This window comes from Streptococcus equinus, assembly GCF_900101445.1.
Taxonomy (GTDB): Bacteria; Bacillota; Bacilli; order Lactobacillales; family Streptococcaceae; genus Streptococcus; species Streptococcus equinus_B.
Genome location: NZ_FNKE01000001.1, coordinates 1 through 115,343, shown reverse-complemented (window position 1 = coordinate 115,343; position 115,343 = coordinate 1). Strand labels below are relative to the sequence as shown.

Sequence of the window (115,343 nt, the reverse complement as noted above, 5' to 3'; positions counted from 1 at the left end):
GATAGTAGGCATGTTCCCAGACATCAAGAGCAAGAATTGGTTTCTTACCTTCTGAGATTGGGTTGTCTTGGTTAGCTGTTGAGGTTACTTCAAGTTTGCCATCTTTGTTAACGACAAGCCATGCCCAACCTGAACCAAAACGTGTTGTTGCAGCTTTTGTAAAGACAGCTTTAAACTCATCAAATGAACCAAAAGCTTCTTCAATCGCAACCAAAACATCTGCTGTCGGTTCTTGTTTTTCAGGAGAAAGGAATTCCCAGAAAAGTGAGTGGTTGAGAGCACCACCACCGTTGTTAATCACCGCTTGGCGAATATCTGCTGGAATCTTGTCTACATCTGATAAGATAGCTTCCAAATCATCTCCAAGTTCTGGGTGTTTTTCAAGAGCCGCATTGGCGTTTGCTACATAAGTGGCATGATGTTTATCATGGTGCAATGTCATTGTTTCTGCATCGATGTATGGTTCAAGCGCATCGTATGCATATGGTAATTCGGGTAAAATAATAGCCATGCTAGTTACCTTCTTTCTTTTCGTTAATTCTTATCATCATTTTATAAGAATTCATCCTAGCTAGCAAATTATTTGACCGCTTTTTTAAGCTTGCTTAATGATGCTCATGAGCAATTTTTAAAATAGCAACATCAAAGAGATAATCTTTGTCATAAGTTCCTGTCTTAATGGCGTAATCTGTCTCAATCAAGACAGCAATAGCTTTTTTCAAGAAAGTCATTGACAATGTACGTGAATCGCGCACAGCAAATTTGACTTGATAAGGATTGACACGGCGTCCCAGATAATCAGACAAGGTTGCTACCATCTGCTGCTCTGTTTTTCCTTGACTGGCTAAAATGCTGACTTGCAAAAACATGCGAAATTGCCCTAGCATAATGGCAATCAACTTGATTTCGTCTTCACCTTGCAGGCGCAAATCACGAATCAAGTCACGCGCCTCATCAATTTTGCCATTCAAGACAAATTGCGTCAAATCAAAAATATTATCCTGAAGTGTTTTCGGAATAGCTTGATTTATATCTTCTGAAGTGATATGACCATCTTTTTTATAAGATTTCAAAAAGGCAATATTTTTCAAAATCTCGCTGAAATCATAATTTGATTTCAAAAGCAAAGCCTCGAAAACGCCAGAATCAAAAACTAAGTTCTCTTTGTGAGCTAATTTTTGGAAATAAGTCTTTAGCTCTGCTTCTTTTAATTCTCTCGCTTCAAAAATCTGCGCATCACGTTTAAGAATTTTCACCAAGCGACGTTTGCCATCTAATTTTCCTGGGGCAAAAATAATCAAGCGCGTCGTGTCCAATGGATTTTCCAAATAAGCCTCAAAACGTTTGAGCGCCTTATCATCCAAATAAGACTTCTTAGCTGTCGTGATGTCAAGCAGATTATCAAAAATAACCACCTTTTGGTCCGCAAAAAATGGCAAACTTTCAAGGTCCATCTCCGCATCCTGATAATCCACCTCAGCCATATCAAAATAAGAATAAGTCAAATCATCCTTATCATAGCCAACGCGCTCCATCATGCGCTCTTTTAGCTGAGAATATTGTCCCAAATCCTCACCCGTCACCACCGTAATCAGGCTGAGATTTTCTTTTCGTAATTTATCAATTTCTTCGATTGCAATCATAAAGATATTATAACAAAAAACCATGAGAAAAACTCATGGTTCATGCGAAAGTTAACTATGGAATTTTTTATAAGCAAACTGCTTTAATGTTTCATCAAAAAGACAAATTCTACTTCTATCGCTATCCAATCCCTGCTTTTTCAAGCTATCTTGAATAATCTTACCGTAGTTCTTGCTAATGCGACAATGTTCAGGTAAAGCCATTAATTCCTTTAAAGCTATAAGTTTCTCCTCACTAAAAGCTTCTAGCTCAATAAAAGCCCCAACATGACTAGGAAAAAGATCAAAACAAACAGCCGTATTTCCTTTTTTGTACTCATGACGTTTCTTCTGAGAAAACATGCGACAACGTGTGAACCCCAAATCGTACAATTGATTTATCAGATAAATACAATTTTCGGATACGTTTTTTCCTTCTAGAACAATCCGAGGAAGTACTACACCCAATTCCTTTTGTAATAAACATTGAATATCAGAAAAAGCAAGACTATCATCAGAATCACTAGAATACTCTAATTCTACATATTCTTGGCAATGATTATTTTGACGTTTGAGTTTAATCGTCAACAAGTATCTCCCAACACTTATTATGCGATAGCGAATGACTATTCCTTTAGATTTGCTTTCAAAATTAGGTAAATCAACCGTAATATCTGTTTCAAGACATTCACCCACAGAGACAAAGCCCGCCTTTTTCACTTTCTCTTCATAAATACTCAAAACTTCTTCAGATAGCTGATATTTCAATTCCAATTCATTTTTAGCGTTACTCAAACTCTTCACCTTCAGTCATATAGTCCTTTTTCAACACTTTTTTCGATTAATTCCTTTGTTAATTGCCACAAAATTTCTGAATCTTCTTTAATGAAAGCTTTCTTAGCCAAAACTCTATCAGCCGTTAATTTATCGGGATTATAACCTTCTTCTGAAACAACCAAATGATTAATCAGCGGTACCAAAGCATCAATAATTCTAGCATATCTTGATTCTGGACTATTTCCTTTTTCAAATTCAAGCCACAATTCTGTAAATTTCTCGCCTTGAATGATTGGTAAGACTGCTAAACTTTTCTGTAACGATAAGTATTCCTTATCATGTGATACGGCTTTGCCTGTGGTATCATACACCCAAGTATCACCTGCGTAAATTTCTCCCAAATCATGGATTAAAAGCATTAAAGTCACTTTTCCTATGTCCAATTTTTCAGGAAAATAATCTTGAAAAAAGTTTGCTACTAATGCAACCTGCCAAGAATGTTCCGCACTATTTTCAAATCGCCCATCCAATGTCCTATTAAAACGCGTCACAGTTTTTAATTTCTCGATTTCTTTAACAAAATCAACTTTGCTCTCTATTGCTTCCATTCTCGCCCTCCTTTTTATAACATAGTATATACTTATGCTAATCTAATTGCAAAGCAAAAACAGCAGTCAATCGACTACTGTTATTATGCTTTCAATTTTAACTCTAAAGCTTCGGTTAACACTTGTGAGAAATTAAGATGTTTTTCTTCGGCTAATGTGTTTAAATACTCTGGAATGGTGACATTTTTGCGGACTTTCTTAGAATGATATTTTTTCATATAAGCAAGCATATCAATGGGAATCAGAGCAATATCACCGTCTGGATAACTTTTTTTCAATTCAGAAATAGCTGTTGGCTTAGGATAATCGGTATAATCTTCAAGCACCATTCCTAGTACCTCTTGAGCCATTTCATAGGCTTCTGCCCAATCCTTTCCTTGAGTAATCGCTTCTGGAATATCTGGAAATGTAATAGTGATATTATCTTCATTTGTTGTAAAAATAGCTGGATAAATTTGCATCGTACTCTTCCTTTCGCCTTAGGATAATAGACTAAACGTTTATTTTAATCCTGCTTGTTTCAAAATAGCTTCTTCTGTTCCTTTAGCAAGTTCTTTACTATGCATAGGAACGGTCGTCACCTTTCCTGTTTCAAAATTTTTCATTAAAAGATGACTACCTCGCTGACGAACTTTAATAAATCCACTTTGTTTGAGAAGTTTTACCATTTGTTTTGGTGTTTTTGGCATAACTTACCTTTCTTAATTATACACATTTTATACATATTGTTCAACTATTTCATTATTCCCCCTACCTCACCGTTTCAATTTTCCAGTGGTTTAATCCTCTAAAGCGGATAGCGCCTTGTTCGTCTGTGCGGTAAATGGTCATGTTTTGAGCTCGGAAGCGTTCAAGCGTTTCTTGGTGAGGGTGTTTATAGCGGTTATTTTGCCCTGCGGAGATTAATCCTATTTGCGGGGAAATGTGAGCGAGAAATTCTGGGCTCGATGACCCTTTTGAGCCATGGTGCCCTGCTTTTAAGACATCAACTGGCAGATTGGGGTAAGTTGCTATCATCTGTTCTTCGCCTTCTTCCTCCAAGTCTCCTGTAAATAAGAAATTCTTACCCAGAAGATTGCCATAAAGGACCACAGAATCATTATTTCCGCCGTCACCAACGGCATTTGGATAGAGCACCTGCAAGTGACTTCCCATAATCGGCAAGCTATCTCCTGCAGAAACTGCACGAACTGGCGTCTTCATTTGTCGAAGTTTAGCCACAAAATCTGGCTTTGTGAGGCTCCCTGGGCTCACCAGAACTTGACCAATTTTCAGCTCTTTGGCAACGTCCAGCATATCACCCATGTGGTCAGTATCCGTATGCGTCAGAACCAGCTGGTCAATTTTACCAATTCCTCGGCTTTTCAGATAAGGAATCAATGTCCGCTCGGCATTGCTATCAGACAAGCGCTCCTGCCACGTCTTTTTCTGGCTAAAACTCACTTTTCCGCCCACATCAATTAGCAGCGTCCGCCCTTTCACATCTCGCACCAAAATACTATCTCCCTGACCAATGTCAACCACCGTCACTTCATTTTCCAGCGGATGCTTGATTTGGAAAAATAGCAAAGCTACTAAGCTAAAAAGGAAAAATGCCACTTTTTTGTGTCGATAACAGTCATAGAGGAGCCCTATTGTTAAAAGTAATAGCAACAAAATTCCTAGACTTGGTCTGCCAAAAACGAGCGGTGTACCAATCAGCGACTTGCTAAATTTGATGATAGTTTCTAGAAAAACAAAAAATGGATTTAAAACTGTAACTTTAACCAGAGGTGATAATAGAAAAACAAAGGTCAAAACAGGCAAGATAAGCACATCAAAAGCCAGTGAAAAAATGGCTGTTAAAAGAAGCGACAAGGGTTGAAATACTGAGAAGAAATATATCAAAACCGGTAAACTTCCCAGTGAAATCGCCAAACATTCTGTAAGGATTTTTCGATAATGACTAAGCTCATCAAAATCAATAAAACTTAGGATAAAAGCGTAGGTAAACGAAAGAATTCCTCCCGTCGTCAGCAGGAAATTTGGCATCAAAATAAAAAGGGTCATTAAAGTAAAGGCAAGATTATCTAATTTTTTAATGCCAAGATTTGCAAAAGCAGACTGAATCAAACTTCGAATCACCGAGACAGAAAATCCTGTCAAGCCAGCATACACCAAAGAAAAAGGAATCTGAAGTATGCCCACCAAATCACGCCTTAGCCCACATCGCAAAAAGATAAAACGAAAAAGTCCGACAAAAAAGCCAACTTGCATGCCAGACAGAGCAAAAAGATGAATAATCCCTAAGCTAGTGTAAACATCACTCATCTCATCAAAAGACTTATCCAAATATCCAAACAAAAGGCCGGTCATGTAATGTCGCATGGGAGCAGGAAAATTCCTTTGAATACTGACAATCGCCTTTCTCCTCAGTTCATGTAGCCGCTCAAAAAAACTTAAAGAGCTCTGCTGCCTCATCTCAGTAATCGAAGAAAGATTAGCAATCCGATAAATCCCTTCATGTTTAAGATAAGTACGGTAATCAAATCCACCAAAATTTCGCTGTGGCGTCGCCTCTTCTAAGTCCATCTGCCCTGATAAAAGCACTGTTTGATTAAGATTTTTAAAAAATTCCTGCTCTTTTTCTGACTTCAAGGTATAAAAAACTTGGTAAGTCTGCCCAGCTTCCTTACCTCGAAAGGATAACAAGTCACCATTAACCGAAATCGTATCTGGAATTATCTGGATTTTTGATAGCTGAGCTGGTGCCGCTTGATAAGCCTGTTCTGTCTGATTAGCCTTAGTCAGGAAAAATATCGCAAAGAAAGCCAAGCACAGTGAAATCTGGCACCAAACTTTCCACCCGTAATATCGCCATAAAAATAGCAAGGCTAACAAGAGTAAAAATAGGCATAACAGAACTTTTTCAAAACAAAAATAATAAAGTAAAATGAGCAAAAAAGCCAATTGAATTGGCTTAATGGGAAAATGCTTAATCAACAGTCACCTCTGCTTTTAATTTTTCCAAAGTCTTCTCACCAATGCCAGAAACATTTTTCAAGTCATCAACGGATGAGAACCCACCATTAGCATCACGATAATCAATGATATCTTGCGCACGTTTAGCCCCAATCCCAGAAATAGTTTGGAGTTCTTCCATAGTTGCGGTGTTAAGATTGATTTGCGCTGAATCGTCACCTTGTACCCCGCTAGCTGTCGTTGTTTTAGCTTGAGATGGTGTACTTGCTGGTGTGACTTCTTCACCAATTTTTGCCACATAGACAACCGCTTCGTCAGCTAATTTTTCGGCTAAATTGACTGACTTCTTGTCAGCATCATCTGTAAATCCGCCGGCTTTTTTGACCAAATCCGTGACACGGCTGCCATTTGACAATTCATAAACACCTTCATTTTTAACGGCACCCTTGATATCAACAAAAATCTTGCCAGAATCATCTTGAGAATGTGATGTCATAGTCTTTGTCTTTGATGGTTCAAGACTTGAACTTGCTGAGATACTACTAGAAAGCGCAGGTAAATCACTTTGTAGCTGCGCTTGTGGTCTAGTCATACTAGACCAAACAAAGAATGCCACAAGCATAACAAGCACCGTTCCTAAAACCGCCGCTACCGTCTTATGTTCCAAAAGTCTTTCTTTCATCTCTTCAATCATCCTATTACCTCACCTTTTTAGCATTAGAAAAAGGCTCCTCGGAGCCCTTACTTAATTATTCGAAAAAAAAACTCGGAAAATCCGAGCTTTTTCTTATTTATTTCATTTTACGGTGTTTATCAGGATCCCAGACAAAGCTTGCAATGTAGCTAAAGAGTAATGTCAAAAGAACAACGACAATAGCTACCAAACCAAGTGGAACACGATAAATGTATGTCAATGGATTTGGTTTTTTATCGATGTGGTAAGTTGCATTTTCAGCATCCAAGCGGTCAAATTCAGTTTGAATACGGTTTGCCACTTCTTCGATACCTTCATCGTTCATGCGTTTGATGTCAGAAATATCAATTGGGTTACCAAAGTTCATGTCAACACGTTCACCAGTCAAAAGACCTTTTAGTTGCATTGGTCCTGCGTAAACAACTGGCATGATTTTAACTTTTGCCATTTTAGCGATGACAGCAACCCCACCTTTAACATCTGTTGAATGACGACTTCCACTTGGAAACATGACAAGTGAACGATTGCTTTTTTTCAACATGTTAATTGGGTATTTGATGGCTTTTTGACCAGGATTTTCACGGTCAATTGGAAAGGCGCCACACATGCGAATCCACCAACCAAATATACGATTTGTGAACAATTCCTTTTTAGCCATGAAAATGAATTGTTTTGGACGAGCAGCGAAAGCCATATAAACAGGGTCCCACCATGTACGGTGCGGTGCAACCAAAATATAGTTTTCATCTTTGCTCAAAATTTTGTCTTCATTGTGATAATGGGCATTACCATTGATAATCCAAAGAAGGAAAACCACTAGCCCGCGTAAATAAGTATAAAACACAGATTTACTCCTTTTTTTCTCATTACCTTACATTGTACCATGCTTAAGCGGTTTTAGAAAGTAAAAATTAACGACCTCGCTAGTGAGAATAGGCAAAATCTGCTATAATAAATGTCATGACTAAATCAATTTTAAAAGAAGGTGAGCGTATTGATCAGCTCTTTTCGACAGATGTAAAAATTATTCAAAATAGAGAGGTTTTCAGCTATTCTATCGACAGTGTCCTCTTGTCACGTTTCCCAAAAATTCCATCACGTGGCTTGATTGTTGACCTCTGTTCTGGAAATGGTGCCGTTGGACTTTTTGCCAGCACCCGCACTAAAGCGCCAATCATCGAAGTTGAAATTCAGGAGCGCTTAGCTGACATGGCAGAGCGTTCAATCCACTTGAACCACTTAGAAGACCAAGTTCAAATGATTAATGATGATTTGAAAAATCTTCTAACTCACGTACCGCGAACTGGCGTTGACTTAATTCTGTGCAATCCACCATATTTCAAGGTGTCAGAGACTTCTAAGAAAAATGTATCTGAACACTATCTTCTAGCTAGACACGAAATCACAACAAACCTTGAAGAAATTTGTGACATTGCAAGACACGCTCTAAAATCAAATGGAAGACTTGCTATGGTGCACAGGCCAGATCGCTTTCTAGACATCATCGATACCATGAGACAGTACAATCTGGCACCAAAACGCATCCAATTCGTTTACCCAAAAATGGGAAAAGATGCTAATATGCTTTTGATTGAAGCTATCAAAGATGGTTCAACCGATGGTCTAAAAATCCTTCCACCACTTTTTGTTCACAAAGAAAATGGCGAGTATACCGACGATATTTTTGAAATCTATTATGGAAAAAACGGAAAGAAAGACTAAAAAAGCTTTTATGTACGTGGTAGAGTGTGCAGACGGTACGCTCTACACTGGCTACACTACAGATGTAGAACGCCGCATCAAAACGCATAATGCAGGTAAAGGCGCTAAATACACAAAAAGCCGCTTACCTGTCAAACTCATTTACCAAGAAAGTTTTGATAGCAAAGAAGCCGCCATGTCTGCAGAAAGCTATTTTAAACAAAAAACACGACAACAAAAACTCGATTATATTAACGAACACACTTTGTAAATTCAAAGTGTGTTCGTTTCTTATGGATGTAATAATTGATATAGAGCTCCAAGTAGGTTAGCGTCATTTTTAAATGTAGTTGCCACAATTTTAGGTCGTGTTAACACGTGCTCTGTCACCTTATCTTCATCTAAAAGTAAATCATATTGATGATTAATTTCATCTACCAAAACAGGCTGAGAGCTAATACCGCCACCTATCGCAAAGCATTCCAAATCCAAAGTTGTATGAACGTTCAAGATAATCTGAGCAATAGTTCGACAATAAGTTTTAAAAATAGCAAGTGCTGCTAAATTTTTTTCAGTGATAGCATCGAAGGCTTGCCGACCATCTTTTTCATCACTATTTCCGACTGCTCTATTAACAGCAGAAACCATTCCTACTGCTGACCCAAGGTAACCACTTGTACGTTCAAAACCTTGCCTTTCAAGATTCAATGCCAAAAAACTTAATTCGCCAGCTTGAAAATGTGAACCATTTCGGAGCTTTCCATCTAGGATAAGACCTCCACCAACCCCGGTTCCTAAAACAATAGCTGCACCATCTTTAATTCCTCTTAGACTGCCCTGCCATACTTCTGCGAGAGCTGCTGCTTTTGCATCATTAACAACAGCTACTGGTAAACCATATTTCTCGAAAAACATATCTTTGATATGAATATTTTTCAAATAATCAAGTGCGCCACCAAGATAGATAATACCGTTTTGAGTGTCTACACAACCAGGTACGCTAAAAGCAATACCACTTATTGCATCCTTATAGTTTTTAATCACAACATCAATTGTTTTCCAAAATTCTTGGCTATTATCTGGAGTACAAGTAGAATCTTTTTCAATGATTTGCCTATTCTCAGTAATCAATGCATATTTTATGCGTGTTCCACCGACATCAAAGATTAAATATCTAGTCATACTGCCCCCCTTAACTATTCTTGACATCATTTCGAATTTGTCTAGCATTTTTTCCAAAATTGTCCTCTAATGCACGATTCATTGATCTTAATCCACTAAATCCATGCTCTAAAGCTATATTTGTAAAGCTATCTTTAGTTTCTATTAAATGATCACGCGCCTTCTGAGCACGTATATTTCTCAAATACTGTCCCAAGGTTACTCCAAGATGTGTTTTAAAAAAACGTGCCATGTAAGATCGTGAAAGATGGCAGTGCTCTGCCAAATCTTCTAAATGAATACTTTCCTGGTAGTGAAGCCGTAAAAAATCATCTATTTTCTTAATTCGCTCAGCAATCTGCAAACGATTATCCTGGCGAACAGTTGAATAATCATCCACCAGAAAAAACTCAACTAATATTTCTAAAACCTTCAAAATTCCAAGATTTATTTTTAAATTCCTATCAGAACTATCAGCTTGAGAATCTGAAACTATTTTTTTCAAAATCTCTTGAAGTTGACCATACGCCTTTTTTTGTGCATTTGAAAATTGCTCTGGGTGATTAATATCAAAGCGACTATACGCAATTCTTTCACACTGCCCAATCAGAAAAGGATAAGGATATGTTATCGTGAGTGCAAGATTAGACTCTTCCTTATGTTTCAAAACACGAATACTATGAACCTCTTGCGTATTAATCACTAAAATGCGACCAGAATGCGTTTGAAAATTTTCACCTGCGACATAAAACTGGTCAATCGAACCTTTTAAGGTATAACTCAGCTCAACTGCCCTATGCCAATGTGGCGAAATATAAGTTGAATCCTGATTATCATGAACGATTAAAAAAGAAAGTAGTCCTTGGTTAGGATTGATAACTTCATGCTGACTTTGTTCCAAAAAATACCTCCTTATAAAAGAATTCACTCTCAGATTTTTTCTTCTTTGACATTACTAACGTGAAGTTTATGTACTCTCACGTAATGAGCAACAGCATAAATTGTGATAAAAGCAAAACCAATTGCTGAAATCAGCAAAGTATTGCTTGCTGCTGTGCCTAAAAAACTTGAAAGAAGTCCCATAATACTTGGTGACAAGAAACAACCAACATTTACCATGACAAGAACAATTGTTGTTGCCAAGTTAACAGAATTTTGAGGAGCTGCCCAACCAAGCCAATTATACATATATGGTACCGCAAATCCAAAACCAATACCACTAATAACCATAGATAAAAGCAATGTAAACAGATTATGAGAAATCGCTGTCAAAAAGAATCCTAAAGTCACTAGCAAAAAGCCAATTGGAAAAATTTTATCACGCAATTTCTTGAAGAAAAATCCAAATGATGCCCCAATTGGAATTCCGACTAAAGTTGAAAAACCTGCGACCATGGCTGCTGTCGAACTTGTCCCGATACCATTTTCGATAATCATATTTGGCAATTTATAGCTCATTGGCAAATAAAACATGAAAATAAAGAACATCAAAACGGCGATAAGAATTACCTTACCATTAACAGATTGTTTTTGAGTGCTATCATTTTGTACTGCTTGCCCACTTTCTTTTTTCAATGGTACAAACAAAGTGAACAGAATCAAAGAAGGAATAACAAGGAAATAAATCACAAAAGCAGCATGCCAACTAATTGTGACTAGGTATCCTACCAAGAAAGAAGAAATTGCTGCACCAATACTACTCATAACATTTTGAAAACCAAGCATCGTTGCGCGCTCTTCTTCATTGTCATCGTAAAATTGAGGAATCAAACTAACTGCCAAAGAATTAAACAAACCAATCCCTGCCCCAAGTAAAAAACGTGAAATCAAAATCGGCGTAAAAGCTGTTGCGTACATTGGAAAAGTTCCAGCTAGTAAAGTAATTACCAAACCTGCCAAAACTGTCGATTTTTGCCCTAAAAAACGAATCAAAAATGGGCTGATAAACAAACCAACCATGATACCAAAATTCGGAACGGTCGCCAAAGTTTCAACACTGCTCTGGCTAACTCCCGGAAATGCATCATACATTAGTGGCAACGCCGCTGAAATCTGCGGTGCTATCATCAAAAAGAGAGAAATAGAAAGCAAAGATATTTTAAAAGATAATCGATCTTTCACTGGTTTCATAGCAAAATCCTCCTAAAGTACAAATCTTCCTTATTCAAGAGCCTTGCAAGCGCTTCTAATTTTTTACAATCTTATTATAGTAACTTAGACTCTTTGTTAAAATAGCAATAGTCACCAGAAAAAGGCGCTCAGTAACCTTTTTTAAAATAACTACTACTGCTATTTAGGTCACTGTACGCCTATTTTTAGATAAAATAATACTAGATTTTCCTTCTCTTTTAACTTAAAATCAAATTAAAAAAATAGAAAAGAGGCCTCAAAATGGTAGTTAAAGAAGATATTTTAAAAGCTGCTAAAGCTATGAATGCTATTTGTAAAGAAAATGACGATAAGCGAGACGAAGGCTTACCACATGACATTCCAGAAGTTGAACGTTTTGATGATATTTCCTATGGTCCAAAAGAAAAGTGGAATCTTCTGGACATCTACCTTCCTAAAAAAAGAGGTGAAAAAATTCCAACAATTATCAGTATTCATGGTGGGGGTTGGGTCTATGGAACAAAAGAAACCTACCAATTCTTCGGACTCAGTTTAGCTAAAAATGGTTTTGCCTTTGTTAACTTTAACTATCAACTAGCACCCGAAGTTGAATTTCCAGGTGAACTAGATGATGTCAATCGCGCTATGCACTGGATTGCAGAACATGGCATGGATTATCATTTAGATTTAGATAATATTTTTATCATTGGAGATAGCGCTGGTGGTCAAATGGCAATGCAATATTTAACGATTTTGACCAATGATAAATTTCGTCAAAAATTTGGTTATGAAAAACCAAACTTCATCGTTCGTGCTGCTGCTATTAATTGTGGTGCTGCTTTTCTTAACCTTCCTGGTATGATTGAAGGGGCTCCTCAAGCTTATTTTACTGATAATGTTTTAAATTCTAAAAAGGACATGCTTGAAACAGAAAAATACATCACTCCTAACATTCCACCACTACTTCTCACAACAGCAAACCAAGATTTCATTCGTGATTGTACTGTTCGACTAGATGGTTTCTTAACTGCTAAGCACATCAATCATGTTTTTCGTAGTTATGGTACACCTGAAGAACCTAAAGCTCATGTCTTTAACTACAATGTCAAAGACCCGGTAGCAACAAAATGCAATTTAGAAATTTTAGACTTCTTCAAGCAATATCTTGCTTAATATCAACCGCTTCTGCTGATTTGCAGAAGCTTTTTTCATACAAAAAAACACCCTGCTTAAGCAGAGTGTCTCAGTTATTATCTTTCACCTTTATTTCGGATAACAAATCCAGGTTTCTTTTCACTTGATGTGCGGTGTGGGCGCTTGTTATCTTTATTTTGGAAATCACGTTTGTTCTTAGATGATGTACGTTTAAAATCGCGGTAGCCGTTATCACGGTCATCACGTTTACGGTCACGTCCACCACGACGATTATCACGACCACGACCGTTATTGCGTCCACCTTTACGGTTGTTAAATCCACCACCTGAAGGTTTAAATGGTAATGGTTTTTCACGCGCAATTTCAACTTTTGGAAGAGTTTCAGGGTCTTTCACTGTTAAGCTCAAAATGTAAAGAGCTAACTCTTCTGGTGTGAATTCTGCTGCCAATTTAACCGCATCACCCTTAAATTTATCAAAGCTGTTACGGATTTTTTCATCAGCAAAATCACGTTCAATTTTCTTAAGAGCAACTTTTTTCTTAGCTTTAAAGGCTTCGTCAGCTGTAGCTGGTTTCAAACCTTTCATGCGTTTTTTCGTCAATTTTTCAATAATTGACAAGTAACCCATTTCGTTTGGTGCTACAAAAGTGATAGATTGACCATGTTTACCTGCACGACCTGTACGACCAATACGGTGCACATAGCTTTCTGGATCTTGAGGAATATCGTAGTTATAAACGTGTGTAACACCTGAAATATCAAGACCACGAGCAGCTACATCAGTTGCAACCAAGATATCGATGTTATCATTTTTGAAATCGCGTAGAACACGAAGACGTTTGCCTTGGTCAAGGTCACCGTGAATACCTTCTGCACGGTAACCACGCAATTTCAAACCACGTGTCAATTCATCAACACGACGTTTTGTACGTCCAAAGACGATTGACAATTCTGGTTGGTCAACGTCCATCAGACGAGTCATTGTATCAAATTTATCTTGTTCTTTAACACGAATGTAGTATTGATCGACAAGATCAGTTGTCAATTCTTTAGCAGCTACTTTAACGTGTTCAGGATTTTGCATGAATTTAACCCCGATACGTTTGATTGCTTCAGGCATTGTAGCTGAGAAAAGAAGTGTTTGACGTGTCTCAGGCACACGGCTGATAATAGCTTCAATATCTTCCAAGAATCCCATGTTAAGCATTTCATCTGCTTCATCAAGAATCAATGTTTCTACGTGTTCAAGTTTCAAAGCTTTACGTTTAATCAAATCAAGCAAACGACCTGGTGTTCCGACAACAATATGAGCACCTGAGCGAAGAGCTTTAATTTGTTTTTCAATGCTTGAACCGCCGTAAACTGAACGAACTTTAACACCTTTTTCACGACCAAAACGGAACAATTCTTCTTGACCTTGAACCGCTAATTCACGTGTTGGAGCAATAACCAAAGCTTGGACAAGATTACGACTTGTATCAATTTTATCCAATGTTGGTAGACCAAAGGCAGCTGTTTTCCCTGTACCAGTTTGCGCTTGTCCGATAACATCCTTACCTTCCAATGCCAAAGGAATTGTCAATTCTTGGATTGGAGAAGGCTCAACAAAGCCTGCTTTTTCAACAGCAGCAAGGATTGCTTCCGATAAGTTAAGTTCTGTAAATTTCAAATTTTTCTCTTTTCTAAAAGGCAGTGCGAAGCTGCCTTATTAAACTTTAGTTTCGTTGTTTAACAACTTAACTAGTGTAACACATTCTAGGTCAAAAAGATAGGAAACAGTTTTATTTAATATGAATAACACGTTTTCATAGTGTCAATTATTTAAATATTCTGTAAAAAAGTTATTAGCGCTTTTTTTGACGATTTTTAAGTTTTCTTTAAGCTACAACAGATAAAATGTAGACATCCTAAAACTTTTCTTTTTCATAATCTCAAGGAAACAGCTCTGATTTGTCAGAGCTGTTTTTTTATGCTGATAACCAAAAAAGCCTGAGCAATGCTCAGACTTTTTATTATTACATTTTTTCTTCCAAATCAACATCTGGGTATTTATCCGCAAACCAACGAAGTGCAAAGTCGTTTTCGAAAAGGAAAACGGGTTGGTCGAAACGGTCTTTAGCCAAGATATTACGGCTTGAAGACATGCGTTCATCAAGATCTTCTGGTTTAATCCAACGAACAGTCTTTTTACCCATTGGAGTCATAACAACTTCAGCGTTGTATTCATTTTCCATACGGTGTTTAAAGACTTCAAACTGCAATTGACCTACCGCACCAAGCATGTATTCGCCTGTTTGGTAGTTTTTATACAATTGGATAGCCCCTTCTTGTACCAATTGTTCAATCCCTTTGTGGAATGATTTTTGTTTCATGACGTTTTTAGCAGCAACTTTCATGAACAATTCTGGTGTGAAGGTTGGTAGTGGTTCAAATTCGAATTTATTTTTACCGACAGTCAAGGTATCACCAACTTGGTAAGTTCCTGTATCATAAACCCCGATAATATCACCGGCAACGGCATTTTCAACATTTTCACGTGATTCAGCCATAAATTGTGTCACGTTTGATAATTTCACTGATTTTTTCGTACGTGCTAGGTTAACGCTCATTCCACGTTCAAATTCACCTGATACGATACGAACAAAGGCAATACGGTCACGGTGACGTGGGTCCATATTGGCTTGGATTTTGAAGACAAATCCTGAGAAATCTTTATCGTAAGGATCGATTTCATTACCTTCAGTTGTTTTGTGACCATGTGGTTCTGGAGCAAATTTCAAGAAAGTATCTAGGAAAGTTTGCACACCGAAGTTTGTAAGGGCAGAACCGAAGAATACTGGTGTCAAATCACCAGATAAGATAGCTTCTTCTGAGAATTCATTTCCTGCTTCTTCTAGCAACTCAACATCTTCCAAAACTTGTTGATAGAATGGGTTGTTAGCAAAAAGTTTATCCCCTTCTTCCAAATCCGCAAAACGTTCATCACCTTTATAAAGTTCCAAACGTTTGTTGTACAAGTCGTAAAGTCCTTCGAATGATTTACCCATACCGATTGGCCAGTTCATTGGATAACTTGCGATACCAAGCACTTCTTCCAATTCTTCCAATAAGTCAAGTGGTTCACGACCGTCACGGTCAAGTTTGTTAATAAAAGTGAAAACTGGAATATTACGGTGTTTTACAACTTCAAATAATTTTTTAGTTTGTGCTTCGATACCTTTAGCTGAATCGACGACCATAACCGCAGCATCCACGGCCATAAGCGTACGGTAAGTATCTTCAGAGAAGTCCTCGTGCCCTGGCGTATCAAGGATATTCACGCGTTTACCAGCGTAATCAAATTGCATCACTGATGATGTCACAGAGATACCACGTTGTTTTTCGATATCCATCCAGTCAGATTTAGCAAAGTTACCTGTTTTTTTACCTTTTACGGTACCTGCTTCACGGATTTCTCCACCAAAATAAAGTAATTGCTCTGTAATTGTCGTTTTACCAGCATCCGGGTGACTGATGATGGCAAAGGTACGACGTTTTTTAATGTCATCTTGAATTGTCATTTTATTTCCTTATTAATCTTAATTATCTCTTTAAAAACGTATCACTCATTAAAGATTATAGTGGCCACATTGGTCCACTCCTTTTTCACTGCAATACAAAAATAGAGCCATGGACTCCCATAACTCTATTATTATAACGAAAATTAAACGCTATTTCAATATTTCTCCTCTAGCTTATCATCAGAAACCGCAAAATAATTCAGCAATAAGATAGTGCAGATTTCAACACTTGCTCCATAATGTTCCATAGTACCAATAAAGAATGTCAACAAGAAAAGTAAACTATGGAAAAGTGTGAATTTCTTCCCTTTTAACTGAACCAACAAAAAGATTGGATACATGCAAAAAAGGATAATTCCTTGTCGCAAAAGCGCATCAACATAGAAACTATCATCATACATTGGAACACCGTTAATCTCTGTAAATGTTGGAATATTTCTTGGCATCCAATTGAGACCAAATTGCTCTAGATACGCATGACCAATGCCAGTTCTTCCAGTAAATAGATGATTCAATGTGACAAAGATAGGATTATCTGGTGTAAAATATCTCGGTAAAGCAAGACCAAGTGCAAACATTCCTATAACAAATGGCATGATAATATATCCTGAAACTTTAATTTTCGATAAAAGTGGTTTCAAGAAATAACACAAGATAATACCAAGCGCAATGAAAAATGATGTCCTTGAATCCGTCACCGAAAAGACAAGCAAAGCAGCTAGCAACATGATTAGACCACTGACAAAGCGATAAGGCTTTCTAAGCAGTGAAAAATCATAAATTAGAGTAATGAAGAACATTCCAAGTGAATTTGGATGCATAAAACCATAAGAATGTCTTACAATATCTGTATGTGGTCTTACTCCAGAGACATCATGAATAAGATGTCCATTGTAAGCCAATAAAACCATAATAGCCACGACTAGCTTGAAATAAAAAAGTGCGGTGATTAATTTATCATCATCTTTATCAACACTTTCTGATAGTAAGAAGAAGACAATCATGCTTAAATCATCAATTGCCGTATCCAGATAACCTGATGCTGGCAATAGAATCATAAAAGCAATCGCGAAAACCCCAGCTAAAATTTTATCAAGTGAAAAGCCTGTTCGACGGAAGTTCCATAAATAAATGGCAAATCCACCAATAATTGACAGGCTAGACATAAACAGGAAGACCTGTTGTGGAAATGGATAACGTTTTAAAAACCAAGCTAAAAATAAAATACAACATTCAAGGAAATACAGCGCTCGGTAGATAATAACCGAGTCTTTATTTCCCTCCTTAACACTTTTCTCTACCATCTCCACCTCACTAGTTTTCCAATGCTTCTACAACTTTAGCGAGATGCATTGAATTACTACCTTTCAGTAAGATTTGGTCAGCTGGTTGTAAAACTGTTTTAACCGTTTTTAGCATATCATCGAATTGATCTTCATCAGCTGTTTTCTTAAAGTAATAGACTTTACCTAGTGGGAACATTTGACTAGCAAGTTGTGCCAGTTCAGCAATGTCTTCACCGTAGAAAATGAGTGTATCTAGTGTTTCCGGTGACAAGCTCATAATCATACGCTTGTGAAGTTCAACAGATTGCTCACCTAATTCTTTCATATCAGCAAGCACAGCGATTTTTTTACCGCCTTCATTAGCAGGAATTTTAGAGAATGTTTCTAAAATCAAACGCATTGCTGTTGGGTTAGCATTGTAGACATCTGACAGAATATCTGCACCATTAGCTGCTTTCTTCCATTCTGTACGGTTACGTGTCAATTCAATGTTTTCTAAGGCTTCAACAATATCATCATCTGAAATAGCTAATAATTTACCAACATAAGCTGCCACCATAGCATTTGTCGCATTGTATTTTCCTGGAACAGGAAGTGTAATCGGACGGTCAATCACATTTGTCGTAAAAGTAAGTGAGTCTTTGCTTTCTTGCAAATCTTTGACAAAAATCTCAGCACCATCACCGAAGCGGATAACCATTTGACTCTCTGGTAAATATGGATCAACAATAGCATCAGCAGGCGCAATCAAAATACCGTCTGAGTCCATCCCATCAACAATCTGAAGTTTACCTTTAGCAATTTTCTCACGGCTACCAAAGAATTCCAAATGAGCCTCACCTATCAGAGTCACAACACCAATGTGTGGCTTAGCCAGTTTTGACAAGAGATGAATATCACCCATGTGATCTTGTCCCATTTCAAGGACAATTTTTTCTGTGTCATCAGGCATGTGAAGTGCTGTATAAGGTAAGCCAATTTCATTATTGTAGTTACCTTGTGTTTTGTATGTTTTATATTCTGTTGAAAGTACCGCAGCAATCATGTCTTTGGTCGTTGTTTTACCATTTGATCCTGTTACTGCAATCACATCAACGCGTTGTTTTTCAAGATAATAACTTGCTAGAGCTTGAAAAGCTTCTAAACAATCATCAACTAAAATATAAGGATGACCTTCTACTTCGCGCTCTGAAAAAGTTGCAACTGCTCCATTTTCAAAAGCTGTTTCAATAAAGTCATGTCCATCACGCGCACCCTTTAGAGGTAAGAACAAATCGCCTTTTTCAATCTTGCGACTGTCAAATTCAATTTGTCGCAGGGGAACGTCATCAAACTCCGAAATCGTATTCTTAGCGCCAACAACTTTGGCGACTTCATGTAATGTTAATTTCATTTTTGAATCCTTTTTTATTTTAAAAAATCTAGTGTGTTAACGCTTTTTATTATACCACATTTTAGAAACCATGCAGGAATTTTTATGATACAATTAGAGATGCAAAGCTTGTTTTGCACAGAGTAGATGATTCGCGTCAAGTGTGTGTGAATGGGATGTCGTCACACAACGAAGCAATTTGCGCGGTGAATCGTTGCATCCGCTGTTATTTTTTAACAGCTCCAGTTTTCAAATGTAAAAAGGAGCAAAAAATGAAAAACATTTTTCAAACACCAAAACTCACATCAAAGCGCCTCGTGACCCTAGCTATGCTAATTGCACTGGCATTCATTGTTGGAAAATTTTCTATTCCAGTCATTCCAGAACAGTTGGTCGTAAGCTTTACTTTCATTGTCAATGCTATTATCGGAATGGTTGCCGGTCCTATTTGGGGATTTATTAGTTTTGCCATTCTTGATGTCGTTGATAATCTCTTAAGTGGTCAAGGAAACTTTATTATCTGGTGGACTTTGATGGAAGCTGTTCAAGGATTTTTTTATGGACTTTTCTTCTATGGAAAAGAGCTCAAATGGTCAAATAAAAAAGATTGGCTTCACGTCACTCTAGCAGTACTTGTTACCATGCTGATTAGTACTTTTATCTTCACACCACTGCTTGTTCAGATTTATTTTCACGTTCCATTTTGGGCACAATATCTAGCAGGTCGCTGGTTAAAAATCTTTGAAATTCCAATTCGTATTATCGTCATCATGCTTGTTGTTCCAAGGTTGCAGCGCATCCCTGAACTACGCAAGCTTGCTAATTTATAAATCAAAAACCTCAGAGAGTTATCCCATCTCTGAGGTATTTTTTTGCAACAAAAAAGCACCTAACGGTGCTTTTCATTTTTAAATCAAATGGCTTTCGCGTTTTTCAAACATCTCTTTAGCCAGCTCAACCAATTTTTCAATCAAATCTGAGTAAGCAAGTCCCATGTTTTCCCAAAGAAGTGGATACATTGACCATTGTGTGAAACCAGGCATTGTGTTCAATTCATTAAGGTAAACATGACCATCTTCTGTCAAGAAGAAATCACAACGTGACAAACCGCATCCGCCGATAGCACGGAAGGCTGTTGTCGCATAAGCACGCATTTCTTCCATAATGTCGCTATCAATATGAGCTGGAATATCCATGGTAATCTTGTTATCGATGTATTTAGCATCGTAATCGTAGAAAGCAACGTCTTTAACAACTTCACCAGGAAGCGTTGTTTTCACGTCAGCATTTCCCAAAATTCCAACTTCGATTTCTCGAGCGTTAACACCAGTTTCGATAAGAATACGGCTATCATATTTAAGAGCAAAATCAATAGCAGTGCGAAGAGCTGCTTCGTCTTCAGCTTTTGAAATACCTACTGAAGAACCCATGTTAGCTGGTTTAACAAAGACTGGATAAGTCAATTTTTCATTAACTTCTGCTACTGCTTCATCAAGATTAGAACCTTCAACGTAAGTCACGTAAGGTACCAATGGAACACCTGCAGATTCTAGAACATGTTTTGTTGAAATTTTATCCATCGCAACACTTGATGACAAAATGTTAGTTCCAACATAAGGCATTTTAAGAACTTCAAGGAAGCCTTGGACAGAACCGTCTTCACCCATTGGTCCGTGAAGAACTGGGAATACTACTGCGCCAGGTTCATAAATATCACTTGGTTTAATTTTTTGACTTTCAACAACTGTGTCGTTAGTCATCAATTTTTCATCATCAGCAGGTTTGCTAAAGAATTCTTGTGTTTTAATAAAATCACCAGATTTTGTGATGAAGTAAGTTTTCACAAAGAATTTATCATAATTAATCGCACGCATGACGCTTTCAGCTGATAAAACAGATACTTCACGTTCCGCAGAACGTCCACCATAAAGTAAAACAAGCGTTTCTTTTGCCATAAACTTTAATTACCTGAACAGAAAAAAGGTACCAAGTTTTAATATACTTAATAACATTTTTCATCGAACCAAGAAGCCTCACAAAATAAGCAAAATCTCAGTTCAAGTTCAATTCCTTTTCTATTACAATTTCCTAATTATCATACCACAAAAGAAGCCGCCTTTCAAACAAGATTGGGCATTAGATGGAAGAAAAGATGACAAAGAAAAGAAAGAAATTTTTTAGTCATAAGGAAAATAATGTTCAGTTTTTGATTGAAACTCCGAAAGTTTGATAATCTTTTTATCTTCATCAAAATCTGCTATGGTTACACCATCAAAATTATCTATACCTCCTTCATAACAACATTTAAAATACCACTCAACTACTATTGATTTATCATTTTCAATAATACGTTTTATTGTCCACTCCAAAACTTTTCCTTTATTATTCCAATTTTCAAACCAAGTTATAATCTGTGATAACCCATGATACTCTGGTCCATAACTTTCAGAATACACCGCTTGTTCTGCAAAAACATCTTTAAGTACCTCAGCATCATTATCTAGCCAAGACTGAAAATATGCCATTATAATCTCTTTCATAAAGTACGCTCCAATTGTATTGATTGTTTTACTTTATTGTATAACTACTATCCAATAAGTTCAATGACAAGCAAAAAAGCAGCATTTCGCTGCTTTTCTCGTATCCTACAATTCTGTTCGGTTTTCGATGGCACGAAGTAGGGTAACTTCATCGGCATATTCGATATCTGAACCTACCGCTAATCCACGCGCCAAGCGTGTTACTTTGATTCCTGCAGGTTTTAGGACACGTGAGATATACATAGATGTTGCTTCACCATCTGCGGTGGCGTTGGTTGCAATAATAACCTCACTAACCTCACTATCCATCAAACGTGTAATCAATGACTTCAAATTAATATCATCAGGACCGACACCATTCATCGGTGAAATAAGCCCGTGTAAGACATGATAAAGTCCGTGATATTCTTGGATTTTTTCCATAGCTGAGACATCTTTTGAATCCTCAACCACCAAAATCACTGAACGATCACGTGTCTGATCATTACAAATTTGGCAAGGATCTTCATCAGTCAAATTCCCGCACACTGAACAATAAGTTAATTCTCGTTTTGCAGCCAACAAGTTTTTAGCAAATTCATTCACGTCTTCATCAGACATACCAATCGTGTAAAAGGCCAAACGCGTCGCCGTTTTAATCCCGATTCCTGGTAACTTTGTAAAACTATCAATTAGCTTTGCAATCGGTGTTGGATAAAGCATTTTTTCTCCTTTCTTCTGATAAAGTCACGAGCCGACCTTCGCCGACTCGAAATTTTCTTTTATTTATTAGCGTATGTTGACATGTACAAGTTAATAATGTCACGCGCAATTAATTGGTTAGGGTGATTATCATCACTTGTCAAGTGAGGGATGATAACCGCAACCGCAATTTTAGAATCATCATTTTTTGAGTAATCGTAAGCAAGAACACTCAAGTTAACTGTTGTCACTGCATTACCATTGGCGTCAATAGCATAAGTTTCGGCAGTACCTGTTTTACCAGCGATAGTGACATTTCCACGCATGTGGGTACCAGTAGCATAACCACTTGTACTGTTAACCACTTGATAGAACCCTTGTTGAAGAAGAGCCATTTCATCATTTGAAATGTTAACTTTGTTTAAAACATTAGTATCAATCGTTTTAGACAAGTTTCCAAGTCCTGTTGTGCCATCATTATCATAAACACTATCGACAATGTGTGGAGCAACACGGTTACCACCATTTGCGACTGTTGCAGCGTACTGAGCAAGTTGCATCGGTGTGTAAGAATCGTACTGACCGAAAGCTTCTGTCAAGACATTACCAGGACTGTAATCTTCTGAGAGGTAACCAGTCGTTGTTTCTGGCAAATCCATTCCAGTGCTTGTTCCTAATCCATATTCGGCATAAGTAGCACGAAGTTCTTCCATAGCTTCTTTTGTTCCAGTTGTGGCAAGTGCCATTCCAGAATAATATTCTTGTCCCATCATCTTAAGAGCTACTTGAACCATGTAAGTATTTGAAGAATACTCAAGGGCTTGAACAGCTGTGATATTCGTTGCGCCACTACCTGTGAACCATGATTTAATAGCTGGAGAACCCGCAAGGTTGATTGACTGGTCGGCAATGACTTGGTTACCAGAAATGGCATTGTTTTCCCAACCTGAACTAATGGTTGCAGCTTTGACAACTGACCCTGGAACAAAGAGGTCATTAATTGTTCCAAGAGCGTCTAGAGTTGTTGTTGATGAACCAGTGTCATGCGACAAACCAGCCATGGCTAAAATAGCACCGGTCTTCGGATTCAAAGCCACCGCATAAGCTCCTTCAGAATAAGTGGCAAATCCAGCAGCAATTGAGGCTCCATAGTATTGATTCAAAATATTTTCAACACCTGATTGGAAATCAGAGTTGACAGTCAACTTCAAATTTTTACCAGCTTTACCTTCGCTAGTAACATCGTCTGAAACAACATTACCATTCTTATCTGTAGTGATTTCACGGACTGTGTGTGTGCCTTGCAAATCATCTTCATAAGCTTTTTCAAGATAAGATGTTCCGACACGGTCATTCATTGAATAACCTTTTGCTAGATACTCTTCTGCTTCTTCGGCTGGCAAACCTGATTGTTTTGAAGAAACTGTACCAATAAGGGTTGATAGAGAACCTGTTGATGTTTGACGATCCCAATCAGTTGCAATAGAAATGCCTGATAATTTAGAACGGTTAGCTGTGATATAAGCAATTTGCTCATCTGTCAAATCACCAGTTGTCAAATTAACTGTACTGAAAGTCGAGGCAGCATTCATCTGACTGAAAATGTACACCAACTTCAATTCGTCTTCTGAATAATTAATCTCATCATCAGTTACAGCCTTAACAGCATTGGCATAAACCTTAGATTCTGTTAAGTTATTACCGTAATTATCATATTTTTGATTATTTGGAAGACTCTTAACGACTTTTGCATAAGTGTCTGAATCAGCTAAATAATAATCTTTTTTCTGACGCGTTGTAACATTTGTTTCTGTAAAATCAACCAAGGTCGATAGCGTTTTTGCCAAGTTTTTCATTTCCTCAGCAGTGATGGTATTACTACGTGTGAAAGCAACGACTTGTTTTACATTGTTTGATACTAATAAATTTCCTGCGGCATCAAAAATCTGACCACGTGGACTCGATGACGTTACTTTGTAAGTTGTTGATGAATTTAACTTATCATCGTAAAAAGATTTGTTTAAAATTTGCATCTGTGCCAATCTTAAAATAATAATTGAAAATAAGACGACAATGACTGCAAAAATCAAATAAATACGTTTTGTGATACTAGTTGTTTTTTTGGCAATTTTGATTTTGCTCAATCTCTTCTTAACTGACATTCTTTCCTCACAATTAAAAGCTTCGTTTTATATTTTATCACAATTTACTTAAAAGAGAGTGACACAAAATGTAAAACTTTTCACTTTTTTACATCCCCACTTTTCAAGAAAAAAAGCACACCAAAAAAGGAGCGATTTAACACTCCTTTTACTCTATTTAGCATCAACTGAAAAATCAACGCCAACTTTATCACGTAAGAATTTCCAAAGGAAATACGCAATGTAAAAATCAATTGTTCCATGAACAAGAGAACCTAGTCCAATCAAGCCTACCAAAGACCAAATATAAGCTGCTCCTGTATGTGCACCAGCTGTTAAAGCAAGAACAACAATGAATTCTGCTAAACCATGCAAAATATTTAAGAAAATAGCTAATCCAAATGTCAAAACTGGTTTTTCAAGCAGTGATGGACGTTTTTTAATCATGACAGCACCAACGACTGCAAATAACAAATGCGATACAGCTCGCAAAACGATGACAATTGGAAAACCTGCTAACAAGAATCCAAGACTTGTTCCCAAAGCAACTAAAACAGCCACTTGTGGTGAAATGAACATAGCCATAAAGACTGGCACGTGACTAGCTAGTGTAAATGAAGCTGGACCGATGACAACCTTAACCGGCATAACCATAGGAATTAAAATTCCAAAGGCAACTAAAATAGCTGTAAAAGCAAGAGACTTAGTTTGATGACGTCTCATATGACAACTCCTTTTATATATGATAATACCTGAATGATCCCCAATTATCACTCAGGTATGACGATAGCTTTAATCAATTAACTAACAGGCAATACACACGTTTTTTTGAAAGTAGCTAACTGACCTTGCCTATTATAAAGAAAAAAAGAACAGGTGTCAAGACACCTGTAGCTATTTTAATTTGATTTCAAAAGCAAGCCCTTATCAGACAAGTCAGATTTGATTTCTTCAAATTCATCTTTTGAATGACAAGACAGGGTATGTGTATGGATACCATCTGTTAAAGATGAAAGGAGTGTGGCATTTGAATGTTCAACCTTCTCCATAAAGTTATCAATATCTTCCTGACTTTTAATATTAAGTGGTGCTGTCAGCATCCCGTAAATAGGATGTTCAACTTCTACATCAACCATAATGCCACCTTTTGAGATGACACTCTCCAGTTCCTCTTTAGTATGTTCTGGACCGTGTTGACAAGCAATTTTCCCGATAAATTGGTGAGAATAAAGTGCCTGAGACAAGACATAACCTCGTGGCGTAGAAATCACATCATGATTGGCTGCTCTCAACAAAGCCACATCTCCTACGATAATTTGGCGACTCACACCAAGTTGACCTGCTAAAACACTCGCTGAAATGGGAACTTGCGTCTGACTCAAAATATCAATAATTTTTTGACGGCGTTCTGCTGCTTTCATAAAAGCCCCCTTTACAAAATATAATACTTACTACTAATCATACCACAAATTAAGCGAAAACAGAATTTCTCCGAACTGATAACAAAAAGGGTAACAAATTCAAAAAAAGCACCCTAGAAACTAGCCTAGAATGCTTTTATATCAAGGGTTTTACGCCCTATAATCTCTTATCAGATTATTTACCCAAGAAGTATTCGTCAGTAACGTTCAATTTTTCGTCAAATTCGAATACAAGTGGTGGGAAGTTAGGGATTTCAACATCCATAATTTCGTCATCTGACAATTGTTTGATGTGTTTTACAAGAGCGCGGATTGAGTTACCGTGAGCACCTACAAAGACGTTTTTACCATCTTTAAGAGCTGGAGCGATTTTATCTTCCCAGAATGGAAGAGCGCGTTCCAAAGTAACTTTCAAGTTTTCTGCATCTGGAACAACTTTGTCATCAAGGTTAGCGTAACGACGGTCAGTGTGTGCTGAGTATTGGTCGTCTTTAGCCATAGCTGGTGGCAATACATCGTATGAACGACGCCAGATGTGAACTTGTTCGTCACCCCATTTTTCAGCAGCTTCAGCTTTGTTTTGACCAGTCAAACCACCGTAGTGACGTTCGTTCAAGCGCCATGATTTTTCAACTGGAACCCAAAGTTGGTCAGAAGCTTCAAGAGCAAGGTTAGTTGTTTTGATAGCACGTTTAAGAACTGAAGTGAAAGCAACATCGAATTCGATTCCTGCTTCTTTGATCAATTTACCAGCTTCAGTAGCTTGTTTAGTACCTTCTTCTGTAAGGTCAACGTCAGCCCAACCAGTGAAAAGGTTAGCTTTGTTCCATTCAGATTGCCCGTGACGTGCAAACACTAATTTTACCATTAGATAAAGTCTCCTTTAAAATAGTCCAAAGGCTATAAATACACAGCGAAAAATAGATCTTAACCCTTACCAAGATGGCAAATCATTAAACTATTTTTGGCTCAGCATTTTAACCAATTATTATTACGACAAAAGTCGTTTACTCTTACTATTCTACCCAAAAAGCTCTAAAAAAGCTAGTATAATTGCTAATTTTCTGTAAAAGAGTCTGCCTTTACCAACCGTTTACTCGCATTTTTTCCAAAATAAAAAATGGCATGACCAGCAATTGATTCTCAAAGAGAGAGATTCAAAAGCGGTCACACCACCCCACTTTCTAACGAAAATGGTAGCTTTCTATATGATTAAGGCTATTATAGTTCAAAAAATTTTCTATGTCAATTTCATTGTTCGCATGGCATTTAAGGTCGCAAGTACTGTAACACCAACGTCGGCAAAGATGGCTAACCACATATTAGCTAAGCCTAGACTAGCGAGTATCAAGACTAAAACTTTGATACCGATTGAGAAAATAATGTTTTCTCTAGCAATAATGATTGTCTGGCGTGCAATCTTGATAGCCTGCGCAATTTTTGACAAACGGTCATTCATGACAACAACATCTGCTGCTTCAATAGCAACATCACTACCAAGTCCGCCCATCGCGATACCGACATCAGCTCTAGCTAGTACAGGAGCATCATTAATCCCATCACCAACAAATCCAACTGTAGCACGAGGAGATTTTTTCGCCAAATAACCTTCCAGTTCACTGACCTTATCAGCTGGCAATAGCTCCGCTTTGTAATCTGTCATTGACAAGTCATCAGCAATTTTTTCAGCTACTTCATGACGGTCTCCTGTTAACATGACAAGATTTTTCACACCAGCTTTTTTAAGTTGTTCTAGAGCTTCCTTGGTATCTGATTTAATGCAATCTGAAATAACAATATGACCAGCATAAGCACCATCAATAGCCACATGAACAATCGTTCCGACTTTATGGCAAGATTTCCATTTAGCTCCTAAGCTATCCATAAATTTAGTATTTCCGACAGCTACATCATGACCGTTTACCTTAGCACTAATACCGTAACCAGATTTTTCAGTCACATCTGTAATCGAACAATCATCTGCTTCTTTTTCATAAGCTTCACGAAGTGATTGAGCAATTGGATGACTTGAAAAACGTTCTACGTGACTAGCTAAATGTAGTAAATGCTCTTTCTTAATATCATCTGAATGAAGAGCCGTTACCTCAAAAACACCTTCTGTCAAAGTCCCTGTTTTATCAAAAAGCAACGTTTCAAGTGAAGCTAAACTTTCAAGATAGTTTGAGCCTTTAATGAGAACACCAGCTTTTGAGCTTGCTCCCAAACCGCCAAAAAAGCTAAGCGGAATAGAAATGACCAAAGCACATGGACAAGAAATAACAAGGAAAGTAAGCGCACGGCTCAGCCACTCTGGAAAGTTCCCTACAAAATCACCTGAAAATACTGGCGGTAAGAAAGCTAAAATCAAAGCAGCAATAACTACCGTTGGCGTGTAAACTTCTGCAAACTTAGTCATAAAACGTTCGCTCTTTGATTTATTAGCTGTTGAATTTTCAAGCAAATCTAAAATCTTACTCAAAGTAGAATCTTCAACACGATGCAAAACTTTAACACGAATCACACCAGTCATGTTAATCATCCCTGAGAGAACTTGGTCACCAACCTGAACACTTTGCGGTAAACTTTCTCCTGTCAAAGCTGCTGTATCAACCGAAGACTCACCAGAAACCAAGATACCATCAATCGCAACCTTCTCCCCAGGTTGGATCACAATCACCTGACCTTCTTGCAAGGTTTTCGGATCAACATCAACTGTTTGACCACCTTCTTCCAAATGAACAAGATTTGGTCGCAAATCTAGTAGTTCTGAAATTGATTTTTCACTGCTACCTTCAGCAATATGCTCAAAGAATTCACCAACTTGGTAGAAAATCATTACAAATACAGCTTCGGCAAATTCAGCCTCACCAGTCATAAAACTAAGAGCAAATGCTCCAAGTGTCGCTAGTGACATCAAAAAATGTTCACTAAAGACTTTCCCTTGACTTATTTTTACCAAGGCTTTTTTCAAAACGTCATAGCCAGCCATTAAAAATGGAATGGCATATAAGAAAGCTTGAGCGACTAAACCAAGATGGTTCAAGCGAACCACAAGGAAAACGATAAGAAAAACTAGCGCTGCTAGCAAGATGCGAGCGAGCTTCTTTTTATGTTTATGTGACATGATTAATCCTCCTGATAATGCTCTACAACAGACTCCAAAACTTGGCTAATATGCTTATCAGCAAGGGCATAAATCTGATTTTTCCCTTCACGTCGAACAGAAACAATCTTGAGATTTTTTAGCATAGTCAACTGATGTGAAATCGCTGATGGCGTCATCTCTAAAATTTCTGCTAATTCACTAGATTTTAATTCTCCCTTGCTTAAACAAGAAATAATTTGCAAGCGTGTCGTGTTTCCCAAAGCCTTAAAAAAGCTGGAAACATCCGTTAGCAAATCACCTTTTAGCAACTTTTGTGATTCATTAGTCTCAATCATCTTAATTATCTCCAATATCTTTTATAAAACATTTGAACAATTACTCAAATGTTCTACTGTATTCACTATATCACTTTCACAAAAACTATGCAAGCATGAACTAACTTTGGTTAACCCGAGAGGTATTTTTCATTTTTTCAGTCTATTAACAAGATAAAAAATACAAAAAGCACCCTAAACCAGGCAAAATCTTTCTATTTTTTATAAAATTATCAAAAATGTTCGGAAAAAGACTTGCTTTCGAGTTACTGAAATAGTAAAATGTTTCTTGTAATATCAGAAAATTCACTATTGTGTGATAATAGATTTTTGGAGGACTTTATGGTTTCAACTGCAACTAAAATTGGAGCTTTCGATTTTGACAACTGCTTGATGAACGCTGCTGGCGTTTATTGTATGACTCGAGAAGAATTAACTGAAATTGAAGCTTCTGCTGCAGGCTCTTTCGTCACAAAAACTGGAACATTGGCTGCACGTCCAGGAAATCCCGAACCACGTTACGCTGATACAGCTCTTGGTTCAATCAATTCTATGGGACTTCCAAACAATGGTTTCCAATATTATCTTGACTACGTTACTGAACTCCAAAACACACCAAATAGTAAAAATCACTTTTTATCACTTGTTGGTATGTCTGAAGAAGAAACACATACTATCTTAAAAGCAGTTCAAGAGTCTGACTACCAAGGACTTGTAGAACTAAACCTTTCTTGTCCAAATGTCCCTGGTAAACCACAAATCGCTTATGATTTTGAAACAACTGAACGAATTTTAAAAGATATCTTCACATACTTCACAAAACCTCTTGGAGTTAAATTGCCTCCATATTTTGATATCGCACACTTTGACCGTGCGGCAGCTATCTTCAATCAATTTCCACTAACTTTCGTTAACTGCATCAACTCAGTCGGAAATGGTTTGGTGGTTGACGATGAAACTGTTGTTATCAAACCTAAAAATGGTTTTGGTGGCATCGGTGGCGACTATGTCAAACCAACTGCTCTTGCCAATGTTCATGCCTTTTACAAACGCCTAAATCCTTCTATCCAAATCATCGGAACTGGTGGTGTCAAATCAGGTCGTGACGCTTTTGAGCACATCTTATGTGGTGCAAGTATGGTTCAACTTGGAACAATCCTTCATCAAGAAGGTCCTGCTGCTTTTGCACGCATCACAGAAGAACTTAAAGCTATCATGGAAGAAAAAGGTTATGAAACCCTAGAAGACTTCCGTGGCAAATTGAAATATATCGACTAAGAAAAAAATAAAAAGAGCAAGGACATGTTGTCCTCACTCTTTTTAGGATTTGCCACCTCCTACAGTTGACATAGAAGCTCTTCTCATAAGAGAAAGAGTTCCTAATTGATTAATTATTACGCATTAAGTTCAAAATTGGTTTTTTGATAAGTAGCAACAATGCACCAATACCAAGACATACAAGTCCTAAGATACCGAAGAATGCTACTTCTGTGTCTTTAGTAAAGTATGGTGTAATCAAAGCATTCACTGCTTGTGAAGTTGAATCTGCCAAGAACCAAAGTGCAACCATTTGTGATTGGAATGCAAGTGGTGCAAGTCTAGTTGAAACAGATAGACCTACTGGAGAAACTAACAACTCACCAGCCATTTGAACGGCAAACATTACTACCAACCAGATAAAGCTTACACGGTTGTTTGTTCCGTACAACATACCTGGCAAAGCCATGATCATGTATGACACACCAGTTAACAACAACCCTAATCCAAATTTTGTAACCGCTGATGGTTGACGTTCACCCATTTTGTTCCAAATCCAAACAAATAATGGTGTCAAGATAACGATAAACAATGGATTAAGCAATTGATACCATGAAGGGTCAATATAAAGGTTAATACCAAAGATTGTTGGATGCAAGTTTGTACGAGTTTCACCCCAGACAGCAATAACTGTCGCACTTTGTTCTTCAACTAACCAGAATACGATAGAAGACAAGAACAATGGAAGGTAAGCCAACAATTGCTTACGTTCTGTGCTTGAAACTTTTTTAGATGCGAACATCAAGATAAAGTAGATAAATGGGATGAAGATACCAGCCATTGATAGAATATTGATGAAGTTATCAACGAATTTAGCTGGATTTGCTTGGTAAAGCAATGTTCCAGCAATAGCTAAGATAACAAAACCAATAACTGATTTAATTGCTAACCCTTTTTTCTCTGCTGTCGTTAATGGATTAGAAGGTTTGTTTCCAATTTCTGGGAATTGCTTCATTCGTCCATACCAATAAACAAATAGAGCAAATACCATACCAATAGCGGCAAGAGAGAAACCTAAGTGATAGTTGATACTTTGTCCAACTGTTCCTACTACGATAGGAGCAAGCAATGAACCAATGTTGATACCAATGACAAAGATATTGAAACCTGTGTCACGACGAGGATCGTCTGGTTCATACAAGTGACCAACCATATTTGAAATGTTTGGTTTTAACATCCCTGTTCCCAAGATAATCAAGAATAGTGAGATGAAAAGAGACGTCAAGCCAAACGGAAGAGCTAAAACAATGTGCCCTAGGGTGATAAGAATACCACCGATGAAGATTGTTTGAGATGCGCCAAGGACGCGGTCTGCAAACCATCCACCAATAATACCTGAAAGGTATACAAGAGCTCCATAGATACTTACAATAGCCATTGCTTGTGGCTTAGGAAGTCCTAACCCTGCGTTAGCTGAAGTAACAGATGCGTACAAATAGTAAATTAAGATCGCACGCATTCCATAGTACGAGAATCGTTCCCAAAGTTCTGTTTGGAATAAAGTAAACAAAGCCTTAGGCTGTCCAAAAAATGTTTTTTCTTTATTTTTTTCCATACAATCCATTATATAGATTTTTTTTAATTTGGGCAATAGAAATTTTATTTAAAATATTAAGTAAATTCTTGAAAATGGATATAATCACAGCAAATTCCTCTCAAAATCAACATCCTTTTCAAATAACTTACTCAAAAAAATAGCGCCATAAAGGCGCTATTTTTGGGCTTTTAAAGAGGCTGAGTCAAAAATACTCACCCCCTCAATTTATAAAATTGTAATAAATATACGCATTTCAACAATCTGAAAATAAATTTTTAAAAATGACTGTCAAAAATATGCCAACTTTAATTAACTTAGTTCATTTGGCTAGTTAGATTTCCTTCTTTAGACAATTTTTAATTATTAAAGCAAGTAGTCACTGCTAACTTAGCCATAATCGGCTGAGAAATCAGCTCTCACCCCAAACTTCCTTATTCTTTACCAATTATCCCAAAAATCACTGTCGTCTTCGTCTGGGCTTGTTTTATCGTCTTCTTCTGCTTGATCTTGAGTGATGATATTTCCATTCTCATCAACTTTTGGTTTCATGGCAAGTCCCACCATAATCAACATCACAGCCTTAAAAAGTGAAAACGCCCCTAAAAAAATAACAACTAACAAAAGTGTTTTATCCATGATTTAACTCTTTCTTTACATTTATCACACGTAAATTCACGATATTTCTATGTTCGATTATAACATAAAAGCATGAATTACCTTGACTTATTACTGTAAAACTTTTCTTCTTTACAAGAAAAAAAGAGCCTTGCCAGACTCAACAACGGTTGATATGACAAGGTTCTTTTCTATGTAATTATTTTACAGCGTCTTTAAGTGCTTTACCAGCTTTGAATGCAGGTACTTTTGAAGCTGCAATTTCAATTTCTTCACCAGTTTGTGGGTTACGACCTTTACGAGCTGCGCGTTCGCGAACTTCAAAGTTACCAAAACCGATTAATTGAACTTTTTCGCCTTCAGAAAGGAAGCTTTCGATTGCTGAGAATACTGCATCTACAGCTGCTGCTGAATCTTTTTTAGTAAGCTCAGTTGCTTCTGCAACTTTAGCGATTAAATCTTGTTTGTTAGCCATTTAACAAATCCTCCAATTAATTTCTAAGCGTTAACACTTTAACAAAGTCTATGATACCCAAAAAAAGGCTTAAGGTCAAGTATTAAACGTTTAATTAGCTGTTTTTCTTGTAAATATCAAAGTTAAATTGATCGCCTACAAGATCGATTGTTGTCGCTTTCAAAAAGATGCCAGCATCGTTTTTTATGTTCTGAATATTGATATTAATAACAGACTCTTTTGGCAAAACTTCCACAAAATTTGGAAGGTCAACACTTGATTTCAAGTACTTCAAAACTTCTGATTCTGGCAATGTTAGTGTTCCAACTGAAAATGAAGTGATTTTTAGCTGAATAGCACCTGATTCTAGGCGACTTGGTTGGAAATAAATGTAAAGTGGCACTTCATAACCCAAGAAAGTGTAAGTTCCTTCAAACAAAATCGCTGATGAAGTTGCGTAAACATTGTAAGATGAATTTTTTGTTTGATAGTCTTTCAAATATGAGGCGACTGTGTCATTCAATTGCTCACGTGTTGTTGAAACTGTTCCAACTTTGACACTTTTAGCTTTTTTTGAAGTAATCGTTTGTGCTGCTGGTTCTCTGACTTGGATTAAGCGGCTAGCAATCACTCCCACAAAAGCCACATTAATAGCTAAAATGAGAAGGCACGCCCACTTCCACCAGTTAGTCTTTGTTCCATTCGTTTTTAGTTTCATTGATTTTCTCCATTGTTACGTCTGACATAATTTGATAGCCAATATTATTCGGGTGGAAATGGTCACCACTAAACAGCGCATCGTTGATAACCGTTGTTTGGTCACCAGATGTTGACACGATTCCTTCTTGACCATCAATTCCTTTATAGAGCTGGTCGTTGATTGGAACAAAATAAACATGACGGTACTCTTTTGTCACGCTCTCAGTAGCATCATTCCAATCATTGATGATTTCTTGCATCTCCGTCATTTCAGGGAAATTCAAGTAAAACGGATTATAAATCCCCAAAATATAAATTGGCAAATCCTCATTTTCTGAGCGAGCTAGCTCAATAATCTGACGTAGACGTTCTTGATATGATTTGGCAGGCTTTTTAAAGGTTGCCACAGATAATTTCGTCAAATGCTTGCGAATAACTGCCATGACATCATTTCCCCCAACAGTCAGGGTCATCATATCCGCTTTAGCCAAGGAATTTTGGATGTCTTGCTTGTCTTTCATTCGCGTCAAAATCTGATTGCTGGTATTTCCTGAAACCCCGTAGTTATCATGAGTAACTTGATAATGATAAGCATCTGTTAAACTTTGGGATAGAATTGGGACAAAACCACCTTGATTAGTCGTATCACCAACCCCTTCGGTCAAGGAATCACCGATAGCTACATAGCGAAAGGACTTTGTCTGCTGAGCTAGGAAATCCTTCTTGGTTAACTCTTGATCTGACTTTGGAATAAGCACATTAAAAATGACAATAAACAGAAGAAGGCTTGCTAAAAAGAAAGCAAACCCAGTTAAAAAATTCTTTTTCTTATTCATAGCGTACCATAACCGCAAAAGCGTCTTCACCAGTGTGCGTTTGGATGATTGAACCAGTTTCTAAAACAGCAATTGGGGCACCCAAAACTTGCAGCTTTTCTTTAAAGCCATTTGCCATATCAGACGTTCCACAGTATGAAATACCGATTTCAGCGACTTTTTTGCCAGACGTTTGTGCATGCTCAATAAAGCTATCAAGCCATTTGTTAAATGTTTTAACACCACGACCTTTGATAACTGTGTTCAATTCGCAATCAATCATTTCCATAACCACTCGAATGTTAAGAAGTGAGCTGAGAAGACCTGTAACACGTCCAATACGTCCACCCTTAACCAAATTTTCAAGGGTTGAAACACCAATGTAAAGTTCTGATTTTTGGCGAACTTCTTCTACTTTAGCAATAACTTCTTCCAAGCTAGCACCTTCTTGGGCTAATTTTGCAGCTTGCACCACTTGGAATTTTTGACATTGGTCAGTAAATGTTGAATCGATAACCGTTACGTCTGCTCCAGCAAGGTTAGCTCCTTGACGGGCTGCCTCAACAGTTCCTGAAAGGGTGTGCGTGATGTGAATTGAAACAATGTGCTCAGCACCATTTTTCATCAAGTTTTCGTAAACTTCTGCAAATACACCAACAGGGGGTTGACTTGTCTTAGGCAATTCTTTGCTGTTGCGCATCAAGTTGAGGAATTTTCCTTCCTCTTTCATGTCGTTATCAGAATAAACAACACCATCAATCATAACTGACAATGGCACAACTGTAATATCATATTTTTCAACTAATTCTGGTTCAATCGTTAAAGATGAATCTGTAACAATTTTAATTTTACTCATTTTTTATCCTATCATACTTTCAAAACTTTATATCAAAATTTTATCCTAACAACCATTATACCAAATTTTTAGCAGTTGGGGGACATTTTATCAGGATGGTGTCTAGAAGACAAAAAAAGAAGCCCTGAGGCTCCTATTTTATTTCTTTAGCAATTCACGCGCTTGTTCACGCGCCATTTCCGTAATATCACTACCTGCAAGCATTTTTGCAATTTCTTCCACACGCTCTTCTTCACTTAACAAACGCACTGTTGAAACTGTTGTATTTTCATCACTACGTTTTTCAATAAAGAATTGATAATCCGCAATCGCAATCACTTGTGGTAAGTGTGAAATCGCCAAAACTTGCCCGTGACTACCGATTTTATAGATTTTTTGGGCAATAGCTTGCGCTACACGTCCAGAAACTCCTGTATCAACCTCGTCAAAGACAATACTTGTCTTGTCTTCTTTACGTGAAAAAGCAGATTTTATAGCCAACATCAAACGGGAAATTTCACCACCAGATGCCACCTTAACCAAAGGTTTGAACCCTTCTCCAGGATTGGTTGAAATGTAGAATTCAATAGCTTCATTCCCGTCACGGTTGAATTTTCCTTTGCTAAATTGCACTTGAAAATCAGCTTTTTCCATGTACAAATCAGCCAATTCTTGCTTGATTTCAGCTTCTAGGTCCTTAGCTAAGTGATGACGTTCTTGGCTAAGATTCTCAGCAGCAACAATCAATTCTTTTTCTAGGCGTTTGAGCTCTTTTTCCATATCATCAGATGACTCATCGTTGCCGGTCAAAAGATTGTACTCTTTGGTGATATTTTCATAATAATCTAAAACATCATCAACACTGCCACCGTATTTACGTGTAATGCTGTAAATCACTTCTAAACGAGCTTCAATTTGTTGAAGACTTCCAGCATCAAAATCTAGCTCATCAATGACATCACCAAGATGCTTAGTCACTTCTTCTAAAATATAATAAGCTTCAGAAACATTCGATGACATTTCTTTGTAATCCGCATCGAATTCTTCCAAGGTCATCAAGTCGTTCATAGCTGAGCGAATGTTTGACAAACTTGAAAACTCTTCATCATCAAGCATGACATAAGCATTAGTTAAGGTGTCTGCAATATGCTTGTGATTTAACAATTTGTCACGCTTTTGGTTGAGCGCTTGGTCTTCACCTGATTTTAGGGCAGCTGCTTCAATCTCTGCAATTTGAAATTCCAGCATTTCGATACGCGCTTTGTGTTCCTGCTCGTTTTTTTGCTTAGTCAAAACACGTTTACGCAAACGGCGATAACGCTCAAAAAGGTCTTGGTAGTGTTTCTTGACCGAAGCAAAATGGCTATCCCCAAATTCATCAAGCATACGAATGTGCATGTTTGGTTTCATCAATTCTTCTTGGTCATGTTGCCCATGGATATCAACCAAATATTGCCCAACAGCACGAAGGGTTGTAAGGTTAACCATCTGACCATTAATGCGACCAATTGAACGACCATTTTGCAAAATTTCACGGCGAATAATTAATTCTTCCGTAACTTCAATGCCGTTTTCTTCCAGAATTTGCGTGAGCGCAGCATTTTCACCAACTGAAAACAGACCTTCAATTTCAGCTTTATTTGCCCCGTGACGGATGACATCAAGACTGGCACGCGCACCAAGCATGAGATTCATGGCATCGATAATAATAGACTTCCCTGCACCAGTTTCACCCGTCAAAACGGTCATGCCATTTTCAAAAGTCAATGAGATTTCTTCAATGATGGCAAAATTTTTAATGGAAATTTCTAAAAGCATAGAACGACCTTTCTTACTTGTGGTCAGACATCCATTTACGAACTTCTTGGCGAATGGCTGCAGCATCTTCTGCTGTTTTTGCGACCACTAACAAACTATCATCATCAGCAATAACGCTAAAAAGACTATCTTTGAAATCTTCTAACAAGAAACGTTTGATTAAGCGACTGTTTCCTGGAATGACATCAAGATTAATCATATTTTCAAGACCTGCAGTTTCTTCTGAAACAGCAAGGACAGTGCTTTTAATTGGAACAGATACTTGTCCAACTTTTTTAGTTTTATCTTTTGAAAGACCGTAAATGTATGGTCCATCAACTGACGGCACTTTGATGATACCAATCTCATTCATATCACGAGAAATGGTAGCCTGTGTCAAAGTGAGTCCTTCAGCTTCAAGCAACTTTAGCAAATCATGCTGTGTTTCAACAGCATTTTCAGCAACAATCTTTTTAATTAATTCTAAACGTTCACTCTTTTTCATCTTTAAATTCCTTATGCGCTTTTTCAACAATTTCTGGAATCATAGTAGCAACTAAATTTTTCGCATCAGCTGATTTTTGCAAATGCGCCAAAAATTCAATATTACCATGTCCACCTTGGATAGGTGAGAAATCAAGCCCTTTAACTGTAAATCCGAAATCGACAGCAAAACTTGTCACAGTTTCCAAAACTTTTTGGTGAACAGCTTTGTCACGAATGATTCCATTTTTTCCGATTTGGTCACGTCCAGCTTCAAATTGCGGTTTAATAAGAGCTACCACTTGACCATCATCAGCCAAAATATTATGAAGTGCTGGCAAAATCAAATTCAGCGAAATAAAGCTGACATCGATACTAGCAAAAGTTGGTTGCCCTTCGGTAAAATCAGCTAATTCAGCATAGCGGAAATTATACTGTTCCATGCTACGCACACGTTCGTCTTGACGTAGTTTCCAAACCAATTGGTTAGTTCCCACATCAACAGCATAAACCAATTTTGCACCATTTTGTAGCATCACGTCTGTGAAACCACCTGTTGAAGCCCCAATATCAATCGTTGTTTGGCCATCAACAGAAATCTCAAAAACTTGCAAAGCTTTTTCGAGTTTTAGTCCACCTCGACTGACGTATTTTAGTTTTTCACCTTTTAGTTTTAATTCTGTTGCGTCATCAATTTTTTCACCTGGTTTGTCGTAGCGCTCGCCATTAATAACATTGACTACTAAACCAGCCATTACTCCACGTTTTGCCTGCTCACGTGTCTCAAAAAGCCCTTGTTTATAGGCTAGTACATCAACTCTTTCCTTAGGCATTTAGTCGTAACCTTTCTATCATTTCTGTGATTTTTTCTGCATGTAAGCCATGAGTGGCTGAGAGATTTTTGAAAATCGCTAGCGCTTGGTCAAGCGATTGATTTAAAATTTCATAAGACTTATCTAAACCAAGTAAGCTTGGGTAAGTCGCTTTATCAGCTAGCAAATCTTTTTTCGGTGTTTTTCCAATTTCTTCAAAACTTGCTGTTACATCTAAAATATCATCGCGAACTTGGAAAGCAAGCCCAATCAAGCTTCCTGCTTTGCGCAGCTCCTCAAGTTCTTCAGCAGCTACACCCGCTACAATACCAGCCGCCACAACAGGGAAGGTTAATAATTTTCCTGTCTTGTTGGCATGGATCAACTGCAATTCTGAAAGGCTGAGTTTGCGTTCTTCCCCTTTCATATCAAGCATTTGACCACCGACCATACCATAAGTTCCTGAAGCATGTGATAATTCTGCAATCAAACGAATCTTGATGTCAGCTGCTAGCGCAGCATTTGCCACCAAATCAAATGGGTCTAAAAAGAGACTATCTCCAGCCAAAATCGCTGTTGCTTCATCAAATTTTTTGTGGTTTGTTAAGCGTCCGCGACGGTAATCATCATCATCCATGGCTGGCAAATCATCGTGAATCAAACTACCTGTGTGAATCATTTCAAGAGCGGCAGCCACATCATAGTGAGCATCTGTCAATGAAATTCTAAAACCTTCTAGCAATTCTAGGAAAATCAATGGACGGATACGTTTGCCCCCAGCATCAATAGAATACAAGATTGACTCAATCAAGTCAGGTGATACTAAGTCTTTTTGTTCGTAATAACGATGAATGGCTTGACCAATTTTACTTACTTTATCCATTAGGCATCCATTTCTGTTTCAGTTCCGTCAGCTTGCATCACTTTAACAAGTGTTTTTTCAGCTGAATCTAGTGTTTTTTGCAATTCTTTTGAAAGAAGCATTCCTTTTTGAAATTCAGCGATAGCATCTTCAAGAGCTACGTCGCCGTTTTCAAGTTTTGTCACAATCGCTTCTAAATCTTGTAAATTTTCTTCAAATGTTTTTTTACTTGGCATCTTTTACCTCCACTTCGAGTTGACCGTCTTTTAATTGAACCGTCAATTGGTCTCCTGGATTGACATCGGTCACACTTGAGATGACTTTATCATCTTTTTGCACCATCGCATAGCCCCTAGCAATAATACGGCTAGTATCCAGAGACAATAAGGCATCTTGTGCCTTTTCAAATCGCGCTAACTTACTATCGTATTGACTAGTCATATTTGATAACAATAAACGTTTTAAGCTTTGCAAATTGTCTTTGTAATGCTTAATCTGACTATCAAAATCCAAAGCAAGTAAACGCTGGTGTAATAACTCTTGACGTTGTTTAGCTTGGCTAAATTGGTTTTGCATGGTATTTGTCAAGGACATGGTCAAGCGGTCCAGTTTTTGAACATAGCCATCATATAAACGCTCTGGCTGCCTAAATATCACTGAATTTGCTAATTTATCAAGACGTTCTTGACTTTGCTTAATGCGACGCAATGTCGCTTGATAGATTCGATTATCACGCTCAGCAATCCAAGAAATAATATCAGCCTTAGTCACAGGTGTCGCAAGCTCAGCAGCCGCTGTCGGAGTCGCTGCACGACGGTCGGCTACATAATCTGCCAAGGTCGTGTCCGTCTCGTGTCCCACACTCGAAATCACTGGCAAACGAGATTCAAAAATCGCTTGAACAACAATTTCTTCGTTAAAAGCCCACAAGTCCTCGATAGAACCTCCACCACGACCAATAATCAAAAGATCTAAGTCATCACGTTCGTTTGCCTTAGCGATATTAGCAGCCACTTCCTGACTAGCACCTTCGCCTTGAACCTTTGTCGGGAAAAGCAAAATCTCAACCCCAGGAAAACGACGCGACACTGTCGTGATAATATCTCGAATAACCGCACCACTTGGACTGGTTACCACACCGATTTTCTTCACAAATTGAGGCAGTTGACGCTTATGACGCTCATCAAAGTAGCCAGCTTCTGCTAATTTCTTCTTCAACTGTTCAAATTGCAGCGCTAAAGCACCAATACCGTCTGGCTCTGCCTTTTCAATAATAATAGAATATGACCCACTCGGTTCATAAAGTTGGACACGTCCCACAACATTGATTTTCATGCCTTCTTCAAGCTCAAAACCAAGTTTTTTAAAAGTCCCTGCCCACATCGTCGCTTGAATCACCGCATTTTCATCTTTCAAAGAAAAATATTGATGCGTTGGACGACGTCGAAAATTGGAAACCTGACCTGTCAAATAAACCCGCTCCAAATAAGGATCGCAATCAAACTTTAATTTAAGGTATTTAGTTAAGGTCGAAACACTTAAATAATCTGACATGACAGGCTCCCTTCCATAGTATTTTTGGCTTCATACAAATTTTGCATATCATTTACTATTATAGCAGAAAAAAACTGTCCAGTGGACAGTTTTTTCATGAGCCTAGAAATTCAAAAGCGAGTTATGTCCACTGGACAGTTTTTTCTCGAGCCTAAAAATTCAAAAGCGAGTCTATTGAAAATCGAAAATTTTTTCTAATTCTAGAACCTCTAACTAATGCACACTAACGATAACACCTTCTGGCATGTGTTCAAAAAGCCACTTGGCATCTTCTTTTGATAATCTTACATTTCCATCAGTACATGCCCTTCCGAGTTTCTTCATCTCTCCTTTCAAGACCTTTCCTTTCCAATCTGTCGGAAGACTTTGAAACTGACATGCTCCATGGTCTTTAAAGGATACCCAGTAACAAACACCTCGGTTCAAACTATCATCATAAGAAAAGTCACCACGTTCTGCCTCGATAGCAAATTTCCCCGTTGGTGTTGGCGTATCTTTAGCGCCAGTCGATACTTTGGTTTTAAAAATGACATCATTTTTAGAATAAACAATCATTTTCTGCTGTGAAATTGACACTAAAATACTTAAATGATCATACTTTGACAAGTCAGGATAAATTTTCTTCTGAGTTTTCTTCATGCTTTTTTCAAAAGCATACTCATCAAGTCTAACCTCAGATTCTTGATGAGTAACCATCAGTTGTCGACAAAGACTATAACCAACCACTAAGTTAGCAAAAGTCAAAAGTAAGATAAGAACCTTTTTTGAAAACTTCTTTCGCATTCCCTTTTCCTAAACTCTACCTCGACCAGTTTAAGCACTGGTAGAAGCCCCTTCTCCTTTTAATCTATTAAAACGTAACGTCTTAAACCACCATAGCTAAGATAAGAAATCCATTGATGACCATCCGCATACAAAGCCTTGTCATAGCGGACTTGGTAACCTACATCAAGCGTGAATTCTGTTGGTGCTGATAAACGCGGTTGACTCTTGACCTCTTTTGAACTTGTAAAAGTATAAGTCCCACTTTGTGGCATCGCTGGTGCCTTAGGTGCTTCAAGGGTTGTTTTAACACCACCAACACCTCTCAAAGAACCATCTGCTTGCTCATAATAAAGGTGGATATTGTACTCACCATAATTATTTTTATGGTCACTAACATTAACTCTTGTCCTATAACTACCATCAGCTTGTTTAGTTGCAGTGTACCAAATAATGTCATCTTGTCCTCCCTGCGTTGACCAGACAGGTACCTTAACCGCTTTCAGTGAACCAGGATTAGACACATTAGTTACCAAAACATCAAAACCTGCTGCAGACTGATTGCTAATGTGTAAATCGCCCGACAATCTTGCTTCAGGAATCGTCACTTGAGTTCCTGCAACACCTTGCAGCTGCCCATTTGATTCTATATAATAAAGGTGAATATTATAAGCACCTCGTTCATTACGATGGTCTGAAAGTTTAACAGTTACCTTATAAGTCCCATCGTTTTGTTTGACACCATCGTACCAAATGATATCATCTTGGTCATTCTTGACGGTCCAAATAGGAACCTTGACAGCTGATACACCGTTGGCATCTGAAATATTCGAAATAACCACATCAAAATCACCGTTAGCATGATTATTAACCGAAATATCTCCTGTTGATTTTTGATTTGTCAAAGTTGCAATTGGAATATAGCGACGAACGCCACTATGGCTGACATAGGAAATCCATTGATGATTATCAGCCTCTAAAACTTGGTCGTAGTAATCTAATTTATAACCCTTTTCAAACGTAAATTCAGTCGGTGCCGACATACGAGCTTCATTTTTTACTTCTACTGTATTTTCAAATGTGTAAGAACCTTGAGCAGGAAGCGTTTGGGCACCTGTTGCTTTTTCTGGTAAGGTAACTTGCTTTGCTTCTACTCCTTGAAGGTGTCCGTCACTTTCTTGATAATACAAGTGGATCATAAAGGTTCCAGTTTCACCTTTATGATCCACTGTATTCACATGAACTTTGTAATCGCCATTACTTTGTCTAGTAGCATCGTACCAGATGATATCATCTTGATCGTCCTTAAGAGTCCAAACAGGAACTTTAACACTTGTAATCCCCTTAGGATCTGAGATATTTGTTACTAGGACATCAAAGCCTTGGCTTGTCACATTTTGAAAATTAAGTGAGCCAGATAATTTTTGAACAACTTCAGCTGTTAATTTAGAAATAGCAGCATAACGGCGTTGACCTGAATAAGAATTATAAGAAATCCATTGATAACCATCTCGTGTTAAGACTTGGTCATAAAAAACACGGTCACCAGCGTTAGCATAAAAAGCAACTGGAGCTGAGACACTCGGCTCATTTTTTACTTCTGTCTTTTGAGAATAAGTGTAATAACCTTGGCTTGGTAAATTACTTTGAGCAGTAACAGACACTTTTGATTCTCTAACAAAAGACTCTTGATTGGCTTTTGCTTCACCTTCTAAAGTAGTCGCATCAACAGTGACAGTCTCAGGAAAGTCCGCTGACTGATTAATTTCTTCGCTAACAACGGTCTCTTGTTCTGGCTGATTTTCTTCTGTAGATACTTGATTATCCTTTAAAGCTAGGTTTTGATCAGCATTCACAGCTTCTTCTTTAGCACTAATATCAAGCACTTCACTAGGCTGATTAACTTTAGAAACAAGTTCTCCCTCATTTGTTTCCTGCTTAGTGTTTTCATTAGTTACTACCTGATTATTACTTGATTGAGTGACTTGTTCTTGTAACATGGCATCCGCTGACAACATATCCTCAGCTGCTACAACATGTCCTCCCATAAATAGCACACTTGCTACCAAAACAGATACAACTCCAATGCTATATTTACGAATTGAAAAGCGTTGTGCTCTTTGACTAAAATTACCTTTTTTCATAATATCTTTCCCCTCTTAATCTTAAAAAATTCCCAATTTAATGTTTAAAATATGGATGCTCAGAATCAGAAGCACATTGTCCAATAATAAGACAATCACTTGTCCTTACTTCTCCCAAAAACGGATCACCAATTCCCTTCGGTACCACAATAAATGCTGCACTTTCAGTCAATGAATTGGGATCATAAATTGTCCCAAAACAAACATTACCTTTAACAATATTTGTCTTGACTTGATAAGGTGACTGTGTTCGTGAAAGACTTGCCTGCCCATCTTGCGCTAAGGTGACTGATTCTCCCAAATCATTACTCCAAGTCCCAGAAAGGCTAGAAAAATCACCATAGGCAAGACACTCAAAATCAATATCTGACTCACTTGGTTGATTCGCCTGATCTTGACTAGGTGAGACCACCTTAGTTTCATCATCTTGCGCTTCATTTCCTGCAGCAGTCATATCCGTAACAGAAGGTGATGATGCCACAACTTCTTGATTGGTTGAAACGTTTGGCTTCATCACTTTCTTTTCAGCTCTACTTTTACTTGTTCGAGTCACTTTTATGTGACTACTACTAGCAGGTTTGGCCCTTTCAGTCCTTGAACAAGCTCCCAATAAGAATAACGAGCACAGTAATGTTACAGTTACTTTACATTCTTTTTTCATAAAAATCTCCTGAACCATTGCTGATAAACAAGCGATAAATATCGTTGTATCAGCATTTAACAGCTAAATTATTTTATAGAATCGGCCAATTCTGCCAATATTATAGAGTAGTTTTTTACAGAAGTCAATATAAAACTGTAATATTTGTAACATTTTTGAAATATTTTACTTTGTTAGTATTTTGGAGAACAAAAAAGTACACTTTTTACAATAAAAAGTGCACTTTCCTATTTTATTCTGATAATTTTTTCATGACTTTTGGAAGAGCAGCGCTGATTGTTGTCGGTAAAACGACATAAGCTTCTTGACTGAGTTGTTCAGCGATTGCTGAGTGCAGATAAGTTGCCACTGCTACACTCTCAAAAAGATTTTCCTTAAATTGTGCTACAAAGCCTGCAATCATCCCACAGAGGGTATCGCCCATGCCACCAGTTGCCTGATAAGGACCACCAACGGTTAATTCTCCAACTTGGCTACCTTGCAAGATTTTGGTGTGATGACTTTTAGCTACTAAAATCGTCTCTTTTGGAAAATTAGCTAGAGCTGCTTGTGTCTTTTCAAGACTTTGGGCAGCAATTGTCAAACCAGACAGACGTTCCCACTCCTTTTGGTGCGGCGTTAAAATGATGTGTCCTGCCTGACAGAAAACTGGCATAGCTTTGGCAAGAAGATTTAAAGCAGAGCCATCAACAAGCAAAATCTGATTTTCAGAAACTTTAGAAAGCACTTCTTCAAACACACGTATAGCTTTGCTATTTTCCCCTAAACCAGGACCAATCAAAACCACATCTGCCTTGGCAAGATTTTCTGCTAAAAATTCTTCGTCCTCACAATCAAAAGCCATAGCTTCTGGTAAGTGAGCGTGAAGCGCTGCAATATTCTCGCGCTCCGTCGCTACTGTCACTAGGCCAGCACCACTTTTAACCGTAGCTAAGGCACTCATGATAATAGCCCCGCCATAAGGATAAAAGCCACCAATCAAGAGCACACGCCCATAAGTTCCTTTATGAGAATCCGCTTGACGTTTAACAACAACCTTGCGCGCTAATCGTTCGTCAATAATCATGCTTTCACACTTCTAAGAGCTGATTGATAAGTTTGTTCCATCAGCATAGTGATTGTCATTGGACCAACGCCCCCAGGAACTGGTGTGATGAGACTAGCTACTGGTTCTACTTCATCAAACTTAACGTCCCCAATTAATTTGCCATTTTCATCACGGTTCATACCAACATCAATGACTACAGCACCTTCTTTGACGAATTCCTTAGTCACAAAATGTCCTTGACCGATTGCCACAATCAAAACATCTGCTTGTTTTGTCACACGCGCCAAGTCACGAGTACGTGAATGCGCTAGTGTCACTGTTGCATTTTTATCAAGCAAGAGCTGCGCCATTGGTTTTCCGACAATATTTGAACGACCGATAATAACTGCCGTTTTTCCTTCTAAATCAACTTCGTAATCACGCAATAATTCCATGATTCCAGCTGGTGTACATGGAACCATGACTGGACGTCCATTCCACAAATGACCTGTGTTGATAGGGTGAAAACCATCCACATCTTTTTTAGGATCAATTGCCAAAATCACACGTTTATCATTGATGTGGGCAGGAAGTGGTAATTGCACCAAAATCCCGTGGAAGCGATCATCGTTGTTGTATTGCTCAATGACTTGAATCAATTCTTCTTCGCTAGTTGATTCTGATAAACGAACTGTTTCACTCAAGAATCCAGCTTTCTTAGCAGAACGCTCTTTATTACGCACATAAACCTGACTAGCGGGATCATCACCAACCAAAATCACCACCAAACCAGGCACAATACCAGCTTCAGCTTTTAATTTTTCAACCTTCTCAACTAATTCATTTTGCATTTTAGCAGCTAAAGCTTTACCATCTATAAGTTTTGCCATGAAATTCTCCTGATATTTATTTCCTCTATTATACCAGAAAGCGACTTCATAATAAAATATTTTTTAATAAATTATCAGAATATTCTATAAAAATACAATAAAAAAATACCTGCTCAGATGAGCAAGTACTTCTTTTCTTATTTCACTTTTGCATTTTTATGTTGGCTATCTTTTACGGGACACGAACAATTGCAATCACCACAAGAGCCTTTACCCTTGATGAAACTTCGTAAGCCCATAAAGACAGCAAATGCAATTAGCAATGCAATAATAATAGTCGCCATAAACATTATTCTCCAACTTTTTCTAGATTATCTAATGTAATCACTTCTTCTTTTTCTTGAGCTGGTTTTCTCACGATAAAGTAGATAATCGCAATTAATAGAACAACTGCTACGATTGTCCAGAAGTTAATACCTTTACCGTAGAAAGCAACAAGTCCAAGTTGATAAATAATCAGACTAACAACGTAAGCAAGACCTGTTTGGAAACCAATAGCTCCAAGTGTCCACTTAGCATCACCCATTTCACGTTTGATAGCTCCCATTGCGGCAAAACATGGTGCACAAAGAAGGTTGAAAATCAAGAATGAGTAACCTGCAAGAGCTGAGTAATCCAATTGCAATGCGTGGTACAAACCATGAGTTGTACTGTCATTGTACAAGATACCAAATGTTCCGACAACGGCTTCTTTGGCAGCAAGACCAGTTGCAGCAGCCACTGTTGCTTTCCAGTTACCAAAACCAAGTGGGGCAAAGAGCCATGAAATCAATTTACCAAGTGAAGCCAAGATAGAGTGGTCAGTATCAACAGCTTGGAAAGTAAAGTTATAAGTTGACATGAACCAAATAATAACTGTCAAGCTAAAGATAACTGTACCAGCACGTTTCACAAAGCTAAGAGCTTTACCAAAAGCGTAACGTAACACACTCATGATTTTTGGCATGTGATAAGCTGGTAATTCCATGATAAATGGACTGACATAGCTGCCGAGTAATTTCGTTTTCTTAAGAGCAATCCCTGAAAGGATAATTGTAATCACACCAATGAAGTAAGTTGATGGGGCAACGATTGGATTGTTAGGGAAGAAAGCTCCTGCAATCAAAGCAATAATTGCCAATTTAGCTGAACATGGCATGAAAGTTGCTGTCATAATTGTGATACGACGGTCACGTTCATTTTCAATGGTACGACTAGCCATAACCGCTGGAACACCACAACCTGTTGCAATCAACATTGGAATGAATGATTTACCAGACAAACCAAAACGTCTGAAGACACGGTCCATAACGAAAGCGATACGGCTCATGTAACCAATATCTTCCAAAATACCCAAGCAGATAAAGAGGACAAAGATTTGTGGCAAGAAACCAAGGACAGTTCCGACACCAGCCACAATACCATCAATGATAAGTGACTCTAGCCATCCTGAAACATGAAGAGCATCAAGACCAGATTGAACCCAACCAGGAACCAATTCACCAAAGAGAACATCATTAACCCAGTCAGTTCCCATTGTACCAACAGTTTGAATTGAAAGATAGTAAACCAAGAACATCACGACAGCAAAAATTGGTAGGGCCAAGATACGATTGGTAACAATTCGGTCAATTTTATCTGAGACTGTCATTTTGAAATTGCTATCTTGGTTTTGAGCCATTTTAGCCACACGTTCGATAAATTCATAACGTTCATTAATGACGATTGATTCAGAATCCTCAGTAAAGAGTTCTTCTGTAATCTTAATGACTTGGTTGATTTCACCTTTTTGGAAATCTGACAAGTTAATTTCGTCTTGAACCAAGCTATCACGTTCAAACAATTTGATAGCGTAGAAACGCGCTGAACGTTCTGGAACAACATCTCCTAAAATATCGATAATTTGCTTAACAGCTGCTTCGAATTGGTCACTGTAAGTTGGGTATTGAATAAAATCAACACTTTCTTTTGTCGTATTAGCTGCTTTTTTAACAGCTTTATCGACACCTGTATTTTTAACCGCACTAGTTGAAACAACTGGAACACCTAATTGATAAGAAAGTTTATCAACATTAATTGTTTTACCTTGAGCTTTTAGGGCATCACTCATATTAAGAGCAACAGTCACTGGAATACCTGTTTCAATTAATTGAGTTGTCAAGTAAAGGTTACGTTCCAAGTTTGTTGCGTCAACAACATTAAGAATGCTGTCAGCATCATTACTCAATAAATAATCACGCGCAACCTTTTCTTCAGGCGTGTAAGGTGACATTGAATAAATCCCTGGTAAATCTTGAACTTTCCAGTCTGCATGTTTCTTAACTGTTCCGCTTTTACGCTCAACAGTAACACCAGGCCAGTTACCAACGCGTTGACTTGTTCCTGTCAATAAGTTAAAAAGACTTGTTTTACCACTATTCGGATTACCGATTAAGGCTATCTCTGTCATTTTTCCCCCTCGCTATCTACTTTTACGACACTAATCATTTGCGCTTCAGACTTACGAAGTGTCAATTCGTAACCGCGTAAGCTAATTTCAATTGGGTCTCCTAAAGGAGCAACTTTACGTAAGTAAACTTTTGTATGGCGAGTCAAGCCCATATCCATAAGACGACGTTTTGCTTCATTCATTGCATAAATACCGTCAACGTAAGCATACTCACCTACTTTTAACTCTGAAAGAGGAAGGGATAATAGAGCACCTTCTTCTTCTGTGACATCAATTTGACTTAAAATCGATTGATCAAAAGCCAAACGACTTGATTTAAGCATAACAATCGCACTAGTTGGCGTTTTAGAAACCACTTTAAGTGAGGCTCCTACTTTTAGCCCCAAGTCTGACAAGTGTCTAACACTCTCATCAGGTAAATCAATACTGACAATAGTGTAAGGAATACCAACTTTAGCATTCTGCAAAATCAAAATTCTTGACCTCCCCAAATTTTTTTGATAAAATATTTGACCTTCCGTCCGAATCATTATATCATAAACATAAGCGAAAAAAACCATAAAAATTAATTTTTTTCTTTATTTATACATTGATTAGAATCATTCTAAATAAAACCACCCCTTATTTAGAATCGTTATAATATAGCTGTTTTCACAGTCCTTTCATAGACTAAAACACTCTTAAAAATAACTAAAACATAAAAATTAAGTGTGCTTAATGTATAAAATCTACTAATTTATAGTTAATATTCCACTCATTTTTAAGTGCCTTTAACTTTCGTTTTTTTATAATAAAAAAACCTCAGTCGAGTTTGTAACTCAACTGGGGTTATTTTTTCTTACAAAACTTTACTCAAGAAATCTTTTGTACGTGCTTCTTTAGTGTTTTCGAAAACATCTTCTGGTGAACCTTGTTCAACAATCACGCCACCATCCATGAAGATAACACGATCAGCAACTTCACGCGCAAATCCCATTTCGTGCGTTACAATCGCCATTGTCATACCAGATTTCGCCAAATCTTGCATAACGCCAAGAACTTCACCAACCATTTCTGGGTCAAGTGCTGATGTTGGTTCATCAAAAAGAAGAACATCTGGATCCATGGCAAGACCACGCGCAATAGCAATACGTTGTTGTTGACCACCTGATAGACTTGTTGGGTAGGCATCAGCTTTATCGCGAAGACCAACTTTATCTAGCAAATCATAGGCTTTAGCTTGCGCTTCTTCTTTAGGAACACCTTTTGTCTTAATTGGTGACAAAGTGATGTTATCAAGCACAGTCATATTTGGGAAGAGGTTGAATTGTTGGAAAACCATTCCCATTTTTTCACGCATTTTGAAAATATCATTTTTCTTGTCGGTAATATCAACACCTTCAAAGGTAATCACTCCTTTAGTAGGTGTTTCAAGCAAGTTCATTGTACGAAGGAAAGTTGATTTTCCAGATCCTGAAGGTCCAATGATAACAACAACTTCACCTGCTTTAATATCAAGATCAATGCCTTTAAGCACTTCATTTTTTCCGAAATATTTATGAAGGCCTTTAATTGAAATAAGAGTTTCTGACATTAGTTGCTACCTCCATTTCCCATACGATTTTCAAGTTTTTTAAGCAAGAATGACAAGACTGTAGTCACCATGAGGTAATAGAATGCAGCAAACAAGAGTGGAGTGATTGGTAGGTATGTAGCAGTTACGACTGATTGCGCACCGTTCCACAATTCCATAACACCAATTGTTTGAAGAAGTGAACTGTCTTTGATAATCGTAATAAATTCATTACCAAGAGCTGGTAAGATATTTTTAAGAGCTTGCGGCAAAATAACATAGCGCATTGCATTCACAGGGCGAATTCCAAGTGAATATGCTGCTTCAAGCTGCCCTTTTGGCACTGCTTCGATACCGGCACGAACAATTTCAGAAATATAAGCTCCGCTATTTAGCGAAATGATAATAATACCTGGAAGCAAACGTGAAAAGTCAAGGTCCAAAACACCAAAACCTACGATAGGCGCATTACTAAAATGCATCCAAGCAAAGGCAATCATGATTTGCACGACCATCGGAGTTCCACGAAAGACCCAAACATAAAAACTAGCAATCCAATTTAAAATTTTAATATTTGTACGTTTAACTAAAGCAACCAAGATACCAATGATTGTCCCGAAAAAGACAACACAAGCTGAAATCATAATGGTTACAAGGACACCGTAGTTAAAATAAGCCCAATACTTTGGTAAAAATGAAAAATCCATTTGTGTCTCCTATAAGCAATAATCAATTAATTATAACATATGTTGAATAAAAATACCAATCACCACTAAAGGATGATTTTGCTCAAAAAGATTGATATATAGGGATTTTAGACACTTCTATTCAAAACGATTAAAAAGAATTTTTGCCTAACTATCAAGCATTTATAAAAAACAAAAAAGCCTAGAAAATCCTAGGCTTTTATCAATTCAAAATAGCAATATAAGAAAGCACAGAAACCACACTTAAAAATAGGATGGAAAGGACTTAAAATCCTTTGCCCTTATACTGTGTCTGAATTTTTTCTTTATCTTAGTAAAGAAGATCGTAAATTTCCATTGCGATCAAATCAATGCTGTCAAATGAGTAAGACTCACGTGCTTCAACATCACGCAAAGTGAAAACTGGACCATTTTCAGGGTCATTGCTGAAAGACACTTCTGCCACAACGACACCATCACGTTCAAAATTACGTTTAAGATTGCTACCATCAGTCGTCATTAATTCAAGACGATTGATAATTCTCACCAAATGTGATTCCATGACTATTCTCCTCTTCGTTTATTGTCCCTACTATTTTAACATAATTTCTCCTAAACAAACAACAAGAGAGTGCATTTTCTCACATTTATCACAATTTCTCGTCAAAAAAGAACGTTTTAAATCTCTTTTAGGGAATTATACATAATCGCTTTGATAGAATGCATGCGGTTCTCAGCTTCTTGGAAAATGACTGAGCTGTATTTTTGGAAGACTTCATCTGTGATTTCAAGTTCAGCTAAACCATATTTATCATAGATATCTTGACCAATTTCTGTGTTTAAATCGTGGAAAGCAGGCAGGCAATGCATGACAATTACATCTGGATTTCCTGTCTTTTCAACCAAATCAGCATTAATTTGATAAGGTAACAAAAGGTCGATACGTTCTTTAAAATCAACTTTTTCACCCATTGACACCCAAACATCTGTGTAAAGCATATCAACGCCGCAAACAGCATCAAGGTCATCAGTAATAGTTAATTCAGCTCCGTTATTGTGTTCTTGTGCGATCTCAATGATTTCTTTTTCTGGCTGTAAGCTGGCTGGCGCAATGATTTTTACATTCACACCAAGAATAGCTGAGGTAACTAGCAAAGAATTTGCCATATTGTTGCGTCCATCCCCGACATAAGCGATTGTCAAACCTTCTAGTTTTCCAAAAACTTCTTTTAATGTCATAAAGTCAGCAATCATTTGTGTTGGATGCCAAGTATCTGTCAAACCATTCCAGACAGGCACACCAGAAAATTCTGCCAAAGCTTCAACATCAGATTGCTTGAAGCCACGGTATTCAATCCCATCAAACATTGAACCTAGAACTTTTGCCGTATCAATTACGGATTCTTTTTTACCAAGTTGAATTTCACTGCTTCCAAGATAGGTCACATTCATCCCTAAATCTTGCCCTGCTACTGTAAAAGCAGAACGTGTTCTGGTACTTGTCTTCTCGAAAATAAGAGCGATATTTAAGCCTTCTAAATATTTATGAGCAATTTTCTTCTTTTTCAACTCTTTAAATTTCAATCCCAAATCAATCAGATTAGTCAGTTCTTCCTTAGTAAAATCAATCTCTTTCAAAAACGAATTATTAAAAACCATAGGCCAATCCATCCTTTTCTTCTTGAATAATATACCTAATTTTAGCATAATTATACACTTTGTCAAGCCTATTTTGAATAAAAATAAATTTTAATTCAGAAAACCATGTCACTTATAATTGACATGTCATATATATTGTACTATACTTAATGCAAGAAAGATTAGGATGGAAAAATGAACCGAGTTAAAGAATTTCGAACTAATTTAGGTATTTCTCAGCTAGCCCTTGCTAAGCAAATAGGAATCGCAAGGCAAACCGTTAATTTAATTGAAAATAACAAGTACAATCCTTCACTTGACCTTTGCATCAAGTTAGCCGAGGCATTAGGAACTGATCTAAATACACTATTTTGGGAGACTCGCCATCTTTAAAAAGAAATTGGGAATTAGGAGATTTAGTCATGAAAAAAAGTAAAGGGCCGCTATGGCCACGATTCATCAAACGATTTTATGGTATTAATGGAGCATTGGACGAATACCGTGAGCAAGAAGTTAACCGAATTGGAAATAAATTATTTATCTTGCTCTTCCTTTTCGAATTTATTTCAACAGCTCTCACTTTTCTCTTGAGCACTGTCTGGAAAAAATCTGCTGAATTTTTTCTCTACTGCAATGCTTTTTTCATTATTTTTATCCTGCCAATGGTGTTGATGACAATGCTGACAAATAGAGACTTGCAAGGACCTTTTGAAGTCCCAAGAGATAAACTTGAGATAGAGCGTCAAAAAGCTAAGAAAAAAGGTTGGCTTAGTGGAGTTGTTTTTACCATTTTTATGCTTGTTTTTAATATGTTTAGCAAATGGCAAGAAGGTGAAAATCCTTTTGAAATTTTGTTCAATCCTCTCTTCTTAAGCATCCTCATTTTTTCTGGTTTTATTTTTGGAGCTGTTATGGGGTCTATGGCTGCTAGCCAATTGACCCTGAAAAGGATTAGCACTCTTTTTATAAGAGTGCTAATTTTTTAATGCTTTTTACTTGATTTCCTAGTGGCTAGTGCTATAATGTAAGTATGAAATCTGACTATCTTTGACCTTTATTACTTTAGTCAGACATTACGAAAGGAGGGTATTTTATATGCTCTGTCAAAATTGTCATTTAAATGAATCTACTATTCACCTGTATACAAATGTCAATGGTCAGCAAAAGCAAATTGATTTGTGTCAAAATTGCTATCAAATTATGAAAACTGACCCAAATAACGCTATTTTAGGAGGATTAGGAGGTAATCCTCAATCATCTTCTAACCAAACAAACCAATCATCGAATCCTTTCGACGATTTCTTTAGTAATCTCAGCGGATTCCCAGCATTTGGTAGCCAAGGATTCCAAAATACTCCTCCAACTCAATCTGGTGGAGGCAATAATAACGGACGTGGTGGCAATGGCAACAACAATTTCCGCCCAAACGGACCAGCACAACAAGAGCCTAAAGGCTTGCTAGAAGAATTTGGTATCAACGTTACTGATATCGCACGCCGTGGTGATATCGACCCTGTTATCGGACGTGATGCTGAAATTGTTCGTGTTATCGAAATCCTTAACCGCCGTACAAAAAATAATCCTGTTCTTATCGGGGAACCTGGTGTTGGTAAAACAGCCGTTGTTGAAGGCTTAGCCCAAAAAATTGTCGACGGAAACGTTCCACAAAAACTCCAAAATAAACAAGTTATCCGCCTAGATGTGGTAAGCCTTGTTCAAGGAACTGGTATTCGTGGTCAATTTGAAGAACGTATGCAAAAGCTCATGGAAGAAATCCGTGAACGTAAAGATGTTATCCTCTTCATCGATGAAATCCACGAAATTGTCGGTGCCGGTAATGCTGGTGACGGTAACATGGATGCTGGTAACATCTTGAAACCAGCTCTTGCTCGTGGTGAGCTACAATTGGTTGGTGCAACTACTCTCAATGAATACCGTATCATCGAAAAAGATGCTGCGCTTGAACGTCGTATGCAACCTGTAAAAGTTGACGAACCAAGCGTCGAAGAAACTATCACTATTCTTCGTGGTATTCAAAAGAAATACGAAGATTATCACCATGTTAAATACAGTGATGATGCTATCGAAGCTGCTGCTACCCTTTCAAATCGCTACATTCAAGACCGTTTCCTTCCAGATAAAGCTATTGACCTTCTCGATGAAGCGGGTTCTAAGATGAACTTGACACTCAACTTTGTTGATCCAAAAGAAATTGACAAACGTTTAGTTCAAGCCGAAAACCTAAAAACTCAAGCCACTCGTGAAGAAGATTACGAACGCGCAGCATATTTCCGTGATCAAATCGCTAAATACAAGGAAATGCAAAAACAAACCATCAACGAAGATGATATTCCAGTGATTACTGAGAAAACTATCGAAGCAATCGTTGAAGAAAAAACAAACATCCCTGTTGGTGACTTGAAAGAAAAAGAACAATCACAATTAATTCACCTTGCTGATGACTTGAAAGAACACGTTATTGGTCAAGACGAAGCCGTTGATAAGATTGCAAAAGCCATCCGTCGTAACCGTGTTGGTCTTGGTACACCAAACCGTCCAATTGGTTCATTCCTCTTTGTCGGTCCTACTGGTGTCGGTAAAACAGAACTTTCAAAACAACTAGCTATCGAACTCTTTGGTTCAGCTGACAGCATGATTCGTTTTGACATGTCTGAATACATGGAAAAACACGCCGTCGCTAAACTCGTCGGAGCCCCTCCGGGATATGTTGGTTACGAAGAAGCTGGTCAATTGACTGAAAAAGTTCGTCGAAATCCATACTCACTCATCTTGCTTGATGAAGTTGAAAAAGCACACCCTGATGTCATGCACATGTTCTTGCAAGTTCTTGATGATGGTCGCTTGACTGACGGTCAAGGACGTACCGTAAGCTTTAAAGATACTATTATCATCATGACATCTAATGCTGGTACTGGTAAAACAGAAGCTTCAGTTGGTTTCGGTGCTGCACGCGAAGGACGTACTAATTCTGTTCTTGGACAACTTGGTGACTTCTTCAGTCCTGAATTCATGAACCGTTTTGATGGTATTATTGAATTTAAGGCATTAAGCAAAGATAACCTCCTTCATATCGTTAACCTTATGCTTGACGATGTCAATAACCGTTTAGCAACTAACGATATTCATCTTGAAGTAACTGATAAAGTTAAAGAAAAACTTGTCGACCTTGGTTACGATCCTAAGATGGGAGCTCGTCCATTACGTCGTACTATCCAAGATTATATCGAAGATGCTATTACCGACTTCTACCTTGAACACCCAACTGAAAAAGATTTGAAGGCAGTGATGACAAGTAACGGTAAAATTGTCATTAAATCAGCTAAAAAAGTTGAAAAAGAAGAAACTGTCTCAGCAGAATAATAAATTTAGCCTAGAAAATCAGATTTTCTAGGCTTTTTTATATCAACCAATTATCAAAATCAAAATATTCCGACAATTTTCTAGCAAAAGACAACTTTTTTTAGTATAATAACAACAATAGCCACTCTTACAAATCTACTTTAGAGATTAATCATTCCATCTCCACTCATTCGGACACTTGTTTTATAGGAGAATATTATGTCAAATCCAACTTTTGGTGAAAAACTTGATAATGTTGAATACAAGGCACGCTATGGAGTGTATGCCATCATTCCAAATGCAACTAAAGACCAAATCATTTTAGTTCAAGCCCCTAACGGCTCTTGGTTCCTTCCAGGCGGAGAAATCGAAGCGGGCGAAGATCATTTTTCAGCCTTAAAACGCGAACTTATTGAAGAACTCGGCTTCTCAGCTGAACTTGGTTATTATTACGGACAAGCTGACGAGTACTTCTATTCACGTCATCGTGATACTTATTTTTATAACCCAGCTTACCTCTATGAAGTCACACATTATGAAAAAATTGGGGCACCGCTTGAAGATTTCAATCACCTTGCTTGGTTCCCAGTCGATGAAGCTATTGTAAAATTAAAACGTGGCAGCCATAAATGGGGTGTTGATGCTTGGAAAAAAAATCATCATTAAAATCTCATAATCTAAGTTTTTCACCTAAAATAGTGTTATAATAATGGTAGAAAGTTCATAGGAGGAAATTTATGAGGTTAATCAACACAACAAGTAGTCATTCCGAGCTAGTTCGTAACCAGCTTCGAAACACGGACGCTAAACTCGTTGAGACTTACTCTGCAGGAAATACCGATGTTGTTTTCACTAAAGCACCAAGTCATTACGAACTGTTGATTTCAAACAAGTATCGTGCTATCAAAGAAAGTGAAATCGAAGCCATTCGGGAATTCTTCCTCAAACGCAAAATTGACAAATCTACCGTTCAATTAGATCAGTTGAAAACCTTGCATACAGCGAATCTAATTGAAATTTCCTTCCCAACAGTTCACTAATCAGGTTTTAAAAACCTGATTTTTTTAGTTTACATACAAAAAAACGAACTCAAATGAGTTCGTTTTTAGTTATTATAGGTTATCGCATTATTTTGCTTTAACTTCAAAGCCTTCTGCAACTGCTTCTGGGAAGTTAGCTTCAACGATTTCAGCACAGTGGTCACAAATTGTAACACCGTATGAACGTTCTTTAGCTGTTGGGTCTACGCGACGGCAACGATCACAAACTTCACCTTCAGCATGAGCTACTGTAAAGGCAACACCATCAAAGGCAACTGCATCTGCTGGAGCAGCTTCGTCAGTAACAGTCAATTGTGATACGATCAACAATTGAGCAATGTCACTATCAAGGGCAGCAAGAAGAGTTTTCACTTCTTCACCAGCGTAAATTGTCAAGTGAGCTTCTAATGATTTACCAATAACTTTAGCGTTACGAGCTTCTTCCAAAGCTTTTTGAGCTTGGTTACGAAGTGTCATGAAGGCATCCCATTCTTCAAGAATATTTTCTTGACCTTCGAAGACTTCAGCATCTGGTAATTCTGATAATTGAACGAATTCTTCTGGTTCGAATTCAAGGTATGACCAGATTTCTTCAGCTGTGTGTGGAAGAATTGGAGTCAATAATTTAGTGATTTTAACCAAGATATCGTAGAAGACTGTTTGCATTTGACGGCGAGCAATATTGTCTGCTGCTTCGATGTAAACAACGTCTTTGGCAAAATCAAGGTAGAATGCTGACAAATCAACTGTGATAAAGTTAACAACAGCTTTGTAAATTGTCATGAAGTCATAGTCTTCATAAGCTTTACGGATTGTTGCTACCAATTGGTTGAATTTAACAGTCATGTATTTATCAACTGAACGCAAGTCTTCATAAGCTACAGCATCTTTATTTGGATTGAAGTCTGTTGTGTTAGCAATCAAGAAACGAAGTGTGTTACGGATTTTACGGTAAGTTTCTGAAACTTGACCAAGGATTTCCATAGAAACACGTACGTCAGCATCAGTATCTACTGAAGCAACCCACAAACGAAGGATTTCAGCACCGTATTGTTTTGCAACGTCGTTTGGTGAAATGATGTTACCTTTAGATTTAGACATTTTTTCACCTTTACCATCAAGAACGAAACCTTGTGAAAGCACAGCTTTGTAAGGTGCATGTCCGTTAACAGCAACTGAAGTGATCAATGATGAGTTGAACCAACCACGGTATTGGTCAGAACCTTCAAGGTAAAGATCAGCTGGATATTCCAAACCTTCACGAGCATTCATAACACCATTCCATGAAGAACCTGAATCGAACCATACGTCCATGATATCAGTTTCTTTAGTGAATTCACCATTTGGTGAACCTGGGTGAGTGAATCCTTCAGGAAGAAGGTCTTTGGCATCACGTTCCCACCATACGATTGAACCGAATTCTTCGAACAAGTCAGCCACGTGATCAGTCACTTCTTTAGTCATGATAGCTGTACCATCTTCAGCATAGAAGATTGGAAGTGGAACACCCCATGCACGTTGACGTGAGATTACCCAGTCACCACGGTCACGAATCATGTTGTAAAGACGAGTGCGACCCCATTCTGGATAGAATGTTGTGCGATCAATTTCATCAAGGATGTCTTGACGGAATTTAGAAACAGATGCGAACCATTGTGGAACAGCACGCCAGATGATTGGTTTTTTAGTACGCCAGTCAAATGGGTATGAGTGAGTGATAACTTCGCTAGCAAGTAAAAGATCACCAAGTTTTTCTTTTACTGTTGGAACAACTTTATCATAGAATTGACCTTGGAATTCAGGGCCAGCATTTTCCATCATGATACCGCGTTCGTCAACTGTAACAGCAACTTCAAGGTTGTATTTGATACCTACATTGTAGTCATCTTCACCAAAACCTGGGGCAGTGTGGACAACACCAGTACCAGAATCAAGTGTAACGTGGTCACCCAAGATAACAAGTTCGTCTACTTCTGTATCCCATGGGTGTTCAGTAACGATGTATTCAAGTTCAGTACCTTTGTGTTTTGCAAGAACTTCAAATGATTCCCAACCGAATTTTTCAGCAAGGCTATCAAGAAGAGCTTCCGCAACAACAAATTTACGATCATCGTTAGCAGGTTTAACAACAACATAATCCATATCAGGACCAACAGTCAAACCACGTGAAGCAGTTACTGTAAATGGAGTTGTTGTCCAAACAACGATATAAGTATCAGTATCAAGCACACCTTTACCATCTTTAACTTTGTTAGCATAGTAAAGTGATGTTGAGTCAATATCGTGATATTCAATTTCAGCTTCGGCAAGAGCTGATTCTGATGACCATGACCAGTAAACTGGTTTTGCACCACGGTAGATATAACCTTTATCAGCCATTGCACCAAAGACACGAATTTGTGCAGCTTCGTATGCAGGGATAAGTGTTACATATGGATTTTCCCAATCAGCAGACACACCAAGACGTTTGAAGTCTTCACGTTGTTTGTCTACTTGGCTAAGAGCGTATTCACGACACATTTCAAGGTATTCAGTCAAAGGAATTTCTTTACGTTTTACACCTTTTTTAGCCAATACTTGTTCAATTGGAAGTCCATGTGTATCCCAACCAGGAACATAAGGAGCACGGAAACCAGACATTGATTTTGAACGCACAATAATGTCTTTAGAAATTTTGTTCATGGCGTGACCAACGTGGATATTACCATTGGCATATGGAGGTCCATCGTGGAGGTTGAATGAAGGTTTGCCTTCGTTTAATTGTTGACGTTTAGCATAGATGTCTGCTTCTTCCCATTCTTTTTGCCATTTAGGCTCTTTGTTTGGGAGTCCAGCACGCATTGGAAAAGCAGTTTTTCCAAGATTAAGCGTTTCTTTTAATTTCATGACTACTCCTTATAATAAATAATATTCAACTGCCCATGATTGACTCATTGACAGAAAAATGACTTTTTGAAGTGGTAAAACAAAACGAGCTCTCGTCTCAATAAGGACGAAAGCTCGTGGTACCACCTTAGTTTAGAAATTTAGCTACACTAAAAATAGGGTAGAAATCTAAATTTCCCTCTTTAACCCGTAAGGTGAGTTTATCCCTTTTATCTTACTTTATTCAGATAAAATCTTAGAAAAGGATAACTGATATCCCAGTGATTGCAGACCTCGCACCATCGTCCACTCGCTGTTAATATAGCATATCAATCGCGTTTTTCTTATTCTTCAATATTTAATTTAAATGTTTGTGTTTCGTTAAGATTGATGTCATCAGCATCATCAATAACAGGAAGTTTTTGTGTTTCTTCAAGGTGTTTGTTTCCTGCTTCTACACGACGTTGCAATTCTTCCATTTCTTCTGGAGTGAATTGACGTGTAGCATCCATTGACAATTCATCATCAGCTTCAGGCATTTCTTCTTCCAAAACTTTTTCAACAACTTCACGGAAAGCTGCATCTGAATTTTGAAGGTAAACAGCTGTTGGTTGCAACAATTCTGTCCATTCTGGTGAATTTGTCAAACCAAGTTGACCTTCGATAGCAGCAACCAAACGTTGGTGGAAGACACGAGTTTGACGTTTCAAGTCTTCTGTTTCAACTGCAACACGTTTAGCTTCATCTGTTGCATCACGCAAGATTTGGTTTGCTTTAGATTTTGCTTCGTCAATCAAATGTTGTGCATCGTAGTTAGCTTTGCTAACAAGGTTAGCAGCTTCATCATTAGCTGATGTTTTAACTTTTTCAGCAGTTTCTTGAGCAAGAATAACAGATTGGCTCAAAGATTCTTTCATTTCATCAAAGTAAGCAAGTTTGTCTTCCAAATCTTTGATTCTGTTTTCTTGTTCATGATTGCGACGAACCAAGTCTTCGTAGTCATCGACAACAATATCAAGAAATTCATTAACTTCTTCTTCGTCGTATCCACGAAATTTTAATTTAAATGTTTTATCTTTAATATCAAGTGCTGTAAGTGCCATTGATTTCTCCTTATTTATGTATCATCTTATCTACGGTCAATTTGTATTTTCCATTCTTCGTAAGTCCATTCTCACTTAAGATAGAAAAACGACCAAATCCTCTAACACTAATCAAATCTCCAACTTGAAGCATTTCTGAAGGTCTATCAAGCGTCTGATAATTAAGCTTTACCTTTTCAGCACTGATCAACTGAATAGCTTGACTTCGTGAAAGCTTCAAAACTGTTGCTAGAACTTTATCCAAACGCATACTTGAAACCATGATATCAAGCTGATGAGATTCCTTTTCTCCCTTAATCAACTGATCAAGTGAAATCTCTTTTAGGCTTACGCTTGCTTTTGCAATCTTTGTAACATTAGCTCGAAAATAATCAACCATATTTTCCGTAACTAATAACTGTGCGTAGCCTTGTTCAACTAAAATATCTCCAATAATCGTTCGCTTAACTCCAAGCTTGTGAAGTAAAGTTCCCATTATTTGAGCGTGAGTCAATTGATTAAATTTCGAATTATAGTTCACTTCTAGCAGTGCTAACTCGAAATCTTCCAAATTTAGCTCATAGTAATCAGGTGCAACTAGTATACGTGCGTACTCTGCAGGATAATAATCACTCGAAACAAAGTAACGCAAGCCTCGATTTCCAAGAATACTTTTAGCAATATCAACTTGGCGAGGATTTAGAAAATCTGTTAATGAATAAGCGTATGTCTCTTCGACCCTCTGAGCGATGTCATCCATTTTTTCAATGAAGTCATACTCTTCAGGTCGAAAATGTTGGTAAATTTCTTTTTTCATCGAACCAATAACATAATAAGAAAGCGACTCAAGAGATTTAAGGCAATAACCGCGGCCCAAATCGTAAAGTCCAATCCCATAAATTGAAGATTTAAACGTTGAAAAGTTTTAATTACTGGTTCAACAATTTGAACCAGTAAACGACCAAATCCAGTGTTATACGCACCAGGAAACCAAGATAGGAGCGCATACGCAATTAGCAGATAAGAGTAAAATTGAATGGTTTTTAATAGTACAATTAATACAAAAATCATATATTAGCGTCTCTTCATGTCAAAATCGAACCCAACATCTTGTCCCGCATTTGGGATTGGAAGTTCTTCGAGATTGACGATCACATTTGATGGTGTCAACAAATACATTGAACTACCAACTTTTTGAAGACTACCATAAAGAACTTTACTTGCACCATCAATAAAATCAAGACAACGACGTGCTTGAGCATCAAGCATATATTGAAAATCAATCAAAACACATTCGTTAACAATCAACAAATCAACGATTTCTTGAGCATCCTCATATTTACGAGGGTATTTCAAAGCAATTGTTGTAGTCGTTTGATTGTTTCGAACTTGCAATTGTTCTTCACGACGTTGATTCAATGAATGAACGTGCGGATTTTCATCAGCTGCACGTCTTTGTTGAGGTTGCACACGCTGACGAACAGCTCCACCAGCTTGAACTTGTTGAGCTCGTGCTGATGAAAATTGCTGTTCTGCTCGTCTAGGTGCTGGCTGTGGCTTAGCCTCAACTTGTTGTTGAACACGAGGTTGTCTAACCTCATCTTCAACAGTTTCTTCAACATCACTTACCTCATCAGTATCGAAATAAGAGATTAGTTTGTCAAATTTATCTTTAAAAGCCATGTTTTTCTCCCGTTATTTAAAGAATGATGAACCAATTCTAACAAAAGTTGCCCCATTGCGAATAGCAATTGGAAAATCACCACTCATGCCCATACTTAATTCGGTAAATGGCATATGAGCTAATTGTCGTGCCTGCAACTCTTGTCTAAGTTTGTCGGCTTTTCCAAAAATGTCGTCAATTTCACTTTCAGAAGCATTCTTAGGCGCCATCGTCATCAATCCTACAATTTCCACTTTATCAAAGTCAGAGATTTCAGCTAAAGCTTCATCAATTTCTGAAACTTTAAAGCCGTGTTTACTCTCTTCCTCGGAAATATTAACCTGTAGGAAGCATTTAATGGGATGCTCTGCTCTTTTCTGGATTTCAGCAGCTAATTTAACAGAATCTAAAGCGTGAAAATAATCAACGTAATTAATGACATTTTTTACCTTACGACGCTGTAGAGTACCGATTAGGTGCCATGTTAAATTTTTATCTTTTAACGCTTCATACTTATCCAGAAACATATCGACCCTATTTTCACCAATATGTTCAATACCTGTGCCAATAAGACGAGCAGCAACACCACTATCAACATACTTCGTCACAGCAATAATCTTGACACTTTCTTGTGAACGATTGGCTGCTTTTGTTGCTTGCGCAACCTGTTCAAAAACAAGGTCTTTATTTTTTTGAAAATCGGTCATTAACGATTTTTGAAGAATGGTGGTGTTTCAAGTTCATCATCAGCATCTTCATTAGCTGTAAATGTTGACATTGTCAATTTGCTATCAAGTTCGCCTTCTGTTGGACGTGCGATGTTGTCGCGACGAAGGTCCCAATTTCCAAATGAATTATCTTTTTGTTGTGATTGATTTGCTGTTGGTTGTTGTGGAGCTGGCATTGCATGGTTTTCGCTCATATCATAGTCAAAGTTTGAACGACGTTCAAAAGCTGCTTGACCAGGTTGTTGAGCACGTTCTGAAGCGTATTGAGCGCCAGCTGCTTGTTGTGCGTTGTTTTGTGCAAATGAACGAGTTGCTTGTGGACGGAATCCTGCTACTTGTTCTGCACGATCTTGATGAACACCTGTAGCTACAACAGTTACACGGATTTCATCTTTCATTGTGTCATCAATAGATGTACCAAGCCAGATGTTAACACCTTTACCAGCTGCTTGACTGATGATTTCAGAAGCTTCTTCTGCTTCAGTAAGAGTCATGTCAAGACCACCAGTTACGTTAACGATAACATCTTCAGCACCATCGATTGTTGTTTCAAGAAGTGGAGAGAAGATAGCTTTACGAGCTGCTTCAGTGATACGTTCTTCACCAGAACCGATACCGATACCCATAAGAGCGTTACCTTTGTTAGCCATAACTGTTTTAACATCGGCAAAGTCAAGGTTGATAAGACCTGGATTTGTAATCAAATCAGTAATACCTTGAACACCTTGGCGAAGCACGTTATCTGCTTCTTTAAGAGCTTCAAGAAGTGGAGTTTTCTTATCAACAATTTCAAGAAGGTTGTTATTTGAAATGATAAGCAATGTATCAACTTGTTCACGAAGTTCTTGGATACCTTCTGCAGCGAAGTTACCACGTTTGTTACCTTCAAAACCAAATGGACGTGTTACAACTGCAACTGTAAGAGCTCCAAGGCTTTTAGCGATACGTGCGATAACTGGTGCAGCACCTGTACCAGATCCACCACCCATACCAGCAGTGATGAAGACCATGTCAGCACCTGTAAGAGCTTCAGTCAATACTTCTTCGCTTTCTTCAGCGGCTTTACGACCAACCTCAGGTTGTCCTCCAGCACCGAGTCCACGAGTCAATTTAGGGCCTAACTGAATAACAGTTTCAGCTTTTGAAGAGCTCAATGCTTGGATATCAGTGTTTGCTGCGATAAATTCAACACCAGCAACACCTTCATCAATCATGCGGTTGATGGCGTTACCTCCGCCACCACCGACACCAATAACTTTAATAACTGCACCTTGTACTGATGCTGTGTCAAATGAAAATGCCATTTTTATTCCTCACTTATTATTAGTCAAACATACTTCCGAAAATACCACGAACACGTTCGCTAAATTTTGATTTTGGTTCTTCGTGTCTTTGTACAGGCTGAACTGGAGCTGGTTGTGGTACCATGTTTTCATTAACTGGTACAGCAGGTTCATTGTTATAAACCACTCGTTGTGGTGCTTGTACTTTTGGTTGTGGTTCGAAATCAACTGGTTTACGACGAAGTAATTCTTCACCAGACACCGCACGTTGAGCAATAACATCAACTTCGCTCATTGTACCAACGTATTCAACTAAGCTAATAACGTTAGCAAACATTGGATTGCGGATACCAACTTGATTTGGAACGTGTAGTTTGACAGTTGTTCCAAAGATTTCTTGAGCAACTTCTACCACACCTGGCATAATTGCTCCACCACCAACAAGGATAATTCCTCCTGGTAGGTCAAGTAAACGTCCACGTTCTAGGTCTTGTTTAACACGATCTAAAATGTGGCGAACTCGTGCAGAAATGATTTCTGATAAGTAGCGTTCACTAACTGAAATTGGAGATTCGCTACCAACAACATCTACTTGAACAGTTTCTGAAGAGCTTGCTTCTTCTAAGTTTGCTTGACCAAAGTTAAATTTAAGGGCTTCAGCAATTTCCATAGAAGTTTTCAAGACTTTAGAAATGTCTTTAGTGACATATTCGCCACCTTCTGCATAGATGTTTGTGTATTGTAATTCTTGTGCTCGCATAGAAGCAACGGTTGTTTGACCGCCACCCATATCAATCACAGTAGCACCAAATTCACGTTCACCTTCGTTAAGAACTGATTTTGCCAAAGCAAGTGGTGAAATAATAACATTTTCAACACTGATACCAGCGCGTTCTACTGTTTTACGAAGGTTATGAAGAATTGTTGTTGGTCCAGTGTAAATCAATCCACGCATTTCCAAACGAATTCCCATCATACCACGTGGGTCACGAATACCTTGGAAACCATCAACGATAAATTCTTCTGGAATCAAAGAGATAACTTCACGTTCTGGAGTGATGCTCTTAGTCAATGCTGATTTAACAACGCTATCAACATCTTCATCTTTGATTTCTTTTGATTCACTAGGAACAGGAATCATCCCTTGAGTTGGTTCGATTTGAAGTAGGTTAGCAGGAAGACCAACATTAATCTTATCGATTGTCATTCCAGCTTTTTCTTCTGCTTGTTCAACCGCTGTTTTGATTGCTTCTGCAGCTGCTTCAATATCTATAATAATACCGTCTTTTACTCCCGTGCTGGGAACGTTACTCACACCAATCACGTTCATTTCGCCAGAAACAAATTCTGCTACTAGAACTTTAATCGAGCTTGTCCCTATATCTAATCCTGTAAAAAAGCCATTTCTAGCCATTCACTCGACCTCACTATCTTTCCAATCATTTACTATTCTAAAATCTGCATAAAATCAGAATTATTCAGAAAATATTATATCATAAAAAAACGTAAAATGTTATCATTTTACGTTTTTTGTTATAGAATCTTAATTTTATTGTTGAGCTACTTGTTCAACTACTGCAGTTTCGTTCGGATGCTCTTCATTTGTAGCTTCTGGAGCTTGATTTTCTGCACTTTCAGCTTCGCTTGATTCCGTTGCTGTAGCTTCCTCACTCGACTCGGTTTGAGAGTTTTCTTCGTCAGATTTAGAATCAGATTCTGATTCTTCTTTGTTTTCGTTTTTAGCTTTTTCTTTATCCGCTGCAACAGATGCTTCAATGGATTCAGAAGTTGCATAAATTCCCACTTCCATATCAACAATGCTGTTTTCTGGTAAGCTATCTTTTATCTTCAAATAATATGGTAATTTCTTAGCTACTTCAGATAATGGCACACGAACAACATTTCCGTCATGCATCTCTAGTTTTAGCAAATCTGACGTAGTCGCAGAATCTGCTGAGCTGACAATTTGAATTTGATTAACCAAATCTTTGTCTAATTTTGAAAAAGCGTTAACGAGTTTTTGAATATCTTTTTCCGATGATAAATTAATCGTCAAGAAACTATCTGGCAATTCAGAAGCTCCTACAAGACCAATACGAGTCCCGTTTTCAAGGATTGGCTGATAACCATCATCAGTTTGAGCATAAGCAATAATGCTGTACTCTTTAACATCAATGTTTAATTTATTTGGGAAACGGTAAGTAAACTTAGCGCTTTTAACCATTTTATTCTTACTAATAATATTTTTTTCATAAGTTGAATGGTGGAAAATTAATGAAAAGAGATAGTTTGACGGTTTAATTCCTGAATCTCTAATCACTTCTTCTTGACTAACCGTTGATGTCCCCGTAACTGTAATGATTTTCTTTTTACTAAATGGGGTTACTAAAAAGATTGAAATCAACAGAATAACTGTAGCAGTGATGATAACTGGTAGCGCATGATGAATCGCTTTTTGAAGAGGTGTTTTCTCTTTTTTGGCTTCCAGTTTTTGTAATTTTTTAGCCTCTTTGGCTTTTCTAGCTTCTTCTTTTTTAGCTTCTTTAGCCTTTTTCTTTTCTTCTGCAGTCAAAGCTTTTTCTTCGACTTTTTCAGCTTTGGTATCAGTATCTGTTGCTTTCGGCTTGCGCTCTAAGCGTAATTTTTCTTGGCGTTTTTTCTTTTCCGCTTTTTCAGCTTCTTTTTTCTTTAGAAACTCAATATTACGTTTTTGCCATTCTGTCAAAGCTGATTTTTTTTCTGATTTATCTTTTTGACTTTTTTTAGGCTCTTTCTTTTTTGTCATTTAAATTCCTTTTGCAGTCTTAGAAATATCATGTTTAAGCAGATCATAAAATTCTTCTTGTGACTTGATTTCAGTGGAATTTTTCATTTGTGTGTGATAACTATTTTCTTGTTCAAAGAGTTGAGTGAGCTCTTCTTGCAAATGTGTGAAAGTGAGTTGATCCTCAGAAAGTTGGCGAGCATAACCTTTTTTCTCAAAGTAAGCTGCATTTTCAAGCTGATCTCCTCGGCTTGCTTCTTTTCCAAGAGGCACAATCAAGTGCAATTTATTCATAGCCACTAACTCAAAAATAGTATTCGAACCACCGCGTGTCACAACAGCATCTGCCATATCCATCAAAGGCTGATAAAGGTCTGTGACATAATCAATTCGATAGAAATTTTGACTCAATCCGTTTAAACTTTTATCTCCTGAAATGTTGATGACATTATAGTGGTCAACTAATTCTGGAGTATTTGTAATAAAGTCATTGAAAACACGTGCCCCGGCAGAACCACCGATGAAAAGAAGTGTTTTCAAATCTGGGTTAAAGTGTTTTTTGATTTCTTCAATTTTGCTGTTATCGTAAGCAACTTTGCTACCAACTTTTGTAATCGCACCAACGTGTTTTGCTTTCACCAAGCCTTTGGCTTGTTCAAAGGTTGTGTACATTGTAGTCGCAAATTTGTAAGCAATTTTATTAGCTAATCCCATTGATAAGTCAGATTCATGCACAAAAACAGGAACTCCTAACGTTTTTGCAGCAATGACTGGTGGGACAGACACAAAGCCACCTTTTGAGAAAAGGGCTTGTGGACGAATTTTAGCAATGATAGCAATTGATTGAAGAATTCCAAATGAAACTTTGAACACATCAAGCATGTTTTGCCATGAAAAATAACGTCTTAATTTTCCTGTTGCAATAGAATGGAAGGTAACATCTAGACCTGACTTTTCAATTTGTTCGTGTTCAATTCCATGTTTATCACCAATGTAGTGAACTTCCCAACCATCTTTGAGGAATTTTGGGATAAGAATCAAGTTCAAGGTAACATGACCAACTGTACCACCACCGGTAAATACGATTTTTTTAGCCATGCTTATTCTCCTTTAATAGCTTCAAAGGTTGCGATAAATTCATCACCACGAACTTCAAAGCTCTTATACATATCCCAGCTTGCGTTGGCAGGGCTCAAGAGAACAACGTCGCCAGCTTCAGCTTTACTGTAAGCAATACGAGCAGCATCTGCGACATCTTTAGCATCAACGTAAGGAACTTGTGCTTTGTCAGCTGCGCGTTTCACACGTGGAGCTGATTCCCCAAGGATGACCATCAATTTAACACCTGTAATATCAGGAACAAGCTCATCGAATTCATTACCACGGTCAAGACCACCAGCAATCAAGATAACTTTTGAGTTATCAAATCCTGAAAGAGCTTTTTGAGTTGCTAGAATGTTTGTTGATTTAGAATCGTTATAGAATTTAATACCGTTAACTTCACCAAGAGCTTGAAGACGGTGTTTAACCCCACCAAAATGTGACAAAGTTTCTTTGATGGCTTCATTTGCAATACCTGAAAGTTTTGCAATTGCAATAGTTGCCAAAGCATTTTCAACGTTGTGGCTACCAGGAACACCGATTTCAGATGCTTTCATGATAGCTTCATCTTTGAAGTACAAAGTATCACCATCTAGGTAAGCACCATCAACTTTTTCAGTTGTAGAGAATGGGACAACTTGTGCTGCTGTTTTTTGTGCTAATTCTTTTGCCAAATCTTGGTTGAAGTTAAGCACCAAATAATCATCTGCAGTCATATTCTTTTGAATATTCCATTTTGCAACAACATATTCTTCAAAGCTACCGTGGTAGTCAATGTGTGTTGGCATAAGATTTGTAATAACAGCCATGTGTGGGTGGAAAGTATCAGTTCCCATCAATTGGAATGATGACAATTCCATAACCAAAGTGTCTTTGTCTGTAGCAGTTTGTGCCACTTCAGAAGCAGGAAAACCAATATTTCCTGAAAGAAGACCTGATTTACCGCCGTTATTCAATGTTTCAGCAATCATAGTTGTTGTTGTTGTTTTACCATTTGAACCAGTGATACCAATAATTGGGGCATCTGAAATCATGTAAGCCAACTCAACTTCTGTGATAACTGGAATATTTTTTTCGATAGCGCGAGCTACCATTGGATTATCGTAACGAATTCCTGGGTTTTTAACCATCAATTCAAAGTTTTCATCCAAAAGTTCTAGTGGATGACTACCACAGATAACTTTAATACCTTCTTCAAGAAGAGATTGTGCAGCTGGATTTTCATCAAATGGTTTACCATCGTTGACTGTAACGATAGCACCTAATTTTTCAAGGAGACGCGCTGCAGCTTCTCCAGATTTTGCTAAACCAAGAACTAAGACTTTTTTATTTTCAAATGTTTCAATTTTTTTCATAATATATCCATTCTAACATTGCAAATATAATAATATTCTACCTTTATTTAAGGCGTTTTTCAATCATTCTACGGCATTTAAGACAATCTTAGTGTCGCAATGTCTGATAGAGTGTTTATGACAAAAAAAGCTGAGTAAATACTCAGCCTCTTTCGCTATATTGCTCATTTTCATTTTTCTTAACAGGTAAGCGATAGACATCCCTTAGCGCGAAAAATCCCAAGGCAACCATAGCAAGTGCAAGAAAAATTTCAGGTGGTGATTGCATGATTTTAACAAAGCTCATTACTGCTAAAACAAGTAGCATTGCAACTAAGCCAACAAAACCAATCATCCCAAGAGTATTACGAATTGTTTTAGGAGCCATGAAAATATAGTATGAAATAATTAAGATTGCAATAATTAAATAAAACATTTCATGATTCCTTCCTACAATTCAAATTTATGTGTATTGTTTTCCGAGTTTATTTTAAGTTTGGAACTAAAATAGTCTAGCAGACTATTTTACTCTTCAGCTGATTTTTTCTTTTTAGCTGCTTTAGCGCGCAAGTTTTTATCAAGAATTTGTTTACGCAAACGGATTGATTCTGGTGTAACTTCCATGTATTCGTCATCGTTCAAGAATTCAAGTGATTCTTCAAGAGTCAAGATACGTGGAGTTTTGATAACGGCAGTTTGGTCTTTAGTAGCTGAACGAACGTTTGTCATTTGTTTAGCTTTAGTGATGTTAACTGTCAAGTCGTTTTCACGTGAGTTTTCACCGATAATCATACCTTCGTATACTTCAGTACCTGGGTTAACGAAGATTGTTCCGCGTTCTTCAACAGACATGATTGAGTATGTTGTTGCTTTACCAGTATCGATAGATACAAGAGCACCACGACGACGTCCACCGATTTCAGCATTGATAACTGGCATGTATTGGTCGAATGTGTGGTTCATGATACCGTAACCGTGAGTCATTGAAAGGAACTCAGTTGGGTAACCGATAAGTCCACGAGCTGGTGCCAAGAAGACAAGACGTGTTTGACCGTTACCAGTTGATTGCATGTCAATCATTTCACCTTTACGTTCTGACAATGATTGGATAACTGAACCTTGGTATTCTTCTGGTGTATCGATTTGAACACGTTCGAATGGTTCGCATTTCACGCCATCAATTTCTTTAATGATAACTTCTGGACGTGATACTTGAAGTTCGTATCCTTCACGACGCATTGTTTCGATAAGGATTGATAAGTGCAATTCACCACGACCTGATACAGTCCATTTATCTGGTGAATCAGTTGGGTCAACACGAAGTGATACGTCAGTTTGCAATTCAGCAAGCAAACGTTCTTCAACTTTACGAGATGTTACGAATTTACCTTCACGACCTGCAAATGGTGAGTTATTTGCCAAGAATGTCATTTGAAGAGTTGGTTCGTCAATGTGAAGGATTGGAAGTGGTTCAACGCAATCAGTTGGAGTGATTGTTTCACCAACGAAGATATCTTCCATACCTGAGATAGCAATCAAATCACCAGCTTTAGCTTCTTGGATTTCACGACGTTCAAGTCCGAAGAAACCAAACAATTTCGTAACACGGAAGTTTTTAGTTGAGCCATCAAGTTTAGAAAGTGTAACTTGGTCACCAACTTTAACAGTACCACGGAAGATACGTCCGATACCGATACGTCCAACGAAATCGTTGTAATCAAGAAGTGACACTTGGAATTGAAGTGGTTCTTCTGAGTTGTCAACTGGAGCAGGAATGTGGTCAATGATTGTATCAAAGACTGGAGCCATTGTGTGTTCTTGATCAGCTGGGTCATCAGAAAGTGATGATGTACCGTTGATAGCTGATGCGTAAACAACTGGGAATTCTAATTGATCATCATCAGCACCAAGTTCGATGAAAAGTTCAAGAACTTCGTCAACAACTTCTGCTGGACGAGCTGATGGTTTATCAATTTTGTTAACAACAACGATTGGTGTCAAGTTTTGTTCAAGAGCTTTTTTCAACACGAAACGTGTTTGAGGCATAGTACCTTCGTAAGCATCGACAACAAGAACAACACCATCAACCATTTTCATGATACGTTCAACTTCTCCACCGAAGTCCGCGTGTCCTGGTGTGTCCATGATATTGATACGAACACCGTTGTAAGCAACTGCAGTGTTTTTAGCAAGGATTGTGATTCCGCGTTCTTTTTCAAGATCGTTTGAGTCCATTGCACGTTCTTGCAATTCTTTACGTTCGTCAAGTGTGTGTGATTGTTTCAATAATTCATCAACAAGGGTTGTTTTCCCGTGGTCAACGTGGGCGATAATCGCCACGTTACGAATATCTTCTCTTAATTTAGTCATGATTCCTCGATTTATTTTTAATTTATTCTAACTTTTGAATTATATCATATTTCACCTAAAAAAACATCGTCAAAAGCCGTGTAAATGTTTTCAGAAATAGATTTTACTATTAAATATTCATCAAAGGCTCATAAATGTTCTTTTTTGAAAAGAAAAAAGAAAGTCAGATAGACTTTCTTTTTATTAACCTTCTTTAATTTTACCAGTCCAATAATCAAAGCCGTCTTTGAGGACGTAAAGATTTGTGTAACCAGCTTTTTTCAGTATTTTGATAACACGTGGAAGGGCAGCACTTCTACTGCTGTCATATAAAAGAACTGGTTTGTCTTTACGAATAGCTGAGTAAGACAATTGAATTTGGCTAGCTGGGAGATTACGCGCTCCCATAATGTGTTTTGTTTTGAAAGCAGCTGCTTCACGAACGTCAATCAATTGACTTGTGTGAATCATGCTTTCAAATTCTGCATTATCAATGAATTTAGCTGAACGACGAACACTAATGTATGTCCATGCGAACCAGCCAATGATAACGACTAAAGCAATTAGAAAAATCATCCAGTTCATTTTTTTGCCTCTTAATCTACAAATTGGCTTGCAAGACTTGCAGCACCGATGATACCAGCATCGTTACCAAGTTCAGCGATTTTAACTTTAGTTGTTTTACGAACTTGTGGGAATGCGTATGTTACGAAGTATTTTTCAACACGGCTACGCAAGAATTCACCCGCAGCTGATACACCACCACCGATAACAACTGAGTCTGGGTTCAAGATGTTTGCGATGTTTGCAGTTGCTTGTCCAAGGTAGAAACCAACTTTTTCAACAACTGAGTCAGCAAATTTATCACCAGCTTCAGCAGCTACAAAGATATCTTTACTTGTTACAACGTCACCATTGTCGATAGAAGCTTTGATTTTTGAATCACCTTCGTATTCTTCTGCCAAGTGACGAGCTACACGAACAACACCTGTTGCTGAAGCAACTGTTTCAAGACATCCTTTGTTACCACATGTACATTCAAAGCCATCAACTGGTTCAACGTTCATGTGACCGATTTCTCCACCAGCACCAGCTACACCGTGGATAAGGTTACCATCAGCGATAACACCACCACCAACACCAGTTCCAAGTGTTACGAAAACAACATCAGGGTTGTTAGCACCAGCACCTGTCCAACGTTCACCAAGAGCAGCTACGTTAGCATCGTTGTCGATAGCAAATGGAATACCAAGTTCACGTTCGATAACTGAACCAACTTCTTCAGTGTGAGCCCAGTTCAAGTTGAAGGCACCTGTAACAGTTTTGTTTTCACGGTCAACAGCACCTGGTGAACCCATACCGATACCAGCAAAATCATCTTTTGTCAAACCGTAAAGGTTCAAACGGTGTTTGATTGATTCAACAATATCAGGAACGATGTGTTTTCCATCTTCAAGTGTATTTGTATCGATTGCCCACTTTTCTTGAACTTCACCTTCAAGAGTTAGGATACCGAATTTAATCGTTGTTCCACCTAGGTCAATCCCTAAAAGTTTTTTAGTCATTATTTTCTTTCTCCATTTCTAAACGGTGCTCGCGACGCAAAATTAATTCTGCATTCAGGTAGTCAGCCTTGTCAATCAACCCATTTTCATACAATTTCTCAAGTTCAAGTTTCATGACTTCTATATCATAAAGACGTTTACCGATATAGACAAAAATGCCGAACCGTTTCAACAGTTGCTGCACGTCAAATAAAGTTTTCATACAAAGCATTTTATCAAAAATAAGACTCTTTTTCAATAGGATATGCAATCGTTTTCTTTATTTTCACGTTTTCATTTGTTTTCATGAAAAAATAGTGGACCTTTCGGCCCACTATCACGTTTTTTCTTAATTATTTAAGTCCTGGAGCTTGTCCGCGTTCGGCTTGAAGCATCCAAATTGTTTTTTCAGCATCAGATTTCGCTGCTGTGAAGATGTCATTTGATGGAGCATCTCCTTCTTCGTCAGTCACATCAAGACCGACTTGGTAAAGAGCTGTAAGGTAAGTGTAAACTTCAACCAAACGAGCAAGATTTTCGTCCATTGTCTTATCAAATGAACCAGCAGTTTCTTCTAGTTTAGAATTTTCATCGAATTCTTTAAGTGTAGAGAATGGTGCGCCACCGATTGTAATCAAACGTTCGCTGATTTCATCCAAGTTAGCGTTAAGTCCGTCCATCAATTCATCCATTTTTGGGTGAAGGTAGAAGAATCCAGCACCACGCATGTACCAGTGGATTTGGTGAACGATTGAAGCAGCTTTTGAAAGATCTGCTACTGCTTGATTAAGCACAGCCTTTGTTTTAGCGTTTTTTGTATTTTGTGAAATGTTATGTGTTACAGATGCGTAAATAGTTTCAGTCATTGTTTGAGTCATAAGCGACCTCCTCTAAAAAAATAATCAGTTGTTCTAGGAATATTTTCCTTTTCTTTATGCTTCTATTTTAGAATAATTCTAAATAAGCTGCAAATAATATGCTCACAAATTTTAAAAAATTTTTTCGAATAATAAGGTATGGACACTTTATTATTCTTTTTTCTTGGAGCATCGCTGGCTTCATTTATCGGATTAGTTGTTGATCGCTTTCCAAAGGAATCTATTTTATTTCCTGCTAGTCATTGTAATGCCTGTGGTAAACCGCTGAGACCGCTGGACATGATTCCAGTTTTTTCTCAGATTTTTAACCGTTCTCGCTGCCATTTTTGTAAAAGTAAAATTCCTTTATGGTATGGCATTTTTGAATTTGTCTGCGGACTTTCAACTGCTCTTTGCTACCACGAAGTTATTAGACCAGCTACTCTCTTTATTTTCTTTTTTAGCATGACGCTTAGTCTGTATGATTTAAAATACCAATCCTTTCCTCTATTAATCTGGTTACTGCCTAGTGCTTCTTTACTCCTTTTTCTTCCCCTTAATACGGTAAGCATTATTCTTCTGTTACTTGGCATCATAGCTGAGCTCTTTGACATAAAAATCGGTAGCGGTGATTTTTTCTACCTAGCCAATTTGAGTCTTTTTCTTGATTTAGAAAGCATTTTGTGGATTATTGAACTGGGTTCTTTAATGGGAATTCTGTATTGTCTTTTTTATAAAAATAAACGCATTCCCTTTGTTCCTTTTCTATTTTTAGGCTATCTTTTGGTTGTGTTTTTTAAGCACACTTAATTTTTTTGTTAAATATAGTTAAAAATACTTTATTTTTAAAATTCTTCTGCTATAATAGGCCTTAAATAAGAGTTTTAGAAAAGAGGGCTGCTTTTGGAAACTATTGTTACTTCTCAAAAATCACTTAGTGAGGTCAATCAAAGTATCGCTGTTCCAAAAAATGCCTCATTTTGGCGAACACTTCGAGCCTTTATTGGACCAGGAGCTTTAGTAGCTGTTGGTTACATGGACCCTGGTAACTGGATTACTAGTGTTGTCGGTGGGGCAACTTATAAATATCTTCTTTTATCAGTTGTACTGATATCGTCTTTGATTGCGATGCAACTACAGCAAATGGCGGGGAAATTAGGAATCGTAACGCGAAAGGATTTGGCGCAAGCAACTGCTGCTCATTTGCCAAAAAAATTACGCTATCTTTTATTTGTCATCATCGAGTTAGCCTTGATGGCAACCGACTTGGCTGAAGTTATCGGCTCTGGGATTGCACTGCACCTGCTCTTTGGCTGGTCCTTGCTGTTTTCGATTTTAATTACTATTTTGGATGTGTTTATCCTGTTATCCTTGATGAAGCTTGGCTTTCGCAAGATTGAAGCTTTGGTTTCAACTTTGATTGCAACGATTTTGATTATTTTTCTTTACTTGGTCTTGCTGTCAAAACCAAATCTTGCAGGCATTTTACAGGGCTATATCCCACATCCATCGATTATCGATTTGCATCAGAGCGGTGTAAATAGTAAGCTAACGCTGGCTTTAGGGATTATCGGTGCTACGGTTATGCCACACAATCTTTATCTTCATTCATCAATTTCACAGACTCGTAAGATTGATTACTCTAGCCAAAAATCCATTAAACAAGCCGTTCGTTTTATGACTTGGGATTCCAATATTCAACTGACGGTAGCCTTTGTGGTTAACTCACTTCTTCTTATCTTGGGAGCTTCGCTTTTTTATGGGCATGCCAATGAAATCAACGCTTTTTCACAAATGTATGAAGCTCTTCAAGATTCAAATATCGCAGGAAGTGTCGCAAGCGCAGCACTATCAACTTTATTTGCTGTTGCCTTATTAGCTAGCGGGCAGAACTCAACCATCACTGGAACCCTAACAGGGCAAATCGTTATGGAAGGATTCTTAAAATTACGCTTGCCACAATGGCTTATCAGACTGGTCACACGATTAGCTGCGTTAGCTCCAGTTTTAATCATCGCTACTCTCTATGGTAGTCAAGAAAGTGTCCTTGACCAACTGATTGTTTACTCACAAGTTTTCCTTTCGCTGGCACTACCATTCTCCATTTTCCCTTTGGTTTACTTCACATCAAATCGCAAAATTATGGGAGACTTTGTAAATAGCAAATGGAATACCATTTTAGGATACCTTGTCGCCGTTATCTTAACCGTCCTAAATTTAAAATTAATTGTTGATTTGTTTTAAATATCATAAAAACCACTCAATCGAGTGGTTTTCTTCTATTTTTGATAATTTGAGCCGTATGTTACAAATGCTGCGACGTCGTCTGCTTTACCTTCGTGTAAATCTCGAACAATTTTAGTTCCAACAATAACGCCATCTGACACCTTATTAAAACGCTCGATATCAGCTTTTGTTGACACTCCAAATCCTGTTAATACTGGAATGTCAGCAACAACTTCAAGATTTGCTAAATGTTTATCCAAATCATCTCGGTAATTGCCAGTTTTACCTGTAACACCATTGATTGCAACTGCATAGATGAAACCTTCAGCATTTTGACACAAAGTCTTTTGGCGTTCAATGCCAGTAGTCAAGCTGACCAATGGAACAAGAGCGATATCTGTATTATCAAGATATGGTTTGATAAGATTTTCATGCTCATGTGGCAAATCAGGAATAATCAAACCTTTAACAGAGGTATTGGCCAAATCTTTAACAAATTTTTCAATGCCGTATTGGTAAACGGGATTGATGTAAGTCATGATGACCAAAGGCACTTCAACTGTTTTTTCTTGTAATTTTTCAACAATCGCAGTCAAATTAACGCCTTTAGCAAGACTTCTTTGGCCAGCTAATTCAATAACTGGGCCATCAGCGACGGGGTCAGACCATGGAATTCCCACTTCAATGGCAGAAGCTCCGCTATTTTCCAATAAATCAATAGTCTCAAATAAACCATCAAGTCCTTTATCATGGTCACCTGCCATGATGTAAGGAACAAAAATTCCTTTGCCGCTAGCTTTAATTTCTTGAAGATGTTTTGTAAGTGTCTTAGTCATCGTTTACTTCCCTTCTGCTTCCAAACGTTCTTTTACTTGAACAACATCCTTATCTCCGCGTCCTGATAGACAAACAATAATTGATTTGTCTGGGCCAAGTTCTTTAGCCACTTTTTGAGTAAGGGCAACAGCATGACTTGATTCAAGTGCTGGGATAATGCCTTCTAGGCGTGACAAAAGCATAAATGCATCAAGTGCTTCTTCATCTGTAATTGAATCATATGTCGCACGGCCGATATCTTGGAAGTGACAGTGCTCAGGACCAACCCCAGGGTAATCAAGACCTGCTGAAATTGAGAAAGCTTCCATGATTTGTCCGTGACGGTCTTGGAGAACATTCATCAAAGCTCCATGCAAGATGCCTGGGCGACCTTTGGCAAAAGTTGCTGCGTGTTCTTCAGTATCAAGACCATGTCCTGCAGCTTCGGCACCATAAAGGGCAACAGATTCGTCTTCAACAAATGGATAAAAGAGTCCGATTGCATTTGAGCCACCACCGATACAAGCTAGAACAGCATCTGGTAGTTTGCCACCTGAGATTTCTGCGTATTGTTTTTTAGCTTCTTTACCAATGACTGATTGGAAGTCACGCACGATTTCAGGAAATGGTGCAGGTCCAAGAGCTGACCCCATAATATAGTGAGTGTCTTCGATATTTGCTACCCACGCGCGAAGAGCAGCATTAACAGCGTCTTTCAAAACACGTGAACCATCTGTGACGGCGTGTACTTTAGCACCAAGCAGCTCCATACGAAAAACATTGAGAGCTTGACGTTTGACATCTTCCTCACCCATGTAAATGGTACATTCCATATCAAAAAGTGCAGCTGCTGTCGCTGTTGCCACACCGTGTTGACCGGCTCCAGTTTCGGCAATGATTTTCTTTTTACCCATGCGTTTTGCAAGAAGAACTTGCCCAAGGGCGTTGTTGATTTTGTGAGCACCAGTGTGGTTAAGGTCTTCACGTTTAAGGTAAATCTTAGCACCACCGATATGCTTAGTTAGGCGCTCTGCGTAGTAAAGCGGTGTTTCACGACCAACATAATTTTTAAGCAGTTCATCAAGTTCAGCTTGAAAACTTGGGTCAGCTTTTGCTTCGCGATAAGCTTTATCAAGTTCAATAACAGCCGTCATCAGCGTTTCTGGGACAAATTGTCCACCAAATTTTCCATAAAATCCATTAGTATCTGGTTGGTTATAGCTCATTTTTTCACACTTTCTATAAATCTCATAATCTTCAATAAATCTTTTTTACCATCCGTCTCAACACCAGAAGAAACATCAATAGCGTAGGGTCGAAAGAAAGTTATAGCTTGTCCGACATTATCGACAGTCAATCCACCTGCTAAAAAATATGGCTTCGCAATTTTAGTATCTTTTAGCAGATCCCAATCAAATGTCTTTCCGGAACCAGCTAGGGGGGCGTCAAATAATAGAAAATCCGCTTTAGTATGAATTTCTCCCAGTGTTTTTTGGACAGGAATGGCACGAATACTTGGAACTCCAATTTTGTCAAAGTCCTCGTCCGCAAATTCTCCGTGAATTTGCACCAGATCAAGAGGCACTTGGCTAATTGCTTCTTGAAGTTCCAAGAGAGTCGGACTTACAAAAACACCCACTTTTTGGACAGTTTCTGGAATCAACTGAGCTAAATGGCTAGCTTGTTTTATGCCGACTTGACGTTTACTTTTGGCAAAGACGAAACCAATATAATCAGCTCCGCTTTTAACCGCTTGTTCAACAGCTTCTTTGGTTGAAAGTCCGCAAATTTTAACCTTTGTCAATTTGCAACTCCTTCACTTTTTCGGCTACATTTTCAGCAGTCATTAAAGCCGTACCAACCAAAATGCCATTGAAAAATGGAGCAACGAGCTCAGCATCTTCTTTGGTAAAAATAGCTGACTCTGAAATATAAACAGGACCTTCTTTAAATGCGGTTGATAACTCCAAGCTTGTATTGATATCCGTTTTAAAGGTCACCAAGTTACGATTGTTAACGCCGATAATCTTAGCGCCAATGCGATGAGCCACTTCTAACTCTGCTAAGTTATGCGTTTCAAGTAGAACTTCTAATCCTAATCCTGTGGCAAAGTCATAAAGTTCTTTCAAACGCGTCTCAGAAAGAGCTGCCACAATCAGTAAAATAACAGTTGCTCCTGCATTTCGACTACGAATAATCTGTTTTTCATCGATGATAAAATCTTTTGCTAGGGTTGGAATTTTTACTTGATTTGAAATCTGACGAAGATAATCAATGTTCCCCTTGAAAAAGAAAGGGTCAGTCAAAACAGAAATCATCACTGCGCCGCTATCTTGGTAAGTTTTGGCTTGCTTGACAATATCAACTTCAAGGTTAATGTCACCAAGACTGGGACTGGCTTTTTTTACCTCAGCAATAATTTGCAGCTTATTCGCATTATTTTTAAGGTAATCGTAGAGTTTATAAGTCTCACGAAGAGGCTGCAGTGGCTCAAGTTCTAGAGAGGCAACTTCTTTTTCTTTTTGCTTTAAAATGGTTTGTAAAAATTCTTTACTCATACTTGTACCTCTTGCAATTGATGAAGTTTAGCAAGAGCAGAACCATCCGCAATTAATTGACGAGCAAGGTCAATCCCTTCTGCTAGACTATCGACTTTACCGTTAGCATAAAACCCAAGGCCAGCATTTAACACGGTTGTTTCAAGATATGGACTAGCCTGATTTTCAAGAACACTGACTAGAATATCTGCATTTTGCTTAGCATCACCGCCAACAATGTCATCTAACTCAACTCTTGGCATGCCAAGGTCTTTGTAAGTAAAGCTGTGTTGAGTGATTTGACCGTCTTCTAACAATGTATAAGTATTTTTGCCGTAAAGAGCTGCTTCATCCATGTTATTTGGACCTGTGACGATAATGGCACGTTTACGGCCTAATTTTTGCATGACTTGTGCTGCTGTTTCTTGGAGGTCTGCCCGATACAAGCCCATCAACTGCGTTTCAAGGTCAAGAGGATTTGCCAATGGACCAACAATATTCATAATAGTTGGAATTCCAAGTGTTTTACGTGCAGGACCGATAAAACGCATGGCTGGGTGCATGGTTTGCGCAAAGACAAAGGCGAGTCCAACCTCATCAAGAGCTTTTGATAATGTCGCTGGTGAAGCAGCAATATTAATACCCAAAGCTTCAAGAACATCAGCAGAGCCTGATTTTGATGACACCGAACGATTACCACCTTTGGCAATACGAATACCACCTGCTGCTAGAATAAAGCAAGCTGTTGTTGAAATGTTAAAGCTATAAGACTGGTCACCACCTGTTCCGCAGTTACACATAGCATCCCCAAAATCCTGCGGTAAATCAACAGCGTGACTTTTCAAAGCTCGTACAATCCCAGTAATCTCTGAAGGTGTTTCACCTTTCACTTTGAGTCCCATCAAAAAGGCAGCAATCTCACTTTCTGAAATCGAGTTATTTAAGATACTATCAAATAAACTTTCAACTTGTTCTTCTGATAAATCTTCCTTATTTGCAATTTGGTTAAAGAGTTCTTTCATTGTCCATCCCTCGCTTTACTTTTCAACAACTAATCGTACAAAGTTTTCAATCATCTTAAGACCATCTGGTGACCCAATACTTTCTGGGTGAAATTGAAGGCCATAAATCGGTAACTGTTTATGCTGGATAGCCATAATTTCTTGGTCATCAGTTGTTTTGGCAGTTACCTCAAAATCTTCTGGCATGTCTGTCACAACAATCGAATGGTAACGCATGATTGGCATATTTTTAGCAAGCCCTGCAAAAATAGGTGATTGGCTAAGAACATCAATATTGCTTTGCTTACCGTGCATGACATTTTTAGCCAAACCAAGCTTGCCACCAAAACTTTCAGCAATAGCCTGATGTCCCAGACAAATTCCTAGCATTGGCTTTTTACCAGCAAAAGCTTGAATCACCTCTTCCATTTTTCCAGCGTCAGCCGGCCAACCTGGACCTGGTGATAAAACAATGGCAGAAGCCTCTTTGGCTACTTCTTCTAATGCGTCAGCATCATTTCGCAAGACCTTAACTTCGGCAAAAGTCCCAAGGTATTGCGCTAGGTTATAGGTAAAAGAATCGTAATTATCAATTAATAAAATCATTTGCTATCCCCTATCCGTGTCATGGCTTTGGCTTTATTGATGGTTTCGTAAAATTCATTTTCTGGTACACTGTCGTATACAATGCCTGCCCCTGCTTGAACATAAGCCTTCTGATTTTTGAGAATCATCGTGCGAATGGCAATGGCAAAATCCATATCTCCAGTCGCCGAAAGATAACCAATCGCACCAGCGTAGACGCCTCGTTTTTCACGTTCTAACTCATAGATGCGCTTCATCGCGCGAATTTTTGGTGCGCCAGAGACCGTACCAGCTGGCAATGTCGTTTTCAAAGCATCAATACTCTGCACATCTGCTAGCAACTGCCCCTTCACCACGCTGGTTAAATGCATGACGTAACGGAAGTATTCTACTTCCATGTACTTGGTTACCTTGACCGTACCGTTTTGGGAAATTCTTCCAATATCATTTCGACCAAGGTCAACTAGCATGCGATGCTCAGCTGTTTCTTTAATGTCAGCTTGCAAGTCTTTAGCTAGCGCAGCATCCTCAGTATCATCGGCACCTCTTGGACGAGTCCCTGCAATTGGATTAGTGGTCACTTCACCATTTTTCACAGAAACCAGACTTTCTGGACTAGCACCGATAATCTGATAATCACCAAAATCATAGAAATAAAGATAATTTGATGGATTAGTCACGCGCAAATTACGATAATAATCAAGCGGGTCTCCGTCAAATGGACTTGAAAAACGTTGGCTCAGCACGCATTGGAACATATCTCCTTGACGAATCAACTTCTTAGCCCTAGCAACCATCTCTTCAAAAGCTGCCTTTTCAATGTGATTATCAAAAGTCAAAGGATGAAGATTTTGTGGACTAAATTCATTTGGTGCTTGCGTCTGCAAATCTTTGACAACCTTGCCAAGTGCTTGGCGCGTTGCATCGTTATCTCGTTTGCTGTAAATATTATCTTCCACCACGTAGACTTTTTCAGTCTTGTGGTCAAAAATCAGATAAGACTCGTAAACAAAGAAATGCATATCTGGCGTTCCAATGGTATCTTCTGGAATCTCACCAATATTTTCATAAAGCCCAATCATGTCATAGCCAACAAAACCAATTGCGCCGCCACCAAATGGCAAATCACTACTAGCTCCTTTGACTGTTACTTGATTAAGGTAGTCAAGCGGGTCACCAGCAATAACTTGACCATTTTCTGTCAGTTGACCATTTTCATATTTGATTTCAAAGACCGGATTGTATGCCACGATTGAAAAACGCGCATTCTCTTTTTCTCGTGGAATTGATTCAAGAATAACCTTATGCTCGCCCTGAACTCGCATATAAGCAAGAATGGGGGTTAAGATATCAGCAGTTAGAATTTTTCGCATGTCATGTCCTCTCTACATGAAATTTTAATAATGTTTTTCCTTTTAATTCTAGTTACTGATTCGCCAGCCTTTATCTTTTCTTTTCATGATTTTCTCCCCTTTTAAACAAAAAATCCCCACACAGAAAAAACTTCTGTGTGAGGGCGTCTAATGATAGCGCGGTGCCACCTCATTTAACGAAAAATAGTTTCGTCATCTCTATCTCCTCTAACAAGGAGTCGCACGATAAGGGGTGCTTCCCTGAGACTTACCACTACCAACTAGTGTTTGCCTCACTTGTATCTTGAAATCTTTTTCACTTCCGCTTAATTCACTAAACAAAAAACCTCACACAGAAAGAACTTCTGTGTGAGGACGTCTAATGTATAGCGTGGTGCCACCTCAATTTAACGGAAATATATACTCCGCCATCTCTATCTCCTCTAACAAGGAGCTGCACGATAAGGGGTGCCTACCTGAAAAATATTTCTTATCTTCAACAATATACCATCAGCCCAATTTCACAACCACCTGCTACTCGTTCACAGTAACCACGAGCTCCCTGTAAGCAAATCCTTGCTACTTTCTGATTGTTTACCATTATAAACACCCTATTCTTACTTGTCAAGTATTTTTGTGAATTTTCTAAAAAATTGAACATTTTTCATTATTTTGTTGATTTATTTAAAAATCTCTAAGTTTTTCCTAGCAAGTGCGCTAAGTCAAACTCAGAGATTTAGAATTTATTCAAGAATTAATGTGATTTCTTTTCTTTCAGGAGACAAGAGCCCTTCTAAATGAGTGATTAAACGAATCAACCAAGCAAAAGCCAACAAGAAAGCACTCAACTCAAAAGCAGTTAAAGATAGGTAATGAAGACCTTGAAAAGCAATTTCTAGTCCGACCAGCATGCCACCAATCGCATAGGACATAACCAAGAAATCACGTGTCACTTCTGGCAAAAGCCATTTGACACTGATAATCAAGGCGATGATAATCAAAACCAAATAACCTGCTGCTCTAGTATGCAAAAGGTGCGAACTAGAGTCATTCGGGAAAAAGCCAACCGCTCCCAAATCAATCCCCAAAATGGTCAACATGATACGTATAGCTCTTAATTTCCAGTTTTTACCATATTTTTCACCTAAAGCGACAAACAAGTAATCCACCAAAGCAACCAAAACCAAGGCTGACAAAATCAAAGTCAGATTAAATTGCCAACTTTCCTTAGCAGCTTGTGTTCCCAAAAAGCTTAGGTTGAAATGCCACCACTGCAAAGAACGATTCGTCGCCATTGCGACAAAAACACCACTGACCATAATTACTGTAAAAACAGTTGTCAACCAAGTCGCCCTAATCATCTCTGCTATTTGCCCCCAAAAAAGACTGACCGCATAGATAGAAGCTCCTAAAATCAAGCTCGAAGTTAATTTATCAAAAGAGGCGCCCGTGAAAATCTGCTCCAGCAACCAGCCAAAACCGAGAAGAGCTAGCAGTAAAATCACTGCGAATGAAGCGACGATAACGGGAAGCATGCGCCAAAAAACACGCGCTTTGATGCCTCCAAGAAAGACCGTTCGGTTACGAATAAGCGTTGTTGTAAAAATAGTCATTCCAAGTATCCCACCAAAACCAATTAAAAAAGTGATGATAGAATAATCTCCAACCAACAAAATCTGGTCCATCTTCTCAATAGAACTCACACCATAAAATAAAATACACAAAATAACAGTTGATAAAATCAAAACCCAACTTGACAAGCGACCTTGTTTTGGAGTTTCTTCTTTTTGAAGGATTAATTTATCACTGTATAATTCAGCTTTTAATTGCTGCCCTTTACTCAGATTTAACTGATTGACAACTGCCTGATCTAGCACAATACTTAATTTTTTATTTTCCATACCTTCATTATATTATGCTAATGAAATCTTGTAAAACAGGAACTGTAAACAAAATGTCAAAAATCAGAAATCGTTTTTTAACTGAGAAAAATAAAAAAGAACCCATTTGACTGAGTTCTAATTTACTTTATAACCAACCTTTGTCTTTAGCAATTCTAGCCGCCTCAACACGATTATTGGCTGATAATTTATTAAAAATTGATGATGTATAATTTCTCACCGTTCCATTTGAAAGATAAAGGGTATCAGCAATGTCTTGATTCGATTTTCCAAGTGCAATCAATTGTAAAATGCGCTTTTCTTGAGGACTCAACGGATTATCCTGGCTTATCATAGATTCCATCAATTCTGGTGAATACTCTTTTTTGCCTGCAAGCACTGTGTGGATTGTTGACATCAACTCAGAAGTTGAACGATCTTTCAATACATAGGCATCAACACCTGCTTTTACTGCACGTTCAAAGTAACCAACTCGTTTAAAAGTAGTCACTATAATCACTTTCAAATCCTTGTGTTCTCTAATCCATTCTAAAACATCAAGACCCGATTTTTTAGGCATTTCAACATCAAGAATCGCTACATCTATTGAGTTAGTTTTGACTAGTTCAATAGCCTCTTCACCATCTCCAGCCTGCAAAACGTCATCGACATCATCTTCCATAAGCAATAACTGACATAAAGCATCTCGCAACATGGATTGATCTTCAGCAACTAATAATTTCATCCTAATTCTCCTTTAACCCCAGCTCAGCCTGAATAAGGGTAGGCTTTCTTGGTGATAGTATTTGAACATTTCCTTTTACTAAAAGCAAGCGGTCACGAATAGATTGCAATTCATCTCCAGAAAGCTTTTCAAAGCCGACACCATTATCTTTAATTTCGACAACAACTTTGCCTTCTTTTTCAAATAAATGAAGTTGACACTGATTTGCTTGACTATGCTTGATAACATTATTACTTAATTCGCGCAAAATCATGCAAAGTGTCGACTGCATCACAGGCGGCATAACTGATAAATTTAACTCATTTTGCAAATGATAATCAATATCAGTCATCGCAAAAAAATGCTCTAACTGATCAATCTCTTCTTCCAAAGTTCTAAATTTGAGATTATTAATGATATTTCTAACATCATGCATTGAAGAACGACTACTTTGGTTTAATTCTTCTAATTCTTTTTTGACAAGGTCATATTTTCCTTTTTCTAATTGTTTGAGCGCTAACTCTGTTTTTAAAGTCATGGCTGCAAAAACATGGCCCAAAGTATCATGTAAATCACGGCCGATACGATTTCGCTCATTTTCAGCCAGCAAAAGATTAATCGTTCGATTCTTTTCCATAAGAGCTCTTTCCTGAGCTTCTGTCTTTCTGGCATTTATCCAATGAAATAAGACAGCGTAATTGACAAGTGGAACTAAAAGAATCATCACTCGTGTCATGATATCTTCTGCCAAAGTCATTCCTACCACCATCATCAACAGCATGGCTAGATTATAGGAAACAAAGCGAAATGACCGATAATCATCTTGAAATCGAAAAACTAATAGACTATTAAAATAAAAAGTAAACCACATCATCCCACCATCCACACAAAGTGTCATGTAGATAATGTATAATAGCATGAAAATCCAGACAATATTGGTTAACACATTTTTTTCATAATTAACAAGAAATAAATAGCCAATCAAAAAAGCAAGTGTTATCCCTAACGTCCATATAGGGTAACCAAAAAAGAAAACACCCAAAAAAGGAAAAGCCAAAAAAGCTAATGGCAAATAAAATAAGGGATGAATTCTTTTAATTCTTTTGAACATCATTTAACCTCAGTATTATTTTTAATCAAAAGCGCTAATGCTGCTACTATTATGGCATAGCCGAGCACGATAATCAAGGATTGCCAGTTTAGTTGAGCAGTCTTAGCAAAAGTTGTTACCAAATGATTGACATGATAAGTTGGTGTTAGTTTCGAGATAGTTTGCATCCATTCTGGAAAAGTCTCAATCGGCATCCAAGAGCCACCAAGAATTGCTAAACCAAGAAAGGCAATATTTCCAACAAGTGTCATTAATTGTTGGGATTTTAATTGTGAAATTAATAACCCAAATGCTAAAAACAAAAGACTTGATAGCAGTAATAAAGCCGCTGACCCTAACCAATGATTAATCGGCATCATCACATCACGAAAAATCATACCACATAAAAATATTAACAAGATAGAAAGTAAGAAACAAAATAAAACCCTAATCACTTTTGATAAATAATACTGCCAAATAGAGACAGAGGAATGCTCAATAAAACTCATCCAGTGACTTATCTTATCTTCTGTAAGCATAGCTGGAAAGGTGAAAAAGCCAAAACTCGACATGGAAAAAGCAGTCATCGTTAACATGTAACTCGTAATATAAGATTGTTGCTCTTGGTGATTGGACGAGAACTCCATGCCTGAAAAAAGTAAGAAAAAGAAGACTGGCAACCCAATAGATAATACAAAAGTCATCCACGTGCGTATCATTTTAATCCATTCAATTTTTAGTAAAGCAATCATTTTTCAATCTCCCCAGTCTGTTCAAATAATGTGTTTAATAGGCTTTTATTTTGAATTTCAATATCAGAAATCTGGCAACCTTGCTCTTGTAAGTCCTGCCAGACATTATCAATCTCTTTAGTCATAAAAGTTACTGTGTCATTTTTTAATTCAATATTAGTAATATGAGGTAATTTTTCTACAATTGGCAAAAATGTTTTTGGTAAGGTCAACTGTTTTTCGTGCTCAGCTTCTCGCATAGCAAATGGTGTGGTATCGCTAAGCAGACGCCCTTGATGCAAAACAAGAATCCGCTCTGCTGTATGCTCCACTTCTTCAATATAATGACTAGAGTAAATAATCGTCACCCCTTTGTCTTTCAAAGATTGAATCATTCGCCAAAAATGCTGACGTGTCGTTGTATCCATACCAGCCGTTGGTTCATCTAAAAAAAGAATTTTTGGCTGAGCAATCAAACATAAGGTAAAAGCTAACAATCGTCTTTGACCACCAGATAATTTTTCCGTCAACTGAGCTTTTTGTGCCTCGCTAAACTGTAAAATTCGATCAATATCTTGGTCACTCAAAGGTGTCTTACTAATCGTTTTGAAAAAATGAATCAACTCTTTCACCTTTAATTTCTCTGGTAGCTGATTTTCTTGTGGCAATACTGCTACTATTTCCTTTAACTGGTGATGGCGAGGTGGTAATCCATTCACTAAAATCTCTCCCTTACTGGTTTTTAAATCTCCTAAAAGACATGACATCAATGTTGTTTTACCTGCGCCATTTGGTCCAATCAAAGCTAGACAATCTCCCTCAGCAACTTCAAAAGAAATATCCTTTAAAATTTCTTTTTCCTTGATTATCTTTGAAATATTATTAACCGTAATCATCTTAACATCTCCATTTTTATCTTTATTCGATGATTTAATTTTAGAAAACTATCACTGATTTTTTTAGCTCATAATGTCATGACAATACATGACTTTTGTCATGTTTTTGAAAAATTTTCAAATCACTTCTTTACGTATACAAAAAAAGGTCGGGAAAACCCGACCTTTCATTATTATTTATGATAGTTTCGATAAATTGCTGAGTAAAGCCACAGAGCTAGAAGACCTCCTAGGGAGTTGGTCCACAAGTCATCAATTTCAAAGACTCGATTAGCATTATAAAGTAAATCGACAAGCAACTGTGTTGTTTCAATTGTAAGGCTGACTCCAAAAGCTAACAGCCAAGCTCGCTTCCACTGACGCAATTTGGGAAATAGCCAAATCAATCCCAACATCAAAGGAAAGATAAGAAACATATTGGTAACATTTTGTGCAAATACCCAAAATGCTTCAAAGGCACTATCAAGCTGACCGATACCAATCAAACTGTTAAATGGCACCAACAACAAGCGCAAGCGTCCATAATAAATGATATTAGGTGTCTCAACCCCATCGATTTTAAAGGGTTGCGGACTAAAACACAAGAAACAAAGGGCAAGGATGTAAATCCCCACCAAAGTTAGGGCTACTTTACGCCCTAAACTTGTCAACTCAAGTTCTTCATCAAATAGCTTTCTCATTTTACCTTCTTATTTTACTTTAGCAGCTTTTTGACGGTCACGTTTCATTGTATTTGAACGCAATTGACCACAAGCGGCATCAATATCAGTTCCGTGTTCTTGACGAACGACACAGTTAACACCATTTTTCTTAAGAACATCGTAAAAGGCTGCAACGTGTTCTTTACTTGAACGACGGTATTGGTCGTGTTCAGAAACTGGGTTATATGGAATCAAGTTGATGTAAGACAATTTGCGGATTTTTTTCGTCAAATCAGCCAATTCTTGTGCGTTTTCTGGTGAGTCATTGACGTCATTTAACATGATGTACTCAAATGTCACACGACGGTTAGTTGTTTCAACGTAGTATTCAATCGCAGCAAAGAGTTTTTCAAGTGGGAATGAACGGTTAACACGCATGATTTGTGAACGCAATTCATTGTTTGGCGCGTGAAGTGAAACAGCCAAGTTAACTTGCAAGCTTTCGTGAGCAAATTCACGGATTTTGTGTGCCAAACCTGATGTTGAAATTGTGATGTGACGTGCACCGATAGCAAGACCATTGTCATTGTTAATCGTACGCACAAAGCGAAGCACGTTGTCGTAGTTATCAAATGGTTCACCAATCCCCATAACAACGACGTGACTCACGCGCTCATCTTGACCACGTTCATCAAAGTATTTTTGTACCATCATGATTTGTGAAGTGATTTCACCACTTGTCAAATCACGTTGTTTTTTAATCAAACCGCTGGCACAGAATGAGCAACCCATGTTACAACCGACTTGTGATGTTACACAGACTGACAAACCATAGTGTTGGCGCATCAAAACTGTTTCAATCAGCATGCCATCAGGCAATTCAAACAAGTATTTAACGGTACCATCTGATGCTTCTTGGACGACACGTTGTTTCAATGGGTTAACGCAGAAATTTTCATTTAAAATAGCGATAAAATCTTTTGAAATGTTTGTCATTTCTTCAAAAGATTGGACACGTTTACGGTAAAGCCAATCCCAAATTTGTGTTGCACGGAATTTCTTTTCACCGTGTTCGATTGCCCATTCGATGAGTTCATCACGTGTTAAACCGTAAATAGAGGGCTTCATGTCCTTAGTTTCTGTTTGCATTCTGTAAATTTATTTCCTTCCTATTTCTCTTTGCGGCGAATGACAAATTGTTTTGCCGACTGAATTTCTTTTTGCTGTTCACGTTTTTGGTGACGCTCACTGCGTCCTTTGCTTTCTTTGCGTTTTTGGCTGGTAAAATGTTGATTTCCTGAACGGTCAGTTTTTTTCTTACCAGACGAACGTTTTTGTGATTTATGACGTCTTGTTTGTTTTTCTTCTTCAGACTTCACAGCACGTGGCTCTTTATTTTCAAGAACAAAATAAGCACAGCCAAAGTTACAATATTCTTTAAGGTAATCATCTAAACGTGAAATACGATTAGCCTTTTTAACGTCGCGGTCATCTTTGTAAAAACCTTTTAGACGTAGCTGTTCATTTCCCCAATCTCCGACGATATAGTCATATTTAAGTAAGATATCTGAAAAACGTTGACTAAACACAGTTGCGTTAAAAGCATCTTTTTCATTGGCTAAAATCAACAACTCGATATCATCGCTTTTGACACGATCAGAAAATGCCACGAATTGTGGACCAGGAAATTTATTGTAATTGTACATTTCAGGAGAGATATCTTTTCTCATCGGTCTCCTCTCTTCATCCATCGTAAAACTTATTCTTTATGTATGAGGTAGTCTTCTACCAGTTCTCGAAGCAATTCAGGAAAAAGTAGCTCTGCTTGATGTGATTTGATGCTCTCAAAGTAGCGTGCAAAATAATATTGATCAACCAAGACTAGGCTGACAGTCTCCTTTTCATTCGTAACCTTTTCATTATACACTATTTTTCCATTTTTGTAAGCAAAGCCACTCGTTAAAACGGTCCCAAATTCCTTACCACGAAATCCCATGCCACGGATTTGTTGTCTTGCTAACAATTCTGCTTGCGAATAAACATCCTGACAAATCTCCTCAAGCTCAGATGTCGTTACTTCTAGCCTTGCCAAACGCATTTGATGTGGAAGAGAATGATGGAGCGTATCCTTTGTCACTTCTCTACCGAATGCCTCAACCACCAAACCTGAGTTAATCATGGCAACATCAGCCCTTGCATAATCTTTCATGGCATCCATGACTAGTTGACAAGATTGCTCCAAAGTCAACTCAGTATCAAATTCTTTGACAATTTCTTTTCTTAAAAGACTGCGACCATCTGAAACGACTTTTTCTATCCATTCTTTATCGCCAGGCTTACTTGCCATATGACTCGTTTCATGGGCATGAATCGTAATATCTTCCAATTCATGATTTTCAAAAATCAAATTAATCTCACCAACAAACTGTCCGTATTTTCCTGCGGCAGCCATATAAGTCCTATTAAGGCACGCGCCATCCTCAAAAACATGATGCGTATGCGCACCAATAATTAAATCAATCTCTGGAACAGCTGCAGTAATCTTCTCATCTATTGGTAATCCAAGATGGCTTAACAAAATACGAAAGTCTGCATTTTTCACCTCTGGAATCTCAACATCACGTTTCAAGCATGCCATCGGGTCAAGGACCGTCCATCCACCAGGCTTATAAGTCAAATAATACGGAAAAGTATAAGCTAAAAAAGCAATCCTTGTCCCAGCTTTTGTCTCATAAATCTGATATGGCTCAGCCCAATTTGGACGTCCATTTTCATCTTCTAAATTGCCTAAAATAACTTTGAAATCAGCGTCTTGGTAAACGTGATTTAACCAATTTTTAGCTAAACCAATTCCTTCATTATTACCAATCGTCGCAAAGTCAATCTTAAGCTCATTCATCAACTGAACATTAAAACGCCCTTTAGTAATATCAGTCATGGGATGCCAGCGGTCAATACTATCTCCAACATCAACCCGAATCACTTCTTCATCAGACTTAGGAAATTCTTGAAGATATCGCTTAATTTTTGGATAGTTCTCAAAGTGAGAATGCAAGTCATTTAAGTGCAAAATCGTTAGCTTTTCTGTCATAGCAATATTATAGCATTTTCCACCACAATAGTGATATTTCACTGCCTTTACAAATCCATTATCAACCAAAAAAGCCAGATAAAAATCTAGCTTTTTCAATACTCAGCGGTTATTTTGCTGTTCTCTTACCAAGACGAAACGCTTAATAAGCATATAAGCAATTCCCTGAATCGTCCATAAAGAAGCATAGCAAAGCACCCAAGCTGAGAAGGTTAGCCATTTCATACCTAAGGTCTGATAAACACCATGACCATTAACCGACCTAATAAAGATTAACAAACTAACATCTAAAAAGATAAACAAAGCTGCAATATTAAATCCTATCACTAATCGCTTCTGCCAGTTTGTCATATGCTCCTCCAATCTTTTTATGATTCTACTACTTCATTTTAAACCATTGTAATCAATAAAGCTTAAGAAAAAGTTAACTGATGCATCAAAAAACACCTCTTTAGACTAGCTAAAAGAGATGCTTTTTGTATTTAATTTGTGCTTCTTAAATAATCAATCGCTTCTTGGACATTCTTGACAGGGACAATTTTCATGTCAGTATCAAGGTCTTTAGCCGCTTCTTTGGCTTCTTCATAATTTGTCTTAGCATCAGGATCTTTTTTCAATGTTTCCTCATCAACTGGATTATTTGGAACAAAGAAAATATCCGCACCAGCTTTGGCAGCTGAGACGACTTTTAAGCCAGCTCCACCAATATCACCGACAGAACCATCTGATTCAATAGTACCAGTCCCAGCAATTTTACGACCTTTACGAAGATCTTCGTTATTAACTTGGTCATAAATATCAAGGGTGAATATCAAGCCAGCACTAGGTCCACCAACACCACTGGTATCAAAAGTCACATCGACATCAGATGATACTTTTGTATGGTCGACCAGACCAATACCGATACCATTTTTACCATTTGGCAATTCAATGATTTTACCAGAAACTTCTTTCGTTTTACCGTTTGAAATTTCTTGAACAGTGACTTTAGAGCCAAGATCCAAGTCTGCTACATAAGCCATCAATTCTTGTGAACTCTTGAACGTTTTACCATTTACGCCAGTAACCGTATCAGCTAAATGTAAAAGCCCTTTAAAGGTTGAATTCTTAGTTACATTTAGGACATAAACGCCTTGATAATCAAGCTTAACGTCTTTTCCAGCTAAGGTTAAAGCTTGGTAGGTCGCAGTATTTTGGGAAGTTTCCATGTAGTATTGATTGATACGCATGTAATCTTCATTACTGTAACCACCCGTTGTTGCGGCAGCCGTTGAAATCTCAGTATGCGGTGTTAACCAAGCATAAACCAGCTGAGCAAGTGTTGCTTGACTCACCGTCACCGCTACAAAGTTATAAGAACCTTCGTCTTTATCTGTTTTATTATTAACAGTTAAAACACTACGAACATCATAAGCACCGCCAGGCATTTCAACATAATAATCAAGGGGATAAAATAAACTAAAGATGAGAAATACAGTTCCCACTACTCCTAGAATCCACCATTTAAAGCGGTATAAAATACGACCTAACTTTTTCAAAATCCCTTTAAATGCGTTTAAGATTGTCATATTTTTCCTCCACTTTTTTCACAACGCTTTCTGGAACAAAGGCCGAAATATCCGAATGAAAATGCATCAATTCGCGAATACGACTAGATGAGACATGAAGCCACTCTGGTGAAGTTAACAAAAAGACAGTCTCAATATCACTTGCCAAATGCTGATTATAAAAAGCAAGGTCAGCTTCATATTCCAAATCCTTGGCATTGCGAATTCCACGCACTAAATAGCCAACATTCAATTCTTTAGCTACATCAACCGCCAAAGAATCATGCGCTGTCACGACCTTTACATTTGGGAAAGCAGGGACTGCTTCTTCTAGCATAGCCTTTCTCTCAGCAATGCTAAACAGCCCTGTTTTATTTTTATTGTAAAAAATCCCTACATAAAGCGTATCAAATAGTCGACTCGCACGCGCTATAATATCAAGATGTCCATTTGTCACAGGGTCAAAAGATCCCGTCACCAAACCAATTTTTGTCATATTGCCTCCATCAAGGATATCATGACATTTACTATCTAATGTAAACCGTCACCTTACTAATTCCGTATGTTTTTTGTTTCCAAATGCCAAAGTTTGAAATCTCTTCTGGCAAATCCACAGCTTTGTCTGTTTCACATACAATCATCACATCTTCAGACAAAAGTCCAGCTTCTTCCATGTCAGTGATATTTTTAACGATTTCCTCTTTCGCATAAGGCGGGTCCAACAAAACCAAATCAAAAGGCCCTTTGACCATGCCGAGCGCTTTATTAGCATCCATCTTCATCAAATGAAATTGCTGTTCAGATTTCGTCATTTTGATATTTTCTGTGATAATAGCTTGCGCCTTACGATTACGTTCAACCATGACAGCTTCATCCATCCCACGTGAGATAGCCTCAATAGCAAGGCTACCGCTACCAGAAAACAAATCCAAAACACGCCCACCATCAAAGAATGGGCCAATCATATTAAAAATAGCGCCCTTAACCTTATCAGTTGTCGGACGAGTAATTTTTCCATCGAGCGTCTTCAAGGGACGCCCACCAAATTTTCCTGCTACAACTCTCATAAGAACCATTATAACAGAATTAACCTAAAATGCCTTAAAAAATTATTGATAAGGTTTACACTAAAAATAAGATTTGATATGATGAATAGGATAATTTTAATTATCAAAGTTTTTTAGGATAAAGGAGTTATGATGGATTTTAAAAAATTCTTTAAAGACAAGAAAAATATTGCCCTTACTGTCTTGTCAGTCTTATTGATTGGTAGCTTCTCTGCTCAAGGAAGTAAAGATCATGAACTTACCCTAGCTGAAACTAAGATTGAACAACTCAGCCGAGAAATTGACGATACCAAATCAGACTTAATTGACAGTCAAGACGAACTCAGCGATTTCAAAGAAGAAAACGCCAAATACATTGAAATTGGTAAAAAAGAATACCAAAAAGTTAAAGCTATCGAAGATGAAGCCCTAGCTGCTGTCACAAAGCTTGAAAACGATCAAACCCAAGCTAACCTCGATGCTGCAACTAACAAAGTGAATGCTGTCACAGATAGCAAGCTGAAGGAAAAACTCCAAAAGCGTATCGCAACTGTAAAAACAGCCATCGAAGCTAAGAAACAGCAAGAAGCTATCAATGCGGCTGAAACAGCTGTTAAAAAACTCGAAAGCGACCAAAAACGTGAAAACGTCGATGACGCTAAAAATAAAGTAAACGCGGTATCTGATTCAGCTAAAAAAGAAGCCTTTAATAATCGTATCAATGCTGTCGTTTCAGCTATTGATGCCAAAGAAGCTGAGGCAGCGAAACAAGCCGAAGAGGCAAAAAAAGCTCAAGAAGCTGAAGCCGCACGTCAAGCCCAAGAACAAGCTGCCGCTGCTGCGCAACAAGGTGATGCTACTACCGTTTACATCACAAACACAGGTCGTCGTTACCACCTAAGCCCATACTGCCGTGGTCTTAACCGCTCAAACAGTACTACACCAACAACACTATCAAATGCTATTGCTGCTGGATATACACGCTGTAAATTTGAATAACAGTCTAGTCGTTAGAAGTTTTTCTAGCGACTTTTTTCTTAGCCATATTTACAGAATTATTTCAAAGTGATATTCTTCTATTGTAATTAGTTTTATATTTCAAATTATTTGGAGGATACAATGAAAAAGAAACTAAGACTTGCCCTATTATTAATGACTGCCCTTGTTCTCGGCACATCTCAAGACCTTGGACTTCTAACCCCTGCATCATTTGGAAACAATCACGTCGTTTTAGCTGATACTAAAACCAAAAGTAAAGTGGCTAAAAAAGAAGACAAAGCAAGCAAAGCGGCTAAAAAAGCTGTCAAAAAACTTGAAAAAGAGCAAACTCAAGAAAATCTTGATTTAGCTACAAAAAAAGTTAAATCTGTCAAAGATAAAAAAGTAAAAAAACAACTTAAAAAGCGCATTGCAACTGTTAAAGCGGCCATAGAAGCTAAAAAACAAGAAGAGGCTGCTCAAACTGCTGCCGAAGCCGCCGTTGCAAACTTAGAAGCTAATCAAACCCGTGAAAACGTCGATGACGCTAAAAATAAAGTTAACGCTGTAAACGATTCAGCTAAAAAAGAAGCCTTTAACAACCGCATCAATGCTGTCGTTTCAGCTATTGATGCCAAAGAAGCTGAGGCAGCAAAACAAGCCGAAGAGGCTCGAAAAGCTGAAGAAGCTAGACAAGCTCAAGAACAAGCTGCTACTGAAGCTGCACGTCAAGCCCAAGAGCAAGCTGCCGCTGCTGCGCAACAACAAGAACAAGCCGCTAGTGGATATTCAAGAGATGCTCGTGGTAGATGGCATCGCTCAAATGGACAATACGCTTCAAAAGCTGAAATTGCCGCTGCTGGCTTGCCATGGTAAAAAAATGATTAACTGAGATAAACATCATCTCAGTTTTTTATATTTAAAAAAGTCGACTGAGTCCCAGCCGACCTTTTTTAGTCCTTAAATTAAGTTTCTTCTATTAAAGAATGTTTTCGTAAGTATCACGAACATCTTTTGGCCAAACACTTGATTGTACTTCACCAATGTGTTTTTTACGAAGCAAGAACATTGCCATACGCGATTGACCGATACCACCACCGATTGTAAGTGGGAAGAGACCGTTAAGAAGAGCTTTGTGCCATTCTAATTGCAAACGATCTTCGTCGCCAGTGATTTTAACTTGACGTTTAAGAGCTTCTTCGTCAACACGAATACCCATTGATGACAATTCAAAAGCTGAGCCAAGCACTTCGTTCCAAACAATAATATCACCGTTAAGACCATGGTATCCATTTTCAGATTCAGAAGTCCAGTCATCGTAGTCAGGTGCACGACCATCGTGGCGTTGACCATCTGGTAAAATACCACCAATACCAATAAGGAAAATCGCACCGAATTCTTTAGCAGCAGCATTTTCACGTTCTTTTGGTGTCAAATCTGGGTAACGTTCCACCAATTCTTCTGTGTGAATGAAAGTGATTTTCTTAGGTAAAACTGCTTCGATATCAAAGCGAGCTTCTACTGCCAATTCTGTCAAACGAATAGCTTTGTAAACTTGTTCAACAGTTTCTTTCAAGTATGCGATGTTGCGACGACCATTTGGAATAACTTTTTCCCAATCCCATTGGTCGACATAAATAGAGTGGATTGGGTCTAATTCTTCTTCATCTGGACGGAGAGCTTTCATGTGTACGAAAAGCCCTTCTCCTTCATTGAAGCCGAAACGTGCTAAGGTATGACGTTTCCACTTAGCAAGTGAATGAACAACTTCATATTCAGCATCAGGAATACGTTTAACGTGCACAGATACAGGATGTTCAACGCCGTTCAAATTATCTTGCATACCATCCCCGACCTGGCTAAGAATAGGTCCTTGCACTTCAACGATGCCAAGTTTATCAATCAAATATTGAGTAAAAGTATTCTTGACAAAAGAAATCTCCTGCTGTTGATGAATAAAGCTTTTCTTCATATGCTCCTCCTTAAAAATTTTTTTAAATTTGAAATACCAAAATGATAATGAACGATAGTGAGGTATATTTTGTATTTCGTGATCGCTTTACAACGATAGAGCTATTATACACCTATGTTTTTAAAAAATAAACACTTTTTTGAAAATTTTCGCAATATTTTTGAATTTTATGTTAGATAACCTAACAAAGGATGGAAAATCAGCTATTTATAAGCATTTTTTAGAAGAAAATTTCACTTTATAGTATTAAAAAAATTGAACCATCAAACAAAAATAGCTCAACTTTTTTCTAATAATTAAACCGTTGTCAAAATAGTGTTTAAATAGCGACAGTTATCAAATATCACTCTTTTGACCCTTGTAACAATTTTAAAAAGATAAAACTCAAAATAATAACCGAACAACCAATATAGAAGAAATTAAATGGATTACTTGGTGTGAAAATCAGCGTGAAAAGAGCTGTTCCAAGTGGCATAAATAAAATAGCAACGGTAAAAACTATTCCCAGTACTCGCCCCAGATACTCACTTGCTACTTCTCTTTGAACAAGCGAAAAAGAATGAATGTTAAACAAGGTCATAAAAATTCCAGAACCAACTGGCGACAGTGCCAAAAGAAAAATACTCGGTTTCAAAAAATAAAGAACGGGAGCTAAGGCAACAAATCCTCCAAAAATAGACAAAAGTGCCATTAATTGACCAGTCGATAATTTGTATCTAATTTTTCCGCTAATAACCGCTCCAATCACTCCACCAATCGCCTCAGCTGTTAAAAACATAGCATAACTATTTCCAGTGATTTTTGGGAACATTTGATTACTATAAGGCAGTAAAAGACTGTAACCAGCCATAAAAAAGTTAACCCCAGCAGAAAGAGCAATCAGAAGATAAATCTGGCGATTTTTCGCTACATAGTGAAACCCACTAACCAAATCCTCTAAAATTATCTTAACTGAAAACTTATCTGTTTTACTGGCTTCTTCTAAAATCGGTTGAACAAAAGCAACAATCAAAGCTGACAATAAAAAGGACAACCCATCAAGACCCAAGGCTCCTCGGATACCAATCATGTGGTAAATTCCTAAAGCAAGCATCGGGACAATGATTTTAACCAGAGTCGCAAGCGTTTGAAGGTAAGAATTCACTCGAGTAATATTGTCCTTTTCGACGATTTCTCTGGTAAAGGCATTGTAGGCTGGTGTCGAAAATGCTGACAAAAATGCTAGTAAAGCATTGGTTAAAATGACCGCATAGATGAGCCAAGTTTGCTTGGAAATAAGAGACAAACACAGACAAATTAAGCCACTCAAAAAATCACTTAAAATGATAATTTTCTTTCGTCTGAAACGGTCCGCAATCACTCCACCAAATAAATTAAACAGCGCTCCAATGACATTTTCAAGTGCTTGGTAAATTCCTACCAAAACCATTGATTTCATGTTCATACTCGCTAAAAACGAATTATTCACATAATCAAATAAAGTATCACCTATCTTTGAAATCGTACTGCTCGTTACTAAAAGACCTGTATTTTTTCGTTCGATTTTCCTCATAAGCACCTCCCGATTGTTAGATAGTATACTCTTCAAAAGTTATTTTTGCAATATTCTTTCAATTTTATTTTCAAAAAACCGCACCTAACGGTACGGCTTATCTATTAGTTTCTGAGTGAATCGATTTTTTCAATTAATTCTTTTGTCATACGACGTGGGCCACGAACTGCTCTGACACCACAAAGTTTTAAGGTATCAAACGTCACTTGCTCATCAGAAAAAGTGTGGAGTAGCTGAATCTTCATTAATTTTTTGATGGAGGCTTCATCTCGATAAGCATCATTTGGCAAATCAGCTTCTAAGACTTGGCAAAAATACCGCACTGCCTTAGTCGGTGCTGTCATGTAAATCGCCACAAAATCACCTTTTTTAATGCTTGCTTTTTGTGTCCATAAAATAACCTTGTTTGCTGCAAATTCAGCATCAATATCATAATACTTGGGGTTAGCTGGAATAATCCAATAATCTGGACCACTACTGCTCCCCAGGGCCTTTCCAGCTACCAAAGCTCTGCTATTATCCACCAAAGAAAAAAGGAGCTCATCAGGAACTGTCTCATCTAAAACCACACTCACCCAAGACTTCTTATTCATGTGGTAAGACGGATAAACGCCCTTGATTTCAATCAATTCAGGCAACTTAGCTTGTTCAACCTTAATATTGATTATTTCAACTTTCTCGTCTAGCTCTTCTTGCGACCACTGCTCATTACCGAGGTTTAATTTGCCACGCACAAGCGTCATCACAAGACCATACCACTTCTGATTTTCAGGATAGCGAAAAGAAGAGAACTCAGGATATTTTTCAAAAGGATGGTCAAAATCATCGCCATAAGTTGCCTTTAGATGATTTGCAAGACGATTCATTTGGTCACTAGCAAATGGCAGAGCTTCAAAACAAGCTTCAGCCACTCTTTCAAGAACCTCTTGATAAGCTTCTCTGACCTGTCCGACAAAATTCCCACTCGCTGCTAGCACATGAAGCGCCAAATACTCTTCTCCTAGGTCTGTGTCCATCACTTTGCCACTGACCTGACCAAGCGATGAGATGTGAAGCCAAACCTCAAAATCACCATTTAAAATCTTCTCACGATAATCATAGCCAGCCTGCGACTTCTCAAAACCAAACGGTACCAAGCGTTCAAAGTCCACCCGCTTCTTAGCAAAAAAATCTGACTCAACTGACATAGAAGCTCCTTTCATTTAGCATAAGTATAGCAAAAAAAGACTGGAATAACATTTTCCAGCCTTTTCTTTTCATTATTTAATCAACTGATAATCTCGTAAAATTTTTTCGATGTCTGTTCCTTCAACTTTTCGCAAGAATTGCTTTAAGATAAATTTTTCAACAAAATTTAAGTTCATCTCAGTAATCGGCTTGCCATCCCTTAGAGCAACTGTCGCATGTAAAAGATCACGAATATCATAAGTACTTGCCCAAACTTCTGGGACTGCTCGATCAACATTAAACAAAGTATAAACGGCTTCCATGGCAGTTCGGATAGAATACTCTGTCGTAAAAATAGTATCGCGTTCTGTCTCAGCAAATTGACCTAAGAAAGCAAAATTAACAGCGCCATCAGGAACAACATCAGGACGGTCACCTTTTTCGCGTGGCATAAAGAAAGCTGTAATGTAAGGCATCATACATGGAACGGTTTTCGCACTATTTGCAGCTAACTTGTCAATATCTTCAACTGGAACTCCTAGATGATAGAGCCACTCAGCACAAATCTCTTGTCCTGTACAATCACGCATTGGCTTTTTAATATAATTACCTTCCTTATCAGTAAATAGCGCATATACCCAGACAGTTAACTCATTTTTAGGTTGATTTCTAAATTGTGGTTGTCGGTTAACAGTCCAACTCAAAAGCCAATTTGAATCTTTTACCGAAACAATCCCCCCAGTCACAATGTTGCCAGAAAACGGATCACGTTTACAGATTTTTTGAATAAATCTTGGAATCTTATCATCCAGGGTAGTCACGGTCGCGCTCATCCAATTTGATTTTTCAGGTGACGAACAAAACTTATCGGGATGACCAAATGACTCATCTTGCACCGCAATTTTCCGCCACATATCCCAGCCATTTCCTTCTTTGATATCTTTATTAAAGCAAGCTGGCTTATCTTGACTACCATAACTTGAATTTTCAACACAACCACCATTTGTAATAAATACAAAATCATTTTCCGTCAAATCAATACTACTTTTTTCAGCATCAGAAAGAATATCAAGTCGTTTAGCAACTTTTTTATCTTTTTGACAATCAAATTCGACGTTAATCACCTTTGTGTTGTAATGAAAAACAACTCCAAATGATTCTAGGTATTTTACCATGGGCAAAATCATTGATTCGTATTGATTATAACGTGTGAAACGCAAAGCAGTAAAATCTGGTAAACCACTAATATGGTTAATGTAGCGTTTAAGGTAACGTTTCATTTCTAAGGCTGAATGCCAATTTTCAAAAGCAAACATTGTTCGCCAGTATAGCCAAAAATTTGATCCAAACACTTCATCATCAAAGAATTCATCAATTCTTCTGTTATACAATTCTTCATCTGGCGTAAAATAAAGTTTCATAATTTCAAGAGCTGCTTTATCAGACAATCCAAATTTTTTATCCGTATGAGCATCTTGACCTTGCTTTTCAGTCGCTCGACAAAGAGAGTAGTTTGGATCAGCTTTATTCAACCAATAAAACTCATCTAGAACACTTACCCCTTCTGTCTCAATAGATGGAATAGAGCGGAAAAGCTCCCACATACACTCGAAATGATTATCCATTTCACGACCACCGCGCATGACATAACCAATGTCGCTATATTGGTAACCATCACAAGCACCACCAGAAATGGGCTCTTTTTCAAGAATATGGATATTTTTACCAGGCATTTGAGCATCTCTCACTAAAAAGCATGCTGCAGACAAAGCTGCCAAACCAGCACCTACAATATAGGCTGATTTGTGATCGACACCTTCTGGCTTCAACGGATGGGCAAACGCTTCATAATTACCACTTGAATAATACATATCGAGAACCTCCATCTTTTTTGTTACCTTCATTATAGATAATTCAAAGATTTTACTTCAATAAACAAAAAAGACCAAATGATAAATTTTTTATCATTTAAAGTCTTTTGATTAATTATTTTTTTGATGATAGTGATTTAAAGCTGACACAATATTGCCATGAACTAGAATAGCTAGCCGTTCAACGATATCTTCTGGCTTTTCTTTCATATCATTTTTTATCCAATCTAACATTAATCCAACCAAAGCATACTTGTAAAAATCAGCAATAAATTCTTTTTGCTTATCACTTACCATTAACCCGACAGCTTTTTCTTCAACAACATCAAGCATTAATTGATAAGTTAACTGATAAAGGTAACATTCGATTTGTTCTCGACTAACAGAATGATAGACATTCATAATAAAAGGCTTATTCTCTTTAACTGCCTTAAAAATGTCAAAAAGCCCATTTTCCCAGCTATCATAATGCCTATTTTCACCCAAAGCTTTTTGAGCATCCTCAACACAAGACCACTCCACCAAATCATAAATATCCTTGAAATGATAATAAAAAGTCATGCGATTAATCCCACAATCCTCTGCAATATCTTTAATAGTAATCTTAGTGAGTGGCTTTTTTAACAACAAATGCTTCAAAGACTCTTCTAAAGCCCGCTTGGTAACCTGTGCCATAATATCCCTCTCATCCCTTTTTCCTTTATTATACTGCTTAGAATTATTAAAATCACTGTTTAGGGGCATTCATTCATATTTTTTTAAAGATTTCTGTCTAACTCTCAAATCTAATATTCAATAATGACTAACATACCAAAACCCCCACCTCAATTTCTTGAAGTGGGGGCTGTTGTTTGATAACTATTTGGATTTAGGTTGTTTGTAGTTATCTGTGAAAAAGAAAGTTAACTAGGATTATTTATAGTATAGATTTCCTTACTTAAGGCAATCTTAACGAATCCTTGTAAAAAGCTTAACTTATTTCACCAATTTTTTCATGTCTTCGATACGCGCAACAGTTGCGTCGTATTTAGCTTGATAGTCGACTTGTTTGTCGCGTTCTTTTTGGACAACTTCTGGTTTAGCGTTAGCGACGAATTTTTCGTTGCCAAGTTTGCGTGCAACCATATCCAATTCTTTTTGCCATTTAGCAAGTTCTTTGTCAAGACGTGCCAATTCTTCTTCAACGTTAAGAAGGTCAGCAAGTGGCAAGAAGATTTCTGCGCCAGTGATAACGCTAGACATTGCCAATTCTGGTGCTTCGATATCAGAAGAAATTTCAAGTTTTTCAGGGTTTGTGAAACGTTTGATGTAGTTCACATTGCTGTTGAAGAAGTCTTCCAATTCTTTATCGCTTGTCTTAACAAGAAGTGTGATTGGTTTGCTTGGAGCAACATTCACTTCGCTACGTGCGTTACGAACAGCGCGGATAAGGTCTTTAAGACTTTCAACACCTTTGTGCGCAGCTTCATTTTCAAATGCAGGGTTAACTGTTGGGTATTCAGCTGTTACGATTGAACCTTCAGAAATTTGTTCAAAGATTTCTTCAGTTACAAATGGCATGATTGGGTGAAGCAAGCGAAGGATTTTATCAAGTGTGTAAAGAAGAACTGAGCGAGTGATAACTTTTTCATCTTCGTTATCGCTGTAAAGCACTTCTTTAGTCAATTCAACGTACCAGTCAGCAAATTCATCCCAGATGAAGTTGTAAAGGATGTGACCAGCTACACCGAATTCAAATTTATCAAAGTTTTCAGTGACTTTAGCGATTGTTTCGTTCAAGTTGTGAAGGATCCAACGGTCAGTCACGTTACCAGCAGTACCAGCAGCAACTTTTTCAACGTTTGCACTTGCTTGGTCAAGTGTAAGGTCTTCATTATTCATCAAGATGTAACGAGAGATATTCCAAATTTTGTTAATGAAGTTCCAAGCAGCGTCCATTTTTTCGTAAGAGAAACGAACGTCTTGACCTGGTGCAGAACCGTTTGACAAGAACCAACGAAGGGCATCAGCACCATATTTTTCGATAACGTCCATTGGGTCAATACCGTTACCAAGTGATTTAGACATTTTACGTCCTTGTTCGTCACGGATAAGACCGTGGATAAGCACGTTTTCAAATGGACGGCGTCCAGTGAATTCCAATGATTGGAAAATCATACGTGATACCCAGAAGAAGATGATATCGTAACCAGTTACCAATGTAGATGTTGGGAAGTAACGTTTGAAGTCTTCTGCTTCTGTATCAGGCCAACCCATTGTTGAGAATGGCCATAGCGCTGAACTGAACCAAGTATCAAGCACGTCTTCGTCTTGAGTCCATCCGTCACCTTCTGGAGCTTCTTCACCGACATACATTTCACCTTCAGCATTGTACCATGCTGGGATTTGGTGACCCCACCATAATTGACGAGAAATAACCCAGTCGTGAACATTTTCCATCCATTGAAGGAAAGTATCGTTGAAACGTGGTGGGTAGAATTTCACTTCGTCATCAGTGTCTTGGTTAGCAATGGCATTTTTAGCCAATTGGTCCATTTTAACGAACCATTGTGTTGACAAACGTGGTTCAACTGGCACACCAGTACGTTCTGAGTGACCAACGCTGTGAACCATTTTTTCGATTTCAACAAGCGCACCGATTTCTTCCAATTTTTTAACGACAGCTTTACGAGCTTCGAAACGATCCATACCAGCAAATTCACCAGCAAGTTCGTTCATTGTACCGTCGTCGTTCATCACGTTGATTTGTGGCAAGTTGTGACGTTGACCAACTAGGAAGTCGTTAGGGTCGTGTGCAGGAGTGATTTTAACCACACCAGTACCGAATTCTGGGTCAGCGTGTTCGTCACCAACGATTGGAATAGCTTTATTAACGATTGGAAGGATAACATTTTTACCAATCAAATCTTTGTAACGGTCGTCATTTGGGTTAACCGCAACGGCTACGTCACCGAACATTGTTTCAGGACGAGTTGTTGCTACTTCAAGACTACGTGAACCATCTTCCAACATGTAGTTCATGTGGTAGAAAGCACCTTCGACATCTTTGTGGATAACTTCGATATCAGAAAGAGCTGTACGAGCTTTTGGATCCCAGTTGATGATAAATTCACCACGGTAAATCCAACCTTTTTTGTAAAGTTGAACAAAGACTTTACGAACAGCTTTTGACAAACCTTCATCAAGGGTGAAACGTTCACGTGAGTAATCTACAGAGATACCCATTTTACCCCATTGTTGTTTGATAGTTGATGCGTATTCATCTTTCCATTCCCAAACTTTATCAAGGAATTTTTCACGACCAAGATCGTAACGTGAAATACCATCTTCAGCAAGACGTGCTTCAACTTTTGCTTGAGTTGCGATACCAGCGTGGTCCATACCTGGCAACCACAAAGTATCGAAACCTTGCATACGTTTTTGACGGATGATAATATCTTGCAAAGTTGTGTCCCAAGCGTGACCAAGGTGAAGTTTACCTGTTACGTTTGGTGGTGGAATAACGATAGAATACGGATGTGCTTTCTTATCGCCAGAAGGCTTGAAAACATCTTCGTCTAACCATTTTTGATAACGACCAGCTTCAACTTCAGCTGGGTTATATTTTGGTGAAAGTTCTTTTGACATAATGTGTCCTTTCTACATTTTTTCAATAAGTCAATCAATTCAATTTATCAGGTGCTGCTGACAGCTCCTCCCACTCACTTTTTAACAATCCGTAACGCAGTAAATCGCATCGTTTTCCTTGTGCGTCTTTACGGTCACGGATACGTGATTCCAGAGTGAAACCAAGCTTTTCAGCAATACGCTGGCTAGCTTTGTTGTAACTATAACATTCAATTTCGATTTTATGGAGATTAACCAGATTAAAACCAACTTCTAAAAGAGCACGCGCAGCTTCCGGCATAATCCCTTGTCCCCAATAATCTGGGTGAAGAAGATAACCCATTTCAAGCACATCATCAGCATGACGGTTATTGAAATCAATCGAGCCGATAACTTTATCAGATCCTTTGGGACAAATACCGTAACCAGCTGGAATCTTCTGCTCACTCCAGCGTTTTGGCATAATGTTTGCTAGGTAATTCTCCTCTTCTGCCACATTCTTAACAGGCGGAAAACCAGCTGGCCAAGTCACTTCTGGCAAACTGGCATAATCAAAAATATCTTTAGCGTCTGATACCAAACGCTGACGCAAGTAAAGACGTTCTGTCTCTACCTCAGGAAGTTTATTGTCGTTTATCTGACCTAGTATCTTAATCATGGCAATTCCTCCACTCTAGGATAAAAAAATCGCCCCTGTCTTTCGACAGGGACGAACTTTTATAAATCCGCGGTACCACCCACATTCGAGTGACTAGCACTCGCAACTTTGTTATTCAGTTACAACCTTCAGCAACCAGCCTCGACATTTGTGCGGATTTCTCAGCGCCACCGCTTTCTGTAACAAATGGTCTTCAAGACACCTCTGAATGTTTTTATTTTAACAGATTTGGTCAGCTAACGCAAATGGATTAAGCTTTGAAAGCTACGCCATTTTCTTTAAGTTTATTAACTGTTGCTGGACCAATTCCTTTAAAGGCCAAAACTTCTTTTTCTGTGTAATTTTGGAAATCAGATACTGATTTAATTCCTTCATTGTAAAGTGTTTCAACAAGTTTTGGTCGAATGCCTTCTACGGCAGAAATCGCTGAAAATTCTTCCAAACTAAGAGTTGCTTTTGAAACAACGTTAGCAGCAGCCTTAACAGTTGAAGTTGCAGCTGTTTTGATGATACCTGCACGTTTTAATTTCAATAAGTACTCTTTTTTTCGATTCTTTTTCTTTGCCATTTTAGTAATTTCTCTCCCCTAAAAGATTATCTGGTAATTCGTGGAAACCTTTGCCGGCTTTATAATTAGCAAATTTGCCTTGGATATAACGGTAAGCATCAAGTTTGCTTTCGTAACGGATGTAAGCATCAGCAGCACGTTCATCCTTATCTTCTTCCACAATCTTACGGCTGGCTTCCATTGCCATCTCATTAACTGTAATTTGTGAATCAACCCAAGCTTCAAATTCTTTTAAAAATTCTTGTTCGTAAGTCATAAATACCTCTCGTCTGATTTCCTAGGTCATATTATAACACAAACCTTGAAAAAATGAGAGCCTTGTAAAGGATTTGTAACATGATTTCCATGAATCCCCTTCCTTTTTTAGAAATTTTTCTGAAAATAAGTTCAGATGAGACTAAAAAAGAGTCCTTCAGCTTTTTTCTCACATAAACTTGTCTTTTTCTACTATTTAAAGTAGAATATTAAAAATATTTCGACATACTTTATAAAGGAGATGCATTATGATTCTATCGCAATTTGACCCAGAAAAAAGAGCCATCATCAATCCCAGCGATATCGTGGCAAGTCTTCCTCAATTTCCAAAAACAGTTGTGACCTGCTTTGCAAGAGCAACCTTTGCTAGAATTTTAGCCGAAGTTCCTCATCGTCAGATTGCTAAAACAAGTGTGGCTAATCTCGAAATTCCAATTTATGAACTTGACTTTCAAGGAGAAAAAATCGGCTTTTTTAACTCCTACGTTGGGGCAAGTAGCTGCGTTGCCGTCTTAGAAGATATCATTGCCATGGGAGCAGAAAATCTCCTTGTCTTTGGAACTTGTGGCGTCCTTGATAATAGCATTAAAGAAACCTCAATTATCATTCCAAGCTCTGCTATTCGCGACGAAGGAACAAGCTATCACTATGCTCCTGCTACTAATGAAATTGCTCTTAATCCAACTTATCGTGAGCACTTTAAAAACTTTCTTAGCCATCAAAACATCTCTTATACTGAAGGCAAAGTCTGGTCGACAGATGGCATTTACCGTGAAACAAAAGTAAAATGCTAGCTAGAAAGGCGCAAGGTGCTATCGCTGTTGATATGGAGTGCTCTGCTATTGCCGCGCTGGCTAATTTTAGACAGATTAATCATTTTCAGTTTTTCTATTCTGCCGATAATCTTGACAGCGAAAAATGGGATCCGCGTAGCCTTGCAAATGACGCTGACCTTGAAAGAAAAGACCGCATCGCTAGTATCGCCTTACACTTTGCCACACAAGTCTTCAAATAAGCTCAAAAACTCTCAGCTTTTTTAGCTGAGAGTTTTTAAAAAATTTTTGCTTACGCTAAAGCCTGATTTTTAGCCATCTTTGACTTTTTAGTCAAAAATAATTGAGTTTTTGCTCTTGTCAAACACAAAATATAGTGCTACTATTTTATCCGGGCACAAGATATTGTGCTTAAATCATTTATTATGACAAATACAAGGCCTTGACTTTGTCACATATAGATACTTTACTGGGAAAGGAGGACTTGTTTCACCTATTTCCAAACCATAATAACTCACCAAACATACATTTACTAACCTTACTCTAGACAGATAGCTTTGCTATCAAAATACATTTTACACATTACATTTTTAAACAAATACTACAGAATTAGCATATTGGAGGTGCATTACCATCGTGATTATTCTAGCAGGAATGATAGGAGTCGGAAAAACTACCTACACTTCTCTCTTAGCCAAAGAACTTGGCACAACAGCATTCTTTGAACCTGTTGACAATAACCCAATTTTAGATAAATACTATGAAGACCCTGAAAAATACGGGTTTGCTTTACAAATTTACTTCTTGAACAAACGCTTCAAATCAATCAAAGAAGCTTACGAAGCAGACAACAATGTCTTAGACCGCTCAATCTACGAAGATGCTTTATTTACTTACATCAATACCCTTCAAGGAAGCATCAGCGATCAAGAATACAATATCTACTTGGAATTGCTAGACAACATGATGGAGGAAATTGACGGACTTCCTAAAAAAGCTCCTGACTTGCTAATCTACCTCGAAGGTAGTTTTGACCACATCATGAACAACATCAAAAAACGTGGACGTGATTTTGAACAACCAGATAACGAAAATGGTCTAACAGATTACTACAAACTCCTTCACAAGCACTACACAAAATGGTACGAAGATTACCAATACAGTCCAAAAATGAAAATTAACACTGACAACCTCGATGTTACAAAAGCTGAGGACTGGGATAAAGTGTACAAAATGATCCGTCAAGAAATGAAATCAATTGGAATTGGAGATTAACATTTTTTGAAAAAAGAACTTTCACTTAAAGAATCATTTAACAACGCTTGGAATCGTTTTGACTTAAAAGAAAAGATTTTCGTAATCTTTGCCTTCTTAGTCTCTCTCGGATTTACCCTATACGGGATGATTCCGACACTCTTTTCAGGAGACCTTAACATCTTACATGTCCTCTCAATTATCATGTCTATCTTTGGTTTTATTGGGACATGGACACTAGCGATTCAATGGCAACACACCTTCAAAGCAAATGGTGTTCAAAATATTGCTGGTATCTTAGTCGCTGGTATTCAAGGTGTTTACGGTGAAATGTTCAAAAGTTGCTACTACCTTGCAACCGAATTTATCGGACACTATAACTGGAAAAAACGCCGCAATGATGACGGTGAATTAGTCGTTGATAAAAAATTCAGTCTAAAAGACGTGCTTATCGCTGTCTTCTTCTGGACATTTGGCTTAGGATTTATTTCTTACTGGATGGGCGGACAAAAAATCGTCCTAGATGCCATCACAAATGGTCTTTCCTTTACTGCCCAACAACGTCAGGTAAAAGGACACCTCGATGGTTACTACATTTGGCTAGTTGTCGATTTGCTTAGCTTTATCCTTTACCTATCTATCGGAAACCCAATCGTTGCCTTTAGTTACCTAGGTATGGTGGCACAAGGTTTCGTAGGTATTATTATCTGGAAGAAGAGTCAAGGACAAGAAAGCCTTGCTCAAGAAGCCGTTACTGAATAAAAATAGAAAACTCTGAGACTACGTCTCAGAGTTTTTTTATAATCTCATGAATTGATTTGACCGGTGCAACATCTGCTCCATGCTTACCCAACAATTTTTCCATCCAAATCATGTCATACCAACGGTTAAATTTATAACCCGAATCATGAAATTTTCCCACCAATTGATACCCAAGAGCACGATGGAACTTCTCACTTCCATTTGTCAGGTAGGCATCTTCAACATCCGTTGAAGCAATACAAGCATTGAGATTAAGGATGCCCATTTGGGTTAAATAATCTTCTAGTTTCCCATAAATCTGACGTCCAACGCCCTTACCACGCGCAACCTTATCCAGATAAACTGTCGCTTCTGCTGACCAAGCATAAGCAGCTCTAGGATGGAATTTAGAAGCATAAGCATAGCCTAGAATCTTGCCATCTTCTTCTGCCACAAGATAAGGATAAAAAGCCATGATTGAGCGCATACGGCCCGTAAATTCCTCTAAAGTCGGCATATCATATTCAAAAGTAATAGCTGTTTCTTCAACATAATAACGGTAAATATCAAGAAGAGCTTTTGCGTCATCTAAGCTTGCCAAGCGAATCGTAATGGCCATTCTCACAAGTCCTCCAAAAATAATCAATAATTAAGTATAACGATAAAGCAGCTAAGTGTCAAAATAAACATAACACCACTTGTCAAATTCAAGATTATTAAAAAACGTAAGGAAGCCCTTACGTTTCATCATTTTCTTATTTCTTGACCAGTTTCACAACTGCTTCAGTTCTTGCAGTATGCGGGAACATATCCACCGACTGAATGTAGTGAACGTCGTAAACTTTACTTAATTGAACCAAATCACGAGCCAAAGTCGCCGTATTACATGACACATAAACCATTTTAGCAGGTTGGTATTTCAAAATAGTATCCAAAAGTTTATCATCAAGTCCCGTACGAGGTGGGTCAACAATCAAAGCATCCGCACGATAACCTTCCTTGTACCACTTAGGAATAATATCTTCGGCTCGACCAGCTTCGTAATATGTATTATCAAAGCCCATACGCTGTGCATTTTTCTTAGCATCCTCGATAGCTTCAGGAATGATATCCATCCCACGAACACTCTTAACCTTACCTGCAAAAGCAAAACCAATTGTTCCGACACCACAATAAGCATCGATTACATGGTCATCTTCTGTCACATCAAGCGCAGCAACAGCTTGACTATACAAGACCTGCGTTTGCTCAGGATTCAACTGATAAAAAGCACGCGGAGAAAGACTGAAATGATAATCCAAAACTTCTTCTGAAATATCAGCATCTCCCCAGATAACCTCTGTTTTTCCGCCGTAAATCTCACTTGATTTTGAACGGTTAAAGTTAACTGCGATTCCCTTAATAGCCTCAAATTCAGCCGTTAATTGCTTAATAAGCGGTGCTAAAAAGACATCTCGACTAGTAATAAAAATAATCTGAACTTGTCCAGTAGCCTTTGCCTTACGAATCATTACTGTTCGAATACCAGCTACCTTGCGCTCATCATAAATCGGAATTTGATGTTTTTCTAGCAATTCTGCCACACGATTAATAATAGCTTGCGTTAATTCATCTTGAACAAAACATTCTTTGATATCAACCAAACGGTGGCTACCTTCCTCAAAGAGCCCCGCCTTAACATTTCCCTTAAAAGAACGAGTTTGGAACTGCAATTTGGCACGGTAATGATACGGCACTTCCATTCCAAGTGTGTGCCTGATTTCATAATTTTCATAACCAGCAGGTTTGAATTTTTTCAAGGATTGACCAATCAAATCATCCTTAAACTCCAATTGCTTATCGTAACGTAGGTGCATAATCTGACAACCACCACATTTTTGATAAATGGGACATTTCGGTTCCACACGAAACTTAGATTTCTTATTGATTGTCAAAAGTTTTGCCTGAGCAAAATTATGCTTAACCGCCGTAATCTGACAAAAAATATCTTCTCCCTTCAAAGCACCTGGGACAAAGACCAAAGTCTTCTTATAAAATCCAATTCCTTCGCCATTGATTCCCATACGCTTGATTTTCAAAGGAATTCTTTGTTTTACTTTCAAATTCATTAGTGACTAAATATAACTCCTGCTTCTTTCAATTTTTCTAAAGTCGCCTTACCAAACTGAGGTAAAGCTAAAATTTCTGTTTCTGTCCAAACTTGAAAATCCTGCAAATCATAAATATCATGTGCCAGCAAGATTTCAATTTGGTATTCTGATAAAAAGGCTAACGACTCAACTTCTGCCTGACCTGCCTTGTGCTCTGAAAAATAATCATTCAAGTAAGCTTGCACATAATTTCCAGCAGTCATCAGTAAAGGCAAAATACGATAAAGTCCCACATAGACCGCTTCTAAACTATCTGGACGATGAATGCCAGCTGCGCCGATAGACATAATATCATCCATCAAAAGCTCGGGTGATTGACAAAAAATAGCAAAATCCTTAACATCAGCACTCAAAACTTCAATCAAATAATGAGCCATCTCATCATGACCATCTAAAATAGCTCCAACTAACAAAGGAATTTCCAGTAAAATATCATGTTCAGCATCAGATTGCTTTTTAAAGAAAGCCAAAGCCTTATCATATTGAGACGTCAAAATATACAATGCCATCATCTCATGACGACAAGCAAATAAATCCGATGAATCAAGCTCATAAACCGCTTCAAATTGCTCAAGAGCCCTCTGATAAAGACCATTTTGCTTATAAAGCATACCAAGATTGACCTTTGAAAAATAATAATCTTTCTCTGAAATCTCACCCTTCTCATGAAGCTCTTGGTAATAATCCACACGCTTTCTAAGTTCTGCTAAATCCTCAAATAAATTCCAATTTTCAGAGTCTAGCTCATCTTCTTCATCTTCTAAAAAGTCATCATCAAACGGAAACTCTTCAAGCTCATCGTCTAAAGCTTTAAGCATGCGGTATTCATCTAAATCAACGATTTTACTACCTTTCACCATATCACCTCCCTACACTTTAATCACTACTATTTTAACATTTTTGTTATAATGAATGTATGAAAATCACTAAAATCGAAAAGAAAAAAAGGCTATATCTTTTAGAAATTGACGAAAAAGATAAACTTTACGTAACAGAAGACACTATTGTTCACTTTATGTTAAGTAAAAATATGGAAATTGACGAAACAACCTTAAAAGATATTCAAAGATACGCTCAATTTTCATACGGTAAAAACTTGGCACTTTACCAAATTTCTTTCAAGCAACGTACCGCAGATGAAGTCAAAAAATACTTGGAAAAGCATGAAATTGATAGCCAATATATCCCAGAAATCATTGAAAACCTCAAAACAGAAAACTGGATTAACGACTCTCAATATGTAGAAACCTATTTATCTCAAAATCTATCATCAGGAGACAAAGGTGGCTTCGTTTTAAAACAAAAATTACTTCAAAAAGGAGTTGATGCTCAGCTTATTGACCAAAAATTAGCTCAATTAGACTTTTCAGACCTAGCTGAAAAAACTGCTCAAAAACTTTTACGAAAATATCAAAACAAGCTCTCAACAAAAACGCTTAAAGATAAAATCATCCAAAATATGATGAACAAAGGTTTCTCATACACAGAAGCAAAAGATGCCTTTGAAACACTTGACATCGAAAAAGATGAAGAACAAGAATTCGAACTTTTAAATAAAGAACTTGATAAACAATATCGAAAATTTAGTAAAAAATACGAAGGATATGAATTAAATCAACGATTAACGCAAGCTCTTGCTCGAAAAGGCTTTTCATATGATGACATTAAGAGTGCTCTTAGAGATTATTTGTGAAATAAATTGCATTTCTAAGTGTCCTTTTTCAGAAAATTATGATAAACTATAACAGATAAGTTTAATTGTAGAAAGTTGGTAAGGCATGAAATTACCTAAGGAAGGCGACTTTATTACAATTCAAAGTTATAAGCATGATGGTAGTTTGCACCGAACATGGCGCGACACTATGGTACTAAAAACAACAGACAATGCTGTTATAGGAGTTAACGATCACACACTAGTAACAGAAAGTGATGGGAGACGTTGGGTTACGCGAGAACCAGCCATTGTTTATTTCCATAAAAAATACTGGTTTAATATCATTGCGATGATAAGAGATAACGGTGTTTCATACTACTGCAATCTTGCTAGTCCATACGTCATGGATGAAGAAGCTCTTAAGTATATCGATTACGACTTGGATGTCAAAGTCTTTGCAGACGGTGAAAAAAGACTACTTGACGTCGACGAGTACGAAATACACAAAGCAGAAATGGGCTACTCTCCAGACATTGATTTTATTTTAAAAGAGAATGTCAAAATCCTTGTTGACTGGATCAACAACGGAAAAGGACCATTCTCAGAAGCCTATATTAATATTTGGTACAAACGTTATCTTGAACTTAAGAATCGTTAAAGTTGCGAGCACTCCAATAGGGGTGCTTTTACGCTAAAGAAAGGAAGATTTATATGGCATTTGAAATCAGTAAAGAAAGATACGCCAGTTTTGGCGTAGCAACAAGCCTTCCACATGAAATCATTGATACCTTCTGGGATATCTTAGACAACTACCTAAAAGGTGTTATCCCACTAGAGTCAATCATCAGCTTTCGCTTAACTGAGAAAAAAGGAAAATTAACGATTTGCTACCAAAATCAAAAACAGAAAACCGCTATTGCTTTTGACTACAATTACCCGTATGACCCATTCTTTCCAAATATTGTCTATCTGATTGATCAATCAGGAACCGAAACACTTCTATTACCACATGAACTAGACTAAAAAAGAAGGCTTTCGCCTTCTTTTTTAAACCTTTTAAACAAAAATAAATAAAATAGTCCGTACGGGATTCGAACCCGTGTTACCGCCGTGAAAAGGCGGTGTCTTAACCCCTTGACCAACGGACCATATTAATAAATGGGCACAAGTGGACTCGAACCACCGACCTCACGCTTATCAGGCGTGCGCTCTAACCAGCTGAGCTATGCGCCC

The 115,343-nt window shown here is 37.8% G+C and carries 117 protein-coding genes, 2 tRNA genes, 1 pseudogene and 1 riboswitch (1 of these 121 running past the window's edge); of the genes and pseudogenes, 20 read left to right on the top strand and 100 right to left on the bottom strand.

Features of this window, described 5'->3' with window-relative positions; translation table 11 throughout:
* The 9 genes from sodA to BLR83_RS00560 all read right to left on the bottom strand — a co-directional run.
* Positions 1–511 carry the 5' portion of a superoxide dismutase SodA gene (sodA, locus tag BLR83_RS00600; protein ID WP_074559568.1) on the bottom strand. Its footprint begins 101 nt before the window's first position, so the window shows 511 of its 612 coding nt (coding positions 1–511); it begins with the start codon at positions 509–511; its stop codon lies off the left edge, out of view.
* Between the two features lie 94 nt (positions 512–605).
* A complete protein-coding gene (gene holA, locus BLR83_RS00595; protein ID WP_074561076.1) occupies positions 606–1,643 on the bottom strand; it encodes a DNA polymerase III subunit delta in 1,038 nt (345 codons plus the stop codon).
* Positions 1,644–1,694: 51 nt separating this feature from the next.
* The gene (locus tag BLR83_RS00590; protein WP_234793067.1) at positions 1,695–2,417 is read right to left on the bottom strand and encodes a CYTH domain-containing protein; all 723 of its coding nucleotides are present in this window, start codon (positions 2,415–2,417) and stop codon (positions 1,695–1,697) included.
* 11 nt (positions 2,418–2,428) lie between these two features.
* Positions 2,429–3,007: an HD domain-containing protein gene (locus BLR83_RS00585; protein WP_074559566.1), complete on the bottom strand. Its 579-nt coding sequence runs from the start codon at positions 3,005–3,007 to the stop codon at positions 2,429–2,431.
* A gap of 83 nt (positions 3,008–3,090) precedes the next feature.
* A complete protein-coding gene (locus tag BLR83_RS00580) occupies positions 3,091–3,468 on the bottom strand; it encodes a type II toxin-antitoxin system HicB family antitoxin (protein ID WP_074559564.1) in 378 nt (125 codons plus the stop codon).
* Between the two features lie 39 nt (positions 3,469–3,507).
* A complete protein-coding gene (locus BLR83_RS00575; RefSeq protein ID WP_074559562.1) occupies positions 3,508–3,696 on the bottom strand; it encodes a type II toxin-antitoxin system HicA family toxin in 189 nt (62 codons plus the stop codon).
* A gap of 61 nt (positions 3,697–3,757) precedes the next feature.
* A complete protein-coding gene (locus BLR83_RS00570; protein WP_074559560.1) occupies positions 3,758–5,992 on the bottom strand; it encodes a DNA internalization-related competence protein ComEC/Rec2 in 2,235 nt (744 codons plus the stop codon).
* Positions 5,982–6,662, bottom strand: coding sequence for a helix-hairpin-helix domain-containing protein (locus BLR83_RS00565; RefSeq protein ID WP_074559558.1), 681 nt, complete (start codon positions 6,660–6,662; stop codon positions 5,982–5,984). The genes BLR83_RS00570 and BLR83_RS00565 overlap by 11 nt, the downstream gene beginning before the upstream one ends.
* 97 nt (positions 6,663–6,759) lie before the next feature.
* A complete protein-coding gene (locus tag BLR83_RS00560; RefSeq protein ID WP_074559556.1) occupies positions 6,760–7,506 on the bottom strand; it encodes a lysophospholipid acyltransferase family protein in 747 nt (248 codons plus the stop codon).
* 116 nt (positions 7,507–7,622) lie between these two features.
* Here BLR83_RS00560 and BLR83_RS00555 point away from each other — a divergent pair, with 116 nt between their 5' ends.
* Positions 7,623–8,384: a tRNA1(Val) (adenine(37)-N6)-methyltransferase gene (locus BLR83_RS00555; protein WP_074481911.1), complete on the top strand. Its 762-nt coding sequence runs from the start codon at positions 7,623–7,625 to the stop codon at positions 8,382–8,384.
* Positions 8,359–8,634, top strand: a complete 276-nt coding sequence (locus BLR83_RS00550) for a GIY-YIG nuclease family protein (protein ID WP_074559554.1) — start codon at positions 8,359–8,361, stop codon at positions 8,632–8,634. The genes BLR83_RS00555 and BLR83_RS00550 overlap by 26 nt, the downstream gene beginning before the upstream one ends.
* A gap of 20 nt (positions 8,635–8,654) precedes the next feature.
* Here BLR83_RS00550 and BLR83_RS00545 read toward each other — a convergent pair whose 3' ends face one another.
* The 3 genes from BLR83_RS00545 to BLR83_RS00535 are packed head-to-tail and all read right to left on the bottom strand — an operon-like array spanning position 8,655 to position 11,654.
* Positions 8,655–9,545, bottom strand: coding sequence for an ROK family protein (locus tag BLR83_RS00545; RefSeq protein ID WP_074559551.1), 891 nt, complete (start codon positions 9,543–9,545; stop codon positions 8,655–8,657).
* A gap of 10 nt (positions 9,546–9,555) precedes the next feature.
* On the bottom strand, positions 9,556–10,425 hold the full coding sequence (locus tag BLR83_RS00540; protein WP_074559549.1) for a response regulator transcription factor: 870 nt from the start codon (positions 10,423–10,425) through the stop codon (positions 9,556–9,558).
* Positions 10,426–10,454: 29 nt separating this feature from the next.
* A complete protein-coding gene (locus tag BLR83_RS00535) occupies positions 10,455–11,654 on the bottom strand; it encodes an MFS transporter (RefSeq protein ID WP_074559546.1) in 1,200 nt (399 codons plus the stop codon).
* A gap of 261 nt (positions 11,655–11,915) precedes the next feature.
* Between BLR83_RS00535 and BLR83_RS00530 the strand changes: the two genes are divergently transcribed.
* On the top strand, positions 11,916–12,806 hold the full coding sequence (locus BLR83_RS00530) for an alpha/beta hydrolase (protein ID WP_074559544.1): 891 nt from the start codon (positions 11,916–11,918) through the stop codon (positions 12,804–12,806).
* A gap of 77 nt (positions 12,807–12,883) precedes the next feature.
* Here BLR83_RS00530 and BLR83_RS00525 read toward each other — a convergent pair whose 3' ends face one another.
* From BLR83_RS00525 to BLR83_RS00510, 4 genes are all read right to left on the bottom strand, one after another.
* Positions 12,884–14,458 (bottom strand): degradosome RNA helicase CshA, encoded by a 1,575-nt coding sequence (locus tag BLR83_RS00525; RefSeq protein WP_027967940.1) that lies wholly within the window; start codon positions 14,456–14,458, stop codon positions 12,884–12,886.
* A 346-nt stretch (positions 14,459–14,804) separates the two neighbouring features.
* Positions 14,805–16,349: a peptide chain release factor 3 gene (locus BLR83_RS00520; protein WP_006531502.1), complete on the bottom strand. Its 1,545-nt coding sequence runs from the start codon at positions 16,347–16,349 to the stop codon at positions 14,805–14,807.
* A 155-nt stretch (positions 16,350–16,504) separates the two neighbouring features.
* Complete coding sequence (locus BLR83_RS09990) at positions 16,505–17,653, bottom strand: polymerase (RefSeq protein ID WP_074559541.1); 1,149 nt, start codon at positions 17,651–17,653, stop codon at positions 16,505–16,507.
* 10 nt (positions 17,654–17,663) lie between these two features.
* The gene (locus BLR83_RS00510; protein ID WP_074559539.1) at positions 17,664–19,028 is read right to left on the bottom strand and encodes a UDP-N-acetylmuramoyl-tripeptide--D-alanyl-D-alanine ligase; all 1,365 of its coding nucleotides are present in this window, start codon (positions 19,026–19,028) and stop codon (positions 17,664–17,666) included.
* Positions 19,029–19,144: 116 nt separating this feature from the next.
* A riboswitch (THF riboswitch) is annotated at positions 19,145–19,235 on the top strand.
* Positions 19,236–19,279: 44 nt separating this feature from the next.
* On the opposite strand from BLR83_RS00510, the gene BLR83_RS00505 reads away from it, so the two are divergent.
* Entirely contained in the window at positions 19,280–19,837 is a 558-nt protein-coding gene (locus BLR83_RS00505) for a folate family ECF transporter S component (RefSeq protein ID WP_074559537.1), read from the top strand.
* A gap of 78 nt (positions 19,838–19,915) precedes the next feature.
* Here the strand turns inward: BLR83_RS00505 and BLR83_RS00500 are convergent, their stop codons facing one another.
* From BLR83_RS00500 to BLR83_RS00460, 9 genes are all read right to left on the bottom strand, one after another.
* Positions 19,916–20,962 carry a D-alanine--D-alanine ligase gene (locus BLR83_RS00500; protein WP_074559534.1) on the bottom strand — a complete coding sequence of 349 codons (1,047 nt, stop codon included), beginning with the start codon at positions 20,960–20,962 and terminating at the stop codon, positions 19,916–19,918.
* Positions 20,963–21,184: 222 nt separating this feature from the next.
* Complete coding sequence (locus tag BLR83_RS00495) at positions 21,185–21,547, bottom strand: nuclear transport factor 2 family protein (RefSeq protein ID WP_039691029.1); 363 nt, start codon at positions 21,545–21,547, stop codon at positions 21,185–21,187.
* A gap of 105 nt (positions 21,548–21,652) precedes the next feature.
* Entirely contained in the window at positions 21,653–22,249 is a 597-nt protein-coding gene (gene recR, locus BLR83_RS00490) for a recombination mediator RecR (protein WP_014334442.1), read from the bottom strand.
* Positions 22,250–22,308: 59 nt separating this feature from the next.
* The gene (gene pbp2b / locus BLR83_RS00485; protein WP_074559532.1) at positions 22,309–24,390 is read right to left on the bottom strand and encodes a penicillin-binding protein PBP2B; all 2,082 of its coding nucleotides are present in this window, start codon (positions 24,388–24,390) and stop codon (positions 22,309–22,311) included.
* 153 nt (positions 24,391–24,543) lie between these two features.
* The gene (locus tag BLR83_RS00480; RefSeq protein ID WP_074559529.1) at positions 24,544–25,092 is read right to left on the bottom strand and encodes a hypothetical protein; all 549 of its coding nucleotides are present in this window, start codon (positions 25,090–25,092) and stop codon (positions 24,544–24,546) included.
* Between the two features lie 176 nt (positions 25,093–25,268).
* A complete protein-coding gene (locus tag BLR83_RS00475) occupies positions 25,269–25,790 on the bottom strand; it encodes a transcription repressor NadR (protein ID WP_039697260.1) in 522 nt (173 codons plus the stop codon).
* A 175-nt stretch (positions 25,791–25,965) separates the two neighbouring features.
* A complete protein-coding gene (locus BLR83_RS00470; protein WP_020916409.1) occupies positions 25,966–26,658 on the bottom strand; it encodes a phosphoglycerate mutase in 693 nt (230 codons plus the stop codon).
* Between the two features lie 372 nt (positions 26,659–27,030).
* On the bottom strand, positions 27,031–28,914 hold the full coding sequence (locus tag BLR83_RS00465) for a heavy metal translocating P-type ATPase (RefSeq protein ID WP_074559527.1): 1,884 nt from the start codon (positions 28,912–28,914) through the stop codon (positions 27,031–27,033).
* A 2-nt stretch (positions 28,915–28,916) separates the two neighbouring features.
* Positions 28,917–29,231 carry an ArsR/SmtB family transcription factor gene (locus tag BLR83_RS00460; protein ID WP_006531516.1) on the bottom strand — a complete coding sequence of 105 codons (315 nt, stop codon included), beginning with the start codon at positions 29,229–29,231 and terminating at the stop codon, positions 28,917–28,919.
* Positions 29,232–29,552: 321 nt separating this feature from the next.
* On the opposite strand from BLR83_RS00460, the gene BLR83_RS00455 reads away from it, so the two are divergent.
* Positions 29,553–30,488 (top strand): dihydroorotate oxidase, encoded by a 936-nt coding sequence (locus BLR83_RS00455; protein ID WP_074559524.1) that lies wholly within the window; start codon positions 29,553–29,555, stop codon positions 30,486–30,488.
* Between the two features lie 109 nt (positions 30,489–30,597).
* On the opposite strand, the gene BLR83_RS00450 is transcribed toward BLR83_RS00455, so the two are convergent.
* The 24 genes from BLR83_RS00450 to argF form a co-directional block, all read right to left on the bottom strand.
* Positions 30,598–32,082, bottom strand: coding sequence for a peptide MFS transporter (locus tag BLR83_RS00450; RefSeq protein ID WP_081340998.1), 1,485 nt, complete (start codon positions 32,080–32,082; stop codon positions 30,598–30,600).
* A gap of 420 nt (positions 32,083–32,502) precedes the next feature.
* On the bottom strand, positions 32,503–32,700 hold the full coding sequence (locus BLR83_RS00445; RefSeq protein ID WP_074559520.1) for a hypothetical protein: 198 nt from the start codon (positions 32,698–32,700) through the stop codon (positions 32,503–32,505).
* A 178-nt stretch (positions 32,701–32,878) separates the two neighbouring features.
* Positions 32,879–33,154: an HU family DNA-binding protein gene (locus BLR83_RS00440; RefSeq protein WP_009853724.1), complete on the bottom strand. Its 276-nt coding sequence runs from the start codon at positions 33,152–33,154 to the stop codon at positions 32,879–32,881.
* Between the two features lie 94 nt (positions 33,155–33,248).
* Positions 33,249–33,851, bottom strand: a complete 603-nt coding sequence (locus tag BLR83_RS00435) for a YpmS family protein (RefSeq protein ID WP_074559517.1) — start codon at positions 33,849–33,851, stop codon at positions 33,249–33,251.
* A complete protein-coding gene (locus BLR83_RS00430) occupies positions 33,820–34,668 on the bottom strand; it encodes an SGNH/GDSL hydrolase family protein (protein ID WP_074559515.1) in 849 nt (282 codons plus the stop codon). The genes BLR83_RS00435 and BLR83_RS00430 overlap by 32 nt, the downstream gene beginning before the upstream one ends.
* Positions 34,661–35,503 (bottom strand): DegV family protein, encoded by an 843-nt coding sequence (locus BLR83_RS00425; RefSeq protein WP_074559513.1) that lies wholly within the window; start codon positions 35,501–35,503, stop codon positions 34,661–34,663. Before BLR83_RS00425 ends, BLR83_RS00430 begins: the two co-directional genes overlap by 8 nt.
* 138 nt (positions 35,504–35,641) lie before the next feature.
* The gene (gene recN, locus BLR83_RS00420) at positions 35,642–37,300 is read right to left on the bottom strand and encodes a DNA repair protein RecN (protein WP_074559511.1); all 1,659 of its coding nucleotides are present in this window, start codon (positions 37,298–37,300) and stop codon (positions 35,642–35,644) included.
* A gap of 13 nt (positions 37,301–37,313) precedes the next feature.
* The gene (locus tag BLR83_RS00415) at positions 37,314–37,784 is read right to left on the bottom strand and encodes an arginine repressor (RefSeq protein WP_074559509.1); all 471 of its coding nucleotides are present in this window, start codon (positions 37,782–37,784) and stop codon (positions 37,314–37,316) included.
* Positions 37,771–38,595: a TlyA family RNA methyltransferase gene (locus tag BLR83_RS00410; RefSeq protein ID WP_074559507.1), complete on the bottom strand. Its 825-nt coding sequence runs from the start codon at positions 38,593–38,595 to the stop codon at positions 37,771–37,773. The genes BLR83_RS00415 and BLR83_RS00410 overlap by 14 nt, the downstream gene beginning before the upstream one ends.
* Positions 38,588–39,457: a polyprenyl synthetase family protein gene (locus BLR83_RS00405; protein WP_074559505.1), complete on the bottom strand. Its 870-nt coding sequence runs from the start codon at positions 39,455–39,457 to the stop codon at positions 38,588–38,590. The genes BLR83_RS00410 and BLR83_RS00405 overlap by 8 nt, the downstream gene beginning before the upstream one ends.
* The gene (locus tag BLR83_RS00400) at positions 39,457–39,672 is read right to left on the bottom strand and encodes an exodeoxyribonuclease VII small subunit (protein WP_006531527.1); all 216 of its coding nucleotides are present in this window, start codon (positions 39,670–39,672) and stop codon (positions 39,457–39,459) included. Before BLR83_RS00400 ends, BLR83_RS00405 begins: the two co-directional genes overlap by 1 nt.
* The gene (xseA, locus tag BLR83_RS00395) at positions 39,662–40,990 is read right to left on the bottom strand and encodes an exodeoxyribonuclease VII large subunit (protein ID WP_074559503.1); all 1,329 of its coding nucleotides are present in this window, start codon (positions 40,988–40,990) and stop codon (positions 39,662–39,664) included. The genes BLR83_RS00400 and xseA overlap by 11 nt, the downstream gene beginning before the upstream one ends.
* Positions 40,991–41,203: 213 nt before the next feature.
* Positions 41,204–41,773: a L,D-transpeptidase gene (locus tag BLR83_RS00390; protein WP_074559501.1), complete on the bottom strand. Its 570-nt coding sequence runs from the start codon at positions 41,771–41,773 to the stop codon at positions 41,204–41,206.
* Between the two features lie 59 nt (positions 41,774–41,832).
* On the bottom strand, positions 41,833–43,896 hold the full coding sequence (locus BLR83_RS00385) for a GBS Bsp-like repeat-containing protein (protein ID WP_074559499.1): 2,064 nt from the start codon (positions 43,894–43,896) through the stop codon (positions 41,833–41,835).
* 37 nt (positions 43,897–43,933) lie between these two features.
* The gene (locus BLR83_RS00380; RefSeq protein ID WP_074559497.1) at positions 43,934–44,557 is read right to left on the bottom strand and encodes a DUF6287 domain-containing protein; all 624 of its coding nucleotides are present in this window, start codon (positions 44,555–44,557) and stop codon (positions 43,934–43,936) included.
* A gap of 232 nt (positions 44,558–44,789) precedes the next feature.
* Entirely contained in the window at positions 44,790–45,623 is an 834-nt protein-coding gene (locus BLR83_RS00375) for an NAD(P)H-hydrate dehydratase (RefSeq protein WP_074559495.1), read from the bottom strand.
* Positions 45,620–46,474: a bifunctional methylenetetrahydrofolate dehydrogenase/methenyltetrahydrofolate cyclohydrolase gene (locus tag BLR83_RS00370; protein WP_074559493.1), complete on the bottom strand. Its 855-nt coding sequence runs from the start codon at positions 46,472–46,474 to the stop codon at positions 45,620–45,622. Before BLR83_RS00370 ends, BLR83_RS00375 begins: the two co-directional genes overlap by 4 nt.
* 137 nt (positions 46,475–46,611) lie before the next feature.
* Positions 46,612–46,758: a FeoB-associated Cys-rich membrane protein gene (locus tag BLR83_RS00365; RefSeq protein ID WP_039697306.1), complete on the bottom strand. Its 147-nt coding sequence runs from the start codon at positions 46,756–46,758 to the stop codon at positions 46,612–46,614.
* Positions 46,759–46,763: 5 nt separating this feature from the next.
* Complete coding sequence (feoB, locus tag BLR83_RS00360; RefSeq protein ID WP_074559492.1) at positions 46,764–48,902, bottom strand: ferrous iron transport protein B; 2,139 nt, start codon at positions 48,900–48,902, stop codon at positions 46,764–46,766.
* Positions 48,899–49,375: a FeoA family protein gene (locus tag BLR83_RS00355; RefSeq protein WP_074559490.1), complete on the bottom strand. Its 477-nt coding sequence runs from the start codon at positions 49,373–49,375 to the stop codon at positions 48,899–48,901. The genes feoB and BLR83_RS00355 overlap by 4 nt, the downstream gene beginning before the upstream one ends.
* 365 nt (positions 49,376–49,740) lie before the next feature.
* A complete protein-coding gene (locus tag BLR83_RS00350) occupies positions 49,741–50,475 on the bottom strand; it encodes an amino acid ABC transporter ATP-binding protein (protein ID WP_074559489.1) in 735 nt (244 codons plus the stop codon).
* Complete coding sequence (locus BLR83_RS00345; protein WP_020916387.1) at positions 50,475–51,161, bottom strand: amino acid ABC transporter permease; 687 nt, start codon at positions 51,159–51,161, stop codon at positions 50,475–50,477. Before BLR83_RS00345 ends, BLR83_RS00350 begins: the two co-directional genes overlap by 1 nt.
* Before the next feature lie 310 nt (positions 51,162–51,471).
* Positions 51,472–51,702 carry a DUF1797 family protein gene (locus BLR83_RS00340; RefSeq protein ID WP_004230761.1) on the bottom strand — a complete coding sequence of 77 codons (231 nt, stop codon included), beginning with the start codon at positions 51,700–51,702 and terminating at the stop codon, positions 51,472–51,474.
* 116 nt (positions 51,703–51,818) lie between these two features.
* A complete protein-coding gene (gene argF / locus BLR83_RS00335) occupies positions 51,819–52,799 on the bottom strand; it encodes an ornithine carbamoyltransferase (protein ID WP_074561075.1) in 981 nt (326 codons plus the stop codon).
* Between the two features lie 174 nt (positions 52,800–52,973).
* Here argF and BLR83_RS00330 point away from each other — a divergent pair, with 174 nt between their 5' ends.
* The 5 genes from BLR83_RS00330 to BLR83_RS00310 all read left to right on the top strand — a co-directional run bounded on the left by BLR83_RS00330 (position 52,974) and on the right by BLR83_RS00310 (position 57,178).
* Positions 52,974–53,171 carry a helix-turn-helix transcriptional regulator gene (locus BLR83_RS00330; RefSeq protein ID WP_039697275.1) on the top strand — a complete coding sequence of 66 codons (198 nt, stop codon included), beginning with the start codon at positions 52,974–52,976 and terminating at the stop codon, positions 53,169–53,171.
* Between the two features lie 29 nt (positions 53,172–53,200).
* Positions 53,201–53,764, top strand: a complete 564-nt coding sequence (locus BLR83_RS00325) for a DUF3278 domain-containing protein (protein WP_074559487.1) — start codon at positions 53,201–53,203, stop codon at positions 53,762–53,764.
* 109 nt (positions 53,765–53,873) lie between these two features.
* On the top strand, positions 53,874–56,159 hold the full coding sequence (locus tag BLR83_RS00320; protein ID WP_074559486.1) for an ATP-dependent Clp protease ATP-binding subunit: 2,286 nt from the start codon (positions 53,874–53,876) through the stop codon (positions 56,157–56,159).
* A gap of 198 nt (positions 56,160–56,357) precedes the next feature.
* On the top strand, positions 56,358–56,804 hold the full coding sequence (locus BLR83_RS00315) for an NUDIX hydrolase (RefSeq protein WP_074559484.1): 447 nt from the start codon (positions 56,358–56,360) through the stop codon (positions 56,802–56,804).
* 71 nt (positions 56,805–56,875) lie between these two features.
* Complete coding sequence (locus BLR83_RS00310) at positions 56,876–57,178, top strand: DUF1827 family protein (RefSeq protein ID WP_020916381.1); 303 nt, start codon at positions 56,876–56,878, stop codon at positions 57,176–57,178.
* 87 nt (positions 57,179–57,265) lie between these two features.
* On the opposite strand, the gene ileS is transcribed toward BLR83_RS00310, so the two are convergent.
* The 17 genes from ileS to BLR83_RS00225 form a co-directional block, all read right to left on the bottom strand.
* On the bottom strand, positions 57,266–60,064 hold the full coding sequence (gene ileS, locus BLR83_RS00305) for an isoleucine--tRNA ligase (RefSeq protein WP_074559483.1): 2,799 nt from the start codon (positions 60,062–60,064) through the stop codon (positions 57,266–57,268).
* Between the two features lie 323 nt (positions 60,065–60,387).
* Positions 60,388–61,146: a DivIVA domain-containing protein gene (locus BLR83_RS00300; RefSeq protein ID WP_074559481.1), complete on the bottom strand. Its 759-nt coding sequence runs from the start codon at positions 61,144–61,146 to the stop codon at positions 60,388–60,390.
* Between the two features lie 10 nt (positions 61,147–61,156).
* The gene (locus BLR83_RS00295; RefSeq protein WP_074559480.1) at positions 61,157–61,942 is read right to left on the bottom strand and encodes a YlmH family RNA-binding protein; all 786 of its coding nucleotides are present in this window, start codon (positions 61,940–61,942) and stop codon (positions 61,157–61,159) included.
* On the bottom strand, positions 61,939–62,196 hold the full coding sequence (locus tag BLR83_RS00290; RefSeq protein WP_074559478.1) for a YggT family protein: 258 nt from the start codon (positions 62,194–62,196) through the stop codon (positions 61,939–61,941). The genes BLR83_RS00295 and BLR83_RS00290 overlap by 4 nt, the downstream gene beginning before the upstream one ends.
* Before the next feature lie 3 nt (positions 62,197–62,199).
* The gene (locus BLR83_RS00285) at positions 62,200–62,808 is read right to left on the bottom strand and encodes a cell division protein SepF (protein WP_074559476.1); all 609 of its coding nucleotides are present in this window, start codon (positions 62,806–62,808) and stop codon (positions 62,200–62,202) included.
* A 12-nt stretch (positions 62,809–62,820) separates the two neighbouring features.
* Positions 62,821–63,495 carry a YggS family pyridoxal phosphate-dependent enzyme gene (locus tag BLR83_RS00280; RefSeq protein WP_074559473.1) on the bottom strand — a complete coding sequence of 225 codons (675 nt, stop codon included), beginning with the start codon at positions 63,493–63,495 and terminating at the stop codon, positions 62,821–62,823.
* Complete coding sequence (gene ftsZ / locus BLR83_RS00275; protein ID WP_039697285.1) at positions 63,495–64,820, bottom strand: cell division protein FtsZ; 1,326 nt, start codon at positions 64,818–64,820, stop codon at positions 63,495–63,497. Before ftsZ ends, BLR83_RS00280 begins: the two co-directional genes overlap by 1 nt.
* Before the next feature lie 19 nt (positions 64,821–64,839).
* Complete coding sequence (gene ftsA / locus BLR83_RS00270) at positions 64,840–66,213, bottom strand: cell division protein FtsA (protein ID WP_074559471.1); 1,374 nt, start codon at positions 66,211–66,213, stop codon at positions 64,840–64,842.
* Positions 66,214–66,348: 135 nt separating this feature from the next.
* The gene (locus BLR83_RS00265) at positions 66,349–67,584 is read right to left on the bottom strand and encodes a cell division protein FtsQ/DivIB (protein ID WP_074559469.1); all 1,236 of its coding nucleotides are present in this window, start codon (positions 67,582–67,584) and stop codon (positions 66,349–66,351) included.
* On the bottom strand, positions 67,585–68,661 hold the full coding sequence (locus tag BLR83_RS00260) for a UDP-N-acetylglucosamine--N-acetylmuramyl-(pentapeptide) pyrophosphoryl-undecaprenol N-acetylglucosamine transferase (RefSeq protein WP_074559461.1): 1,077 nt from the start codon (positions 68,659–68,661) through the stop codon (positions 67,585–67,587).
* A gap of 2 nt (positions 68,662–68,663) precedes the next feature.
* Complete coding sequence (gene murD, locus BLR83_RS00255) at positions 68,664–70,019, bottom strand: UDP-N-acetylmuramoyl-L-alanine--D-glutamate ligase (RefSeq protein WP_074559458.1); 1,356 nt, start codon at positions 70,017–70,019, stop codon at positions 68,664–68,666.
* Positions 70,020–70,161: 142 nt separating this feature from the next.
* The gene (locus BLR83_RS00250) at positions 70,162–70,434 is read right to left on the bottom strand and encodes a DUF3165 family protein (RefSeq protein ID WP_039697289.1); all 273 of its coding nucleotides are present in this window, start codon (positions 70,432–70,434) and stop codon (positions 70,162–70,164) included.
* An 89-nt stretch (positions 70,435–70,523) separates the two neighbouring features.
* Positions 70,524–72,368 (bottom strand): translational GTPase TypA, encoded by a 1,845-nt coding sequence (gene typA, locus BLR83_RS00245; protein WP_074559456.1) that lies wholly within the window; start codon positions 72,366–72,368, stop codon positions 70,524–70,526.
* 183 nt (positions 72,369–72,551) lie between these two features.
* Entirely contained in the window at positions 72,552–72,932 is a 381-nt protein-coding gene (locus BLR83_RS00240; RefSeq protein WP_074559454.1) for a rhodanese-like domain-containing protein, read from the bottom strand.
* A gap of 11 nt (positions 72,933–72,943) precedes the next feature.
* A complete protein-coding gene (locus BLR83_RS00235) occupies positions 72,944–73,912 on the bottom strand; it encodes an ROK family glucokinase (RefSeq protein WP_020916362.1) in 969 nt (322 codons plus the stop codon).
* The gene (locus BLR83_RS00230) at positions 73,905–74,114 is read right to left on the bottom strand and encodes a YqgQ family protein (protein ID WP_006531568.1); all 210 of its coding nucleotides are present in this window, start codon (positions 74,112–74,114) and stop codon (positions 73,905–73,907) included. The genes BLR83_RS00235 and BLR83_RS00230 overlap by 8 nt, the downstream gene beginning before the upstream one ends.
* A 130-nt stretch (positions 74,115–74,244) precedes the next feature.
* Positions 74,245–74,769 carry a Dps family protein gene (locus BLR83_RS00225; RefSeq protein WP_074559453.1) on the bottom strand — a complete coding sequence of 175 codons (525 nt, stop codon included), beginning with the start codon at positions 74,767–74,769 and terminating at the stop codon, positions 74,245–74,247.
* Between the two features lie 138 nt (positions 74,770–74,907).
* On the opposite strand from BLR83_RS00225, the gene BLR83_RS00220 reads away from it, so the two are divergent.
* Positions 74,908–75,558, top strand: coding sequence for a prepilin peptidase (locus BLR83_RS00220; protein ID WP_074559452.1), 651 nt, complete (start codon positions 74,908–74,910; stop codon positions 75,556–75,558).
* 93 nt (positions 75,559–75,651) lie between these two features.
* Positions 75,652–76,992 (top strand): Nramp family divalent metal transporter, encoded by a 1,341-nt coding sequence (locus tag BLR83_RS00215; RefSeq protein WP_074559450.1) that lies wholly within the window; start codon positions 75,652–75,654, stop codon positions 76,990–76,992.
* Positions 76,993–77,027: 35 nt separating this feature from the next.
* On the opposite strand, the gene trpA is transcribed toward BLR83_RS00215, so the two are convergent.
* From trpA to rsmD, 20 genes are all read right to left on the bottom strand, one after another.
* The gene (trpA, locus tag BLR83_RS00210) at positions 77,028–77,810 is read right to left on the bottom strand and encodes a tryptophan synthase subunit alpha (protein WP_074559448.1); all 783 of its coding nucleotides are present in this window, start codon (positions 77,808–77,810) and stop codon (positions 77,028–77,030) included.
* Between the two features lie 3 nt (positions 77,811–77,813).
* Positions 77,814–79,016 carry a tryptophan synthase subunit beta gene (trpB, locus tag BLR83_RS00205; RefSeq protein WP_074559446.1) on the bottom strand — a complete coding sequence of 401 codons (1,203 nt, stop codon included), beginning with the start codon at positions 79,014–79,016 and terminating at the stop codon, positions 77,814–77,816.
* Entirely contained in the window at positions 79,013–79,594 is a 582-nt protein-coding gene (locus BLR83_RS00200) for a phosphoribosylanthranilate isomerase (RefSeq protein WP_074559445.1), read from the bottom strand. Before BLR83_RS00200 ends, trpB begins: the two co-directional genes overlap by 4 nt.
* Positions 79,581–80,348: an indole-3-glycerol phosphate synthase TrpC gene (trpC, locus tag BLR83_RS00195; protein ID WP_074559444.1), complete on the bottom strand. Its 768-nt coding sequence runs from the start codon at positions 80,346–80,348 to the stop codon at positions 79,581–79,583. The genes BLR83_RS00200 and trpC overlap by 14 nt, the downstream gene beginning before the upstream one ends.
* Positions 80,345–81,349 (bottom strand): anthranilate phosphoribosyltransferase, encoded by a 1,005-nt coding sequence (gene trpD, locus BLR83_RS00190; RefSeq protein WP_074559443.1) that lies wholly within the window; start codon positions 81,347–81,349, stop codon positions 80,345–80,347. Before trpD ends, trpC begins: the two co-directional genes overlap by 4 nt.
* A gap of 15 nt (positions 81,350–81,364) precedes the next feature.
* The gene (locus tag BLR83_RS00185; protein ID WP_074559441.1) at positions 81,365–81,934 is read right to left on the bottom strand and encodes an aminodeoxychorismate/anthranilate synthase component II; all 570 of its coding nucleotides are present in this window, start codon (positions 81,932–81,934) and stop codon (positions 81,365–81,367) included.
* Complete coding sequence (trpE, locus tag BLR83_RS00180; protein ID WP_074559439.1) at positions 81,931–83,286, bottom strand: anthranilate synthase component I; 1,356 nt, start codon at positions 83,284–83,286, stop codon at positions 81,931–81,933. Before trpE ends, BLR83_RS00185 begins: the two co-directional genes overlap by 4 nt.
* A gap of 722 nt (positions 83,287–84,008) precedes the next feature.
* Positions 84,009–85,166: a permease gene (locus BLR83_RS00175; RefSeq protein WP_074559437.1), complete on the bottom strand. Its 1,158-nt coding sequence runs from the start codon at positions 85,164–85,166 to the stop codon at positions 84,009–84,011.
* 127 nt (positions 85,167–85,293) lie between these two features.
* On the bottom strand, positions 85,294–85,890 hold the full coding sequence (locus tag BLR83_RS00170; RefSeq protein WP_074559435.1) for a response regulator transcription factor: 597 nt from the start codon (positions 85,888–85,890) through the stop codon (positions 85,294–85,296).
* A gap of 1 nt (position 85,891) precedes the next feature.
* Complete coding sequence (locus BLR83_RS00165; RefSeq protein ID WP_200796304.1) at positions 85,892–86,983, bottom strand: sensor histidine kinase; 1,092 nt, start codon at positions 86,981–86,983, stop codon at positions 85,892–85,894.
* Positions 86,980–87,711 (bottom strand): ABC transporter permease, encoded by a 732-nt coding sequence (locus tag BLR83_RS00160; RefSeq protein WP_074559431.1) that lies wholly within the window; start codon positions 87,709–87,711, stop codon positions 86,980–86,982. The genes BLR83_RS00165 and BLR83_RS00160 overlap by 4 nt, the downstream gene beginning before the upstream one ends.
* Positions 87,708–88,586 carry an ABC transporter ATP-binding protein gene (locus tag BLR83_RS00155; protein ID WP_074559429.1) on the bottom strand — a complete coding sequence of 293 codons (879 nt, stop codon included), beginning with the start codon at positions 88,584–88,586 and terminating at the stop codon, positions 87,708–87,710. Before BLR83_RS00155 ends, BLR83_RS00160 begins: the two co-directional genes overlap by 4 nt.
* A 173-nt stretch (positions 88,587–88,759) precedes the next feature.
* The gene (locus tag BLR83_RS00150; RefSeq protein WP_074559427.1) at positions 88,760–89,266 is read right to left on the bottom strand and encodes a VanZ family protein; all 507 of its coding nucleotides are present in this window, start codon (positions 89,264–89,266) and stop codon (positions 88,760–88,762) included.
* A 9-nt stretch (positions 89,267–89,275) separates the two neighbouring features.
* The gene (rlmN, locus tag BLR83_RS00145; protein ID WP_074559426.1) at positions 89,276–90,376 is read right to left on the bottom strand and encodes a dual-specificity RNA methyltransferase RlmN; all 1,101 of its coding nucleotides are present in this window, start codon (positions 90,374–90,376) and stop codon (positions 89,276–89,278) included.
* A gap of 20 nt (positions 90,377–90,396) precedes the next feature.
* Complete coding sequence (locus BLR83_RS00140) at positions 90,397–90,957, bottom strand: YutD family protein (protein ID WP_074559424.1); 561 nt, start codon at positions 90,955–90,957, stop codon at positions 90,397–90,399.
* A gap of 29 nt (positions 90,958–90,986) precedes the next feature.
* Entirely contained in the window at positions 90,987–92,318 is a 1,332-nt protein-coding gene (locus BLR83_RS00135) for a bifunctional metallophosphatase/5'-nucleotidase (protein ID WP_074561074.1), read from the bottom strand.
* Between the two features lie 102 nt (positions 92,319–92,420).
* Positions 92,421–92,669 (bottom strand): DUF3923 family protein, encoded by a 249-nt coding sequence (locus tag BLR83_RS00130; RefSeq protein WP_074559422.1) that lies wholly within the window; start codon positions 92,667–92,669, stop codon positions 92,421–92,423.
* Positions 92,670–92,800: 131 nt separating this feature from the next.
* Positions 92,801–93,886, bottom strand: coding sequence for a SepM family pheromone-processing serine protease (locus tag BLR83_RS00125; RefSeq protein WP_074559420.1), 1,086 nt, complete (start codon positions 93,884–93,886; stop codon positions 92,801–92,803).
* Positions 93,864–94,361: a pantetheine-phosphate adenylyltransferase gene (coaD, locus tag BLR83_RS00120; protein ID WP_074559418.1), complete on the bottom strand. Its 498-nt coding sequence runs from the start codon at positions 94,359–94,361 to the stop codon at positions 93,864–93,866. The genes BLR83_RS00125 and coaD overlap by 23 nt, the downstream gene beginning before the upstream one ends.
* A 31-nt stretch (positions 94,362–94,392) precedes the next feature.
* Entirely contained in the window at positions 94,393–94,932 is a 540-nt protein-coding gene (gene rsmD, locus BLR83_RS00115; RefSeq protein ID WP_074561073.1) for a 16S rRNA (guanine(966)-N(2))-methyltransferase RsmD, read from the bottom strand.
* A 132-nt stretch (positions 94,933–95,064) separates the two neighbouring features.
* Here rsmD and BLR83_RS00110 point away from each other — a divergent pair, with 132 nt between their 5' ends.
* Entirely contained in the window at positions 95,065–95,910 is an 846-nt protein-coding gene (locus BLR83_RS00110; RefSeq protein ID WP_074559416.1) for a hypothetical protein, read from the top strand.
* Positions 95,911–96,030: 120 nt separating this feature from the next.
* The gene (locus BLR83_RS00105) at positions 96,031–96,765 is read left to right on the top strand and encodes a hypothetical protein (RefSeq protein ID WP_074559414.1); all 735 of its coding nucleotides are present in this window, start codon (positions 96,031–96,033) and stop codon (positions 96,763–96,765) included.
* Positions 96,766–96,868: 103 nt separating this feature from the next.
* Here the strand turns inward: BLR83_RS00105 and asnA are convergent, their stop codons facing one another.
* From asnA to BLR83_RS00060, 9 genes are all read right to left on the bottom strand, one after another.
* Positions 96,869–97,861 (bottom strand): aspartate--ammonia ligase, encoded by a 993-nt coding sequence (gene asnA, locus BLR83_RS00100; protein ID WP_074601313.1) that lies wholly within the window; start codon positions 97,859–97,861, stop codon positions 96,869–96,871.
* A gap of 343 nt (positions 97,862–98,204) precedes the next feature.
* Complete coding sequence (locus BLR83_RS00095) at positions 98,205–99,413, bottom strand: MFS transporter (protein ID WP_074559410.1); 1,209 nt, start codon at positions 99,411–99,413, stop codon at positions 98,205–98,207.
* 104 nt (positions 99,414–99,517) lie between these two features.
* On the bottom strand, positions 99,518–100,600 hold the full coding sequence (locus BLR83_RS00090; RefSeq protein WP_074559409.1) for an MmcQ/YjbR family DNA-binding protein: 1,083 nt from the start codon (positions 100,598–100,600) through the stop codon (positions 99,518–99,520).
* A gap of 72 nt (positions 100,601–100,672) precedes the next feature.
* The gene (locus BLR83_RS00085; RefSeq protein WP_074559407.1) at positions 100,673–102,451 is read right to left on the bottom strand and encodes an oleate hydratase; all 1,779 of its coding nucleotides are present in this window, start codon (positions 102,449–102,451) and stop codon (positions 100,673–100,675) included.
* A gap of 111 nt (positions 102,452–102,562) precedes the next feature.
* Positions 102,563–103,126: a TetR/AcrR family transcriptional regulator gene (locus BLR83_RS00080; protein WP_074559405.1), complete on the bottom strand. Its 564-nt coding sequence runs from the start codon at positions 103,124–103,126 to the stop codon at positions 102,563–102,565.
* A gap of 300 nt (positions 103,127–103,426) precedes the next feature.
* Complete coding sequence (locus BLR83_RS00075) at positions 103,427–106,078, bottom strand: valine--tRNA ligase (protein WP_074559403.1); 2,652 nt, start codon at positions 106,076–106,078, stop codon at positions 103,427–103,429.
* A gap of 34 nt (positions 106,079–106,112) precedes the next feature.
* Positions 106,113–106,715 (bottom strand): GNAT family N-acetyltransferase, encoded by a 603-nt coding sequence (locus BLR83_RS00070; protein ID WP_074559401.1) that lies wholly within the window; start codon positions 106,713–106,715, stop codon positions 106,113–106,115.
* A 250-nt stretch (positions 106,716–106,965) separates the two neighbouring features.
* A complete protein-coding gene (locus tag BLR83_RS00065) occupies positions 106,966–107,283 on the bottom strand; it encodes a helix-hairpin-helix domain-containing protein (RefSeq protein ID WP_074559400.1) in 318 nt (105 codons plus the stop codon).
* A 1-nt stretch (position 107,284) separates the two neighbouring features.
* On the bottom strand, positions 107,285–107,539 hold the full coding sequence (locus BLR83_RS00060; RefSeq protein ID WP_004230643.1) for a DUF1912 family protein: 255 nt from the start codon (positions 107,537–107,539) through the stop codon (positions 107,285–107,287).
* Between the two features lie 247 nt (positions 107,540–107,786).
* Here BLR83_RS00060 and BLR83_RS00055 point away from each other — a divergent pair.
* The 3 genes and pseudogenes from BLR83_RS00055 (at position 107,787) to pnuC (ending at position 110,327) form a co-directional block, all read left to right on the top strand.
* Positions 107,787–108,553, top strand: a pseudogene (locus BLR83_RS00055) (nucleoside phosphorylase).
* A 394-nt stretch (positions 108,554–108,947) separates the two neighbouring features.
* Positions 108,948–109,586 (top strand): deoxynucleoside kinase, encoded by a 639-nt coding sequence (locus tag BLR83_RS00050; protein WP_074559398.1) that lies wholly within the window; start codon positions 108,948–108,950, stop codon positions 109,584–109,586.
* A gap of 6 nt (positions 109,587–109,592) precedes the next feature.
* Complete coding sequence (pnuC, locus tag BLR83_RS00045) at positions 109,593–110,327, top strand: nicotinamide riboside transporter PnuC (protein ID WP_074559396.1); 735 nt, start codon at positions 109,593–109,595, stop codon at positions 110,325–110,327.
* A 25-nt stretch (positions 110,328–110,352) separates the two neighbouring features.
* Here the strand turns inward: pnuC and BLR83_RS00040 are convergent, their stop codons facing one another.
* The 3 genes from BLR83_RS00040 to BLR83_RS00030 form a co-directional block, all read right to left on the bottom strand.
* Positions 110,353–110,925 carry a GNAT family N-acetyltransferase gene (locus tag BLR83_RS00040; protein ID WP_074559394.1) on the bottom strand — a complete coding sequence of 191 codons (573 nt, stop codon included), beginning with the start codon at positions 110,923–110,925 and terminating at the stop codon, positions 110,353–110,355.
* 136 nt (positions 110,926–111,061) lie between these two features.
* A complete protein-coding gene (gene rlmD / locus BLR83_RS00035) occupies positions 111,062–112,414 on the bottom strand; it encodes a 23S rRNA (uracil(1939)-C(5))-methyltransferase RlmD (RefSeq protein WP_074559392.1) in 1,353 nt (450 codons plus the stop codon).
* Positions 112,414–113,316, bottom strand: coding sequence for a tetratricopeptide repeat protein (locus BLR83_RS00030; protein WP_074559390.1), 903 nt, complete (start codon positions 113,314–113,316; stop codon positions 112,414–112,416). The genes rlmD and BLR83_RS00030 overlap by 1 nt, the downstream gene beginning before the upstream one ends.
* A 56-nt stretch (positions 113,317–113,372) precedes the next feature.
* Here BLR83_RS00030 and recX point away from each other — a divergent pair, with 56 nt between their 5' ends.
* The 3 genes from recX to BLR83_RS00015 all read left to right on the top strand — a co-directional run bounded on the left by recX (position 113,373) and on the right by BLR83_RS00015 (position 115,133).
* Positions 113,373–114,149, top strand: a complete 777-nt coding sequence (gene recX / locus BLR83_RS00025) for a recombination regulator RecX (protein ID WP_074559388.1) — start codon at positions 113,373–113,375, stop codon at positions 114,147–114,149.
* An 85-nt stretch (positions 114,150–114,234) separates the two neighbouring features.
* Positions 114,235–114,768 (top strand): nucleoside tri-diphosphate phosphatase, encoded by a 534-nt coding sequence (locus tag BLR83_RS00020; protein ID WP_006531621.1) that lies wholly within the window; start codon positions 114,235–114,237, stop codon positions 114,766–114,768.
* A gap of 53 nt (positions 114,769–114,821) precedes the next feature.
* Positions 114,822–115,133 carry a DUF960 domain-containing protein gene (locus tag BLR83_RS00015; RefSeq protein WP_074559386.1) on the top strand — a complete coding sequence of 104 codons (312 nt, stop codon included), beginning with the start codon at positions 114,822–114,824 and terminating at the stop codon, positions 115,131–115,133.
* 53 nt (positions 115,134–115,186) lie between these two features.
* Here the strand turns inward: BLR83_RS00015 and BLR83_RS00010 are convergent.
* A tRNA-Glu gene (locus BLR83_RS00010) sits at positions 115,187–115,258 on the bottom strand.
* Positions 115,259–115,269: 11 nt separating this feature from the next.
* Positions 115,270–115,343 (bottom strand) — tRNA-Ile (locus tag BLR83_RS00005).

Excerpts from the sequence above, each read along its gene's own strand:
- BLR83_RS00220 (WP_074559452.1), top strand. The coding sequence starts at position 74,908 with ATGGACACTTTATTATTCTTTTTTCTTGGAGCATCGCTGGCTTCATTT.
- BLR83_RS00575 (WP_074559562.1), bottom strand. The coding sequence starts at position 3,696 with ATGCCAAAAACACCAAAACAAATGGTAAAACTTCTCAAACAAAGTGGA.
- BLR83_RS00015 (WP_074559386.1), top strand. The coding sequence starts at position 114,822 with ATGGCATTTGAAATCAGTAAAGAAAGATACGCCAGTTTTGGCGTAGCA.
- trpC (WP_074559444.1), bottom strand. The coding sequence starts at position 80,348 with ATGAGTAAAGAATTTTTACAAACCATTTTAAAGCAAAAAGAAAAAGAA.
- BLR83_RS00105 (WP_074559414.1), top strand. The coding sequence starts at position 96,031 with ATGAAAAAGAAACTAAGACTTGCCCTATTATTAATGACTGCCCTTGTT.
- murD (WP_074559458.1), bottom strand. The coding sequence starts at position 70,019 with ATGAAAAAAATTGAAACATTTGAAAATAAAAAAGTCTTAGTTCTTGGT.
- holA (WP_074561076.1), bottom strand. The coding sequence starts at position 1,643 with ATGATTGCAATCGAAGAAATTGATAAATTACGAAAAGAAAATCTCAGC.
- BLR83_RS00085 (WP_074559407.1), bottom strand. The coding sequence starts at position 102,451 with ATGTATTATTCAAGTGGTAATTATGAAGCGTTTGCCCATCCGTTGAAG.
- BLR83_RS00110 (WP_074559416.1), top strand. The coding sequence starts at position 95,065 with ATGGATTTTAAAAAATTCTTTAAAGACAAGAAAAATATTGCCCTTACT.
- BLR83_RS00535 (WP_074559546.1), bottom strand. The coding sequence starts at position 11,654 with ATGAAACCAGTGAAAGATCGATTATCTTTTAAAATATCTTTGCTTTCT.
- BLR83_RS00410 (WP_074559507.1), bottom strand. The coding sequence starts at position 38,595 with ATGCCTAAGGAAAGAGTTGATGTACTAGCCTATAAACAAGGGCTTTTT.
- BLR83_RS00290 (WP_074559478.1), bottom strand. The coding sequence starts at position 62,196 with ATGATTTTTGTATTAATTGTACTATTAAAAACCATTCAATTTTACTCT.
- BLR83_RS00155 (WP_074559429.1), bottom strand. The coding sequence starts at position 88,586 with ATGATTACGGTTAATAATATTTCAAAGATAATCAAGGAAAAAGAAATT.
- rlmD (WP_074559392.1), bottom strand. The coding sequence starts at position 112,414 with ATGAATTTGAAAGTAAAACAAAGAATTCCTTTGAAAATCAAGCGTATG.
- pbp2b (WP_074559532.1), bottom strand. The coding sequence starts at position 24,390 with ATGTCAGTTAAGAAGAGATTGAGCAAAATCAAAATTGCCAAAAAAACA.
- BLR83_RS00295 (WP_074559480.1), bottom strand. The coding sequence starts at position 61,942 with ATGAAAAAAGAAATTTACCAACATTTTCGACCTGAAGAGTATGACTTC.
- BLR83_RS00235 (WP_020916362.1), bottom strand. The coding sequence starts at position 73,912 with ATGACTAAAAAACTTTTAGGGATTGACCTAGGTGGAACAACGATTAAA.
- BLR83_RS00090 (WP_074559409.1), bottom strand. The coding sequence starts at position 100,600 with ATGTCAGTTGAGTCAGATTTTTTTGCTAAGAAGCGGGTGGACTTTGAA.
- BLR83_RS00075 (WP_074559403.1), bottom strand. The coding sequence starts at position 106,078 with ATGTCAAAAGAACTTTCACCAAAATATAACCCAGCTGAAGTTGAAGCT.
- BLR83_RS00330 (WP_039697275.1), top strand. The coding sequence starts at position 52,974 with ATGAACCGAGTTAAAGAATTTCGAACTAATTTAGGTATTTCTCAGCTA.
- BLR83_RS00385 (WP_074559499.1), bottom strand. The coding sequence starts at position 43,896 with ATGAAAAAAGGTAATTTTAGTCAAAGAGCACAACGCTTTTCAATTCGT.
- BLR83_RS00020 (WP_006531621.1), top strand. The coding sequence starts at position 114,235 with ATGAAATTACCTAAGGAAGGCGACTTTATTACAATTCAAAGTTATAAG.
- BLR83_RS00455 (WP_074559524.1), top strand. The coding sequence starts at position 29,553 with ATGGTTTCAACTGCAACTAAAATTGGAGCTTTCGATTTTGACAACTGC.
- coaD (WP_074559418.1), bottom strand. The coding sequence starts at position 94,361 with ATGACAAAAATTGGTTTGGTGACGGGATCTTTTGACCCTGTGACAAAT.
- BLR83_RS00555 (WP_074481911.1), top strand. The coding sequence starts at position 7,623 with ATGACTAAATCAATTTTAAAAGAAGGTGAGCGTATTGATCAGCTCTTT.
- BLR83_RS00520 (WP_006531502.1), bottom strand. The coding sequence starts at position 16,349 with ATGACAATTCAAGATGACATTAAAAAACGTCGTACCTTTGCCATCATC.
- feoB (WP_074559492.1), bottom strand. The coding sequence starts at position 48,902 with ATGACAGAGATAGCCTTAATCGGTAATCCGAATAGTGGTAAAACAAGT.
- BLR83_RS00065 (WP_074559400.1), bottom strand. The coding sequence starts at position 107,283 with ATGGCAAAGAAAAAGAATCGAAAAAAAGAGTACTTATTGAAATTAAAA.
- BLR83_RS00265 (WP_074559469.1), bottom strand. The coding sequence starts at position 67,584 with ATGACAAAAAAGAAAGAGCCTAAAAAAAGTCAAAAAGATAAATCAGAA.
- BLR83_RS00390 (WP_074559501.1), bottom strand. The coding sequence starts at position 41,773 with ATGCGAAAGAAGTTTTCAAAAAAGGTTCTTATCTTACTTTTGACTTTT.
- BLR83_RS00550 (WP_074559554.1), top strand. The coding sequence starts at position 8,359 with ATGGAAAAAACGGAAAGAAAGACTAAAAAAGCTTTTATGTACGTGGTA.
- BLR83_RS09990 (WP_074559541.1), bottom strand. The coding sequence starts at position 17,653 with ATGGTAGAGAAAAGTGTTAAGGAGGGAAATAAAGACTCGGTTATTATC.
- BLR83_RS00260 (WP_074559461.1), bottom strand. The coding sequence starts at position 68,661 with ATGGCTAAAAAAATCGTATTTACCGGTGGTGGTACAGTTGGTCATGTT.
- BLR83_RS00375 (WP_074559495.1), bottom strand. The coding sequence starts at position 45,623 with ATGATTATTGACGAACGATTAGCGCGCAAGGTTGTTGTTAAACGTCAA.
- BLR83_RS00565 (WP_074559558.1), bottom strand. The coding sequence starts at position 6,662 with ATGATTGAAGAGATGAAAGAAAGACTTTTGGAACATAAGACGGTAGCG.
- BLR83_RS00170 (WP_074559435.1), bottom strand. The coding sequence starts at position 85,890 with ATGAAATTATTAGTTGCTGAAGATCAATCCATGTTGCGAGATGCTTTA.
- BLR83_RS00440 (WP_009853724.1), bottom strand. The coding sequence starts at position 33,154 with ATGGCTAACAAACAAGATTTAATCGCTAAAGTTGCAGAAGCAACTGAG.
- recR (WP_014334442.1), bottom strand. The coding sequence starts at position 22,249 with ATGCTTTATCCAACACCGATTGCAAAGCTAATTGATAGTTTTACAAAG.
- BLR83_RS00095 (WP_074559410.1), bottom strand. The coding sequence starts at position 99,413 with ATGAGGAAAATCGAACGAAAAAATACAGGTCTTTTAGTAACGAGCAGT.
- BLR83_RS00405 (WP_074559505.1), bottom strand. The coding sequence starts at position 39,457 with ATGGATAAAGTAAGTAAAATTGGTCAAGCCATTCATCGTTATTACGAA.
- BLR83_RS00140 (WP_074559424.1), bottom strand. The coding sequence starts at position 90,957 with ATGAGAAAAGATATCTCTCCTGAAATGTACAATTACAATAAATTTCCT.
- BLR83_RS00060 (WP_004230643.1), bottom strand. The coding sequence starts at position 107,539 with ATGACTTACGAACAAGAATTTTTAAAAGAATTTGAAGCTTGGGTTGAT.
- BLR83_RS00530 (WP_074559544.1), top strand. The coding sequence starts at position 11,916 with ATGGTAGTTAAAGAAGATATTTTAAAAGCTGCTAAAGCTATGAATGCT.
- BLR83_RS00285 (WP_074559476.1), bottom strand. The coding sequence starts at position 62,808 with ATGGCTTTTAAAGATAAATTTGACAAACTAATCTCTTATTTCGATACT.
- BLR83_RS00325 (WP_074559487.1), top strand. The coding sequence starts at position 53,201 with ATGAAAAAAAGTAAAGGGCCGCTATGGCCACGATTCATCAAACGATTT.
- ileS (WP_074559483.1), bottom strand. The coding sequence starts at position 60,064 with ATGAAATTAAAAGAAACGCTTAATCTTGGAAAAACTGCTTTTCCAATG.
- BLR83_RS00400 (WP_006531527.1), bottom strand. The coding sequence starts at position 39,672 with ATGCCAAGTAAAAAAACATTTGAAGAAAATTTACAAGATTTAGAAGCG.
- BLR83_RS00580 (WP_074559564.1), bottom strand. The coding sequence starts at position 3,468 with ATGCAAATTTATCCAGCTATTTTTACAACAAATGAAGATAATATCACT.
- BLR83_RS00470 (WP_020916409.1), bottom strand. The coding sequence starts at position 26,658 with ATGGTAAAATTAGTGTTTGCACGTCACGGGCAATCTGAATGGAACAAA.
- BLR83_RS00415 (WP_074559509.1), bottom strand. The coding sequence starts at position 37,784 with ATGAAAAAGAGTGAACGTTTAGAATTAATTAAAAAGATTGTTGCTGAA.
- BLR83_RS00340 (WP_004230761.1), bottom strand. The coding sequence starts at position 51,702 with ATGGAATCACATTTGGTGAGAATTATCAATCGTCTTGAATTAATGACG.
- BLR83_RS00150 (WP_074559427.1), bottom strand. The coding sequence starts at position 89,266 with ATGAGAAAGCTATTTGATGAAGAACTTGAGTTGACAAGTTTAGGGCGT.
- BLR83_RS00365 (WP_039697306.1), bottom strand. The coding sequence starts at position 46,758 with ATGGCGACTATTATTATTGCATTGCTAATTGCATTTGCTGTCTTTATG.
- recN (WP_074559511.1), bottom strand. The coding sequence starts at position 37,300 with ATGCTTTTAGAAATTTCCATTAAAAATTTTGCCATCATTGAAGAAATC.
- ftsA (WP_074559471.1), bottom strand. The coding sequence starts at position 66,213 with ATGGCTAGAAATGGCTTTTTTACAGGATTAGATATAGGGACAAGCTCG.
- BLR83_RS00435 (WP_074559517.1), bottom strand. The coding sequence starts at position 33,851 with ATGAAACTAAAAACGAATGGAACAAAGACTAACTGGTGGAAGTGGGCG.
- BLR83_RS00250 (WP_039697289.1), bottom strand. The coding sequence starts at position 70,434 with ATGTTTTATTTAATTATTGCAATCTTAATTATTTCATACTATATTTTC.
- BLR83_RS00425 (WP_074559513.1), bottom strand. The coding sequence starts at position 35,503 with ATGAGTAAAATTAAAATTGTTACAGATTCATCTTTAACGATTGAACCA.
- rlmN (WP_074559426.1), bottom strand. The coding sequence starts at position 90,376 with ATGCAAACAGAAACTAAGGACATGAAGCCCTCTATTTACGGTTTAACA.
- argF (WP_074561075.1), bottom strand. The coding sequence starts at position 52,799 with ATGGTTTTTAATAATTCGTTTTTGAAAGAGATTGATTTTACTAAGGAA.
- BLR83_RS00280 (WP_074559473.1), bottom strand. The coding sequence starts at position 63,495 with ATGACCGATTTTCAAAAAAATAAAGACCTTGTTTTTGAACAGGTTGCG.
- BLR83_RS00370 (WP_074559493.1), bottom strand. The coding sequence starts at position 46,474 with ATGGCAAAACTTATAGATGGTAAAGCTTTAGCTGCTAAAATGCAAAAT.
- BLR83_RS00310 (WP_020916381.1), top strand. The coding sequence starts at position 56,876 with ATGAGGTTAATCAACACAACAAGTAGTCATTCCGAGCTAGTTCGTAAC.
- BLR83_RS00450 (WP_081340998.1), bottom strand. The coding sequence starts at position 32,082 with ATGGAAAAAAATAAAGAAAAAACATTTTTTGGACAGCCTAAGGCTTTG.
- recX (WP_074559388.1), top strand. The coding sequence starts at position 113,373 with ATGAAAATCACTAAAATCGAAAAGAAAAAAAGGCTATATCTTTTAGAA.
- BLR83_RS00320 (WP_074559486.1), top strand. The coding sequence starts at position 53,874 with ATGCTCTGTCAAAATTGTCATTTAAATGAATCTACTATTCACCTGTAT.
- trpA (WP_074559448.1), bottom strand. The coding sequence starts at position 77,810 with ATGACTAAGACACTTACAAAACATCTTCAAGAAATTAAAGCTAGCGGC.
- BLR83_RS00230 (WP_006531568.1), bottom strand. The coding sequence starts at position 74,114 with ATGAAAACTTTATTTGACGTGCAGCAACTGTTGAAACGGTTCGGCATT.
- trpD (WP_074559443.1), bottom strand. The coding sequence starts at position 81,349 with ATGAAAGAACTCTTTAACCAAATTGCAAATAAGGAAGATTTATCAGAA.
- BLR83_RS00165 (WP_200796304.1), bottom strand. The coding sequence starts at position 86,983 with ATGATGTTCAAAAGAATTAAAAGAATTCATCCCTTATTTTATTTGCCA.
- BLR83_RS00430 (WP_074559515.1), bottom strand. The coding sequence starts at position 34,668 with ATGAATAAGAAAAAGAATTTTTTAACTGGGTTTGCTTTCTTTTTAGCA.
- xseA (WP_074559503.1), bottom strand. The coding sequence starts at position 40,990 with ATGTCAGATTATTTAAGTGTTTCGACCTTAACTAAATACCTTAAATTA.
- BLR83_RS00465 (WP_074559527.1), bottom strand. The coding sequence starts at position 28,914 with ATGTCACATAAACATAAAAAGAAGCTCGCTCGCATCTTGCTAGCAGCG.
- BLR83_RS00080 (WP_074559405.1), bottom strand. The coding sequence starts at position 103,126 with ATGGCACAGGTTACCAAGCGGGCTTTAGAAGAGTCTTTGAAGCATTTG.
- trpE (WP_074559439.1), bottom strand. The coding sequence starts at position 83,286 with ATGCGAAAAATTCTAACTGCTGATATCTTAACCCCCATTCTTGCTTAT.
- BLR83_RS00225 (WP_074559453.1), bottom strand. The coding sequence starts at position 74,769 with ATGACTCAAACAATGACTGAAACTATTTACGCATCTGTAACACATAAC.
- BLR83_RS00125 (WP_074559420.1), bottom strand. The coding sequence starts at position 93,886 with ATGACAATCTTAAACGCATTTAAAGGGATTTTGAAAAAGTTAGGTCGT.
- BLR83_RS00500 (WP_074559534.1), bottom strand. The coding sequence starts at position 20,962 with ATGGCAAAAGAAACGCTTGTTTTACTTTATGGTGGACGTTCTGCGGAA.
- BLR83_RS00030 (WP_074559390.1), bottom strand. The coding sequence starts at position 113,316 with ATGGTGAAAGGTAGTAAAATCGTTGATTTAGATGAATACCGCATGCTT.
- BLR83_RS00315 (WP_074559484.1), top strand. The coding sequence starts at position 56,358 with ATGTCAAATCCAACTTTTGGTGAAAAACTTGATAATGTTGAATACAAG.
- rsmD (WP_074561073.1), bottom strand. The coding sequence starts at position 94,932 with ATGAGAGTTGTAGCAGGAAAATTTGGTGGGCGTCCCTTGAAGACGCTC.
- BLR83_RS00510 (WP_074559539.1), bottom strand. The coding sequence starts at position 19,028 with ATGAAATTAACATTACATGAAGTCGCCAAAGTTGTTGGCGCTAAGAAT.
- BLR83_RS00160 (WP_074559431.1), bottom strand. The coding sequence starts at position 87,711 with ATGATTGCTTTACTAAAAATTGAATGGATTAAAATGATACGCACGTGG.
- BLR83_RS00505 (WP_074559537.1), top strand. The coding sequence starts at position 19,280 with ATGAAAAACATTTTTCAAACACCAAAACTCACATCAAAGCGCCTCGTG.
- BLR83_RS00380 (WP_074559497.1), bottom strand. The coding sequence starts at position 44,557 with ATGAAAAAAGAATGTAAAGTAACTGTAACATTACTGTGCTCGTTATTC.
- BLR83_RS00345 (WP_020916387.1), bottom strand. The coding sequence starts at position 51,161 with ATGGATTTTTCATTTTTACCAAAGTATTGGGCTTATTTTAACTACGGT.
- BLR83_RS00185 (WP_074559441.1), bottom strand. The coding sequence starts at position 81,934 with ATGATTTTATTAATTGATAATTACGATTCTTTTACCTATAACCTAGCG.
- BLR83_RS00350 (WP_074559489.1), bottom strand. The coding sequence starts at position 50,475 with ATGTCAGAAACTCTTATTTCAATTAAAGGCCTTCATAAATATTTCGGA.
- typA (WP_074559456.1), bottom strand. The coding sequence starts at position 72,368 with ATGACTAAATTAAGAGAAGATATTCGTAACGTGGCGATTATCGCCCAC.
- trpB (WP_074559446.1), bottom strand. The coding sequence starts at position 79,016 with ATGAGCTATAACCAACCAGATACTAATGGATTTTATGGAAAATTTGGT.
- BLR83_RS00545 (WP_074559551.1), bottom strand. The coding sequence starts at position 9,545 with ATGACTAGATATTTAATCTTTGATGTCGGTGGAACACGCATAAAATAT.
- BLR83_RS00480 (WP_074559529.1), bottom strand. The coding sequence starts at position 25,092 with ATGAGACGTCATCAAACTAAGTCTCTTGCTTTTACAGCTATTTTAGTT.
- BLR83_RS00445 (WP_074559520.1), bottom strand. The coding sequence starts at position 32,700 with ATGGATAAAACACTTTTGTTAGTTGTTATTTTTTTAGGGGCGTTTTCA.
- BLR83_RS00585 (WP_074559566.1), bottom strand. The coding sequence starts at position 3,007 with ATGGAAGCAATAGAGAGCAAAGTTGATTTTGTTAAAGAAATCGAGAAA.
- BLR83_RS00070 (WP_074559401.1), bottom strand. The coding sequence starts at position 106,715 with ATGATTAAGATACTAGGTCAGATAAACGACAATAAACTTCCTGAGGTA.
- BLR83_RS00460 (WP_006531516.1), bottom strand. The coding sequence starts at position 29,231 with ATGATTGAGACTAATGAATCACAAAAGTTGCTAAAAGGTGATTTGCTA.
- BLR83_RS00240 (WP_074559454.1), bottom strand. The coding sequence starts at position 72,932 with ATGAACTGGATGATTTTTCTAATTGCTTTAGTCGTTATCATTGGCTGG.
- BLR83_RS00475 (WP_039697260.1), bottom strand. The coding sequence starts at position 25,790 with ATGAAAGCAGCAGAACGCCGTCAAAAAATTATTGATATTTTGAGTCAG.
- BLR83_RS00040 (WP_074559394.1), bottom strand. The coding sequence starts at position 110,925 with ATGGCCATTACGATTCGCTTGGCAAGCTTAGATGACGCAAAAGCTCTT.
- asnA (WP_074601313.1), bottom strand. The coding sequence starts at position 97,861 with ATGAAGAAAAGCTTTATTCATCAACAGCAGGAGATTTCTTTTGTCAAG.
- BLR83_RS00175 (WP_074559437.1), bottom strand. The coding sequence starts at position 85,166 with ATGGAAAATAAAAAATTAAGTATTGTGCTAGATCAGGCAGTTGTCAAT.
- BLR83_RS00300 (WP_074559481.1), bottom strand. The coding sequence starts at position 61,146 with ATGGCACTTACAGCACTTGATATTAAAGATAAAACATTTAAATTAAAA.
- BLR83_RS00130 (WP_074559422.1), bottom strand. The coding sequence starts at position 92,669 with ATGACAAACTGGCAGAAGCGATTAGTGATAGGATTTAATATTGCAGCT.
- BLR83_RS00495 (WP_039691029.1), bottom strand. The coding sequence starts at position 21,547 with ATGAAAGAGATTATAATGGCATATTTTCAGTCTTGGCTAGATAATGAT.
- BLR83_RS00135 (WP_074561074.1), bottom strand. The coding sequence starts at position 92,318 with ATGACAGAAAAGCTAACGATTTTGCACTTAAATGACTTGCATTCTCAC.
- ftsZ (WP_039697285.1), bottom strand. The coding sequence starts at position 64,820 with ATGGCATTTTCATTTGACACAGCATCAGTACAAGGTGCAGTTATTAAA.